Origin of the sequence: Brevibacterium sp. CT2-23B, assembly GCF_013168765.1 — a bacterium.
Classification (GTDB): domain Bacteria; phylum Actinomycetota; class Actinomycetes; order Actinomycetales; family Brevibacteriaceae; genus Brevibacterium; species Brevibacterium sediminis.
Genome location: NZ_JABBYK010000001.1, coordinates 114,370 through 229,712 on the forward strand (window position 1 = coordinate 114,370; position 115,343 = coordinate 229,712).

100 protein-coding genes (2 of these 100 only partly in view) are annotated in these 115,343 nt (G+C 65.0%); 58 read left to right on the top strand and 42 right to left on the bottom strand.

Going from position 1 to position 115,343, the window contains the following annotated elements:
* On the top strand, positions 1–1,055 hold the 3' portion of the coding sequence (locus HIM68_RS00505) for a heavy metal translocating P-type ATPase (RefSeq protein WP_172170179.1). 1,036 nt of this gene lie to the left of the window's left edge; the window shows 1,055 of its 2,091 coding nt (coding positions 1,037–2,091); its start codon lies beyond the left edge, outside the window; it ends in the stop codon at positions 1,053–1,055.
* A gap of 92 nt (positions 1,056–1,147) precedes the next feature.
* Here HIM68_RS00505 and HIM68_RS00510 read toward each other — a convergent pair whose 3' ends face one another.
* Positions 1,148–2,107, bottom strand: a complete 960-nt coding sequence (locus tag HIM68_RS00510) for a VOC family protein (protein WP_172168726.1) — start codon at positions 2,105–2,107, stop codon at positions 1,148–1,150.
* Between the two features lie 181 nt (positions 2,108–2,288).
* On the opposite strand from HIM68_RS00510, the gene HIM68_RS00515 reads away from it, so the two are divergent.
* Positions 2,289–2,804 carry a hypothetical protein gene (locus HIM68_RS00515; RefSeq protein WP_172168729.1) on the top strand — a complete coding sequence of 172 codons (516 nt, stop codon included), beginning with the start codon at positions 2,289–2,291 and terminating at the stop codon, positions 2,802–2,804.
* Positions 2,805–2,816: 12 nt separating this feature from the next.
* Here the strand turns inward: HIM68_RS00515 and rraA are convergent, their stop codons facing one another.
* The 5 genes from rraA to HIM68_RS00540 form a co-directional block, all read right to left on the bottom strand.
* A complete protein-coding gene (gene rraA / locus HIM68_RS00520) occupies positions 2,817–3,284 on the bottom strand; it encodes a ribonuclease E activity regulator RraA (protein ID WP_172168732.1) in 468 nt (155 codons plus the stop codon).
* Between the two features lie 38 nt (positions 3,285–3,322).
* Positions 3,323–4,345 carry a D-cysteine desulfhydrase gene (locus HIM68_RS00525; RefSeq protein ID WP_172168735.1) on the bottom strand — a complete coding sequence of 341 codons (1,023 nt, stop codon included), beginning with the start codon at positions 4,343–4,345 and terminating at the stop codon, positions 3,323–3,325.
* A gap of 83 nt (positions 4,346–4,428) precedes the next feature.
* Positions 4,429–4,869 carry a hypothetical protein gene (locus HIM68_RS00530; RefSeq protein WP_172168738.1) on the bottom strand — a complete coding sequence of 147 codons (441 nt, stop codon included), beginning with the start codon at positions 4,867–4,869 and terminating at the stop codon, positions 4,429–4,431.
* Positions 4,870–5,071: 202 nt separating this feature from the next.
* Entirely contained in the window at positions 5,072–6,391 is a 1,320-nt protein-coding gene (locus HIM68_RS00535; protein WP_172168741.1) for a dicarboxylate/amino acid:cation symporter, read from the bottom strand.
* 168 nt (positions 6,392–6,559) lie between these two features.
* A complete protein-coding gene (locus HIM68_RS00540) occupies positions 6,560–6,787 on the bottom strand; it encodes a hypothetical protein (RefSeq protein ID WP_172168744.1) in 228 nt (75 codons plus the stop codon).
* A gap of 174 nt (positions 6,788–6,961) precedes the next feature.
* On the opposite strand from HIM68_RS00540, the gene HIM68_RS00545 reads away from it, so the two are divergent.
* Complete coding sequence (locus HIM68_RS00545; RefSeq protein ID WP_367647399.1) at positions 6,962–8,818, top strand: acyl-CoA dehydrogenase; 1,857 nt, start codon at positions 6,962–6,964, stop codon at positions 8,816–8,818.
* Between the two features lie 76 nt (positions 8,819–8,894).
* Here the strand turns inward: HIM68_RS00545 and HIM68_RS00550 are convergent, their stop codons facing one another.
* The 3 genes from HIM68_RS00550 to HIM68_RS00560 form a co-directional block, all read right to left on the bottom strand.
* Entirely contained in the window at positions 8,895–9,629 is a 735-nt protein-coding gene (locus HIM68_RS00550) for a phosphatase PAP2 family protein (protein ID WP_253903672.1), read from the bottom strand.
* Positions 9,630–9,694: 65 nt separating this feature from the next.
* Positions 9,695–10,366, bottom strand: a complete 672-nt coding sequence (locus HIM68_RS00555) for a response regulator transcription factor (protein WP_172168747.1) — start codon at positions 10,364–10,366, stop codon at positions 9,695–9,697.
* A 36-nt stretch (positions 10,367–10,402) separates the two neighbouring features.
* Entirely contained in the window at positions 10,403–11,890 is a 1,488-nt protein-coding gene (locus HIM68_RS00560) for a sensor histidine kinase (protein ID WP_367647401.1), read from the bottom strand.
* A gap of 160 nt (positions 11,891–12,050) precedes the next feature.
* Here HIM68_RS00560 and HIM68_RS00565 point away from each other — a divergent pair, with 160 nt between their 5' ends.
* On the top strand, positions 12,051–12,893 hold the full coding sequence (locus HIM68_RS00565) for a DUF4352 domain-containing protein (RefSeq protein ID WP_253903673.1): 843 nt from the start codon (positions 12,051–12,053) through the stop codon (positions 12,891–12,893).
* A 1-nt stretch (position 12,894) separates the two neighbouring features.
* On the opposite strand, the gene HIM68_RS00570 is transcribed toward HIM68_RS00565, so the two are convergent.
* Complete coding sequence (locus HIM68_RS00570; protein ID WP_172168750.1) at positions 12,895–13,683, bottom strand: fructosamine kinase family protein; 789 nt, start codon at positions 13,681–13,683, stop codon at positions 12,895–12,897.
* Positions 13,684–13,783: 100 nt separating this feature from the next.
* On the opposite strand from HIM68_RS00570, the gene HIM68_RS00575 reads away from it, so the two are divergent.
* From HIM68_RS00575 to HIM68_RS00595, 5 genes are read left to right on the top strand one after another with little or no spacing between them, the layout of a single operon-like run.
* Complete coding sequence (locus HIM68_RS00575; RefSeq protein ID WP_172168753.1) at positions 13,784–14,809, top strand: zinc-binding alcohol dehydrogenase; 1,026 nt, start codon at positions 13,784–13,786, stop codon at positions 14,807–14,809.
* 30 nt (positions 14,810–14,839) lie between these two features.
* Complete coding sequence (locus tag HIM68_RS00580) at positions 14,840–15,223, top strand: 6-carboxytetrahydropterin synthase (protein WP_172168756.1); 384 nt, start codon at positions 14,840–14,842, stop codon at positions 15,221–15,223.
* Positions 15,220–16,344: a glycosyltransferase gene (locus HIM68_RS00585; RefSeq protein ID WP_172168759.1), complete on the top strand. Its 1,125-nt coding sequence runs from the start codon at positions 15,220–15,222 to the stop codon at positions 16,342–16,344. The genes HIM68_RS00580 and HIM68_RS00585 overlap by 4 nt, the downstream gene beginning before the upstream one ends.
* Positions 16,341–17,246 carry a hypothetical protein gene (locus tag HIM68_RS00590; RefSeq protein ID WP_172168762.1) on the top strand — a complete coding sequence of 302 codons (906 nt, stop codon included), beginning with the start codon at positions 16,341–16,343 and terminating at the stop codon, positions 17,244–17,246. The genes HIM68_RS00585 and HIM68_RS00590 overlap by 4 nt, the downstream gene beginning before the upstream one ends.
* Entirely contained in the window at positions 17,243–18,112 is an 870-nt protein-coding gene (locus tag HIM68_RS00595; protein ID WP_172168766.1) for a lysylphosphatidylglycerol synthase transmembrane domain-containing protein, read from the top strand. Before HIM68_RS00590 ends, HIM68_RS00595 begins: the two co-directional genes overlap by 4 nt.
* Here the strand turns inward: HIM68_RS00595 and ribA are convergent.
* Positions 18,027–19,415, bottom strand: a complete 1,389-nt coding sequence (ribA, locus tag HIM68_RS00600) for a GTP cyclohydrolase II RibA (RefSeq protein WP_172168769.1) — start codon at positions 19,413–19,415, stop codon at positions 18,027–18,029. The genes HIM68_RS00595 and ribA overlap by 86 nt on opposite strands.
* A gap of 28 nt (positions 19,416–19,443) precedes the next feature.
* Positions 19,444–20,172, bottom strand: a complete 729-nt coding sequence (locus HIM68_RS00605; protein WP_172168771.1) for a CDP-alcohol phosphatidyltransferase family protein — start codon at positions 20,170–20,172, stop codon at positions 19,444–19,446.
* Positions 20,173–20,446: 274 nt separating this feature from the next.
* Here HIM68_RS00605 and HIM68_RS00610 point away from each other — a divergent pair, with 274 nt between their 5' ends.
* The 3 genes from HIM68_RS00610 (at position 20,447) to HIM68_RS00620 (ending at position 23,312) form a co-directional block, all read left to right on the top strand.
* Complete coding sequence (locus HIM68_RS00610; RefSeq protein ID WP_172168774.1) at positions 20,447–20,590, top strand: GPGG-motif small membrane protein; 144 nt, start codon at positions 20,447–20,449, stop codon at positions 20,588–20,590.
* A gap of 103 nt (positions 20,591–20,693) precedes the next feature.
* A complete protein-coding gene (locus HIM68_RS00615) occupies positions 20,694–21,728 on the top strand; it encodes a formylglycine-generating enzyme family protein (protein ID WP_253903720.1) in 1,035 nt (344 codons plus the stop codon).
* Between the two features lie 78 nt (positions 21,729–21,806).
* Entirely contained in the window at positions 21,807–23,312 is a 1,506-nt protein-coding gene (locus HIM68_RS00620) for an acetyl-CoA hydrolase/transferase family protein (RefSeq protein WP_172168777.1), read from the top strand.
* 28 nt (positions 23,313–23,340) lie between these two features.
* On the opposite strand, the gene HIM68_RS00625 is transcribed toward HIM68_RS00620, so the two are convergent.
* Complete coding sequence (locus HIM68_RS00625) at positions 23,341–24,606, bottom strand: SLC13 family permease (RefSeq protein ID WP_172168780.1); 1,266 nt, start codon at positions 24,604–24,606, stop codon at positions 23,341–23,343.
* A gap of 311 nt (positions 24,607–24,917) precedes the next feature.
* Here HIM68_RS00625 and HIM68_RS00630 point away from each other — a divergent pair, with 311 nt between their 5' ends.
* The 5 genes from HIM68_RS00630 (at position 24,918) to HIM68_RS00650 (ending at position 30,119) form a co-directional block, all read left to right on the top strand.
* Positions 24,918–25,397, top strand: coding sequence for a nuclear transport factor 2 family protein (locus HIM68_RS00630; RefSeq protein ID WP_172168783.1), 480 nt, complete (start codon positions 24,918–24,920; stop codon positions 25,395–25,397).
* Complete coding sequence (locus HIM68_RS00635; protein WP_367647402.1) at positions 25,394–26,767, top strand: cytosine permease; 1,374 nt, start codon at positions 25,394–25,396, stop codon at positions 26,765–26,767. The genes HIM68_RS00630 and HIM68_RS00635 overlap by 4 nt, the downstream gene beginning before the upstream one ends.
* A gap of 145 nt (positions 26,768–26,912) precedes the next feature.
* The gene (locus HIM68_RS00640; protein ID WP_172168786.1) at positions 26,913–28,193 is read left to right on the top strand and encodes a sensor histidine kinase; all 1,281 of its coding nucleotides are present in this window, start codon (positions 26,913–26,915) and stop codon (positions 28,191–28,193) included.
* On the top strand, positions 28,190–28,840 hold the full coding sequence (locus HIM68_RS00645; RefSeq protein ID WP_172168789.1) for a response regulator transcription factor: 651 nt from the start codon (positions 28,190–28,192) through the stop codon (positions 28,838–28,840). The genes HIM68_RS00640 and HIM68_RS00645 overlap by 4 nt, the downstream gene beginning before the upstream one ends.
* 103 nt (positions 28,841–28,943) lie before the next feature.
* A complete protein-coding gene (locus HIM68_RS00650) occupies positions 28,944–30,119 on the top strand; it encodes an acyl-CoA desaturase (protein ID WP_253903674.1) in 1,176 nt (391 codons plus the stop codon).
* Positions 30,120–30,165: 46 nt separating this feature from the next.
* On the opposite strand, the gene HIM68_RS00655 is transcribed toward HIM68_RS00650, so the two are convergent.
* Both HIM68_RS00655 and HIM68_RS00660 read right to left on the bottom strand, forming a co-directional pair.
* Positions 30,166–30,993 (bottom strand): hydrolase, encoded by an 828-nt coding sequence (locus HIM68_RS00655; RefSeq protein ID WP_172168792.1) that lies wholly within the window; start codon positions 30,991–30,993, stop codon positions 30,166–30,168.
* A gap of 105 nt (positions 30,994–31,098) precedes the next feature.
* A complete protein-coding gene (locus tag HIM68_RS00660) occupies positions 31,099–32,283 on the bottom strand; it encodes an ABC transporter permease (protein ID WP_172168795.1) in 1,185 nt (394 codons plus the stop codon).
* A 124-nt stretch (positions 32,284–32,407) separates the two neighbouring features.
* Here HIM68_RS00660 and HIM68_RS00665 point away from each other — a divergent pair, with 124 nt between their 5' ends.
* Positions 32,408–32,977: a TetR/AcrR family transcriptional regulator gene (locus HIM68_RS00665; protein ID WP_172168798.1), complete on the top strand. Its 570-nt coding sequence runs from the start codon at positions 32,408–32,410 to the stop codon at positions 32,975–32,977.
* A 13-nt stretch (positions 32,978–32,990) separates the two neighbouring features.
* Here HIM68_RS00665 and HIM68_RS00670 read toward each other — a convergent pair whose 3' ends face one another.
* Positions 32,991–33,707: an MgtC/SapB family protein gene (locus HIM68_RS00670; RefSeq protein ID WP_139907441.1), complete on the bottom strand. Its 717-nt coding sequence runs from the start codon at positions 33,705–33,707 to the stop codon at positions 32,991–32,993.
* A 135-nt stretch (positions 33,708–33,842) separates the two neighbouring features.
* The gene (locus HIM68_RS00675) at positions 33,843–36,239 is read right to left on the bottom strand and encodes an ABC transporter permease (protein WP_172168801.1); all 2,397 of its coding nucleotides are present in this window, start codon (positions 36,237–36,239) and stop codon (positions 33,843–33,845) included.
* Positions 36,240–36,372: 133 nt separating this feature from the next.
* On the opposite strand from HIM68_RS00675, the gene HIM68_RS00680 reads away from it, so the two are divergent.
* Positions 36,373–37,029 carry a TetR/AcrR family transcriptional regulator gene (locus HIM68_RS00680; RefSeq protein WP_139907443.1) on the top strand — a complete coding sequence of 219 codons (657 nt, stop codon included), beginning with the start codon at positions 36,373–36,375 and terminating at the stop codon, positions 37,027–37,029.
* A gap of 109 nt (positions 37,030–37,138) precedes the next feature.
* Here HIM68_RS00680 and HIM68_RS00685 read toward each other — a convergent pair whose 3' ends face one another.
* The 3 genes from HIM68_RS00685 to HIM68_RS00695 all read right to left on the bottom strand — a co-directional run bounded on the left by HIM68_RS00685 (position 37,139) and on the right by HIM68_RS00695 (position 39,588).
* Positions 37,139–37,873 (bottom strand): DsbA family oxidoreductase, encoded by a 735-nt coding sequence (locus HIM68_RS00685; protein WP_172168804.1) that lies wholly within the window; start codon positions 37,871–37,873, stop codon positions 37,139–37,141.
* A 46-nt stretch (positions 37,874–37,919) separates the two neighbouring features.
* The gene (locus tag HIM68_RS00690; protein ID WP_139907445.1) at positions 37,920–38,996 is read right to left on the bottom strand and encodes an Rv2578c family radical SAM protein; all 1,077 of its coding nucleotides are present in this window, start codon (positions 38,994–38,996) and stop codon (positions 37,920–37,922) included.
* Between the two features lie 61 nt (positions 38,997–39,057).
* Positions 39,058–39,588 carry a flavin reductase family protein gene (locus tag HIM68_RS00695; protein WP_172168807.1) on the bottom strand — a complete coding sequence of 177 codons (531 nt, stop codon included), beginning with the start codon at positions 39,586–39,588 and terminating at the stop codon, positions 39,058–39,060.
* Between the two features lie 312 nt (positions 39,589–39,900).
* Here HIM68_RS00695 and HIM68_RS00700 point away from each other — a divergent pair, with 312 nt between their 5' ends.
* The 6 genes from HIM68_RS00700 to HIM68_RS00725 all read left to right on the top strand — a co-directional run bounded on the left by HIM68_RS00700 (position 39,901) and on the right by HIM68_RS00725 (position 48,342).
* Positions 39,901–41,232, top strand: a complete 1,332-nt coding sequence (locus tag HIM68_RS00700) for an MFS transporter (RefSeq protein ID WP_172168810.1) — start codon at positions 39,901–39,903, stop codon at positions 41,230–41,232.
* 58 nt (positions 41,233–41,290) lie between these two features.
* Positions 41,291–42,670 carry an LLM class flavin-dependent oxidoreductase gene (locus tag HIM68_RS00705; protein ID WP_139469566.1) on the top strand — a complete coding sequence of 460 codons (1,380 nt, stop codon included), beginning with the start codon at positions 41,291–41,293 and terminating at the stop codon, positions 42,668–42,670.
* Positions 42,671–42,759: 89 nt separating this feature from the next.
* Complete coding sequence (locus tag HIM68_RS00710) at positions 42,760–44,043, top strand: MFS transporter (RefSeq protein ID WP_172168813.1); 1,284 nt, start codon at positions 42,760–42,762, stop codon at positions 44,041–44,043.
* Positions 44,044–44,156: 113 nt separating this feature from the next.
* Positions 44,157–45,647, top strand: a complete 1,491-nt coding sequence (locus HIM68_RS00715; RefSeq protein ID WP_139469564.1) for an MFS transporter — start codon at positions 44,157–44,159, stop codon at positions 45,645–45,647.
* A 333-nt stretch (positions 45,648–45,980) separates the two neighbouring features.
* The gene (locus tag HIM68_RS00720; protein WP_172168819.1) at positions 45,981–47,498 is read left to right on the top strand and encodes an NCS1 family nucleobase:cation symporter-1; all 1,518 of its coding nucleotides are present in this window, start codon (positions 45,981–45,983) and stop codon (positions 47,496–47,498) included.
* A gap of 13 nt (positions 47,499–47,511) precedes the next feature.
* Positions 47,512–48,342, top strand: coding sequence for an aspartate/glutamate racemase family protein (locus HIM68_RS00725; protein WP_172168822.1), 831 nt, complete (start codon positions 47,512–47,514; stop codon positions 48,340–48,342).
* Here HIM68_RS00725 and HIM68_RS00730 read toward each other — a convergent pair.
* Both HIM68_RS00730 and HIM68_RS00735 read right to left on the bottom strand, forming a co-directional pair.
* Entirely contained in the window at positions 48,228–49,007 is a 780-nt protein-coding gene (locus HIM68_RS00730) for a GntR family transcriptional regulator (protein ID WP_172168825.1), read from the bottom strand. The genes HIM68_RS00725 and HIM68_RS00730 overlap by 115 nt on opposite strands.
* 13 nt (positions 49,008–49,020) lie before the next feature.
* On the bottom strand, positions 49,021–50,694 hold the full coding sequence (locus HIM68_RS00735) for a DUF885 domain-containing protein (RefSeq protein WP_172168829.1): 1,674 nt from the start codon (positions 50,692–50,694) through the stop codon (positions 49,021–49,023).
* Between the two features lie 118 nt (positions 50,695–50,812).
* Between HIM68_RS00735 and HIM68_RS00740 the strand changes: the two genes are divergently transcribed.
* The 3 genes from HIM68_RS00740 (at position 50,813) to HIM68_RS00750 (ending at position 53,673) form a co-directional block, all read left to right on the top strand.
* Entirely contained in the window at positions 50,813–52,009 is a 1,197-nt protein-coding gene (locus HIM68_RS00740) for an MFS transporter (protein WP_139907453.1), read from the top strand.
* Between the two features lie 110 nt (positions 52,010–52,119).
* Entirely contained in the window at positions 52,120–52,917 is a 798-nt protein-coding gene (locus HIM68_RS00745) for a carbon-nitrogen hydrolase family protein (protein ID WP_172168832.1), read from the top strand.
* A gap of 60 nt (positions 52,918–52,977) precedes the next feature.
* Positions 52,978–53,673 (top strand): TetR/AcrR family transcriptional regulator, encoded by a 696-nt coding sequence (locus HIM68_RS00750; protein ID WP_172168834.1) that lies wholly within the window; start codon positions 52,978–52,980, stop codon positions 53,671–53,673.
* Positions 53,674–53,719: 46 nt separating this feature from the next.
* Here HIM68_RS00750 and HIM68_RS00755 read toward each other — a convergent pair whose 3' ends face one another.
* Both HIM68_RS00755 and HIM68_RS00760 read right to left on the bottom strand, forming a co-directional pair.
* Positions 53,720–54,100, bottom strand: coding sequence for a hypothetical protein (locus tag HIM68_RS00755; RefSeq protein ID WP_253903675.1), 381 nt, complete (start codon positions 54,098–54,100; stop codon positions 53,720–53,722).
* A complete protein-coding gene (locus HIM68_RS00760) occupies positions 54,097–55,677 on the bottom strand; it encodes an acyl-CoA carboxylase subunit beta (protein ID WP_139470250.1) in 1,581 nt (526 codons plus the stop codon). Before HIM68_RS00760 ends, HIM68_RS00755 begins: the two co-directional genes overlap by 4 nt.
* A 67-nt stretch (positions 55,678–55,744) precedes the next feature.
* Here HIM68_RS00760 and HIM68_RS00765 point away from each other — a divergent pair, with 67 nt between their 5' ends.
* Both HIM68_RS00765 and HIM68_RS00770 read left to right on the top strand, forming a co-directional pair.
* A complete protein-coding gene (locus HIM68_RS00765) occupies positions 55,745–56,617 on the top strand; it encodes a biotin--[acetyl-CoA-carboxylase] ligase (RefSeq protein ID WP_172168836.1) in 873 nt (290 codons plus the stop codon).
* Positions 56,617–58,320 carry an adenylate/guanylate cyclase domain-containing protein gene (locus tag HIM68_RS00770; protein WP_172168838.1) on the top strand — a complete coding sequence of 568 codons (1,704 nt, stop codon included), beginning with the start codon at positions 56,617–56,619 and terminating at the stop codon, positions 58,318–58,320. Before HIM68_RS00765 ends, HIM68_RS00770 begins: the two co-directional genes overlap by 1 nt.
* A gap of 136 nt (positions 58,321–58,456) precedes the next feature.
* Here HIM68_RS00770 and HIM68_RS00775 read toward each other — a convergent pair whose 3' ends face one another.
* From HIM68_RS00775 to HIM68_RS00785, 3 genes are all read right to left on the bottom strand, one after another.
* Positions 58,457–61,207: a DNA topoisomerase (ATP-hydrolyzing) subunit A gene (locus tag HIM68_RS00775; protein WP_172168840.1), complete on the bottom strand. Its 2,751-nt coding sequence runs from the start codon at positions 61,205–61,207 to the stop codon at positions 58,457–58,459.
* Positions 61,208–61,354: 147 nt separating this feature from the next.
* Positions 61,355–61,909 (bottom strand): TetR/AcrR family transcriptional regulator, encoded by a 555-nt coding sequence (locus tag HIM68_RS00780; RefSeq protein ID WP_139470258.1) that lies wholly within the window; start codon positions 61,907–61,909, stop codon positions 61,355–61,357.
* 277 nt (positions 61,910–62,186) lie between these two features.
* Positions 62,187–64,859: a bifunctional GNAT family N-acetyltransferase/acetate--CoA ligase family protein gene (locus HIM68_RS00785; RefSeq protein ID WP_139907458.1), complete on the bottom strand. Its 2,673-nt coding sequence runs from the start codon at positions 64,857–64,859 to the stop codon at positions 62,187–62,189.
* Positions 64,860–64,939: 80 nt separating this feature from the next.
* Between HIM68_RS00785 and HIM68_RS00790 the strand changes: the two genes are divergently transcribed.
* From HIM68_RS00790 to manA, 9 genes are all read left to right on the top strand, one after another.
* Positions 64,940–65,527 carry a DUF5998 family protein gene (locus tag HIM68_RS00790; protein WP_139907459.1) on the top strand — a complete coding sequence of 196 codons (588 nt, stop codon included), beginning with the start codon at positions 64,940–64,942 and terminating at the stop codon, positions 65,525–65,527.
* Between the two features lie 80 nt (positions 65,528–65,607).
* Entirely contained in the window at positions 65,608–66,717 is a 1,110-nt protein-coding gene (locus HIM68_RS00795; RefSeq protein ID WP_229663886.1) for an alkaline phosphatase family protein, read from the top strand.
* Between the two features lie 53 nt (positions 66,718–66,770).
* Positions 66,771–68,042 (top strand): methyltransferase, encoded by a 1,272-nt coding sequence (locus tag HIM68_RS00800; protein ID WP_172168844.1) that lies wholly within the window; start codon positions 66,771–66,773, stop codon positions 68,040–68,042.
* 66 nt (positions 68,043–68,108) lie between these two features.
* Positions 68,109–69,311 carry a 5-(carboxyamino)imidazole ribonucleotide synthase gene (locus HIM68_RS00805; protein ID WP_139470267.1) on the top strand — a complete coding sequence of 401 codons (1,203 nt, stop codon included), beginning with the start codon at positions 68,109–68,111 and terminating at the stop codon, positions 69,309–69,311.
* A 78-nt stretch (positions 69,312–69,389) separates the two neighbouring features.
* Positions 69,390–69,917, top strand: coding sequence for a 5-(carboxyamino)imidazole ribonucleotide mutase (purE, locus tag HIM68_RS00810; protein WP_172168846.1), 528 nt, complete (start codon positions 69,390–69,392; stop codon positions 69,915–69,917).
* A gap of 38 nt (positions 69,918–69,955) precedes the next feature.
* On the top strand, positions 69,956–71,104 hold the full coding sequence (locus HIM68_RS00815) for an acyl-CoA dehydrogenase family protein (protein ID WP_139470308.1): 1,149 nt from the start codon (positions 69,956–69,958) through the stop codon (positions 71,102–71,104).
* A gap of 344 nt (positions 71,105–71,448) precedes the next feature.
* On the top strand, positions 71,449–72,969 hold the full coding sequence (locus HIM68_RS00820; protein WP_172168850.1) for an LCP family protein: 1,521 nt from the start codon (positions 71,449–71,451) through the stop codon (positions 72,967–72,969).
* A gap of 265 nt (positions 72,970–73,234) precedes the next feature.
* On the top strand, positions 73,235–76,042 hold the full coding sequence (locus HIM68_RS00825) for an NlpC/P60 family protein (protein ID WP_172168851.1): 2,808 nt from the start codon (positions 73,235–73,237) through the stop codon (positions 76,040–76,042).
* Between the two features lie 290 nt (positions 76,043–76,332).
* On the top strand, positions 76,333–77,652 hold the full coding sequence (manA, locus tag HIM68_RS00830; RefSeq protein WP_139907462.1) for a mannose-6-phosphate isomerase, class I: 1,320 nt from the start codon (positions 76,333–76,335) through the stop codon (positions 77,650–77,652).
* 409 nt (positions 77,653–78,061) lie between these two features.
* Here the strand turns inward: manA and HIM68_RS00835 are convergent, their stop codons facing one another.
* The 4 genes from HIM68_RS00835 to HIM68_RS00850 are packed head-to-tail and all read right to left on the bottom strand — an operon-like array spanning position 78,062 to position 81,359.
* Positions 78,062–78,724, bottom strand: coding sequence for a CoA transferase subunit B (locus HIM68_RS00835; RefSeq protein WP_172168852.1), 663 nt, complete (start codon positions 78,722–78,724; stop codon positions 78,062–78,064).
* A gap of 12 nt (positions 78,725–78,736) precedes the next feature.
* Entirely contained in the window at positions 78,737–79,507 is a 771-nt protein-coding gene (locus tag HIM68_RS00840) for a CoA transferase subunit A (RefSeq protein ID WP_039212669.1), read from the bottom strand.
* Positions 79,495–80,187 (bottom strand): hypothetical protein, encoded by a 693-nt coding sequence (locus HIM68_RS00845; protein ID WP_139907464.1) that lies wholly within the window; start codon positions 80,185–80,187, stop codon positions 79,495–79,497. The genes HIM68_RS00840 and HIM68_RS00845 overlap by 13 nt, the downstream gene beginning before the upstream one ends.
* Before the next feature lie 44 nt (positions 80,188–80,231).
* Entirely contained in the window at positions 80,232–81,359 is a 1,128-nt protein-coding gene (locus HIM68_RS00850) for a coenzyme F420-0:L-glutamate ligase (RefSeq protein ID WP_172168853.1), read from the bottom strand.
* 349 nt (positions 81,360–81,708) lie between these two features.
* Here HIM68_RS00850 and HIM68_RS19245 point away from each other — a divergent pair, with 349 nt between their 5' ends.
* From HIM68_RS19245 to HIM68_RS00865, 3 genes are read left to right on the top strand one after another with little or no spacing between them, the layout of a single operon-like run.
* Positions 81,709–82,149, top strand: a complete 441-nt coding sequence (locus tag HIM68_RS19245; protein WP_367647405.1) for a WhiB family transcriptional regulator — start codon at positions 81,709–81,711, stop codon at positions 82,147–82,149.
* On the top strand, positions 82,146–85,247 hold the full coding sequence (locus HIM68_RS00860) for a glycosyl transferase (RefSeq protein WP_172168854.1): 3,102 nt from the start codon (positions 82,146–82,148) through the stop codon (positions 85,245–85,247). The genes HIM68_RS19245 and HIM68_RS00860 overlap by 4 nt, the downstream gene beginning before the upstream one ends.
* Entirely contained in the window at positions 85,244–86,701 is a 1,458-nt protein-coding gene (locus HIM68_RS00865; RefSeq protein ID WP_172168856.1) for a DUF5719 family protein, read from the top strand. The genes HIM68_RS00860 and HIM68_RS00865 overlap by 4 nt, the downstream gene beginning before the upstream one ends.
* A 37-nt stretch (positions 86,702–86,738) precedes the next feature.
* On the opposite strand, the gene HIM68_RS00870 is transcribed toward HIM68_RS00865, so the two are convergent.
* Complete coding sequence (locus tag HIM68_RS00870) at positions 86,739–87,101, bottom strand: metallopeptidase family protein (protein ID WP_139907468.1); 363 nt, start codon at positions 87,099–87,101, stop codon at positions 86,739–86,741.
* Positions 87,102–87,189: 88 nt separating this feature from the next.
* Here HIM68_RS00870 and HIM68_RS00875 point away from each other — a divergent pair, with 88 nt between their 5' ends.
* The 3 genes from HIM68_RS00875 to ahcY all read left to right on the top strand — a co-directional run bounded on the left by HIM68_RS00875 (position 87,190) and on the right by ahcY (position 90,659).
* Positions 87,190–87,546: a DUF3499 domain-containing protein gene (locus tag HIM68_RS00875; RefSeq protein WP_216656773.1), complete on the top strand. Its 357-nt coding sequence runs from the start codon at positions 87,190–87,192 to the stop codon at positions 87,544–87,546.
* Positions 87,543–89,027, top strand: coding sequence for a phosphomannomutase/phosphoglucomutase (manB, locus tag HIM68_RS00880; protein WP_139907470.1), 1,485 nt, complete (start codon positions 87,543–87,545; stop codon positions 89,025–89,027). The genes HIM68_RS00875 and manB overlap by 4 nt, the downstream gene beginning before the upstream one ends.
* Before the next feature lie 171 nt (positions 89,028–89,198).
* A complete protein-coding gene (gene ahcY, locus HIM68_RS00885; RefSeq protein ID WP_172168858.1) occupies positions 89,199–90,659 on the top strand; it encodes an adenosylhomocysteinase in 1,461 nt (486 codons plus the stop codon).
* 120 nt (positions 90,660–90,779) lie between these two features.
* Here ahcY and HIM68_RS00890 read toward each other — a convergent pair whose 3' ends face one another.
* Positions 90,780–91,604 carry an RDD family protein gene (locus tag HIM68_RS00890; protein ID WP_367647407.1) on the bottom strand — a complete coding sequence of 275 codons (825 nt, stop codon included), beginning with the start codon at positions 91,602–91,604 and terminating at the stop codon, positions 90,780–90,782.
* Positions 91,605–91,717: 113 nt separating this feature from the next.
* On the opposite strand from HIM68_RS00890, the gene HIM68_RS00895 reads away from it, so the two are divergent.
* Positions 91,718–92,716: a stage II sporulation protein M gene (locus HIM68_RS00895; RefSeq protein ID WP_139907472.1), complete on the top strand. Its 999-nt coding sequence runs from the start codon at positions 91,718–91,720 to the stop codon at positions 92,714–92,716.
* A gap of 41 nt (positions 92,717–92,757) precedes the next feature.
* Here HIM68_RS00895 and HIM68_RS00900 read toward each other — a convergent pair whose 3' ends face one another.
* The 5 genes from HIM68_RS00900 to HIM68_RS00920 are packed head-to-tail and all read right to left on the bottom strand — an operon-like array spanning position 92,758 to position 98,157.
* The gene (locus HIM68_RS00900) at positions 92,758–94,044 is read right to left on the bottom strand and encodes a DUF58 domain-containing protein (protein ID WP_172168860.1); all 1,287 of its coding nucleotides are present in this window, start codon (positions 94,042–94,044) and stop codon (positions 92,758–92,760) included.
* Complete coding sequence (locus HIM68_RS00905) at positions 94,045–95,130, bottom strand: MoxR family ATPase (RefSeq protein ID WP_139907474.1); 1,086 nt, start codon at positions 95,128–95,130, stop codon at positions 94,045–94,047.
* Positions 95,127–96,386 carry a DUF4350 domain-containing protein gene (locus HIM68_RS00910; protein ID WP_172168862.1) on the bottom strand — a complete coding sequence of 420 codons (1,260 nt, stop codon included), beginning with the start codon at positions 96,384–96,386 and terminating at the stop codon, positions 95,127–95,129. Before HIM68_RS00910 ends, HIM68_RS00905 begins: the two co-directional genes overlap by 4 nt.
* A complete protein-coding gene (locus HIM68_RS00915) occupies positions 96,383–97,111 on the bottom strand; it encodes a DUF4129 domain-containing protein (protein ID WP_172168865.1) in 729 nt (242 codons plus the stop codon). The genes HIM68_RS00910 and HIM68_RS00915 overlap by 4 nt, the downstream gene beginning before the upstream one ends.
* The gene (locus HIM68_RS00920) at positions 97,108–98,157 is read right to left on the bottom strand and encodes a hypothetical protein (protein WP_139907477.1); all 1,050 of its coding nucleotides are present in this window, start codon (positions 98,155–98,157) and stop codon (positions 97,108–97,110) included. The genes HIM68_RS00915 and HIM68_RS00920 overlap by 4 nt, the downstream gene beginning before the upstream one ends.
* A gap of 330 nt (positions 98,158–98,487) precedes the next feature.
* Here HIM68_RS00920 and mtrA point away from each other — a divergent pair, with 330 nt between their 5' ends.
* The 7 genes from mtrA (at position 98,488) to secA (ending at position 108,526) form a co-directional block, all read left to right on the top strand.
* A complete protein-coding gene (gene mtrA, locus HIM68_RS00925; RefSeq protein WP_062861422.1) occupies positions 98,488–99,168 on the top strand; it encodes an MtrAB system response regulator MtrA in 681 nt (226 codons plus the stop codon).
* A complete protein-coding gene (gene mtrB, locus HIM68_RS00930; protein WP_172168868.1) occupies positions 99,165–101,108 on the top strand; it encodes an MtrAB system histidine kinase MtrB in 1,944 nt (647 codons plus the stop codon). The genes mtrA and mtrB overlap by 4 nt, the downstream gene beginning before the upstream one ends.
* Positions 101,105–102,835, top strand: a complete 1,731-nt coding sequence (locus HIM68_RS00935; RefSeq protein ID WP_253903677.1) for an LpqB family beta-propeller domain-containing protein — start codon at positions 101,105–101,107, stop codon at positions 102,833–102,835. Before mtrB ends, HIM68_RS00935 begins: the two co-directional genes overlap by 4 nt.
* Positions 102,836–103,001: 166 nt before the next feature.
* Positions 103,002–103,724, top strand: coding sequence for a ComF family protein (locus HIM68_RS00940; protein ID WP_172168871.1), 723 nt, complete (start codon positions 103,002–103,004; stop codon positions 103,722–103,724).
* 66 nt (positions 103,725–103,790) lie between these two features.
* On the top strand, positions 103,791–104,453 hold the full coding sequence (gene raiA / locus HIM68_RS00945) for a ribosome-associated translation inhibitor RaiA (RefSeq protein ID WP_139470306.1): 663 nt from the start codon (positions 103,791–103,793) through the stop codon (positions 104,451–104,453).
* Between the two features lie 86 nt (positions 104,454–104,539).
* On the top strand, positions 104,540–105,781 hold the full coding sequence (locus tag HIM68_RS00950) for a winged helix-turn-helix domain-containing protein (protein WP_139466771.1): 1,242 nt from the start codon (positions 104,540–104,542) through the stop codon (positions 105,779–105,781).
* Between the two features lie 54 nt (positions 105,782–105,835).
* The gene (gene secA, locus HIM68_RS00955) at positions 105,836–108,526 is read left to right on the top strand and encodes a preprotein translocase subunit SecA (RefSeq protein WP_139907480.1); all 2,691 of its coding nucleotides are present in this window, start codon (positions 105,836–105,838) and stop codon (positions 108,524–108,526) included.
* An 18-nt stretch (positions 108,527–108,544) separates the two neighbouring features.
* Here secA and HIM68_RS00960 read toward each other — a convergent pair whose 3' ends face one another.
* Together HIM68_RS00960 and HIM68_RS00965 are read right to left on the bottom strand one after the other, a co-directional pair.
* Positions 108,545–109,015 (bottom strand): Rv3235 family protein, encoded by a 471-nt coding sequence (locus HIM68_RS00960; RefSeq protein ID WP_172168873.1) that lies wholly within the window; start codon positions 109,013–109,015, stop codon positions 108,545–108,547.
* Complete coding sequence (locus tag HIM68_RS00965; RefSeq protein WP_172168876.1) at positions 109,012–109,914, bottom strand: LysM domain-containing protein; 903 nt, start codon at positions 109,912–109,914, stop codon at positions 109,012–109,014. The genes HIM68_RS00960 and HIM68_RS00965 overlap by 4 nt, the downstream gene beginning before the upstream one ends.
* 149 nt (positions 109,915–110,063) lie before the next feature.
* On the opposite strand from HIM68_RS00965, the gene HIM68_RS00970 reads away from it, so the two are divergent.
* On the top strand, positions 110,064–110,579 hold the full coding sequence (locus tag HIM68_RS00970; RefSeq protein WP_139907483.1) for a hypothetical protein: 516 nt from the start codon (positions 110,064–110,066) through the stop codon (positions 110,577–110,579).
* Positions 110,580–110,616: 37 nt separating this feature from the next.
* Here HIM68_RS00970 and HIM68_RS00975 read toward each other — a convergent pair whose 3' ends face one another.
* Positions 110,617–110,838, bottom strand: coding sequence for a helix-turn-helix domain-containing protein (locus HIM68_RS00975; RefSeq protein ID WP_025780784.1), 222 nt, complete (start codon positions 110,836–110,838; stop codon positions 110,617–110,619).
* 159 nt (positions 110,839–110,997) lie between these two features.
* Between HIM68_RS00975 and HIM68_RS00980 the strand changes: the two genes are divergently transcribed.
* The 3 genes from HIM68_RS00980 to HIM68_RS00990 are packed head-to-tail and all read left to right on the top strand — an operon-like array spanning position 110,998 to position 113,409.
* The gene (locus tag HIM68_RS00980; RefSeq protein ID WP_172168879.1) at positions 110,998–111,645 is read left to right on the top strand and encodes a flagella basal body P-ring formation protein FlgA; all 648 of its coding nucleotides are present in this window, start codon (positions 110,998–111,000) and stop codon (positions 111,643–111,645) included.
* Positions 111,645–112,922, top strand: a complete 1,278-nt coding sequence (locus tag HIM68_RS00985; RefSeq protein WP_172170209.1) for a DNA-binding response regulator — start codon at positions 111,645–111,647, stop codon at positions 112,920–112,922. The genes HIM68_RS00980 and HIM68_RS00985 overlap by 1 nt, the downstream gene beginning before the upstream one ends.
* Positions 112,923–112,932: 10 nt before the next feature.
* A complete protein-coding gene (locus HIM68_RS00990; protein ID WP_172168882.1) occupies positions 112,933–113,409 on the top strand; it encodes a hypothetical protein in 477 nt (158 codons plus the stop codon).
* A gap of 19 nt (positions 113,410–113,428) precedes the next feature.
* Here the strand turns inward: HIM68_RS00990 and HIM68_RS00995 are convergent, their stop codons facing one another.
* Complete coding sequence (locus HIM68_RS00995; protein ID WP_139466790.1) at positions 113,429–113,893, bottom strand: DUF2505 domain-containing protein; 465 nt, start codon at positions 113,891–113,893, stop codon at positions 113,429–113,431.
* A 141-nt stretch (positions 113,894–114,034) separates the two neighbouring features.
* On the opposite strand from HIM68_RS00995, the gene HIM68_RS01000 reads away from it, so the two are divergent.
* A protein-coding gene (locus HIM68_RS01000) for an NAD-glutamate dehydrogenase (protein WP_367647408.1) crosses the window boundary here: on the top strand, positions 114,035–115,343 show its 5' end (the start). The gene runs 3,572 nt beyond the window's last position; 1,309 of the gene's 4,881 nt are visible here — the first part of the coding sequence; it begins with the start codon at positions 114,035–114,037; its stop codon lies off the right edge, out of view.

Sequence of the window (115,343 nt, forward strand, 5' to 3'; positions counted from 1 at the left end):
GCGCGGCCCGTGCCGGTGTCCTCGTCAAGGACCGGCTCGCACTCGAGACGATGCGCACGGTCGATTCAGTGCTCTTCGACAAGACCGGCACCCTGACGAAAGGTGAGCCGACAGTCACCAGCATCGAGGCTGTACCGAGCGACGGGGCCGCGCGGACCGAGGATGAATTGCTCGGTCTGGCCGCCGCGGCCGAAGCCGACAGCGAACACCCGTTGGCCACCGCCATCGTCAAGGCAGCCGCTGATCGAGGGATCGACGTGCCGAGTGCATCCGACTTCTCCTCGTCACCTGCGGTCGGTGTCAGAGCCGTCATCGCAGGCGAGACGGTCGAGGTCGGTGGACCCAGGCTGCTCGAGGCGCACGATGCCCCCGAGGCGAAGGCCGCGGAAGCGTGGAGGGCCGAAGGCGCCATCATCCTCCATGTGCTCGTCGATGGAGCCGTTGTCGGTGCCCTGCGGCTGGCCGATGAGATCCGCCCGGAATCGCGTGATGCCGTCGATGCGCTTCATGCCATCGGTGCGCGGGTCGTGATGATCACCGGAGACGCCGAGGCGGTCGCGCAGTCCGTTGCCTCCGAGCTCGGCATCGACCGTGTCTACGCCGGTGTCCACCCCGCTGACAAGGCTGCGAAGGTCTCCGAGCTGCAGGGGGAAAGCCGTCGTGTGGCGATGGTTGGTGACGGGGTCAACGATGCGCCGGCTTTGGCGCAGGCCGATGTCGGCATCGCCATCGGTGCCGGAACCGACGTGGCCATCGGCTCTGCCGGAGTCATCCTCGCCTCCGACGATCCGCGTTCAGTGCTCTCGATCGTCGAGCTCTCTCGCGCGACTTACCGGAAGATGAAGCAGAACCTGTGGTGGGCGGCCGGATACAACCTGCTGTCGGTGCCGTTGGCGGCAGGAATCCTCGCTCCCATCGGGTTCGTTCTGCCGATGAGCGTGGGCGCGATCCTGATGTCGATCTCGACGATCGTCGTCGCCCTCAACGCTCAGCTGCTGCGTCGACTCGACCTTCATCCGCAGGCGGCTGTCGAGCGAGTGCATTTCAAGAGCTGATCTCGGCGGAGACGACTGAGGCGGGTGATGCCGTTGAGCATCACCCGCCTCAGCGTGTTCTGACCGGCGGAGCTCTTCGCACCGGCGGAGTGTCAGCGCGCCAGCGTCTCGTCGATGGAGCTGGTTCCGGTGGCCAGAGTGACCTGCGTGCCCCACGGGTCGACGACTCGCACCGAACGTCCGTCATCGGCGAAATCGAGGCTGTGCGCACGCAGACGCGCGACCAGTGCATCCAGATCCTCGCGCCCGGGAACGGTGATCGCCACATCCCCGAGGCCGAGGCTGGCCGCCCGGGGGCCGGCACCGCGGCTGTTCCAGGTGTTAATGGCCACGTGGTGGTGGTAGCCGCCGGCCGCTGCGAAGAGGACTCCGGGCATCGACGACAGTGAGGGTTCGAAGCCGAGGGCGTCGACGTAGAACTCGCGGGCCTGCGGGATATTGCCGACCTGCAGGTGGACGTGGCCGACGATGCCGGGTTCGGCGGCAGTGTTCGCGAGGACGTCCTGGTTGAGGTGGCGTTCGAGGAAGCGGTTCGGATCGAGGTAGAGCGTATCCATCTGGACCTCACCGTCGAGTGAGTGAGTCCATTCCGAGCGGGCTCGGTCGATGTAGAGCTCGATGCCGTTGCCTTCGGGGTCGGTGAAGTAGAAGGCCTGACTGACCAGGTGATCGCTGGAGCCGACGAAGGTGCTGTTGGTGTTCTGCGCGGCGTGGGCGACCGTGGCTGCCAGGGCTTCCTTGGTGTCGAACAGGAACGCGGTGTGGAACAAGCCGGCCTGCTTGGGGTCGACGCCGGGCAGGCCCGGGGTTGCGACGAGCTTGACCAGGGGAGTGGTGCCGCGGCCGAGCACGCGGTGGACCTCACTGTCGCGGGAGGTCTCCTCGAGGGGCTCCATGGCGAGGGCGTTCGAGTAGTAGTTCGACATCTTCTCGAGATCGCCGACGCGCAGCGTCACGGCGTCCATTCCGGTGGCAGCGCTGAGTCGCTTCTCATCGACGACGGGCGTCTGCAGATCGGTGGGCTTTGGCGCCTGAATGGGAGTGGTGGGCATGCTGTTCTCCTGAGCGGATCGGCTGTTGTTGCCAGTGTAGGTCAATATGATTGAAGATTCAACTAAATGGGAGATGGATCTATTCCCGATCTGCACCGAGGCGCCCCGGATCCCACCGGAGCGCCCACGGTGCGACCGAGGCGATGCGGTACCAACGCGTGTCCGCCGATAGGCTGGTGCCATGAGGTTCGAATCGAGGTCCGCCCCTGCTCTCGCCGTCGCTGGGCTCCTGACCGCCGCACTCATCTCTCTCAGCGGCTGCGGCTCCGATTCCGGCTCATCGTCGGAATCCGAAACGACGCCGACGGCGACTCTGGATGTCGTGGAGCAGGGCTTCGATTCCCTCGACGAGCTCTCGGATTATGTGGCGCAGTCCTTTGACGGCGTCGAGGTGAGTCTCGAATCCGAGACGAACCCCGACTTCAACCAGGAGACCGAACCCGAACGCCTTCATGTCCACTTCGCCTCGACCGAGGACAGAGTCAAAGACTTGGAAGCCACGGCGTTCATCGTCCAGGCGACGTCACGGGCGGGTTTCGACTATGACATCCTCGTGGTCACCGGAGTCGTGTCGGCAGGGGAGTGGGCGTACCTCTACGACCGGTCGACTGTCGAAGAGCTCACCGCTGATGGTCAGATCGCTGTTGCCGATATCTGGGACTCAGCCGAACAGAGCTTCGACACCATTCACCGCTGAGTCTCTGCCGCCCTACTTCTCGACTGCAACGCCGTCGGCGTCGGCGAAGACCATCGCTCCCGGGCGGATCGTCGCGCCGCCGATCTCCAGGGTCACGTCGATCTCACCGGCACCGTCCTTCGCGCTCTTGCGCGGGTTGCTGGCCAGAGCCTTGATGCCGAACTCCATCTCGGCCAGCGCCTCACGGTCACGGACGGCACCGTTGATGACGACGCCGTTCCAGCCGTTTCGAACTCCTGCCTCGGCGATCATGTCACCCATGAGGGCGGTGGCGATCGATCCGTCACCGTCGATGACGAGCACGGCGCCGTCGCCGGGCTGGTTGAGGGTCTGCTTGACCAGTCCGTTGTCCTGGTAGCAGCGGATGGTGCGGGCCGGTCCGGAGAATGACGTTTTGGCTCCGAAATCGCCGAAGTTCAGAGCGATCGAATAGAGCTCGTCGCCGCGTTCGTCCCACAGGTCTGCTGTCGAAACTGTCATCTGGGTGCCTTCCGTCGGTGGTGGGAGCTGAGTGGTGCTCAGGCAAACGCCCGGGTACGGGCGTAGAGTCCGGGGACTCCGCCGGAGTGGATGAAGGTGACCTCGTCCTCGGAAGAGAAACGGCCGGATCTGATGAGGTCGATGAGGCCGGCCGCTGCCTTGCCGGTATAGACCGGGTCGAGGACGATGCCCTCGGTGCGGGCGAAGAGACGCACGGCCTCGACCATCTCGGGAGTCGGCAGAGCGTATCCCGTCCCGACATAGTCGCCGAGTCCCACTGTGGCGTCGCGAGGGACCGGGGGCAGATCGAGGAAGTGCGCCGTGGAATCGACGAGGTCGACGATCTTCGGCTCCTGCTCCGCCTGTGTCCGGCTGACGTTGATGCCGATGACCGGAGCATCGCTTCCTGCTCTGTGGAGGCCGACGACGAGTCCGGCCTGCATTCCGGCCGAACCGCTGGGCGTGACGATCGTGGGCGAATCCAGCCCCGCCTCGGCGAATTGGTCGAGCATCTCAACGGCACAGTCGACGTACCCGAGCGCACCGATCGGATTCGACCCGCCCACCGGGATGACGTAAGGCTTCCTGCCCTCGCCGCGCAGCTTCTCAGCCAGTTCTTCAGCCTCGCCGAGGAGGTCGGCCCCGTGGCCGAGCATCGTGACCGAATCCGCGCCGAGGAGGTCGAAGAGCAGGAAATTGCCCGTGTACTGCGGCGGGTTCGACCCTGCCGGTCCGAGGGCGGTGCCGTCAGGTCCGAGGTCCTCTTCGACGATGAGGTGACAGTCGAGGCCCTCGACGCGTGCAGCTGACAAGGTCAGTCGACAGTGATTGGACTGCACCCCGCCGACGGTGATGAGCGTGTCTGCGCCCTGTTCCAGGGCATCGGCGATGAGAAACTCGAGCTTGCGCGTCTTGTTCCCGCCCTGAGTCAGCCCCAGTTGGTCATCGCGTTTGATCCAGATCCGCGGTCCGCCGAGTTCGGCGGACAGGCTCCGCAGATGTTGGAGAGGCGTCGGCCCCGCGGTGTAGCGACGGCGCGGGACTTCATTCAGGGCGACCATGGTTCCCGAGTCTACCGAGCTGCTCAGCCCTGCTGACAAGATGCCGACCAGAATCTGGTCAACGGGATGTCAATGGGTCGTTCTCAGCCGACGAACTCGACCTCACGAACGGCATCGCGGCCTTTGTCCGCGGCGGTCGCGTTTCTCACTGTCAGATTCATGACCTCATGTGTGTCCAGGTTCGTGTAGGACACCCAGGTGTATCCCTTGCCGGAATCGGCTGACGTGCGATGCCAACGTTTGGCGTGCCCGTCGTTGTGCTCGGCGAGGGCAGTGACGACGTTCTTCGTGGCGAGCTGATCCACGACCACGGCATCACCGATGCCGTAGGCGGTGATCAGTCTGTCCGCGTACTTGACAGTACCCTTCGGGTGTCCCGAACTCTGGGGTGCCGGAGCGGCACTGGATGCGGGCGCGGAATCGGCGGAGGCGGCTGGCGGACCGACTGCGAGACCCAGGGAAGCGAGGCCGGCTAATGCGGCGACGCCCCACTTTGCGGCGTGAGTGCTGATGAAGGCGGGCATGGTGACATCTCCTCTTGCAGATCAGGAACATTGCTGGAATTGAGTATCGTCAGCCCAGGTGAGAGCCGTTTGCCTGAATCTGAACAGAAGCTGAGACGCTGAGTCGCAAATGCGGAAGTTCTATTGCGTTCCTATGACATCTCCGAGACATTCGGCCAGAAGGAGCCTTGACCGAATCTGCGAGCTCGGGAGTGTGACAGATTCACTGAGCATACGGAACCGAATCGTGATCATCCTCGTCGGCCTTGTCCATCCAGTCCTTACCGTCGAGGATGCGGGCGACCATCATCGAACTCGCCTGATCGCCGACGGAGTTGACGGTGGTGGCCGGGGGATCGATGACGGTTCCGATGATCTGGATGATCGGCAGTGCCGCGGCCGGGAAGCTGTAGAGGGTGATGATCATGAGCTCGCCGATGAAGCCGCCGGAGGGGATTCCTGCCATGACCATTCCGGCCAGCAGCGCCACGGCGATGGCGATGAGGATGTTCTCCAGGGTGAAGAAATCGCGCTGGAACACGGCAAAGAGGAAGGCGATCTTGAGGATCGCGGACAGGCTCGATCCTTCCATGTGGATCGTGGCACCGATCGGCACGATCGTCTCCCGGATGTCGCGGGGGACGCCGATCTTCTCTCCGGCACGCAGGTTCGCCGGGATCGCCGCCACCGAGGACGACGTACCCAAGGAGATCGCCGTGGGCTCGAGGATATTGCCCCAGAACCGAGAGACGCCTCGGCGGCCGCCGGCGAGGAAGGAGTAGAACGTGAACGCGAGGATGAAGTAGGCGATCGCCACCGGGTAGTAGACGAGGAACGCGCGAACATAGTCCCCGACGAGCTGGGAGCCGAGGTCACCGATGAGAGCGGCGAAGTAGGCACCGAGGCCGATCGGGGCGTAGTACATCACGATCGAGGTGAACTTGAGGAACACCTCGGTGCCGGAGTTGAGGAACTGGGCGAACGGCTTGCCCGCGTCGCCGATCCTGCTGGTGGCGAAGCCGACGATGACGGCGAAGACGATGAGTGCGAGCATGTGCTCGGCGGAGAGGATCTTCGAGAAGTCGTCGACGACGACGGTCTGGACGAGCTGGTCGCCGATGGACCCGACGTCCTCGACGTTCTCCGGCTCCTGCATCTCCACCTGGACGCCGTCCGTGGCGTTGAAGATGCGCAGCGCGGCGACCATGACGATGGAAGCGATGATGCCGGTGACGGCGAAGACTCCGAGCATGCTGCCCATGATCTTGCCCAGTCGCGCGGCCGAGGACATTCCCGCGACCGCGGAGGCGATGGAGAAGAACACGAGCGGCACGACGAGAGTGAACATCATGTTGATGAACAGCGTGCCGAACGGTTTGATGACGGTGGCACGTTCCCCGAAGACGAGGCCGATGATCGCGCCGATGACCACTCCTGCCAGGATGAAGAGCGGGAAGCGGTAGTTGCGGAGGATCCGCAGGAAACTCGATGGATGCGGCTTCGAATCAGACGTCTGCGCCGGCGAGGCAGTGGGGGAGGGCATAGGCTCTGCCTTTCATTTCAGCATCGTTGTTCCGCCGACTTGTCGGCGTGGCATCAGGGCCCTGGCGATCCTACCTGGGGCACAGCAGAACCCGGCACGCGGATGGCCGTGTACCGGGCTGCTGATGTTCGCTCGAGCCGACGAATCAGCTCTCAGGCTGATCGATGATCAGTCGTCGTAGCTCGAGTGGGATTCGTCGACAGCGAGATGAGAGCCGTCGGGATTGCGGTAGAGCTTCACTCCCTCGTGTTCGGCCGTGGCTTGCAGCCGTTCTTCGGAACTGTCCTCTAGGTAGCCGACCTTCTGCCCCTGGCCGATGTTGGCGCTCTTGAACGCCTTCGAGAACTTTTCGATCGTCTCTGCCAACTTCGATGATCGATGCGTTTCTGCGGTCATGATCCTTCGCCCCATTCCCACGCAGATTGTAGAGAGAATTATAGCTCTCGCGGGGGCCTGAACCCAGGGATGAGGAGCGTCTGGCGGACCTCACAACTGATCAATAGCCAAACCTTTGCACTGTGAGAGGGCGAATCGCTTTACTTAACGAACGTTTAGCTCTAGTTTGGTCTCGTGACTGAACAGAGCAAAGGCAACGGCGTCTTGACGACTGCGACAGAATCCATCCTCTCCGCCAAGGACATCGAGTTCCAACTCTACGACTGGCTCAAGGTCGACGAACTCTGCGACCGACCTCGCTTCTCCGACCATTCGCGTGAAGTCTTCGACTCCGTGCTCGAAGCCAGCGAGGAGCTTGCCAAGGAGCGGTTCGCGACCCATGCACGGAAGTCCGACCTCAATGAACCGACTTTCGACGGCACTGCGGTGACGCTGATTCCTGAGATCAAGTCTGCGCTCGACCAGTTCGCCGGCATCGGCCTGCTGTCGGCGACGATGGATGAGAGCGTCGGCGGAATTCAGCTGCCGCAGACGGTCGCGAAGGCCTGCTTCGCCTGGTTCCAGGCGGCTAATATCGGCACCGCCAGCTACCCGATGCTGACCATGGCCAACGCCAATCTGCTGCTTGAGTACGGCACTGAAGAACTGATCGAGAAGTACGTAGTGCCTGAGCTCGACGGCCGCTTCTTCGGCACCATGTGTCTGTCCGAACCCGAGGTCGGATCCTCCCTGGGAGATGTCACCACGAAAGCCGTTCCGGATCCCCAGGGCGGCGACGATGCGTTCCGCGTCCACGGCACGAAGATGTGGATCTCCGGCGGCGACCACGAACTCTCGGAGAACATCGTCCACCTCGTCCTGGCCCGTGCCGAGGGTGACCAGCCAGGTGTCAAAGGTCTGGGTCTGTTCCTCGTTCCGAAGTACCTCGTCAACGACGATGGCAGCCTCGGTGAACGCAATGATGTCGTTCTGTCCGGGCTCAATCACAAGACGGGGTGGCGCGGAACGACGAACACTCTGCTCAACTTCGGTGAGGGCACGCACACTCCGGCCGGTTCCGCTGGTGCTGTGGGCTACCTCGTGGGGGAGCGGGGCAAGGGTCTGGCCTGTATGTTCCACATGATGAACGAGGCTCGCATCGGTGTCGGAGCAGGTGCGGTCGGACTGGGGTACCACGGGTACCTCGATGCCCTCCGCTATGCCCGCGATCGCCGTCAGGGTCGTCCCGACGGTGCGAAGGGATCCGGTGGTGAGCCGATCCCGATCGCGGAGCACTCCGATGTCCGGCGCATGCTGCTGTCGTCGAAGAGCTACGTCGAGGGCGGGCTCGGGCTCATCCTCTATGCCGCGCGTCTGCTCGACGAATCCGAAACTGCTGATTCCGAAGTCGAGCGGGATCGTGCGGCACTGCTGCTCGATGTGCTCACCCCGATCGTCAAGACCTGGCCGAGTGTGTGGTGCCTGAAAGCCAACGACCACGCCATTCAGGTGCTCGGCGGAGCGGGATACACTCGCGATCACGATGTCGAACAGCTCTACCGCGACAATCGGCTCAACCCGATCCACGAGGGCACGCACGGCATCCAGGCCAAGGATCTGCTCGGCCGTAAGGTCGTCATGAAGGGTGGGGTCGGTCTGCAGGTGTTGCTGGAGCAGATGCGGGAGACCCTCGCCGAGGCGGCCGACCGCTCCGACTGGTGCGCCGAGACCGCGGCGCTGAAGAAGGCCGTCGATCGGATCGAATCCGTGACCGCCGCAGTGTGGTCGAGCGGGGATCCAACGGTGGCTCTCGACAATGCGTGGACCTATTTGGAAGCAGTGGGCCACACGGTCATGGCCTGGCTGTGGCTGCAGCAGGGCATGGCCGCCGAGACGACCATCGGTGAACGTGGCGACTCTGCTTTCCTCAAAGGAAAGATCGCCGCGGCGCGGTATTTCTTTGCTCACGAACTGCCGCAGACCGGTCCTTGGTTCGATCTCGTGGAGAGCAGAGAGACGACGTTTGCCGACCTCGACGACTCGTGGCTGTGAGTTCGTTCAAGAACTGACAGTTGGATACCCGTCATCTGTCTTCACATGCGGATGGCGGGTATCTGTCTGTTGAGGCTCAGACGCTGCAGTCGGGTCTTCGTCTGTCGGCGATGATGAGCAGCCGAAGGAACACTCCGCCGATGAGCAGGCCGCCGATCAGGTCAGTGGCCCAATGCCAGCCGAGAGCGAAGGACACGACCACGGAATTCACGCTGACGGCGGCGACACCCAACCACAGCAGACGCGCGGTTCTCGTCGAGACATCCGCATAGGTGACGATGAGGTAGGCGACAGCACCGTAGATGAGCACCGCTTCGGAGGCATGCCCTGAGGGGTAGCTGATTCCGCGGCCGCCGATGTCGATGAGACCGCCTTCGAAGAACCGCGGATCATGCAGAGTCGTCGACGGGCGGGCAAAGAGCACCTTGAGTGAGCCGATGCCGAGATAGAAGGCAGCTTCGACAGCGACCGCGAAGACGACCGGTCGCCAGGACCGACGTTTGCGCGCAAGCACGATGGCGGTGATCGCCAAGACGGGAAGACAGACGGCCTGGCCTGCGATGGGGTCGAGGACGTGCTGAAAGAACCAGACGAGATCGGGTTCGAAGAGATAGAGCCACCGTCGATTGAGCTTGTAGTCCCAGACTCGCAGCGGGCCTGCCGCGGCGAATGTGACGACGATGAAAGCGGCGGCCAAGACCCAGAATGAGGTTGCCCAGGACAGCAACCCCTGTGCTCGTTGTGTCCACTGACTGCGATCTGAGGGGCTGCCGATTATCTTTTCGGATTCGACGTAGGACTCAGCAACCATCAGTGTCGATCTTAGACGGAGTGGGCAATCACTTCTGCGGTGCGGGATTAAGACACGGTAAATTTTTAGAGGAGTCCGCGGGCACGGACCACCGTCGTCGCCACACGCACACGATTGTCAGTGTCGAGCTTGATGTTGATCCGGTTGAGATGTGTCTTCACGGTCGCCAGACTCATGAAGGTCTGCTGGGCGATCTGCGAATTCGACAGGCCTTCGGCAACGAGCTGTGCCACTTCCAACTCCCGTTCGGTCAGTTCTGCCAGCAGCTGCTCCGCTTCCCGCTGCAGATTGCGGTCGGGATTCGAGGTGACTTTCGCGATCATCTGTCGCATTGCCTGCGGTGCCAGGATCGGTTCGCCGGAGTGTACCTTGCGGACCGCCTCGGCGAGCTCGAGCGGACCGATGTCTTTGAGGAGGTAACCGGCGGCGCCGACTTCGAGAGCACGCAGAAGATAGTCATCGGTGCTCATACTGGTCAGGGCGACCACCTTCGGCGGGCGCACCCCGTTGAGGAGACGTTCGGTCGCGTCGATGCCGCCCATCCCCGGCATCCGCATGTCCATGAGCACGACATCGGGGAAGTGCAGAGTGGCCTTCTCGATGGACTCTTCACCGCTGGCTGCCGAAGCGATGACTTCGATATCGTCGGCTGCCTGCAGAATTCCCCTGATCCCGGTGATGACCATGGCATCGTCATCGACGACCATGACGCGGATCGGAGAGTCGGCTGAGTTCATGCATGTCACATTACCCGAGGGCACGGACACCACACGTCACTGCTGCAGGGGAGGACCGGAGGTCGAGTCATCCGCCGCGGTCGACAGCGGTGGAAAGGTCACGTCCACGCAGAAATCTCCGTCGCGGACTCCGATCGAGGTCTCACCGCCGAACAGATCCACGCGTTCGCGGATGCCGATCAGTCCGGCTCCCGACCCGGTCGAAGCGAGGTGCGCTGGCGACTCCGGTGATGGTCCGTCGACCGGCGGACCCCATTGCGCTTGGATTTCGGCGGGAGGAGCCCACGGCGACTGAGTCGGCCTCGGCGGGGCCGACACCGGATTGCGTACGGAGATCCGGGCGCCGTCCGCGGCCGAAAAGGTCAGTTCGACAGTGACCGGTGTTGTGGGTGCATGCTTCATTGCGTTCGTCAGCGCCTCCTGGACGATGCGATAGATCGCCCGGTCGAGGCCGGCAGGACAGGCATCGACGTCTTGGAGCATGACGGAGGGCCGGACGACCAATCCGGTCGACTGGACGGAGGCGATGAGCGCCGGGATCGACCGCATCGACGCCTGATTCGGAGGTGCCGTCGACTCCTGCTGGGGATTCGGATCATGGAGCCTGCCGTCTCTGACCCCTCCGACCAGATGGCGCAGATCCTCCACGGACGCCCGTGCCTCCTGCCTGAGAGCAGAGGCAGTCGAGGCTACCTCCGGATCCGTGCCCGCACCGACCTCCAGCGCACCGCTGTGCAGTGAGATCACCGACAGACGATGAGACAGAGTGTCGTGGAGCTCTCGCGCCAGCATTTCCCGCTCGGACTGTCGGGCCAGCTCGGCAGACAAGGACTCGCTGCGCAGCGTCTCCCGTTCGGCGATGGACTCCACCGCCCGCATCCGCTTCGTCCGCCGCAGCAGCACACCGACACCGAGGCTGACGCCCAGACCGATGAGCGCTGCAGTCACAGTGACGATCGTCATCGCCAAGAGGGACTCGTCGGCAGGAACCATGGCCTCGGCATCAGTCACCTGCGTCGGGTCGGGCAGAAAGAAGAGACCGAAAGGATTGTGCTCCGGCGCTGCCAGGCGCATCCTCACTGTCGAGAACACGACCAGGGCAACGCCCACTGTCGAAGCGATGACGGCCTGGCGCTTGGGAGCGCGGATGACGAGGTGGAAGAGCGCGATGAGCAGCAGGAGAGCATCGCCCCAGCCGGCGGTCAGCAGGGCTCCGATGATGAAAGGCACCCACGGCCACCGTCGGCGCACGAACACTGTGATCCACGCGAGGAAGAGCAGGAGGACAGCGACGATTCCGATGTCATTGAGCTCACCGTCCGTGAACGCCCAGGCATTGGCCGTCACGGCCATCGCGGAGACGAAGATCCCGAGAACATAGAGAACGACGCTGACGAGGATGCCGAGGACGATGCGCACGCCGCGGGGGAGTCGGCGAGGCGGCCGCAGCCGCCGACCGACCGCCGGGCCGGACTCTTGGGGCTCACGACCGGGAACGGTCGGAGGGACGGGATGAGCTGACACAGAAGAATCGTAACCGCCGGCACTGACGCATGTAGTCCATCGATCGGCCAGGCACCGTCAACCGATCGGCTCTGTAAGACCAGCCCGAAGGCGGACGCGCTCGAACGAGCGACGAACGAAGCTCGAGACATCAGCTGTCAAGCATCCTCGAAGGAGCGTCATGTCCCAGCCGCAGAGCCCCCAGAACCCGCCGCAGCCCCCGTCCTCGCCGCAGACCCCTCACGGCCCGCAGTACCGCATCCCCCAGCACCAGCCCCATCCCCAGCAGGCTCCACAGTACGGGAACCAGCAACAATGGGCACCGGCCCATCCCGGTGCCGGAGGCGGTAACCCGGGTGGCCCCTACCCGCCGCAGCAGCCTGGCGGCTTCGGTCAGAAACCGCCGAAGCAGAAGAAGCCGCTGCTCAAGCGCTGGTGGTTCTGGCTCATCGTCATCATCGTCGTCATCGCCATGTTCAGCGCACTCGGCGGCGGAGGCGACGACACGTCGACGGACTCGTCAGGCACGAGTTCTGCCGACGGACAGCAGGCCGGCTCAACCGAGGCCGACGGAGCCTCTGCCGAGAAGAAGGCCGAAGAGAAGATGGCAGACAAGGCAGAAGCCTCACACGGAATCGGAGACACTGTGGCCGCCGATGACTGGGAGATCACGGTTGCGAAGGTCGAAGACGGCGTCTCACAGGTCGGTGACGAATTCCTCAATGCCCAGGCGCAGGGAGAGTTCGTCCAGATCCGCCTGGCAGTGAAGAACACCGGATCGGAACCGAACTACTTCTTCGAAGACGACATCAAACTCGGTGACGACGCCGGCAACACCTACTCAGCTGACTCCGAAGCCGGAATCTACGCAGCAGAAGACAATATCCTCTTCCTTGAAGAGATCAATCCCGGCAACACTGCCGAAGGCGTTCTCGTCTTCGATGTGCCCGAAGACGTCGATCCGAACACGCTGACCTTCTCCGGCGGACTGTTCTCCGACCCGGTTGAGATCTCCTTGAAGTGAATCAGCCCTTCAGCCGTGCCGCCCGGTCGATGATCGACCGGGCGGCACCGACCGTCTGCGCGAGGAAACCGCGGCCGAACAGACGGATATGGGCAAGCAGAGCGAAGAAGCTGTGCGCGGGCAGGTCCTCCTGCCAGTCGTCCGGCATCGGGTGGGCCTGCTCGTAGCCGGAGAAGATCTCCTCGAGAAACGGGGTGCCGAAGAGCGCGAGCAAAGCGAGGTCTTCCAGTCGGTGGCCGCCGTGTGCGGCCGGATCGATGAGCGTCACTCCGGTCGGCGTCCACATGAGGTTCCCCGCCCACAGGTCCCCATGGATGCGCGCCGGGGTTTCCTCGCCTTCACCGCAGACGCCGGCGAAGGCGCCAGACGCGATGGCATCGATCGCCGAGGCGACCGTTGCCCGATCCTCACCCCTGAGATCCCCGGCAACCGCAGCGGTCAGAGGTCGTAAGCGCTGCTCGACCCAATAGTCGGTGAAGTCGTCGACGGGCTCGGCAGGCACCTCGAAGGGACTGTCGAGGGGGCCGAAGAATGACTGCGGGCTCGGTGACCAACCGAAACCGGGAGCACCTGCATCGTGGAGCCGGGCGAGGTCACGACCGAAGGTCGCGGCCGCCTCGGCGTCGGGACCGGTCTCTCGAAGACGGCGCAGCCGGAGAAAATCCGGCCCGTGCTCGAACACTTCGACGACCGGGACCACACCTGGTTCGGCCAGCCATCTCAGGCCGGCGGCCTCGGCGGCGAAGAAGCCGTTCGGGGCGGACTTCCGCAGTTTGAGGAAATCAGTCATGGTCCCAGAGTAGTGGTCCGATCGCCGACTATCAGCCTGATCACGGTCACGGGCGTCGTCGGGGTCCGCATCACGCTTGAGGCGCCTGTACGATCGAGATATGGCTTGGCAGTACTGGACCGAAGCCGCCCGGCAAGGGGGCTGGCGTGAAGTGCCCACCCCGCATGTGAACCCCGACTCAGGGGACGAGCTGCGGATCGCCACGACCGCCTCGGCGGTGTCGAAAGGCACCGAATCACTTGTCCATACCGGCCGGATCCCCGCCCGCGTCGAAACCCTGATGCGGGCTCCTCACCAGCTCGGCGACTTTCCGTTCCCGGTGTCGTACGGCTACCTCGGTGTCGGGGTCGTCGACGAAGGGCCGCGGGACTGGATCGGCGCTCGCGTCTTCGGCCTGCTGCCGCACCACTCCCATCACATTGTGACCACGTCCGATGCCCACCTCGTCCCCGAGTCCATCAGCGACCATCGGGCGCTGTTGGCCGGCGCCGTCGAAACCGGTCTCAACATCCTCTGGCAGCAGCCGCCGCGCTTCGCCGACCGTGTCGCCGTCATCGGTGCGGGGATGATCGGCACAGCCACAGCACTGTTGGCCTCTCGAATGCCGCTCGACCGTCTCGAAATCGTCGAGACCGATCCGCACAGACGCACACTGCTCACCGACCTCGGCCTCACCGCGCTCGCCCCGGACGCCGCCTCCTCCGACTGCGACCTCGTCATCCACACTTCCGGGAGCCAAGCAGGACTGGCCCGCGGACTCGAAATCATCGGCGACGACGCCACCGTGATCGAAGCCTCCTGGTACGGCAGCGACAGCCCCAGTGTGCCGCTCGGCGCAGACTTCCACGCCCGCCGACTGAGCATCATCGCCTCCCAGGTCGGTGAGGTCGCGGTCGGCCACCGAGCCAGGCGCACCCGCGCCCAACGGATGAACACGGCCCTGGAGGCTCTCAGCGATGACCGCTTCGATTCCCTCATCACCGGAGTCTCCGACTGGGCGGAGCTGCCGACGATCATGGACGAACTCAGCGGTGATGACGGCAATGACCTCGCCCGGTCCACTCTCTGCCACGTCCTCGACTACACCACAGTCGCCACTGAACATCAGTCCCCGCTCGATGAATAATCGTGCCCACCGGATGAGAAGGAGAATCTGATGTACGGACTCACTGTCAACGACCATGTGATGATCGCCCACAGCTTGGCCGACGAATTCTTCGGACCCGCCCAAGGAATGCACGGGGCCACACTCGACGTTTCAGCTTCCTTCACCCGTCGGAGTTTGGACGAACATTCCGTCGTCCTCGACATCGGAGAGGCTATGAGTCTGCTCGATCAGGCACTGACCACACTGCGCTATGCGAACCTCGACGAACACCCGGATTTCGCCGGGAGGCTGAGCACAACCGAAGCCATCGCCGAGTACATCGGTCAGCGCCTCGCCGAATCCTTGGCTGACCGCCCCGAGATCGGCATCAGAATCGAGTTGCGTGAGAATCCACGAGCAGCGATCACATACACCGTTCCGGAGCGGACGTGAGCCTTCACCTCATTGAACCCGACCTCGGCCGCATCAGTGGGGGAGCGGCGTTCAACCGGGCACTCGCCGAGGCATCCGAATCTCAGATCGTGCTCCATTCGGTGCCCGGTTCCTGGGCTGAACCGGGACCAGCCGAGTCAGCAGCAGTGCACGAACTCCTGGCCGCAGTGCCCGGCCCCGTCCTCCTCGATGGGCTCATCGCCACCGCTCTGCCCGAGGTGATGGCCGATTCTGCGCACATGAACCGCAACGGGCAGGGTCGACTCCTCCCGCTCATCCACTGCCTGGCTGACAGTGATGACAGTGTCGGTCGCGACCGCGAACGGCAGGTCGTCAGTTCGGCACCCGCGGTCATCACCACGAGCCGATTCACCGCTGCGGGTCTGGAATCCCGATACGGGATCCGTGCCGAGGCAGCCGTGCCCGGAAACCCTGCCCGCCCACAGAGCACAGGCGGCCGTGGAAGCCATGTCGTGTGTATCGGTGCCATCGAGGAGAACAAAGGACAGCTGCTCATCACCGAAGCCGTGACAGAGATGATGGCCCAGGATCCAGCACGATCCGACGACCGAGTACACGATGAAGCGGCTGCAGAACTGCCATGGCGGGTCACCTTCGCCGGCCCGATTGTGGACACCGAATACGGCCGCCGGTTGCAATCGGCGTGCCGGAACCTGCCCGCGGGCAGAGCCGACATCGTCGGAGAACTCAGCCCCGCCGAGATCGATGCCTTGTACGGCCGCGCCTCCCTGCTGGTGCTGCCTTCGCACTCGGAGGCTTATGGGATGGTCGTCGCCGAGGCGGCCGCTGCCGGAATCCCCGCCTTCGTCACCGCCGGAACCGGAGCCGAAGAGCCCCTCGGGGCCGGACTCGGCCTCCCCCGCACCGTCGGCGCGTGGACGCAGGCGCTGCACCGCTGGCTGACCGACGACGAGTTCCGCAGCGAACTTGCCGACTCGGCCCACCGGAACCGACCCAACTCCGTTCGCTCTTGGGCTGACACCGTCGCCGTAGTCGTGCGCGTCACCGGCGACCGCTCAAATCGGGCCGCACCACCTGCCTCGGCTCCACTGCACGGAGCGCACGGAGTGGCGGATGAATCCCAGAGGAGCGGCGCGTGACTGCGGCCGAACCCGGCTGGCTGGAACTGCGCCGTCCCATCGATGACGCGGCACGGCAGGAGTCGCTGCATCTGCTCGATCACGCGGTCGCCCGTCTGAGCGCAGAGACCGAGCCGGACACGAAGTCGCTGCTCGCTATCGACATCGGAGCAGGCACCGGAAACTCGGCGCTATGGTTCGACACCGCTCTGCGCACTCGCCTGCCTGACTGGGAGATCAATTGGATCCTCCTCGACTCCGACCAAGCCTCCCTCGACCTTGCGGCAACGGCACTTCCGCACGCACAGACGATCTGCACCCCGATCGTTGCCCTCCCAACTGTCAGTGCTGAGCTGCTCTCCGCATCCGAATTCCACGGTTCTCAGATGCTGCTGACCTGCAGTGCCCTCCTCGACGTCCTCACAGAAACCGACCTCATCGCCGTTGTCCGCACTCTCAAAGACCACGACGGCCTCGGACTGTTCCTGCTCAGCATCGTCGGTGGGTGGGAGCTCGACCCGGTCCATCCGCACGACGCAGCCGTCGATGCAGCTTTCACCTCCCACCAGCATCGCGACGGCAGGCTCGGTCACCACGCGCCAGAACGCCTCATGAACCTCGCCCGCCGACACGGACTCACCGCAGTCAAGGGCCCCAGCCCCTGGCATCTCACGGCCCCAGCCGACCGGACCTTCCTCGCCAGATTCCTCTCCGAACGTCTCGACGCAGCCTGTGAGGAAGACCCTGCGCTCGCCGCAGCCGCACGGGACTGGTGGACACAACGGCAGGCCCAGCTGGACTCGGGACTGATCGTGAGAGTCGACCACCTCGATGTGCTCATCGATCCGACCGACCGTGCACGCGAACGGGAGAACCCAACGGTTCGTATGACCACCCCGGCAGTCGGGACAGAGATGACATGACCTGGGCGAAGAGGGCACTCATGCTCGTCATCACCGTCGCGCTGCTGGCTCTGACGGTGAGAGTCGTCGGCGCTCGAGCACTCGTCGACGGATGGCAGGTCCTCAACGTCTGGACAGTCCTGGCCGCACTCGCGTGCGGATTCGTCATGACCGGCGCTCAGGCGCTGCGTTGGACACTGCTGCTCGCCTACAGAGGCACTGCCATCACCTGGTCACGGGCGCTCGCCGACTGCTATTCCTCATCACTGCTGAATATGGTTCTGCCTGGAGGCCTCGGCGGAGACCTGGCCCGAGTCGCCGTCTACCGTCACACGGGGACGAAGAGATGGTGGTCGCCGCTGACCGCAGTCGGGGCCGAACGGCTGAGCACGACGACGCTCCTCTTCGCCGCTGCCGCTCTCAGCCTCATCGGCGTCTCCGGCCGACTGGCGATTCTCGCCGCGGCCGTGTCCGCCCTGGCGCTGGTCGCCACCGTCTGCGGAATGCGCGGAATGGATCGGCGGAGCAGCCTCATCGTCTGGCTGTCCTCGGCCCTGGGTATGACGGCCCTCTTCGTGCTCTATCTCATCGCGATGGCCGCTCTCGGTGGCCCGATCGTGCCGGTTCTCGCAGTCGTCGGACTCGCCGCGATGAGCTTTCCGATCGGTGTCGGCGGATGGGGAGTGCGCGAACTCAGCGTCAGCCTCATCGCCGCTGGAATCTCCGTATCGATGGAGACCGCTGTCACCGCATCGACCGGCTACGGTCTGCTCGCGGTGATCTCCACCCTGCCCGGACTTGTCACCGTGCGGATTGCGGGGAGGCGCCGACTGCCGGTCCCTGCGCAGCCGAACTCGGCTGCGAATGCGCAACGGCAGCCGGACTGAGCAGATATTCGGTGCACATATCGTCGCCGAGTTCGAAACGGCGGAACGGTGTGCGCAGAGCCTTCGCCATCACCTCGGTTCCGCGGAAGCGGATACCTGGCACACCGTCTCCGATGAAGACCGGAGCGGTGGTGAGGAACAGACGGTCGAGAACACCGGCGGCCAGAAATGATGAGACCGTGCGTCCGCCGCCTTCGACGAGGATGGACCCGGCCACCTGGCCGCGGACGACGGCGATGATGTCCTGCGGGGTCGCCGACGGGGAAAGACGGACCACACGGACGTGGTCACCGACATTCGGACTGGGAGCCGCCTCGGCGCCGATCAGCCATACGGTCGGTGTCGGTCCGGTGCTCAACACCGTCGACGTCACCGGAACACGGGCGTGCGGATCGAGGACGACGCGGACGGGGTCGGGGCCGGACACCGCGCGCACGGTCAGCCGCGGATCATCGGCGATGACGGTCTGGGCGCCGACGAGGACCGCTCCCACATGTGCTCGGATCCGGTGCAGATGGGTCCGATCTGTGGTTCCGGAGACGAAGCAGGCATCGCCGGTGCGGGTGGCGATGAACCCGTCCTGACTCTGCGCGAGTTGGGCGACGACTTCCTCGTTCGCGGCCAGGAGGCCGTACATGTCCTCACCGGTGCCGGTCAGATTCCCGGGCGACTGGTGCGCATCGGTGTCAGACGGCACGTCATGGTTCATCCGCTGTCGTTTGCTGGCGAGGTAGGTGCTGTTCTCGGGGCGGTCGGCCACGGGCAGGTGAACCCGTGACACGACGTCGACGCCCGACTCTTCGAGCGCACTCTGCTTGCTCGGATTCGAGGTCAGCAGTCGAATGCGCGGGCAGCCGAGCTCGTGGAGAATCGCCGCTGCGGCCCTATAGTCGCGGGCATCATCGGGCAGGCCGAGAGCTCGATTGGCGCTGACGGTGTCGAGCCCCTCGTCCTGGAGTGCGTACGCCTGCAGCTTCGCGGCCAGACCGATCCCGCGGCCTTCGTGTTCGGCCATGTAGATGAGCATTCCGTGGCCCTCGGCCGCGATCGCCGCCAAGGCGGCGTTCAGCTGATCCCCGCAGTCGCATCGGTGCGAGCCCAGAGCATCTCCGGTGAGACATTCGCTGTGCACACGCACCAAGGGACGGGCGCTGGCGGCGGGGTCACCCATCGTCATCACCGTGTGTGCGACTCCGTGAAGGGTGCATGATCGGATGGCGAAGGTTCCGTGCTCCGTGGGCAGGGAGCTGACCGGTCCCACAACGAGGGTCTCGGTCCCGGTGCGGCTGCGCATCGACGTCATTCCAGCAGTATAGGAGGGATGGTTGTAGTCACCGTGCATGACGCTCGAGCCAGATGATATCGCGGCCGAATGACCAAGTGAGAGCGGCCAGGGCCAGCCCGGCCGCGCCGAAGCCGATCCATTCGTGAGCTTGGGCCAGGGGAGATGCCGCCGTGATGAGGAGGATGCCCTGAGCCGCGGCCACCACCTTGCGCATCTGCGAAAACGGCAACCGCTGCTGCCACTGGGGACGGAACGCCGTGATGAGGCGGAAGACGTAGTAGTACAGTCCCGGCAGTGCCGTCCACCACCCCCACATCGGGACGAGGGCGAACGCGAGGATGAGGATGAACAGGGCATCGACCGTCTCGTCGAATCCGGCTCCCGCCTCGGTGACCTGGGTTCGGCGGGCCACGAATCCGTCGAGTCCGTCGAGGGCGAGTGCGAGCGAGCCGACGATCACGGTCGGCCAGCTCAGGCCGGGTGGGGATTCAAGGATCAGGCTGGTGCTCACGACGACCAGTCCGAGTCGGCCGGTCGTCACCGCGTCGGCAGGCGTCCATGGACGCCCTCGACGGAGGCGGGGTCCGGCGCCGACGGCCATCACTGCGACCATGACGACCGCGGTCACCACCTCGGGGTTGACGGCCATCGAGACGAGCGCCGAGGCGGCGAGCAGAGACAATGGCACGAGTCCGCTGCGCACGGGACCACTCATTGTCCCTGGTCCGATGCCGGCACCGTTTCCGACTTCGGCGTCGGTTCGTGATCGGGTCACAGCCAGCTCTTCTCCTCAAACGTCAGCACGCGCACCTGCAGGCGTGATCGGCGTGAAAGACTCTCAGCTTTCACCCTAGACGAAGTTGACGGACAGCGACCGTTTCCGGCGGCTATCGCCGAGAAAGCAGCGGGAATCACTGGAGTAGTCACCGGCTGGTCATGATTGCGAACAAACCGGCGTGTTGGCGAAGAACGCCGTATTTCGCCCGAAATTCTGTGCAAGGATGAACCAACCTCGACTGAGGCAACTCAATAGAAATAAGGAGCTCATCATGGCTTTCGTTCTCTGGATCATCGCAGCGATCCTCGTCATCTCCGGCATCTTCGCCATCTTCCGCAAGCAGCTGCTGTGGGGCATCGTCCTCATCGTCGTCGGCTGCCTCGTGGGGCCGGGTGGTGTCAGCCTCTTCGCCTGAGGCCACCGGACCCGGACTGTCATTGCCTGCCGCAAAGTCCTAAAGTGATCGGAGCGTCCGTACAGCAGCTTCGGACACCGATCGAAAGGGGCACGTGCACCGGATGATGAGCGGCGACGACAGTGACATCGGGGTACAGAACGCCCATTCGTGCTGTGCCCCTGCAGCTGTCCGGACAGCGGGAGGCCGCGACCAGTCCAAGAATGAACTGCCGGTCGCGGCCGATGGCTGCCGGGAGCCGTCCGAGGCCTTCAGCTTCGACTTCGTCACTGCCGGCGGCACTTTCGACATGGGCGATCCCTTCGGCGACGGGCATCCCAACGACGGTGAGGGGCCACGTCACCGCGTGAACCTCACCGAATTCGAGATCGCGACGACAAGCGTGACGAATGATGACTTCGCCCGGTTCGTCGCCGACACGGGGTTCGTCACCACCGCGGAGAGGCTGGGCACCTCGGCCGTCTTCGCCATGCTCTTGCAGTCCAATCCGGGAGCAGAGGCTCACATCCTCGGTCAGGCTCCAGGCGTGCCCTGGTGGGTCGAGGTCTCCGGGGCGAGCTGGGCCGCACCAGAAGGTCCAGGATCGACCATCGACAACCGAAGAGACCATCCTGTCGTCCACATCAGCTGGGACGACGCCCAGGCCTATTGTGCGTGGTCCGGGACACGGCTGCCGAGCGAAGCCGAATGGGAGCTCGCCGCTCGCGGGGGCCTGAAGGGCCGCCGCTATCCGTGGGGCAATCGCCTGCTGGTCGACGGGGAATGGAACTGCAATATCTGGCAGGGTCAGTTCCCGCGTACGAACACCCTCGACGACGGCTTCATCGGCACCGCACCGGCCCGACACTTCGCGCCCAATGGGCTGGGCCTGTTCAACACCGTCGGCAATGTCTGGGAATGGTGTGCCGATTGGTTCGCTCGCGACTACTACCAGCATTCCCCGCAATCCGATCCCCAGGGCCCGGACATCGGAGACAAGCGGATCATGCGCGGAGGATCGTTCCTGTGCCACGACTCCTACTGCAATCGCTACCGGGTGGCCGCCCGCTCCTCGAACACTCCGGACTCATCGGCGTCCAACATCGGATTCCGAGTCGTCCGAGACATCGGCACTGACGCGGTCCTGAGCAGGGAATGAGGCGGAGCCGACCCTGCACTCCTTGGGTGGTGGGGCCACCTCGTCGACCGAGAGTCCCTCACCGATAGACTGCGAGTCATGTCGAGAATCACCTGCCCCGAGCTGAGCACGAAGACTGTCACCGCTGAGGAAGCAGCCCGCCATATCGACAATGGCCAACGCGTGGCTATGAGCGGTTTCACCGGTTCCGGGTACCCGAAAGCAGTGCCGGGGGCGGTCGCCGCACGCGCTCAGGCCGCCCATGATCGGGGTGAGGACTTCCGGATCGAACTGTGGACGGGAGCATCGACGGCGCCGGAACTCGACGGGGTACTCGCCGAGGCGAACGCGGTGAGCAAACGGCTGCCGTTCCAATCCGATCCGGCGATGCGGGCCTCGATCAATTCGGGTGACACCGCGTATGTCGACACTCACCTCAGCCATTCGGCTCAGCAGGCGTGGTTCGGCTTCTACGGCAACCTCGACGTCGCCGTCGTCGAAGTCGCGGCGATCCTGCCCAACGGTCTGCTGGTCCCCGGCAGTTCCGTCGGGAACTCGAAGACATGGCTCGACCTGGCCGACAAGGTCATCCTCGAGGTCAATGACTGGCATCCGCGCGGGTACGAAGGCTTCCACGACGTCTACTACGGAACCCGGCGCCCGCCCGAGCGGCTGCCGATCCAACTGCTCGAGCCGATGCAGCGCATCGGGGACCCCTATCTGCGTGTCGACCCGGCGAAGGTCGTCGCCGTGGTGGAGACGAACGCTCCGGACCGGAACCTGCCGTTCAAACCTGCCGACGAGGACTCGAGGGAGATCGCCGGTCACCTCGTTGATTTCCTCCGTCATGAGATCGCCGCAGATCGGCTGCCGCCGGAGCTGCTGCCGCTGCAGTCGGGAGTCGGCAATGTCGCCAATGCGGTGATGGGCAATCTCGCCGACAGCGAGTTCGCGGGACTGACGGCCTATACGGAAGTCATCCAGGACGGAATGCTCGACCTCATCGACAGTGGAAAGCTCACCTCGGTGTCGGCGACGGCGTTCTCGCTCTCGGCCGAACGGGCAGCGGACTTCAACGACCGGATCGAGTCGTACAAGGGCAGGATCCTGCTGCGCACCCAGGAGATGTCGAACCATCCAGAAGCCATCCGCCGACTCGGCATCATCGCCATCAACGGAATGGTCGAGGCCGATATCTACGGCAACGTCAACTCCACGCATGTGACCGGTTCGTCGATCATCAACGGCATCGGCGGCTCCGGTGACTTCGCCCGCAACGCCTACCTCAACTTCTTCGTGTCGAACTCGCAGGCCAAAGCGGGAGCGATCTCTGCGATCGTGCCGTTCGCCAGCCATATCGACCACACCGAACACGACACTCAGATCTTGGTCACCGAACGGGGCCTGGCCGATCTGCGCGGACTGCCGCCGGTGGCCAGGGCACGGAAGATCATCGACAACTGCGCCCACCCGGACTACCGGGACCGTCTCACCGACTACCTCGAGCGTGCGATCGCGGCGAACCCGACCGGTCGGCATACCCCGCACATCCTCGCCGAGGCTCTGTCCTGGCACGAGAAGTTCCTCACGACCGGGCACATGTGAGCGGCAGCGGGGCCTCGGCCCCGCCGGTTCAGCCGCTTATCACGGTCGGCACCGCGGCGACCACCCAGGCGAGTCCTGGCCCGATGAGGCACATGAGGCCGGCGTAGCCGATCATCTGTCTGTAGTAGCGGTCGCGGATGCTCGGATGGACATTGGCCAGGAGCATCGCGCCGTTGGTCGAGAACGGACTGATGTCGACGATGGTCGCGGCGATCGCCAGCGCCGCGACGAACCCTCCGACATGCACGTCGCCCGACTTGAGGAACGGCACCGCCAGGGCGATGACGACACCGATGATCGCCAAGGACGACGCCAGCGCGGAGATCAGGCCGGACATGTAGAACAGCAGCAGCGCTGCCAGCAGGGGGACGCCGATCGCTGAGATGCCGGCTGAGACCCATTCGACGGTTCCGGCCTCCTGCAGCACGGCGATGTAGGTGAGCACTCCGCAGATGAGGACGACGATCGACCATGAGACCTTCGACAGCGCGGCCTTGCCGGCGGCCGGGTCGATGGCGGCGAGCACTACCGAGATCGTGATGGTCACCAGGCCCACATCCCAGCTGAAGATAATCACGGACAGCGCCATCGCGATGAGCCCGATCAGGGTCGGGATCTGAGAGCGCGTGAGACGGATGGTTGTTCCGCCGTCGGACTCGGACTCGGGGTGGGGGTGAGCCCCATCTGCCTCCGCGCGCAGTCCTGGCCGGCGACGGAGGACGAACCAGACAACGACCGCGAAGACGGTATTGAAGATGAACGGGGCGAGGAACAAGGTCAGCGGCGCAGGGGTGAGGCCGTTCTTCGTCAGATAGTCGTTGATGAAGATGCCGTAGACGCTGATGGGCGAGAACGCGCCGGCCAGGGCGCCGTGGACGACGAGCAGACCGACCATGAACTGATTGATCCTATGACGTCGCGCGAACGACAATGCCAGTGGGGCGATGATGGCCACGGCGAAGAGCGCCCCGAGCGAGATGAGGACAGCTGTCAGTGCGAAGAAGATCCAGGGCATGAGCCCGATGCGCCCGCCGACGAGCTTCACGCACCAGCGGACGATCACTTCGATCGCGCCGTTGTTCTGGGCGAAGCCGAAGAGGTAGGTCAGGCCGACGAGCGTAAGGAAGAGGTCGACGGGGAATCCTGCGAGGAACTCTTCGGGCGCCTGGTGCAGGACGAGGCCGCCGACGCCGGCGGCCGCGATGAAGCCGAGCAGGCCCATATTGATGTCCCGCCAGGTTCCGATGACGAACATCAGTCCGAGGACGATTACGCAGATCAGTTCTGCACTCATGGGTTCAACTTCTCCTTCGAACGTCAGCCGGGGAATGTCGGGCAGCACATGGGCATGCGACTCAAATTAATGCATGTCACCTGGTGCGATCAGGTCCATTCGGCATATGAACTCACAGCGACGTTCAGCGGAAGGACTCAGTCGCCGATTCGCCGCTTCGTATAACTGAGGGCAGAATTCGTCCATCGCGGATAGTGCGGACGATCACAGACTCGTTAGTGTGTCATTCAGCTTTATCGGGCCGCACGAGAGTCGTCTGGACTCAGCGCGGCATCCTCCGTCTCTCAGTCTGCGAAAGGTCGCCGTCGATCATGAACGAATCCACACCGGAGCCCAGCGAATCCGATGTGCTCACGGCCGCCTCGGCGATCGTCGATGCCTTCGCCGCCACGGACACTCAGTCGTATTTCTCCCGATTCGCCGAGGACGCCTCGTTCGTCTTCCACCCCGAAGCGCGACGCCTGAACACTCGTGCGGAATATGAAAGGGAGTGGGCTTCGTGGTTGGCCGACGGCTGGTCAGTGGCCGCCTGCGCCTCATCGGACCAGCTCGTCCAGACCTTCCCCGGCGGAGCCGTGTTCTCCCACACCGTTGATACGACCGTGAACACCGCAGACCGGCGGGAATCATACCGGGAACGCGAATCGATCGTCTTCCGCCGCCTCGGTGACGGTGAACTCATCGCCATCCACGAACACCTCTCCACGGTCCCGGACCCTGCCGACGGCTCGTCGGCGGCTGGTCCCAGTGCCGCCGAAAACAAGCCCAGCGCCGAGGAGGGCGCGCAGTGAACTGGTACCGCCGTTTGGAACAGCGATTGGAATCCGGCCACGATTCCGGAGTCATCCGCGGAACCCTGAGCGGGGGACGGATGTTCATGATCTGGCTGGCCGCGAACCTCGTCGTCACGACCCTGTTGACCGGAACCCTGTTCGTCCCCGGCGTCGACTCCACCACAGCGGTCATCGTCATCATCGTCGGCACGCTCATCGGCACCATCGTGCTCACGCTCATCGGCAACATCGGCACCCGCACGGGCCTGGCGACCATGGCCATCACCCGCGGTGCCTTCGGCGCCAAGGGCAGCTTCCTGCCGGTCGCCGCCAACGTCATCATCCTCATGGGATGGAGCTGGGTGCAGGCCATGTTGGCGGGAATCAGCGTCAACTACGTCGTCGCCCAGACGACGGGATTCTCCAACCCGATCCTCTTCTCCGTGCTCTGCCAGGCGCTCGTCGTCGGACTGGCGATCCTCGGCCACGAAGGGATCGAGAAGGCCGAACCCTGGTTCGCTCTTCTCATCCTGCTGGTCATGGCCTATGTCTTCGTCATCGCGTTCACGGGACACTCACCCGCCGAATATGCGGGAATCGAGAGCCTGCCGGAGCTCGAGTTCACTCCGGTCCTCGCACTCGATATCGTCATCTCCACAGCCATCTCCTGGACCGTGCTCTCCGGCGACCTCAACCGTTTGGCCGGGACTCAGAAGGCCGGAATCGTCGGATCGGGTCTGGGCTACCTGACCTCGACCGTGCTGGCGATGCTGCTGGGTCTCACCGCGTTCAGCTTCATCTTGCTCGACGGGGGAGACCCGGCCGAATTCGATCCGACGGCCTTGGCCGCGGAATTCGGGTGGGCGCTGGCCATCGTCATCTTCCTCTCGGTCATGGCCACGAACACGATGGTTGTCTACGGAATGGTCAACTCCGTCGTCGGCGCACAGAGCAGGACGAAGCTGAAGTTCCTGCCGACGGCCCTCATCCTCGGCGCGATCTCGATCATCGGATCGACCTGGCTGGCCCTGCTCGACCAGTACACCGACTTCCTCACGATGATCGGGGCGTTCTTCGTCCCCGTCTTCGCCATCCTCATCGTCGACTACTACATCATCAAACGCGGTGCCTACTCACCCGACATCCTCAAGGACTCCGGCGGCCTCTACTCCTACACCCGCGGAGTCAACTGGGTGGCCGTCGGGGTGTGGGTCCTCGGGGCGTTGGCGTCCTATGTGCTCACCTACGCCTATCCCAGCCCGATCGGAGCGACGATCCCGTCCTTCGCCATCTCCTTCGTGCTCTACCTCGTGCTGTCCTGGGGCAGCCGAGCGAAGTTCGCGGGAACTCGGCATGCGCACCTGGCCGACGGGATCCGCGGAAGCTGAACGGGGAGTTCTCGGTTCCGGACCGGGAACTGACCACTATGTGCCGTTCACAGGTGATGAAGCAGCACAGGCGCTATGATCGCAACGGTCGGCCGGAATCACAGAAGGGAACCGGGTGTCTGTGATGGTAGTCTTCGACAGGTTCATGCCCCCGAACCGTCGACTCAACCCCGAGGCGCTGGCCTGGGTCGCGGTGATCGTGCTTGCCATCGTCATGCTCGCGGTGGAATCGTCGATCGCCGTCTCGGTCAACGAGGCCCCCGTCGCATTGGCCTTCGTGGTCACCATCGTCCATGTCGGGTCCATGCCGCTGTCCATGCTGCGACCGCTCTTCGGCACGATCATGTCGATCGCCGCCTGCACTGTGCTGCCGCTGCTGGGGCCGCTCGTGTCGGGTGTGCCGTGGCCGTGGATGGTTCCGATGATGATCACTCAGATCGTCATCATCCTCATCATCGGCCTCCGCGCCCACTGGGGAGTGGCCCTGGCCGCACTGCTCGGCAGCATCGCAGGTTCGGCGGCCGCGGTGCTCATCACTCATCTGCTCGTCGCAGACACCCGTACTGACGGTGCCATCGTCAACATCCTCATCTACTCCTGCATCGCCGGAGGCGTCTACCTCGCCGCGGTCATCATCCAGCAATGGCAGCTCATCCGCTCCCAACTGGTCCAGGAGAAGGAGAACACCGCGGAGGAGCACTCCAAACGCGTGACCATCGAGGAGAAGGCCCGCATCGCCAGGGAACTCCACGACATCGTCGCCCACAGCATGTCGATCATCAACATCCAAGCCTCCAGCGCACCGTTCCGCCATGCCGGGATCGACTCAGAAGTGGCCAAAGAGTTCGAAGACATCTCCAGCTCCGCCCGCACAGCGCTGACCGAGATGCGCGGACTGCTCAGCGTCCTGCGCAACGATGAAGGCGGAGGCGAACTGGCGCCGCAGCCGAAGTTCTCCGAGATCGACCCGCTCATCGAGAAGGCCCGACAGGCCGGAGTGCAGGTCACCGTCGAACGCAGCGGCGAACCGATCGACCACCTCATGCGCGACAGCACCGGACTCGCCGGCTACCGCATCATCCAAGAAGCCCTGAGCAACGCGATCCGCCACGCCCGCAACTCTGCCATCGCCATTAGCATCCGCGGTGGCAACTCAGCCGTCTGGATCAGCGTAACCAATGACCACGGCGACGGTCCCGGCGAGGCCGCGAAACACGAGAAGCACAGCCGGCAGGGACTGATCGGCATGCGCGAACGGGCAGCCTCCGTCGGTGGGGAGATCCGCAGCGGAGCCACTGCCGACGGAGGCTTCGAAGTCGAAGCAGTGCTGCCGCTTTCGCCCCGCGAACGCTCGACCGACGACGGTGAACCGAGCGCCGACACACCGGTCACGGACACTTCGGCCACGGACAAGGAGACCCCATGATCAGGATCGTCATCGCCGATGACCAAGCGATGGTCCGCGCCGGCTTCGCCGCGCTGCTGAGCGCTCATGCAGATATCGAGGTCATCGGACAGGCCGAAGACGGTGCACACTGCGTCGAGCTCGTCGCCGACCTTGACCCCGATATCGTCCTCATGGACGTCCGAATGCCGCTGATGGACGGAATCGAAGCAACCCGCACGATCGTCGCCGCGAATGCCGAGCCCCGAATCATCATGCTCACCACCTTCGACATCGACGACTACGTCTTCGATGCCATCCGCGCCGGGGCCAGCGGTTTCCTCCTCAAGGATGCCCCGCCCAGTGAACTCGCCGAGGCGGTCCGCATCGTCGCCGGAGGCGAAGCGCTCCTGGCGCCGAGCGTGACGAAACGGGTCATCGAACACTTCGCCACCGGAGGACAGAAGCCCAACCGCACAGCGCTGCCCGAACTCACCGACCGAGAACGCGAGATCCTCATCCAAGTCGCCCGCGGAGCGTCCAACACGGAGATCGCGGCGAGTCTGCACATCGCAGTGCAGACCGTGAAGACCCACGTCTCCCGGATCCTATACAAACTCGATGCCCGAGATCGCGCCCAAGCAGTCATCGCCGCCTACGAATCAGGTCTCATCGTCCCCAACAGCTGAGTTCTGCACCTGTCCTCACCTCGGACCCCCTACCCGAGTAGGGGGTGAAGAACGGCTCCCAGGGGTGACGAAAAACGGCGCGGGCATCCATACGGTGGGAACCATGAACCCGTCTGACCTCATGACTTCCGAACCGTCTTCCCCAACTGCGACCGATCTGTCGACTCCGGCACCGGATCGGGCCACGCGGGCCGCAGTGCTCGAACGCAGGCGAGCGAAGAGGGGAACCGCCGAACAGGAATTCACCAGCGACTTCAGCGCGCTGATGGCGCAGGTCAAAGAAGCGGGCCTGCTGGCCAGACGGCCGGGCTGGAACACCCTGCGCTTCGTCCTCCTCGGACTCGGCTACGTCGCATCCTTCGCCATGCTCTTCCTCATCGGTGAGAGCTGGTGGCAGATGGCGACCGCAGTTGTCTTCGGTGCACTGTTCACCCAGACCGCCTATGTCGCCCATGACGCAGCACACCGGCAGATCTTCACCAGCGGAAAGGTGGGGGAGTGGGTGTCGACGATCATCGGCAACCTCTTCATCGGACTGAGCTACGGATGGTGGCTGAAGAAGCACAATGCGCTTCACCACGCCAATCCGAACAAGGCCGGAGTCGACGGAGACATCGCTCCCGGCGCCCTCGTCTTCACTCCTGAGGATGCACGTGAACGCACAGGTCTGGCCAAATGGTTCGCCGCACGTCAGGGCTGGTTCTTCCTGCCGCTGCTGACCCTGGCCGGCCTCCAGCTGCACGTCGAATCCGTCAAAGCCATCGTCCGGGGACAGTCGTCGATCAAACGCCGTTGGATCGAAGGCGTCTTCATCGGAATCCGCCTCATCGGGTTCCCCGCGCTCGCCATCTGGGCGGCAGGTCCTCTCATCGGCAGCGTCTTCTTCCTCGTCCAGCTCGCCGTCTTCGGCGTGCATATGGGCGGATCATTCGCCCCCAACCACAAAGGACAGCCGATCGTTCCCAAAGATGTGAAGATCGACTTCCTCCGCCGTCAGACGCTGATGTCACGCAATATCTCCGGCGGTCGCTTCATGGGATTCCTCATGGGCGGTCTGAACTATCAGATCGAACACCACCTGTTCCCCAGCATGCCGAGCGTCAACCTGCACCGGGTGCAGCCGATGGTCCGCGAATACTGCCGCCAGAAGGACATCACCTACACCGAGACGACTCTGCTCGAGTCCTACAAGATCATCATCGCCTACCTCAACCGGGTGGGCCTCGGCGAAGCAGACCCCTTCGACTGCCCCGTCACCGCGCAGTTCCGGTCGCGCTGACCGGCGGGCCTTATTCGGTTCGCACCGAGGGGCCGTCGGGGGAAACTCAGGTGAGGTGATCGTGGTCGCCGGAGACCCATTCGGCATAGCGTTCTGCTGAGGTCTGCACTGCAGAGTGTGCCCCGGAACCGATCGACTGACCGAAGTTGCCGTACATGCGGTCGAAGTCGAGATCGATCACCGAAGCGGCGATGCGCCTGACGACCGTGGCCGACAACGGCAGATAGTTCGGGAAGCTGCGCATGAACGTCACCCACCCCGATCGCGCCACCGGACCGATCGAATCGCCGCTGAGCATGACCCCGGCGCCGTCGGCGCCCGTCCAGACTGCCACCGCACTGCCGGGGAAATGACCTCCCGTCCTCCGGAGCCTCACCCCCGGCACCGGCTCCGCCTCGTGGAAATAGGGGCAGACGGCCCGGCCGGTCCGCTGCACCCATTCGAGGTCGGCCCGGCACACGAAGACGGGAGCTCCATCGAATGCGGCACTCCATTCCAACTGGGTGCCGAACATGTGCGGGTGGCTGGCGGCGATCGCCGCAACTCCGCCGAGGTCCCGGACCGCCGCGACCGCCTCGGCGTCGATATAGGCGGGAACATCGAAGAGCACATTGCCGGAATCGGTGCACACGAGATAGCAGGTCTGCCCGATCCCGAGCTTCGGTTCGACGCGGATGGCGAAGAGACCGGGTTCCCTCTCCGTGGTGGCGATGCGGTGGCCCTCGGATTCGAGGCCTGCCCGAGTCGTCCACTGTTGGCCGGAGGCAGGAACCCATTGCCGATCGTCCTCGCAGATCGGACACAGCTGTGGTGGAGGCGTCGTCGTCTCCACCCCGCAGGTGCGGCAGATCGTCACATCGGAAAATGCCACCATGTCATCCTCTCGGTTCCACAGAGGAAACCACAGACTCCCACCGAGCCTAGTCCTCACATGAAGTGAAGACCAGGATCGATGGGAGTCCAACGACGCGGCAGCTTGTCAGTGGGCGGCCGTGTGCGCCTTCCTGTGGGCGAGGACGTGGCCGACGAGGATGAGCGCGATGCCGACGACGAGCCAAGCGCTGAGCACCCACCACTGGAGAGCCGACGGCGCGTCAGGGAAGTAGGAGAGATCGCGCAGCAGCGTGCCCGCCGCTCCGGGCACGAAGAACTGACCGATATCGCCCCAGGAGCCGGCGAGGAACTCCTTCGGCTGATTGAGCGAGGCGATCGGATTGCCGATGAGCATGGTGAGCACTGCACCGAACGCGATGCCGGCAGGTCCGATGAGGGAGACGAAGCCGTTGATCAGGCCGACCGTGGTCGCGATCGACAAGCCGATCGCCAGGGCATTGATCGCGAAGTTCCCCTGCAGGATCCCGAACCAGGTCTGCATGATCAGGGCCAGCGCCAGTCCTCCGACGACTCCGTAGACGATGGTGCCGACCAGGCGCATCCGCCGTGAACGGATGCCCATGCTGGTGAGCACACCGCCGACGATGCCGCCAAGGGTCAACGGCAGACCCGCGATGGCCAGTCCCGCACCGGAGGGATCGTCGTCGGAGAGCGGCACGACGTCGGTGATCTTCACCTGCGGAACCTCCGTCGCCGAGGCGGCCGGATCGGCGCCGTCTCCGGCCGGGTTGCCCTGCGGCGGGGCCTGACCGGAGGCAGCGGCCTCGAGAGCCTTCTGCATCTGCTCCTGCATCTTCTTCGTGCCTTCCTGGAGGCCCGAGATCGCCTGTTGGTCGATGTTGTGCTGCATCTGGGTGCCGATTCCGCTGAGCTGCTGCGCGACAGCAGGGGAGGCGGCCTTGGCGATGAGGATCTCCGGTTCGTCCTCGAGGACGAAGGCGCCGTAGACCTCTCGCTGTTCGATGAGGTTCACCGCCTCGGCGCGTGAGTCGACGGTCCTGAGATCGAGCATGCCGTCCGGGGCGTTCTCAGCGATCTGGTCGATCTGCTCTTCGTCTCCGACCGCTGCGATCGGCAGGTCTTTGGGGTCCGAGGTCACGGTCGGCCAGCTGAAGGCGAGCATGACGAGGCTGACGACGGCGGCGGCGAGGACGGCGACGAGGATCGCGCGTCCGAACTGTGGGGGAGCGGCCTGCGCCGCCTTCTCCGGTGTCTCGCTCACCGCCGAGCGGTCGGCCTTGTCTTCTCTGCTGAGTATCTGGGTTGGCATGTCTGTCCAATCATCGAAAACGAATACTCGTTCATTATGAATCCATCCGCTAGGATATATCAAGAATGGTCATTCGTTTTTTGGGGGAGATGTGCCGAAGGTCACCGAGGAGCACAGGAGTGCGATGCGTGCCAGGATTCAGGATGCGGCGCTGGCCTGTTTCGCGCGCAGTGGGTTCGCCGGTGCGTCGATGGCCGACATCGTCAAGGAAGCGGGGCTGTCGGCCGGAGCGGTCTATGTCTACTATGCGTCGAAGGCCGACCTGATGATCGACGTCGCCCGCCGGGTGATGGAGCCGCGCATGGCGGTGCTCGAGGCGGCCAAGTCCGGAAGTGAGGTGACAGCTCCTGCCGAGGTGTTCGTCGAGCTCATCGATTCCCTGCTCATCGACAATCCGTTCGCCTCGGTCATGGTTCAGGTCTGGGGAGAGTCTTCCTACGACAAGGAGTTCGCGAGTTTCGCCGGTGGGGTCTTCGAGACGCTCATCGAAGAATTCACCGTTTATCTTGCTGCCTATCTGCAGGATCAGCGGGGAGCGGACGCTGAAGGCGCGCGGGCTCGTGCCGCGGCAATGGTGCCCGGGCTGCTGGCAATGATCCAGGGGGCCGTCGTCCAGTCGACCGTCTTCGGCGAATCCTCCCGGCTGCGGGTCCGGGCCGGAATCGAAGCAGTGATCTCCAGCGTCGATTTCTGAGTTCGTCGGCTGCTCATACGGAATCGCCGTCGTCATCGACCGAGTGGACGCGGTCTTCGCGCATGCTCACCGTTTCGACGCCGCTCAGTTCCATGAGCGGGGCGACGAGCAGGTGCAGAGGCCGCTTTCCGTCGAACCTCACATCGACCTGCACCATCCGCGTCTCGTCGGGGGACTCGAAGCGGCGCGAATCGACGATGGTATTCGCAAAACCCATTCGGCCGGCCAGAGCGAGGATCTCGCGGAGGACACCGGCCCCGTCGTGGTAGGTGATGCGCAGGAGTTTGCGATGGTCGCTGTTGGGGATCTTGCGGATGAGAGGCGCGATGACGAACAGCGTGAACAGGTGCAGAGCAGTGAGCATGGCGGCCAAGGGCAGCATTCCCGCACCGCAGGCCATTCCGACGGCCGCGGTGACCCAGATCGTTGCGGCGGTGGTGAGTCCGCGGACCATGTTGCGTCCTTTGAAGATGACTCCGGCGCCGAGGAAGCCGATTCCGGAGACGATCTGCGCGGAGATTCGTGAAGGGTCGAGGCGGACGTCGTTCTCGAGCACTCCGGCGAATCCATACGCGGAGATCAGAGTGAAAGCGCAGGTGCCGATGCCCACGAGCACGTGGGTGCGGTACCCGGCGGCCTTCTGCCTGAACTGCCGCTCGAAGCCGATGAGGGAGCACAGGACGAAGCTGGCCAGCAGCAGGCCGGCTTCCAACAGGCCGGTGCTGCTCATGATGTTCTCAATCGACGCGGAGTTGACCATAGTGCCTTCACCATAGCCCCACCCCCAACGAACAACCCCCAATTACTACCTGACGGCGGCCCAGCAACCTCGCGCGAGGTTGCTGGGCCGCCGTCAGGTAGCAGGTCAGACTGTGGAGGGGATTGACTCCTCGTGAGGTCTGCGGCTGCGGGCCTGACCGTCGCCGGCTGTCGGGGCTCGGCGATCCGACTCCTGCGCGTCGGTGCCGTCGTCGACGATGGAGCCTTGAACGGTCTGGTACGACTCCTGGCCGGGCGCGGAGTCCTGATCGGCCGCCTCGGCGTCGGACTTCGCATGATCCGGGGACATGCCCAACGCCAATGCCTGCTTCCGCTGTTCCTTGGCGATCTCTCGCTCGCGTTCGAGGTGGAGATTGCCGAAATCATGGGCCGTGCGCGGCGGTTTGATGCCATCGATGAGGAAGACGAGAGCCAGCGACACCAGTCCCCACAGGCCGAGGACCTGCAGATGTTCGGTCACGACATCGCCGTCGAAATACAGGATCGAGCGGATGGTCTCGACCGAGGCGGCCATCGGCAGAAAATCGTGCAATGTGGCGAAGAACTTCGGCACCATATACTGCGAGAGGGCTCCGTTCGACGACGGCACGCCGGCGAACATGAGCGTGCCGATGACCGGGATGATCGCGAACATGCCCAAGAGCCTTTCGAAGACCATGGCGAACATGGAGATGCAGGCGATGGCGATGATGCCGGCACCCCACAGCGCCGCGAAATGCCCGTCGACGGCTCCTGTGATCGGACCGGCGATGGTCGCGACGATCAGCGACATAAACGGTGCGTAGACGACGATGATCGGCAGCATCCGCTTCAGCGGCCTGGTCCACGGGTTGGCGTTAGCGGCAACGATGACGACCATGAAGCCGGCGAGGATCCATCCCATCGCCACGTACATCACAACCACGCCGTTCTTGTCCCGATCGGGCAAGGGCTTCAGGTCGTCGACCGTGAGATCGGAGTCCTGCGCCTGAGCCACCTGTTCGAAGACCTGTACGGCCACACGGTAGGAAGCGTTGTTGCCGGCCTGGTTGGCCAAGAGCTCGAAATCCGGATTCTTCTCGCTGGGTAGGACGAGCGCGGCGACCTCATCGCGGTTCTCCACGAGCCGACGGGCTTCGCCCTTGTCATCGAGCGCGGTGAACTCGAACTTTCCGTCCATCTGCTCATCGAGCTGCTTGATCGTGTCTTCGGCCTGTTCGACCGAGGACCCGACGACCGCGACCGGCATGTCCTTCGGCGTCGGCGAATGCATCGCTCCGAGCATGAACGTGATCATCATGGTCACCATCGCCAGCGGGAAGAGGGTGAGCGAGATGTAGCGCATGAGCTTCGTATCCGGCCTCCGGCCGCCGTGGATCGCTGCCACATTGACATCCAGCGGCACAGGGTGTTCATTGCGCTTGGCGTAGAAGTGGTCGTAGACCTTCGTCAGCAGCAGACCGGCCACCGCGCCGAGGGCGAGGACGAACAGGTGTCCGGTGACTCCGTTGCCGTCGAAGTAGAGCACGGAGCGCAGGGACTCGCCGATCGCCGGCATCGGCAGGAACTCGTGGGTGAAGCGGAAGAACTTCGGCATGCTGTACACCGGCATCGCCATATTCGACGACGGCATGCCGAGGACCATGAGGAAGAGGATCCCGAGAATCACACCCAGTGCCCCGACGAGGCGGGTGATGAAGAGCTGGACGGAGGAGATGGCGAAAACGCCCAGCCAGGCGATGCCGAGGACGGCCGCCGTGTCCTTGACATCGACGACATCGAGGATCGGGCAGGCCACGGTCCACACGAGGCCGGCGATGGCAGCCGACCACCCGGCGAGGATCGGCACGATGCGTTTGAACTTCAGCAGTTCAGGCGAATTCGACCGCAGAACGCTGAAGGGCATGTAGCCGGCCATGACGATGGAAGTCATGAGGAACATCGCCGCCATCCCGGACGGATCGTTGTCCGGCAACGGGACGATGTCGTCGGTGTTGACCGTGAACCCGTCTTCAGCGAGCGCGGGACGCACGAGCTGCTCGACGGTGGTCGACTGTTGGACCCCGGCTCCGCTGGCGGTGACGACCGTAGCGGTATCGCCCTTGACGATGATCGCCGCCGAGGCCTCCCTGTCATAGACGTCCTGGCGGGCGTCGTAGACATCATCGGTCGTCTCGATATCGAAGGCGTCGGGTTCGGCGCCGTTGATCGCAAATGCCACATCATCGGCCCTGTCCGATGACCCGGCCACCACGATGGGCATGTCGTTGGCTTCAGGGGAGTGCATCGTCCCCAGGTAGCTCGTGATCATCATGCCCACGAAGATGAGCGGCATGACGAAGATCGCAACGGTGCGGCCGATGAACTCGGCCTTCGCGCGTTTGGCCGCTGCTTGGTCCTCGGTGGTCACAGTCGAGCCGGCCTCGGAGTCGGAAGCCGGGTGCGATGTCGGGTGCTCGGACTCGAGGGCCTCTTTTCTCGTTCGCGGTTGGCTATCGGACATTGTCGTCCCCTTCAAGGATCGGAAATCGTGTGATCCCCGTCGACCACTGTGAACTTCGCCAGTTTAAGACACGTGACTTAAAAGTGAAAAATCGAGAACTTGTGAATTCGAGCGCGAATGGAAAGATGAGGGGATGACCATCCAGAGTGACCGGGCGCGGGATGCCCTGCTCGACGCCGCCGAAGAGCTGTTCGCGCGTAATGGGATCGATGCGGTATCGAACAGGCGCATCGTCGAACACGCGGGGGCTGCGAATCACTCGGCGATCGCTTACCATTTCGGCGGCCGTGAGGGGCTGCTGCGCGCACTCGTCGTGCGCCACCATGACGAAATGGCTCGGCGCAGGCGTGAGCTGACGGAGCAGCTGGGTGAGACACCGAACATCCACGAGCTCGTCACGACTCGTCTGCGCCCGCTCATCGAGCTGCTCGACAGCCTTCCGAAGCCGAGCTGGCGGGCGCAGTTCATGTCTCAGATCTCGGCTGTCCCCTCCGCCGTCGAGGTGGCCAAAGAGGTGATCGGGGACGCGGACCTGCCCGATGATCTGCGATTCATCAACGGAGCGGTCGACGGGATCCCCGAAGGGGTTCTGCGCGGTCGCGCCTATCTGCTGGGGAGCATGGTCGTCGGCGTCTGCGCCGACCAGGAGGCGAAGATGAATGAAGACGCCAATAAGGGCAACTGGGAGCAGGTCGGCCGCTTCCTCATCGATGCGGCGGCGGGAATGCTCGGTGCACCGGTGACCGACCCGGACGGCGCGGTGCGCTACCCGAGCGTTCCCCTGCTCTGATCAGCAGACAGCTTCGCCCGGACCTCTTGCTATTACTACCTGACGGCGGCCCAGCAACCTCGCGCGAGGTTGCTGGGCCGCCGTCAGGTAGCAATAACAGGTGTTTTGGTCAGTTGCAGCCGTCGGGGCCGCAGACCGCGCCGTCGGCGAAGACCTCGGCCGCGTCCTTGTCCGCTGACTGCGGAGTGCCGCCGAGCACCGTGAGCTTCTGCCCTTCGTCCCAGGCCGTCTCGAGTGCCTGAGAGAAGACCTCCGCCGGTTGGGCTCCGGAGATCCCGTACTTGCGGTCGATGACGAAGAACGGGACTCCATTGGCGCCGAGCGCGCGGGCCTCACTGATATCGGCCCGCACCTCGTCCGAGAACTCATCGGTTGCGAGGATCCGGCGGACCTCGTCGGGATCGAGGCCGATCTCACGTCCCACCTCGGCGAGGTAGTCGACGTCACCGATGTCGCGACCCTTCTCGAAGTGGCCCGAGAGCAGCATCTCCTTGGCCTCGGACATGAGTCCGTGGGTCTTGGCGAAGTGGAGGAAGCGGTGGGCGGTGAAGCTGTTGGCCACGACGATCGAGTCGAAGTCGTAGTTCAGGCCGACTCCGGCAGCCTGCTCTGTGGCATGGTCGAACATGTGCCGCACCTGAGCGGCGGGCATGCCCTTCATCTGACTGAGGTATTCGGTCTCGGTGCCGTCGAAGTGATCGGGCAGGCTCGGATCGAGCTGGAAACTGCGCCATTGGACGTCGACGTCGTCCCTGTGAGCGAAGCCGTCGAGGGCATCCTCGAAGCGACGTTTTCCGATATAGCACCAGGGGCAGGCGATGTCCGACCAGATCTCAATCTTCATATCTTTGCCAACCGTGTCCATCTCATGGTTATTCCGCAGGTCCGGCTCAGAACAGAGCCTGCTGCGATGGGGCGGTGAGCTGCTGCGTCGGAGCCGCTGGCACGCCCACCGTCTGCCGGTTTCGGCTCGACTCTGGGCGACCGCGCATCCGCGAGGTCGCAGGGTAGTCGTCATCGCTGCGTCCGCGCAGGTCATATCGGTCGATAAGGGGGTTGATGCGCTCACCGAGCCACCGCCGATACTCCTTCGATGCGTAGGATGAGCCGGCGTACATCCTGCGATAGCGGGGGAGCAGCTCGGGGCGGTTGTGTTCGAGCCATTCGAAGAACCATTCGCGGGCGCCGGGGCGCAGGTGCAGCGCCCCGTAGACGACTCGCGCGGCTCCGGCGTCCTTGATCGCCCGTAGAGCGGATTCGAGGTGGTCACGGGAGTCGGTGAGCTTCGGCATGATCGGCATCATGAAAACGGTGACATCGAACCCGAGTTCTGCGGCCGCGCGCACGGTGGCCAGCCTGGCCTTCGCCGTCGGCGTGCCGGGTTCGAGGCTCTGCTGCAGAGCGTCGTCGTGAACGGCGATCGACATGCTGATCTCAACAGGAGCGTCTTCGGCGACGCGGGCCAGCAGAGGCAGATCCCGTCGCAGCAGCGTGCCCTTGGTCAGAACCGACATCGGAGTCGACTGTTCGGCCAGTGCGCTGATGATGCCCGGCATGAGGGAGTAGCGGCCTTCGGCGCGCTGATAGGGGTCGGTGTTCGTGCCGAGTGCGACATGGTCTCGCTTCCATGTCGGACGCGCCACCTCGGCGGCGAGGACATCGGCGATATTGATCTTGACGACGACCTGGCGATCGAAGTCGGTCCCGGAATCGAGATCGAGGTAACGGTGAGTGTTCCTGGCGAAGCAGTACACGCAGGCGTGTGAGCAGCCGCGGTAGGGGTTGACGGTCCAGGAGAAGGGCATCGAGCTGGACTGGGGAACCCTGTTCAGCGCCGACTTCGCCAGCACCTCGTGGAAGGTGATTCCTGAGAATTCCGGCGTCTGCACCGACCGGACCAGTCCCTTCGTCCCGAAGAGGACAGGTGTGCTGGGGTCGGTGCTGGCGCTCGCTTCGTTCCACCGCATGACATCATTCGAACACGAGTTCGAATGTGAGTCAAGGGTGGGGCGTGACACTTAGGCGAGGTCAGGAAACGCGCAGTCCCTTGAACTCGCTGCGGTGGAAGACCAGGGCCTCGGGTCCGTCGTCATTGCGAGTGCCGAGGATCTCGAGCAGGGCCACGGTGTGGTCGCCGGCCGCGACCTCATCGTAGAGCCGGGTCCAGAGGAACGCTGAGCTGCCGGGGATCGTCAGTGCGCCTCCGGCAGTGACCTCAGGGCTGACGCCGGTGAATCGTCGACTGCGATCCTTCGCCGCCAACTGCCTGGCCAGGTGCTCCTGGTCAGTGCCCAGCAGTGAGATCCCCAGCTCGGGAGCTCGACGCAGGGTGGGCCAGGTGGTCGATGTGTTCTGGACGGCGACGCTGACCAAGGGTGGGTCGAGGGAGACGCCGACGGTGAGGGTGGAGGCGACGAGACCCAGGGGCGCCGCATCGATTTCGGCGCCGATGAACGCTACTCCCTGGGGGAAATGGGAGAAGGCCTCGCGGAGAGCCTCGGGTGTTGCGGGGGTCACCGGGGCCGGTGACTGTGCGGTGCGGTCTGCCAAGAGTGTCATTCCTTCACCTCTGCGTTCGTGTGGTCGTCGGTGTCTCAGATGCCAGCTGATGCGATGACGCTCGCTGTTCCGTTGAGCAATCCAAGAGTATGGGTTCGTCTGTCGGGGTCGTTGAGGTCGATCATTGCAAAGCGGAGGCGCCGGTGTCGTGGCCGAGGTCATATGAAGACGACTTATGACCGCATATGACGCTGAGAGTCGGGGCGTGACGGAAGCGTGCGGTCGGTGACGGGGTTCGGGCATAGATTGCTCAGCGAATCATGCGCTCGTCAGGCAGCGAGCCGCCCGAACCCCGCCGCAGAGGAGAGCCCTATGACGCAGACGCCGGCCACCGCACCGAGCACCCAGGACCCGCCGCAGCGGCTCCTGTCCGGAAAGAAGCGGGTGCTGGCCTCGGCCTTCGCCGGGACGACGATCGAGTGGTACGACTTCTACCTCTACGGCACCGCCGCGGCCCTGATCTTCAACGTCCAGTTCTTCCCCTCCGACAGTGAGCTCGGCAGCCGACTCGCGTCCTTCGCTACTCTCGCCGTCGGATTCTTCGCTCGGCCCTTGGGCGGAATCGTCGCCGGCCACCTCGGCGACCGTGTCGGTCGCAAGGCTCTGCTCGTCGTCTCCCTTCTGTCCATGGGGACGGCGTCGACGCTCATCGGCCTGGTCCCGAACTTCGACGCCATCGGCTGGTGGGCCGCTGTCTCCCTCGTCGTTCTGCGTATCGTCCAAGGCTTGTCGGCAGGTGCCGAATGGGGCGGATCGGCTCTGCTGTCCGTCGAACATGCACCCGCCCGCAAACGCGGTCTCTTCGGATCCTTCACCCAGATCGGATCTGCGGCGGGAATGCTGTTGGCCACCAGCTCCTTCTTCCTCGTCCAGAACCTGATGAGTGATGAAGCGTTCGAGGCCTTCGGCTGGCGCATCCCCTTCCTCGCCTCCGCGCTGCTCGTGGCACTGGGACTGTGGATCCGCCTCGGCGTCTCCGATGCGCCCGAGTTCCAGGAGCTCAAGGATTCCGGAAAGGTCGCCAAAGCACCGCTGCGGGAGGTGCTGACCGCTCATCCGCGGGTCCTGCTCGTCACCATCGGACTGCGCCTGGCACAGAACAGCGTCTTCTACCTCATCACCGTCTACATGCTCAGCTACCTGGCGGAGAATCGCGGCGATTCGACCTCGGGAGTCACAGCCGTCATGATCGCCTCGGCGGTCGGACTGGTGACCGGACCGGCTTGGGGGTGGGCCTCGGACCGGATCGGTCGCAAGCCCGTGACGATCTTCGGACTCATCGGCATCGCAGTATTCGGCTGGTTCTTCTTCGCCTTCCTCGACGCAGGTCCGCTGGGACTGCTGCCCCTGGTCGTCATCCTCGGCATGAATCTCGCCCACGATGCCGTCTATGGTCCCCAGGCGGCCTGGTTCGCCGAACAGTTCCCCATCGAAGTCCGCTACTCGGGTGTGAACATGGGCTACCAGCTGGGCACCGTCATCGGCGGCGGAATCATGCCGATGGTCGCGGCCCTGCTCTACGTCGCCGGCGGCCACTCGCCGTGGCTCATCTGCGGCTACCTCACCCTGCTGTGCGTCCTCTCGCTCATCGCCGCCATCGGCGCCAAAGATCCTGCCCGAGCGCTCGCGCGCACCGCGGCCTGAACGCACCCGCCGATACGTCGGCCCGCACCCATCGCACCACCATGATTAGGAGACTCTTATGACGAAACCGATTCTGCTCAACGCCTTCGACATGATGACCCCGGTCCACCAGTCACCCGGACTATGGCGCCACCCGGAATCGAGAGTCGACGAATTCACCCAACTGTCCTTCTGGACGGACCTGGCCAAGACCCTCGAGGACGGCGGATTCTCCTCCCTCTTCCTCGCCGACATCCTCGGCGTCTATGACGTGTACGGCGGCAACGCGGATGTCACGAACCGTGGGGGAGTGCAGTTCCCACTGCTCGACCCCCTCGTCGCCGTCCCCGCCATGGCCGCAGCCACGACGACGCTGGGATTCGGCGTGACCGCCTCGGTGACCTATGAGAAGCCCTACCTGCTCGCCCGCACCCTGACCACCCTCGATCACTTCACGAACGGACGTGTGGCCTGGAACATCGTCACCAGCTATGTCGACTCCGCTGCCCGCAACCTCGGGCTCAAGGGCCAGATCCCGCACGATGAGCGCTACGACCGGGCCGATGAGTTCATGGAGGTCATGTACAAGCTGTTCGAGGGCTCGATCACTCCGGACGCACTCAAAGCCGATGCCGACGCCAACGTCTTCGTCGACCCGAACGAGGTCCACGACATCGGCCACGACGGCAAGTTCTTCACCGTCCCCGGTCAGGCGCTCGCCGTCCCCGGACCGCAGGGCACCCCGCTGCTCTTCCAGGCCGGCGCATCCAAACGCGGCCAGGAATTCGCGCTCGACCACGCCGAGGCGATCTTCTTCTCCGGACCGACCCCGGAGATCCTGCGCAGCTGGGTCGACAAGGTCCGTGACGGACTCGAAGAGCGCGGACGCGCCCGTGACGCGGTGAAGATCTTCGCTCTGGCCACCGTCATCGTCGACGACACTGACGAAGCCGCCGAGGCTCGCCTGGCCGACTATCGCCGCTACGTCGACACCGAATCCGCGCTGTCCCTGTTCGGCGGATGGACCGGAGTCGACCTCTCGGGAGCTGACCCCGAAGACACCCTCGAATACGTCTCGACCGAAGCCAACCAATCCGCGCTCGCCTCCTTCACCACCATGGCCGGAGACAAACCCTGGACGATTCGGGACCTCGCGGAGTTCGTCGCCCTCGGCGGACGCGGACCGGTCATCACTGGATCGCCGGAGACCATCGTCGACGAGTTCGAACGGTGGATGACCGAAGCCGATATCGACGGATTCAACATCGCCGCGGCCGTGCGCCCGGCCGATGCCGAACGCTTCACGAAGTACGTCTCGCCCGAACTGCGCCGCCGCGGACTCCTGCCCGAACCGACCGCAGGTGCCACGGTGCGCGAGCAGCTCACCGGGGCCGGCCCCCGCCTGGCCGAGGACCACACGGGTGCCCGGTTCCGCCTCGGCGAGGGTGCCCGCGTCTGATCACACGGGGTCCGACGAATCGTGGAACGGCCGTGGGGCATAATGGTCTGCGGCCGTTTTCCGATCCGTGAACCGAACTGAGACCGCGAATGAGTGCATCGACTCCGCTGACCACCACTGATGATTCGGGCGATCGCGGATACCGGCGCAGAGCTCTCGCCGCCGCGGCTGTCGGCTACGGACTCGACGGCTTCGACCTCCTCATTCTCAGCTTCGCCCTATCGGGCATCATCGCCTCATTCGGGCTCAGCGACATCGCAGCCGGGTCCCTGTCGACGATCACTCTGCTCGGTGCCGTGGTCGGCGGAATCGTCTTCGGTGCCCTCGCTGACCGTCACGGCCGGGTACGGGTGCTCACCTGGACGGTCCTCATCTTCGCGGTGTTCACCGGACTGTCGGCGCTGGCACAGGGGTATTGGGATCTCGCGGCCTACCGGTTCATCGCCGGAATCGGAATCGGCGGTGAGTTCGGCATCGGCATGGCCCTGGCCGCCGAGGCGGTGCGTGCCGACCAGCGAGCGCGGGCCACATCATGGGTGGGAGTGGGTTTCCAGCTCGGCGTATTCGCCGCAGCCGTCGTCTCGGCTCCCGTCATCGCCCTGTGGGGTTGGCGGGCACTGTTCGTCATCGGACTCGTTCCCGCTGTCTTCGCTTTCGTCATCCGTCGCGGAGTCGAGGAGCCGGAGACCTTCGTCCGGGCCCGGGAACACGAGGAGACGGAGGCCGAAGTCGCCCGTGGGAACCTCGATACGGACGGAGTGCCGACCTCCTTCGGTGCGAAGATCGCCGCGCTGTTCAAGGATCGGGACACGGTGAAGATCACCCTGGCCCTGACGATTCTCACCAGCGTGCAGAACTTCGGCTACTTCGGCATCATCACCTGGCTGCCGAACTACCTGTCCGAGCAGATGGATCTGGGAGTCACCAAGGGTTCGCTGTGGACAGCGGTGACGGTCATGGGAATGCTCGCCGGGATCCTCATCTTCGGCCAGGTCGCCGACCGCCTCGGTCGACGTCCTGCCTTCTGGATCTTCCAGGCCGGAGCCATCGTCACCATCCTCGCCTACAGCCAGCTCACCGATCCGAGTGCTCTGCTGGCCGGCGGATTCTTCATGGGCGCCTTCGCCAACGGAATGCTGGGAGGCCATGGGGCGCTGCTTGCCGAGCTCTATCCCACGGCGATCAGGGCGACGGCGCAGAACGTCATCTTCAACATCGGCCGTGCCATCGGGGGGCTGGCACCGGTCGTCATCGCCCTTCTTGCGGGGCATCTCGGCTTCGGCTTCGCTCTGGCGCTGCTGCCGATCATCTACCTCATCCAATTCCTCGCTATGTTCCTCATTCCGGAGCGCCGCGGCCACCGCCTCGACTGAGCTGTGAGTCCGGTTGCAGCGTTTCCGGGTGCGCTGTGCCTGCACCGGCGTTCGTGACGAACTGTGACGGCAGGTGACAGCGCGCGGCCGCCGCGACACCATACTTGTCGACTGTGACTTCGACAGATCCCGCCGCGAACGCGGCACAGACACCCTCCGCGGCCGCTCAGAACAGGCAGGCCGGAACGCAGACTCCGCGCATCGTCTCCTCGGCGGCCGATATCCATTCGATCCTCGCTGAATTCGGCTCTCAGGGGACGAAGACGACGGCGGTGATCATCCTCGCGCTCGGCGGGATCTTCATGGACGCCTACGACTTCTCGTCCCTGGCCTTCGGCATCACCGCCATCCAGGAGCAGTTCGGCCTCAACGGCTTCATGACCGGACTCGTCAACGCCTCGATCATGGTCGGTGCCGTCATCGGCGCTCTCTTCGGCGGATACCTCGTCGACCGGTTCGGGCGGTACCGACTCTTCATGGCCGATATGGTCTTCTTCGTCGTCGCAGCCATCGGCTGCGCCGTGGCACCGAACGAATGGGTCCTCATCGCCTTCCGCTTCGTCATGGGCATCGGCGTCGGTCTCGACCTGCCGGTGGCGATGGCCTTCCTCGCCGAATTCTCCAAGCTCAAAGGCAAGGGGAACCGCTCGCAGCGGGTCAACGCCTGGTCGCCGGCCTGGTACTTCGCCACCGGTATGGGCTACGTCATCGTGCTCATCATCTTCATCACCCTGCCCTACGACCAACATGCCATTCTGTGGCGCATCGTCGTCGGCTTCGGTGCCGTGCCCGCCCTCATCGTCCTCCTCGTTCGTCGCCGCTACCTTGCCGAATCACCCGAATGGCTGGCCAACCAGGGCGATCTGCGCGGCGCCGTCGAAGTCATGCGCAGCCATCACAACCTCAATGTCGAACTCGCTCCCGAGGGGGAACGCGAGACCGCGAACGCCTCGGACAGTTCGGCCAAGGGCGGACGGTGGGCCGGGTTCGCCGAACTCTTCTCCCCGCGCTACCGGGTCCGTACGATCGTCGCTCTCTGCGTCTCCGTGTTCTCGACGTTCGGCTACAACGCCGTCGCCTACGGCACCCCGCTCATCATCACCACGCTCTTCCACCAGACTCCGCTGATCACGATCATCGCCTCACTGGTCATCAATCTGGGCTTCGGCACGCTCGGGGGACTCCTGGGCATGAGCATCGTCAACCGCTTCGGGACCCGGAGGATCACCCTGTTCGGATTCGTGATCCAAGCCCTGGCGCTGGGAACGCTGGCGATCGTGGGCATCCCGAACGGGGCTCTCGTCCTCGTCGCGGTAGCCATGCTCGCTGCGTTCGTCTTCGCTCAAGCCGGGGGACCGGGAGCGAACCTCATGAACTATGCGACCCTGTCGTATCCGACCCGTCTGCGCGGAATCGGCATCGGTTTCAACCAGTCGGTCCTGCGTGCCTTCTCGATCGTCTCACTCATCATGTTCCCGATCCTTGCGGCCTCGCTGGGCACCGGTGTGTTCTGGATCGTCGCCTGCGCACCGTTGGCGGGTGCGATCGCCGTCGGCATCGTCGCCTGGGATCCGACGGCCAAGGACGTCGAGCACGAAGACTGAGGCCCGCGACCGGCGGTGACTGCCCAGAGCAGTGCACTTCAGATGGGACGTGCCCGAGCGGCCATGACCAGCGGGAACGGTCACATTGAGAATGAATGGTATGCCATCGAGTGAAATGCTCGTTCGGCCGTTCCCCGGCCGCGTCCCCGAGTGACCCGGATGCGGTTGCGAGTCGCATATGTAAGGCTGCAGCGAAATCGCCCGGCCTGACTCATTGCCAGTGGGGTGTGAGCTGGGTTACTCTGAATCGGTCAGATGAACGGTGTCACAGAGCTGTGTTTACTTTTTTGGTATCCCAGTTTGGACGCTGACCGGATCCAAGGAGTGGACTGCATGAGGAAGACCGAATCGGCGGAGGCACCAGTGCCCACACGCCTGGGGCCCAGCCCCGAACAGTTGGCGGCTCATCGCATCAGTCCGCGCTTCTACAACGCCGATCTCGCCCCATCCCGCAAGGAGGGGCGCAGTTGGACGGCCTACAGCGTCTTCACCCTGTGGGCCAACGATGTGCACTCTCTGGGCAACTACGGCTTCGCACTTGGACTCTTCGCACTCGGCCTCGGGGCCTGGCAGATCCTCGTCGCCCTCCTCGTCGGTGCAGCCCTGCTGTTCTTCCTGCTCACCCTCTCCGGTTTCATGGGCTACAAGACAGGCGTGCCCTATCCCGTGATGAGCCGGATCTCCTTCGGCATCCACGGGGCCCAGCTGGCCGCCTCGGTGCGGGGCATCGTCGCCATCGCCTGGTTCGGCATCCAGACCTACCTGGCCTCGAGCGTCCTCAACGTCATGCTGCTGACGATGTTCCCCGGACTGCAGTCATGGGCCGATGCCGAATTCCTCGGACTCTCCGGGCTCGGCTGGTTCTCCTTCACCCTGCTGTGGGTCATCCAAGTCATCATCGTCAGCTACGGGATGGAGATGATCCGCCGCTACGAAGCCATCGCCGGACCGATCATCCTCGTGACCTTCCTCGCCCTGGCCGTCTGGATGCTCATCCGCGTCGACTTCTCCATCGCGTGGTCGACCGACGAGGCGCTCAGCGGCTGGGAGATGTGGGCGCACATCTTCGGCGGAGGCGCATTGTGGGTGTCCATCTACGGCACCTTCGTGCTCAACTTCTCCGACTTCACGAGGGCCGCGAAGAAGCGCGGCTCGATCGTCGTCGGCAACTTCTGGGGCATCCCGGTGAACATGCTCGTCTTCGGGCTCGTCGTCATCTCGCTGGCCGGCGCACAGTACAAGATCGACGGCACCGTCATCACCTCACCGGCCGATATCGTCCAGTCGATCGGCAGCCCGGTCCTGCTCGTGCTGGCGTCCCTGTCGCTGCTCCTGCTCACCGTCGCAGTCAACCTCATGGCGAACTTCGTCGCCCCGACCTATGCGCTGACGAACCTGTTCCCGCGCCACCTGAACTTCCGCAGCGCCGCCATCATCTCAGCCGTCATCGGCTTCGTCATCCTGCCCTGGAATCTGTATGACTCACCGGTGGTCATCGTCTACTTCCTCGGCGGACTCGGTGCCCTGCTCGGACCTCTGTTCGGTGTGATCATGGTCGACTACTGGGTGGTGCGCAGAACGAAGGTCAATGTGCCTCAGCTCTACACCGAAGCCGGCGACGGTGAGTACTTCTACCACCGCGGAGTCAACTGGCGAGCCATCGGAGCCTTCATCCCCGCCTCGGCGATCTCACTGGTCTTCGCACTCGTCCCCGCGTTCTCCGGCATCTCCGAGTTCTCCTGGTTCTCCGGGGCCGCGATCGCCGCGCTCATCTACTTCGTCATCGCCCGCCGCGACTTCACCTTCCGTGAGGTCGACGGTGAGGAGATCGCCGTCCCGACCCATCACTGATCGGAGCCGAATCGTGAGAATCCTCGTCGTCAACGTCAATACGACCGAGTCCATGACCGAGGGCATCGCCCGCGTGGCACGGCAGGCCGCCTCGGCGGGAACCGAGATCATCGGTCTGACCCCCGAATTCGGAGCCGAATCCTGCGAAGGCAACGTCGAAAGCCATCTCGCGGCGCTCGGCGTCATGGACGCCGTCCTGAAATATCCCGGCGAATTCGACGCCGTGATCCAGGCCGGGTACGGAGAGCACGGCCGCGAGGGCCTGCAGGAGCTGTTGGATGTGCCCGTCGTCGACATCACCGAGGCGGGGGCCGCCCTGGCGATGTTCCTCGGCCGCCGCTATTCCGTCGTCACCACGCTCGACCGGACCCTCCCGCTCATCGAGGACAGACTGCTGTTGGCCGGTCTCGACTCCCACTGCGTGTCCGTGCGGGCATCGGGAATGGCCGTGCTCGAGCTCGAGGAGAATCCGCAGGCTGCGATCGAAGCGATCACCGATCAGGCCGCCGAGGCGGTCGACCTTGACCGTGCCGAGGTCATCGTGCTCGGCTGCGGTGGGATGGCCGAGCTCGGGGCGACGATCACGGAGCGCTGTGCCGTGCCCGTCGTCGACGGGGTCGCTGCCGCCGTGCGCGTGGCCGAATCTCTCGTCGGTCTGGGGCTGAGCACGTCGAAGGTGCGCACCTATGCGCCTGCCCGTGAGAAGAAGCTCAGCGGCTGGCCGCTCGGTCAGTCGACGTCGGCCGGATCCGCTGCGGCAGGCTCTGCATCCTCTGCGGCAGGCACCGCGACGGACTCGGCCGCAGCAGGTTCGGCGGGATCGGCGGCGGCAGGATCGGCCTGAGCTTTTTCGGGCCCGGTCTCGGCCAACCGCTTCGAATGCTTGTCGTGCTGCTCCTGACTCGTTCCCAGATGACGACCGGCCAGCGACCCGGCCAACGTCTGATCCCGGCGGGCGATGGCGTCGAAGAGCTCGGCATGCTCGGTGGCGACGACGGCAAGGTCATCATGCTGACTCAGCTGCCACCGCATCCGTGAATCCAGCAGGGCACCGATCTCGCCGAGGAGCTCATTGCCCGAGAGCTCGGTGACGATGGCGTGGAATTCCGCGGCACAGCGATGAGCACCGGCGACGTCCCCGGCATCGGCGAGCTCTCGGCCCTTGAGCATCGTGGCCTCCAGTCGAGCCAGGCCCTCGCGGGTATGGCGCTGAGCGGCGAGTTCGAACGAGAGGACGTCGAAGACTGTGCGCACCTCGTTGAGGTCGGCGATATCGCTGGGGGAGAACTCCCTGACCGTCGACCAGGTGTTGGGCCGGTTCGTCACCAGCCCTTCCGAGGCGAGTTTCTTCAGCGCCTCGCGGATGGGCACCCGTGAGACGCCGAGCTCGGTGGCGAGGTTGCGTTCGACGAGCCGTGAACCCGGTCGGCGGTGGCCTTCGATGATTTCATTGCGCAGCGCCTCGGTGACCCGCATGGTCTCCGACTGGGGACTCTCGGCAGACTTCATCCGGTCCCTCACCTCACTGTGAGCGCTTCATGGCACGGCCCAGAGTATCGAGCCCGACCGAGCCGAGACCCAGCGCCCGGGTGTGGAAGTCCTTGAGATCGAAATCGGCACCCGCCGCAGCCTTCGCCTCGTCACGGTACTGCTCCCACAGTCGCTGACCAATCTTGTAGCTCGGTGCCTGCCCGGGCCAGCCGAGGTAGCGGTCGAGCTCGAAGGCCAGGAACGACCGGTCCATGGCCACATTGTCGGTGAGGAACTGCCACGCCTTCTCCCGGTTCCAGATCCCACCGCCGAGGCTCTCAGGTGCCTCGAGGCCGAGATGGAATCCGATGTCGAGGACGACACGGGCGGCACGCAGCCGCTGCGAATCGAGCATGCCGAGATAGTCGCCGGGATCGTCGAGGAACCCGAGATCGGCCATGAGCTTCTCCGCGTACAGAGCCCACCCCTCACCGTGGCCGGACACCCAGCACATGAGGCGGCGCCAGCGGTTGAGGGTGTCGGAGACGTAGGTGGCCTGACCGACTTGCAGATGGTGGCCGGGCACACCCTCGTGGTAGACGGTGGTCTTCTCCTGCCAGGTGGCGAAGTCCGTGACGCCTTCGGGCACCGACCACCACATGCGGCCGGGTCGGGAGAAATCGTCGGTCGGGCCGGTGTAGTAGATGCCGCCGGTGGCCGAAGGCGCGATCATGCACTCGATCGTGCGCACGGGTTCGGGAATGTCGAAATGGGACTTGCCGAGTTCGCGGATCGCCTCATCGGCCACACCCTGCATCCAGTCCCGCAGCGCCTCGGTGCCGTGCAGGGTCCGCTGCGGGTCGTTGTTGAGAGCGTCCATGACCTCGAACAGGTCGGCGCCGGGCATGATCTTCTCTGCCACTTCTCGCTGTTCGGCGTCGATGCGCTCGAGTTCTTCGAGGCCCCATGCATAGGTTTCATCGAAGTCCACTTCGGCGCCGAGGAAGTCGCGGGAATACAGCGCGTATGCTTCGCGACCGCACGCTTCGTCGTCACCGGCGGCGGGCAGCACCTGTTCGCCGAGGAATTCGGCCAGGTCCGAGGCGGACTTGCGGGCCGCCTCGGCGTGGGAGTCGAGATCCGAACGCAGAGCGTCGGGAACATCGGCACCGGCGACGAGACGATCGAAGTTGCTGCCGGGCTCGGCCAGGGCGCGGGCCTGTTCGATGACCTTCTCGACCTGGATACGGGCGGCGACGCGACCGTTGTCACGCGCCATTGCCAGGGACTCCTGGTATCCGGCCAGCGAGCCGGGCACGGCAGCCAGGGTGGTCGAAATCGTCTCCCAATCGGCCACGGTATCCGTGGGCATGAGGTCGAAGGCGTCGCGGACCTGCTGCAGCGGCGATTCGATGACATTGAGGCTGGCGTGCTTGATCCCGGCGGCGAAGTAGTCCCGGTCGACGCCGAGGCGATCACGCATCGCATCGATGGTCACGAGGTCGACATCGTCGAGGTCGGAAGAGTCCGCGACATCATCGAGGCGAGCCAGCGTCCGCACGGTGACGTCATTGAGCGCGGAGAGTCCGGCCGGCGAGAAGTCGTCGAAGCCCTGTGCACCGTCGAGACCGAGGTAGAGGGCGAGCGAGGGGGAGAGGGCGAGCATGTCATCGACGTAGTCTTCAGCGACCGCATCGACGGCGGAAGGGGTTCTCTTCACAGTCATGATGACCACCCTATCGCGAGCTGAGTCACATCCGTGGTGGACCGGACCACGCAATCGTCGCGAACCCGCTAATGTGTCACTGTTCCCCGCAGGCAGCAGAAAGTGAGACCGATCTCCAGTGGCACGAGCGAAGCTGTGGACGAAGGACTTCATCGTCGGAATCGGGCTCAACCTCTCGATGTCGATGGTCTTCTACCTGCTCATGACGTCGATGGCCGGGTACGCGGTGGCGCGGTTCTCCGCCGGTGAGGCCGCAGCCGGCTTCGCCTCCTCATCGTTCGTCGTCGGTGCCGTGGTCGCTCGCGTGCTCACCGGGAAGTATCTCGACTTCATCGGCAGGCGCAAACTGCTCATCATCACCATGGCGGTCTCCGTGCTCGCCTCACTGGCCTATATCTTCGCTGGCGACCTCACTCTGCTCCTGACGCTGCGCATCGTCCACGGAATCGCCTTCGGCGCCGGGAACACGGCGATCATGACGGCCATCCAGAGCATCATCCCGGCCTCCCGCCGGGGAGAGGGCACTGGATACTTCGGCACGGCGACGACCCTGTCGACGGCGCTCGGACCGTACCTCGGCGTCATTCTGCCCCGCGAGTTCGACTTCGTCATGCTCTTCGTCGCCTCGGCGTTCATGTCCGTCCTCGCCCTCATCTGCTGTTTCCTCATCCGGCTGCCCCTGCAGGAGATCAGCGACTATCAGCGGCGCACGAAATGGCATCTCAAACTCGGCACCCTCGTCGATCGGGACGGGCTGCGGATCGGCTCGGTCATGCTTCTGGCCGGCATCGCCTACGCGGCGGCGCTGGTGTTCCTCGCCGGCTATGCGGCCGAACACGGCGTCGCCTCCGCCGCGTCCCTGTTCTTCGTGGCCTTCGCCGTGGCCTCCCTGTTCGCCCGTCTGTTCGTGGGACGGCTGCAGGACACCTTCGGCGACAATGCGGTGATCTTCCCCGTCTTCATCGCCGATATCGCCGGCAATGTCCTGCTGGCGCTGTGGCCGACGATGACGGGGATCGTCCTCGCCGGAGTGCTCATCGGCCTCGGATTCGGCTCCCTCATGCCGTGCATGCAGGCAATCACCGTCAAATCCGTGCCGATGAGCCGCGTTCCCGTGGCCACGGCGTCGTTCTTCCTCCTCCTCGACGCAGGGTCCGGCATCGGCCCGGTCGTCCTCGGATTCCTCTACCCGTTCACCGGCGGAAACGGAATGTTCTTGGTCTGTGCCGGGCTCGTCGTGGTCGCCATCGGCGTGTACGTGTGGGTGCACGGACGTCGCCGAGGCGGTCGCCCCGGCCGCGAATACCTCACCTGATCCCGCTAATTGCTACCTGACGGGGGCCCAGCAACCTCGCGCCAGGTTGCTGGGCCCCCGTCAGGTAGTAATTGGGGAGATAGGGTGGAGGGAACGACTGGAGGATGAGAATGAAGTTCGCGCTCGCTCAGATCAACACCACCACCGAGGTGGCCGACAACCTTGAGAAGGTCCGTTCCTATTCCCGCCGGGCCGCCGCGGCAGGCGCACAGTTCGTCGTCTTCCCCGAAGCGACGATGTCGGCGTTCGGATCCGGCCTGCGCACCATCGCCGAGGAGCACTCCGAGACGTGGCGGGCCGCGCTGAGCGAGCTCGCCGCCGAGACCGGAATCACCGTCGTCGTCGGCGAATTCGCGGCCACGGACGACAAGGTCATCAACCTGCTCGCCGTCTATTCCCCTGACGGCCGGCGCAGCGACTATGCGAAGATCCACCTCTACGACGCCTTCGGATTCAAGGAGTCCGACACCGTCGAGGCGGGAGAGGCGCCGGTGCTCTTCACCATCGACGGCGAGGACATCGGCCTGGCCCTGTGCTACGACATCCGGTTCCCGAAGCTCTTCGCCGAACTCAGTCGGCGGGGCGCACGCCTGACCGTCGTCGCCGCCTCCTGGGGTGCGGGACCGCGCAAGGCCGAACAGTGGGAGATCCTCGCCCGCGCCCGTGCCCTGGACTCGAATATGTTCATCGCCGCCCTCGGCCAAGCCGATCCCGAAGTGACCGGCGTCCCGGTTCCGAAGAAGGGGCCGACCGGGGTCGGCCACAGTCTGGTCTCCGACCCCCTCGGGAAGGTGCTGAACTCACTCGACGGTGCCGAACGACTCGAGATCGTCGAGATCGACCTCAGCGCCGCCGATACCGCAGCGGAGACGGTTCCGGTGCTCACGAACGCGAAACTCGGGTACTGAGCTTGAGACGGGCGCTCAACGCATTTCCGGTGAAAATGCAGCGACTGCAATACTGTACCCATGAGTTCTGGTTCAGAGGTCCAAACGTCACCGCCGGTCGAGGGACTGCGCGAACGCAAGAAGCGTGAACGCGGGCAGGCTCTCCGCCGTGCCGCCATCGACCTGGCCCTGGAGAAGGGCTATCACAACGTCACCGTCGAAGACATCTGTGAGCGCTGCGGAGTCTCCCGACGAACCTTCTTCAACTATTACTCATCGAAGGACGAGGCGCTGCTCGGTCGCGCGGACACCGTCTTCGACGAAGAGGACCAACCGGCCATCGAGGAATTCGAAGCCGGGGGACCCCAGGGGCGTCTCGTCGCCGACCTCGAACATCTGCTCGCATTCATCGTCGCCACTCGGATGGAGAAGCGCGACGATATGCACCAGTACCATCTCATGCTGAAAAAGGACCCGTCGCTGATACCGCTGCAGATGTCGCGGATGGGCAACAACGAACGGCTCTTCCGGCAGATCATCCAACGCCGACTCGACGGGACCTCCTCGGCGCCGGTGGACGTCATGGGGGCTCACTCCGGTGAATATGCCGACGACGATATCGAAGTCTCCCCGCGAGCCGAAGCCGTCGCCGCCTTGGCGATGATGGCGCTCAAGGCGACGTTCACCCGGATGCGACGAGTCGACGGAGATCCGGGACCAGTGATCGACAGACTCTTCAACGAACTGCGTGCGCTCTTCCGCGAAGAAGCCGACTAGAGAAACAGCAGACGGGAGTCCGTCGAGGGCCGGGTCCGGCGGGGCCTCAGCGACCCAGGTGCTGGTCCCAGGTCTGGGGGAGGCGCTTGCGCACATTGCGGCGTGGAGCCCGGAAACCCGCCCGATCGCCCTTGCGGGTTTCGGACTCGGCCTCCGCGCTGGCCTGCTGGGCCGCATAGGCGATCGCCACCTGACGGATCGCCACGACCGCGGCCACAGCCGCCGCACTGGCCATCTCGTCGCTGATCGGTTCGCCGTCATCGGCGCGCACCTGTGAGCGTCCCTCCACGGAGGGCACCCGCAGCGCCCCGTCTGAGGCTGTGGCCGCGCCCTCCTCGGCGGCCGCGTCCTCGCCGGGGCCGGTCACCTCGGCGTCGACTTCGCCGGGCAGGTCCGCCTCGGCGTCGGTCTGCAGATCATCGCTCATAGGGGGATGTTACCGTGCTTGCGCGCGGGAGCGTCGACGTGCTTGTTCTTCAGCGCACGCAGGGAACGCACGATCCGGCTGCGGGTCTCGCTCGGCTTGATGACGGCGTCGATGTAGCCTTCCTCGGCGGCCAGGTACGGGTTGAGCAGCGCATCCTCGTAGTCCTGGATGAGTTCGGCACGCGCCGCTTCGACGTCCTCTCCGGCCTCTTCGACGGCCTTGAGCTTACGGCGATAGACGATGTTCGCCGCACCCTGGGCGCCCATGACCGCGATCTGCGCGCTCGGCCAGGCGAGATTGATATCGGCACCGAGCTGCTTCGACCCCATCACGCAGTACGCGCCGCCGTAGGCCTTGCGGGTGATCAGGGTGACGAGCGGAACGGTGGCCTCGCCGTAGGCGTAGATGAGCTTGGCGCCGCGGCGGATGATGCCGCCGTACTCCTGGTCGGTGCCCGGCAGGAACCCGGGCACATCGACGAAGGTGAGGATCGGCAGGTTGAAGGCATCGCAGAGGCGCACGAAGCGTGCGGCCTTCTCCGAGGCGTCGATGTCGAGGGTGCCGGCCAGCTGCATGGGCTGGTTGGCGATGACGCCGACGCTCACCCCTTCGACGCGGCCGAAGCCGGTGACGACGTTCGGAGCGAAGAGCTCGGAGACCTGCAGGAAGTCGCCGTCGTCGAGGATCGTGGTGACGACGTCGAGGATGTCGTAGGGCTGCGAAGGCGAATCCGGCATGAGCGTGTCCAGCGCCTCGTCCTCGGGAGTCACCGACAGATCGGACTCGAATTCGTCGGCATCGGCCGGGTCGAGGTTGTTCTGCGGCAGGAACGAGAGCAGGTCGCGCACATAGTTGAGCGCATCGTCCTCATCCGAGGCCAGGTAGTGCGCGTTTCCGGACACGGTGTTGTTCGTCCGTCCGCCGCCGAGCTCCTCATGGCCGACGGACTCTCCCGTGACGGTCTTGATGACGTCGGGGCCGGTGATGTACATGTGGCTGATCTGATCGACCATGATCGTGACGTCGGTCAGTGCGGGGGAGTACACGGCGCCGCCGGCCGAGGGGCCCATGATGAGCGAGATCTGGGGGATCACTCCGGACGAGGCGACATTGAGGCGGAAGATCTCGGCGAACAGCGCAATCGATCCGACGCCTTCCTGGATCCGGGCGCCTCCCGAGTCGTTGATGCCGATGATCGGGCAGCCGAGCTTGAGAGCGAGCTTCTGCACCTTGACGATCTTGCGGCCGTTGGCTTCGGCGAGGGATCCGCCGAGGACGGTGAAGTCGTGAGCGAAGACCGCGACGGTCTTGCCTTCGATCGTGCCCAGTCCGCAGACGACTCCGTCACCGTCGGGGCGGTTGTCCTGCATCCCGAACTGGTGATTGTGATGGCGGGCGAATTCGTCGATCTCTTGGAAGGAGTCGGCGTCGAGGAGAGCGTCGATGCGTTCACGGGCGGTCTGTTTGCCGCGCTTGTGCTGGTTGTCCACCGAGCGCTGATTGCCCGTGTGGGCTGCTTCTCGGCGCTGGGTGAATGCGTCGATGCGCTCGGCTGTGGTCCGTGGGGTATCCGTCATGTCTCCACAATAACGATGACGTGAGACTTCGTTGTGCACTCTCACCAAAAGAATCTAGAGTGGTCTGGTGAACAGCCAACACAATTCCCTCCTCGTCGACGTCGACTCAGTGCGCCGCACCGCTGCGGACCGAGGTCTCTCGCTCCCGCCGCTGATCTGGGACGATAGCTGCACGTCGACGAATGACGAACTTGCGCGAGTGGTCCGAGAAGGAGCCGACGCCGGTTCGCCCGTGGCCGAATTCACCATCCGCGGCACCGACTTCCAGAACGCCGGACACGGCCGACTGGGCCGGACCTGGACGGTGCCCGCCCGCCGGTCGCTGACGTGGTCGATTCTGCTCACACCCCCGGCCGGGTTCTCCCAATGGGGATGGATCCCGCTCATCGCCGGTGAGGCCGTGCACTCCGCCGTCACCGAGGCGGGAGTGCCCGCCGCGATCAAATGGCCCAACGACGTGCTCACCGCCGAGGGCAGGAAGCTGTGCGGGATCCTCGCACGCGTCGAACCCCTGGCCGGCGGACCGCGGATCGTGTTGGGGATGGGGCTGAACACCCGGTTGGAGCCTGCTGATCTGCCGCGCGAAGACGCGAGCTCAATAGCGATCGAAACCGGAGCCGACGGTTCAGAAATTGATCATGAAGCATTGCTAATCTCGATTCTCGGCACACTGATCCCCTGCTACAGAGAGCTGATCGACTATGGAGATGAGGATTTCCGCGACAGCCGCACAGCGCGGAGATTGCGTGATCATATGGTGACGCTCGGATCGAGGGTTCGGGTGGAGAGGCCCGACGGTTCCGACATCATCGGCACCGCCACGGGGCTGGACGCAGGAGCCGACCTCATCATCGACGATCAGGTGTGCTTAAGCGCCGGAGACGTCCACCATCTGCGTCCGGCCGCGGCCCCGACCGCTGCGGAGAGGAGCGAAGACTGATGGCGGTTTCGGACTTCACCGCCGGATTCGACATCGTCGAACCGGAACGGCTGGGCACACCCGAGGTCGGAGAAGCCGCAGGCACCTCCGCAGAGACTCGGCCGGCCGACGCCGGCACCCAGTCGCACAGCGACGCGCCCCGGTCCGCCGACGCATCGCAGCCGACCGCTCTGTCCCAGTCCGATGCCGTACCCCGGACGGAGTCGGATAGCCGGTCCGCCCCCGATTCTTCGCCGAGCCCGGAGCCGAAGGACGACGGTGAGACCTCGTCGACCGCCGAGGCGGACGATCGTTCCCCGGACACCCTCCCCGAGGAGGCGGCCGAGTCGAGTGCGGGCGATCCGTATGATGACGTCGACGGCGATGACGAGCCTGTCGGCGGCCTGACGGGGTCCGCTCCTCAGGCAGGAGAGGTCGGCGCGCAGCTCGCCGACGAGGTCACGGCTGATCCTGGCGCACCCCCCGCGGATGCTGCCGATGCGGATGCGGATGCGGATGCGGCCGACCCGGACATCGACGTCGATGAGGACTTCTTCAGCGGACTGCGTGAGGATCCGCGCACCACAGCGCTGCCGATCATCGACGAGGACGACGCCGACGGAGCTCTCGACGCGGACGGTCCCGACTTCGACGACACGATCTATGAGACCCGAACCGCGGCCGAACGACTCGAAGAGATCCTGCTCGACGGCAAGCGCGTCCTCGACCGACGGGAGGCCGCGAAACTCGGCGGGATCTCCACGGTCTCGGCCCGGAAGATGTGGCGGGCCCTCGGCATGTCCCAGGCGAAGCCGACGGATAAGGCCTACACCGTCAGCGATGCGCACGCCCTGCGGATCTGGGCCAAGCCCGTCGCCGACGGTCTCATCGACCAGACCACCGCGCTGTCCCTGGCCAGGGCGATCGGCCAGACGACGGACCGCCTCGTCGTCTGGCAGATGGAGACCCTTGTCGAATTCCTCACCGAGGAGAAGGGACTGACCGACCCGGAAGCACGCCGGGATGCCCTGGCCGTCGTCGAAGAGATGATCGACCCGCTGCAGAAGATGCTCACCTACTCCTGGCGGCGCAACCTCGCCGACGTCATGGGCCGTCTCAACGTCAATGTCTCCGACGGGCTGGCCATGGACAACAGGCAGGGCTGGTACGACTCCTCGATGCCGTTGGCCCGCGCCGTCGGATTCATCGATCTCGTCTCCTTCACCCGCCTGTCGCAGAAGATGGAGCCACGGCAGCTGGCGGACATGGTCCAGGAGTTCCAGGGCATGGCCTACAACATCGTCGCCACCGGCGGCGGACGGGTCATCAAGACCGTCGGCGATGAAGTGTTCTTCGCCGCGTCGACCCCTCTGGCCGGGGCCGAGATCGCCATGACGCTGATGGAGCGCGTGACCGCCGCCGAGGACCTGCCCCAGGCGCGCGTCGGCTTCGTCTGGGGACGGGTGCTCTCCCGCCTCGGCGATATCTTCGGCTCCAGCGTCAACCTCGCCGCCCGCCTGACGGCCGTGGCCGACCCAGGGACGATCTTCACCGACGAGGAGACCGCACGAGTGCTCTCGGCCTCGGACGACTACGTCTTCGAACCGCGCGATTCGATTTCGCTGCACGGACTCGGCGAGACCGCCATCGGTGAGATGAAGCGCGGCACCGCCGCCAAGATGCGCCTCGACCTCGACGACGATCCCGAGAACTCAGACCAGTGAGCGGCTGCAGCGGCCGCTGACAGCACAGGCGGCAGACAGCTGAGCCCAGCACCGAGGTGCTGGGCTCAGCTGCTGAAACGGCCGACGGGCCGAGTGGTTTGCCAGAGCAGGGCCCTCCGTCAGGGCCGGTCCGAGCTCAGAACAGGGCGGAGTCGTCGTCCTCGTCGTCATGGGAGACGATCACGGCGCCTTCGGTGTCGAACTTCGACCGCGCGATCTCGTCCTTGGCGTCATCGAGGTCGAGATCGAGCTCATCGAAACTCGTCGCCAATCCCTGCTGTCCCCGCTGTTCCTTGCCCGCGGATCGCTTTCCGCCGGACTTCGGCTTCTCTTCGCCGGTGCCGGATGCAGAATCAGCGTCAGCTTCGGCCGATGCCTCAGCCGATTCGTCGCCGTCGGCCGCCGGGGAACGGTCGGCGGATTCGGCACCGCCGAGGCGGGGCAGGGTGCCGATGACATCGATCTTCGATTCCAACGGCGATCCCGTCCCATCGCGACGGGACAGTTCGGCCGGAAGCGTGCGTGCACCGCCGGCGGTGGCAGCAGCCTGCGGAGAGTCGCCGACCCAGGCCAGTGACAGTTCGGTCTCGCCCTTGAGGAACTTGTGGGCGCGCACCCCGGAGGTGGCTCGCCCTTTGGTCGGGAACTCGGAGAATTCGCTGACCTTGATCGACGACGATGGGGCGCCGTAGAAGTTCTCACCGCTGGCGATCGTGACGAGCGCGAAGCTGCCGAGCTCGGCATCCGCGGCTCCGTCCTCGTCGGTCTTCGCCGCCTTCGGAGTCATTCCGAAGAAGATCACCTTCGCCTCGGCGGCCACCTTGATTCCGGCCACACCCGAGGCGTTCCAGCCCTGTGCACGCAGACCGGAGGCGTCGAAGGCGAGCAGCTGAGCATTCGAGGTCACGAATACGGAGAGGGAATCGTCGATGTCCTCGGGTTGGGCGACCCCGACGACGGAGTCCTTTCCCTTGAGGGTGATGGCTTCCCACTCGTTCTTGTTCGGCCGACCGGCCACCGACACGCGTTTGACGACGCCGTCGGCGGTGCCGAGGACGAATTCCCGGTCGAGGTCGATCAGACCGATGATCTTCTCGTTCTTCTCCAGCGCCGCATATTCGGCGATCTTCACACCGCCGGCGACATTGGGCCGTGCCGCGGCCGGCGGCAGGGCGGGCAGATCGACGACGTCGACCACGTGCAGTCGACCGGTGGTGGTGATGGCGCCGACCTTGCCCTGAGTGGTGGTGACGATCTCCGAGACCAGCGCATCATGGCTGGAGCGGCGACCCTCACGTGCCAGCGGCGCGGCATCCGAGGTGCGCGCAATGCGTCCGGAGGTCGACAGCAGCACCCGGCAGGGAGAATCGGCGATCTTGAGGTTCGTCGGAGCCTTTTTGCCCTTGGCCGTCAGCTCCTTCATCGAGCCTTCGATGAGGACGGTGCGTCGCGGAGAGCCGATGACCTCGGCCGTGGACTCCAATTCCGAGGCGACGAGTTCCCGCAGCTTCGCCTCATCGGCGAGCAGCGATTCGAGGTAGTCGATCGTCTTCTTCAGCTCGTCGCGTTCGGCCTCGAGTTCGAGACGCGAGAACTTCGTGAGCCGACGCAGCTGCAGATCGAGGATGTAGGTCGCCTGCAGCTCGGAGAGCTCGAAGACGTCCATGAGGCGGGTGCGGGCCGTGGCCGCATCGTCCGAGGAGCGGATGAGCTGGATGACCTCATCGATGTCGAGGATCGCAATGAGCAGACCTTCGACGAGGTGGAGCCGGTCCTTGGCCTTGCGCAGCTGGAAGACCGTGCGCCTGCGCACCACGTCGATGCGATGGGAGAGGTAGACCATGAGCAGCTCGCGCAGTCCCAGGGTCCGCGGCTGTCCCTCGACGAGGCAGACGTTGTTGATGCTGAACGATTCCTCGAGGGGAGTCTGGCGGTAGAGCTCGGCCAGCACCGCCTCGGGGTTGAAGCCGTTCTTCACGCCGATGACCAGACGCATGCCGTTCTTGCGATCCGAATAGTCATCGATCGAGGCGATTCCGGACAGCTTCTTCGCCCCGACCGCGTCCTTGACCTTCGACACGACCTTCTCCGGTCCCACGAGGTAGGGCAGTTCGGTGACGACGATTCCCTTGCGGCGGGCACTGATGTTCTCGATGGACACGGTGGCGCGGGTGCGGAAGGTGCCGCGACCGGTCTCATAGGCCTCGCGCACTCCGTCGAGGCCGATGATCCGTCCGCCGGTGGGCAGATCCGGGCCGGGGATGAAGCGCATGAGCTCCGAGAGGCCGGCATCGGGATTGCGGATGAGGTGGGCGCAGGCGGCGATGACCTCGCCGGGATTGTGCGGGGCCATGTTCGTGGCCATGCCGACGGCGATGCCCGAGGCGCCGTTGATGAGCAGATTCGGGAAAGCGCTGGGCAGGACCTCGGGCTGGGTGAGTGTATTGTCGTAGTTCGGCACGAAGTCGACGACGTCTTCGTCGAGCCCGGCGATCATGTGCATCGACGCGGTCGTGAGTCGAGCCTCGGTGTAGCGCGGGGCAGCGGGACCATCGTCGAGGGAGCCGAAGTTGCCGTGGCCGTCGACCAGGGGCACACGCATGATGAAGCCCTGGCTGAGGCGCACGAGGGCGTCGTAGATCGCGGTGTCGCCGTGCGGGTGGAGCTTGCCCATGACATCGCCGACGATGCGCGAGGACTTCACATGTCCGCGGTCAGGGCGCAGCCCCATATCGCCCATCTGGTAGACGATGCGCCGCTGGACGGGTTTGAGGCCGTCCCTGGCGTCGGGCAGTGCGCGGGAGTGGATGACCGAGACCGCATATTCGAGGAACGAACTCTCCATCTCTGAGGAGACGTCGACTTCGATGACTCTGCCTTCGGGCATGGAACTCCTTTGACGCACGAACTGTTCGATTCGAACACCCGCCCGCGCCGAGGCTAGACCTCAGCGGGGGAGGGCACCCGTCGATTCTAGCGTTCGATTTGCGAACTCCTGCTCAATCGGGCGTCCCCGGAGGGTTCGTGTCGGAGCTCAGGCATCGTCGCGGCCGCTGCGCAGCCACTGGAAGAACTCCTTGAGGTATGCCTCGACATGCGAGCGCTCAGCCGTGCCGGCGACGAGTTCGCTGACCATCATGCCCGCGACCGAGCTGTTGACCCGTTGCGCGTATTCGGCGTCGATGCCGGCGAAGCGCATGATGAATTCCCTGATCGCGCGGAGGTTCTTCTCCTTGGCGATCACTGCCTCAGGCGGCAGAGCCGGATCCAGGCTGAGCATCATCATCGTGTAGAACCGGTTGCGGTCCGTGGTCAGCCAGTTCATGCAGAAGTCGATGGCGACCTCGATCGGGTCAGCGCCCGGAGCACGTACCAGCTCCGGCAGGCGTTCGAGCTGCTGGGAGTTGAGCTCTCCGATGCGTTCCATGATTCCGGTGATCAGGGCATCGCGGGTGCGGTAGACATTCGAAGTCGACCCCACCGGCAGTTCGGCCAGTGCATCGACTGCCCGATGGGTGAGTCCGCGGACTCCTTGTTCGGCGACTACGGCGATCGCGGAGTCGGTGACGACGTCTCTGCGCGAAATCATGACTGTGAGGCCTCGCTCTCATGGGACACCTGCTGAACGCGGGCGCCTGGGACGGTGGATGACCAGTGACTGGCCACAGACAATGGCCGCCGGAGCGGCCATTCATTAAAACACGAATTCATAACATTTCGTGGTGAACGGATACAGACACTACCCGTCAAGTCTGCGAATTGGTATAGGACGCGCCAATATGCCGCTGTGACAGTGAAATTCGAAGACGGCCTGCGGCGGGTGTGGATTCTCCTTTCAGCTGGGCGGGCGTCTGCTCCGATCCGTCTCAGCTCAGCAGTCGACGGGTGCTGTCGATCCGAGTCGGGTCGGGCAGGAGGTCGACGTGGGCGCTGAGCACATGCGACTCGGTCTCTGTGGCGACCATCGGGTGGATGACGAGCTCGAGGATCTGCGGATGGTTCTCCACCAGCACAGCGAGCCTCTCCAGCACATTGCGCAGCGGTTCGATGTTCATCGGCGGCAGACCGCGATAGCCGAACAGCCGCGGGGAGGCCTTGATCGACCGGATCATGTCCCCGGCCTCCTTGTCGGTGATCGGGGCGACCCGATGAGCGACATCGCCGAGCAGCTCCGTGGTGTCCCCGGCCAAAGAGAACGCCAGCAGCGGACCGAGCAGCGGATCCTCACCGGCGCGGAGGACGCAGGGGACACCATGCGGGGCCATAGCTTGGACGTCGACGAGCGGCTCATCCTCACCGGCCAGCTGCCGGATGGTCTCCTGGATCGCGGTGAAATCCTCGGCGAGCTCCTCTGGGGTGTCGATGTTCAGGCGCACACCGCCGAGCTCCATCCGGTGCCGCAGCACCGTGGTCACGGCCTTGAGGGCGACCGGATACCCGATCTTCTCAGCCGCGGCGATTCCTTCGTCCACCGAGGAGGCCGTGACGTAGGGAAGCACCTCGATTCCGTAGGCGCTGAGCAGGTCGCGGGCGTCGTCGCGTTCGAGCCTGACGGGGGAGCCCGGCTGTGCCCCCTCCAGGGCTGCGTCGATGATCGTCCGCACCTTCTTGTCATCGATGTCGTCGAGCTCGGTGTAGCGCCCGTGGTCGGCGGCCCTCCACCGGGCATAGTCCGTGGCCCTGGCCAGAGCCCACACAGCATCTTCGGGACCGATATAGCTGGGGACGGTGTGGGAGACCCGGCTGCCGGCCTCATCGGTGAGGTACGTGGTCAGTTCGTCTTGGACACCGTGGATGCCGAGGAAGCAGGCGACCGTGGTCTTCCCCGAGCGTGCGGCCGACTCGGACAGCAGGCCGGCGATCTCCGTCTCCTCCGCACCGGCCGACGGGGTGAAGGTGACGATGACCGAGTCGACGTCGTCGCGGGCATACATCGCATCGAGTTCGGTCCGGAAGGTCTCCGCATCGACCTCGGGGTGCAGGGACACGGGCTCGGTGTCGACGCGCAGACCTTCGGAACGGGCGCGCTGCATGATCAGGGTGCTCATCGCCGCGGAGTTGCCGATGACCCCGACCCGGCGGCCCGCCGGCAGCTTCTGGGTCGAGAACACCTGGGTGAGGTCGAAGAGCTGGTGGATCGTATCCGCGCGGATCACTCCCGCCTGCTCGAGCACCTGGTCGAGGGTGTTCGGCGCCAGGGAAGAGGTACGCACGATATGCCCGGGCGGCAGCTCCCGGCCCGTGAGGTCGGACTTGATGACGACGACGGGTTTGACGCGCGAGACTCGACGGGCGATGCGCGAGAACTTGCGCGGGTTGCCGATGGATTCGAGGTAGAGACCGACGGTCTGCGTGGCCGGATCCTCCTCCCAGTACTGGAGGAGGTCATTGCCGGAGAGATCGGCGCGGTTGCCTGCGGAGACGAAGGTGGAGATGCCCAGTCCGCGGGTCTTCGCCGCCGCGAGCAGGGCGGTGCCCAGCGCCCCGGACTGACTGAAGAGCCCGAGCGTTCCGGAAGCCGGGAGGAACGGGGCCAGAGAGGCGTTGAGCGAGATGTCGGCGGCCTCGTTGACCAATCCGAAGGAGTTCGGCCCGACCACGCGCATTCCGTAGGCGCGGGAGGTTGCGACCATGCGGCGCTGGAGTTCGGCCCCCTCGGGACCGGTCTCGGCGAATCCGGAGGAGATGACGAGCACGGCTTTGACCCCGTGCACGGCACAGTCCTTGACCACCTCGGTGACGGACTCGGCGGGCACGGCGATGACCGCGAGGTCGGCCTTGCCCGGCAGATCGGCGAGGCTCGGATAGGCCTGGACGCCGGCGATCTGATCGGCTTCGGGGTGGACGACCCACAGGTCGCCGGTGAACTTCGCGGCCGTGATGTTGCGGATGAGCAGATGTCCGGTGGAGTTGCGTTTGCGGCTGGCGCCGATCACCGCCACCGAGGCGGGGTGGAGGACCGTGCGCACGCTCAGGGCCTCGGCCCTGTGCTCCCTGGAGGCCTGCACTTCGATGGACCGTGCCGTGGGATCGATGTCGAACTTCACGGCCACGACACCGTCATCGAAACCGCGGGAGACCTCGTAGCCGGCGGCCTGGAAGACCTGCAGCATCGACCGGTTCTGGGGAAGCACCTCGGCGGTGAATCGCTGGATCCCCGATTCGCGCGCGGCCGCGGCCAGATGCTCCAGCAGGATCGAACCGACCCCGCGACCCTGGTGGGCGTCGGCGATGTTGAACGCCACCTCGGCGTCGGTGTCGGTGATCCGATCGAAGCGGCCGACGCCGATGATGTCGTCGCCGATGAGCATGATCAGCGCCACTCGGTCGTGGTGGTCGACGTTGACGAAGCGGTCGAGGTCGCGTTTGGGAAGCCGGGGCAGCGGAGCGAAGAAGCGCAGATAGACGGACTCCGGCGATTGGGCCTCGTGCATGCGGGCCAGAGCAGCGGAATCGTCAGGGGTGATCGGGCGAAGGTGGGCGGTGCCGCCGTCGCGGAGGACGACATCGGCTTCCCACCCGGCAGGATAGTCTTCCATGGTCCCAGCATATGCGTCGGGCGTCCTGATATGGCCGACCTCGCTGGGACAAGTCAGAGGAGTGGGGCACAATAGTGGGCATGGCATTACCCGAAGTTCTCGTTCACGATCTGCAGTCGGCCGGCTACTATCCCCAGCTCACTCAGGGCATCCTCGCCGACTCGCTCTACGACGAACCGGTCTTGGCCCACTTCGTCCACATCGACACACATGTCGACATCGAATCCATCCACCGGCATGTCACAGCCTTCGTCCTCACCGAGACCCGCCTCCTACTGGCTCACGTCGATGACGATCCGAACGCGGAACCCGGCGCCAAACCCCGCGCCGTCACGAGCAGCGAGGACATCGAACTCGATCGCCTGGGCACCGTGATGGTCGGCCGCACCTTCGCCGATCCGGCCGCCTACAAGCCCGGTGACAAGCCCGTCGAGGTTTCGCTGACCATGTCCTGGGGTGCGTCGAAGCGCATCGAGGCCTTCCCCGAGACCTGCGGAGATCCCAACTGCATGGGCGATCACGGATACGGCGGATCGATCTTCGCCGAGGATGTCATGCTCCGGGTCTCGGCCGAGGCCGAAGGGCAGGCCGCCGTCGACCGAATGGCCGACTTCGCCGGGAAGCTGCGCGCCGCAGTCTTCCAAGCCCGGCTGCGGTCGCGCCGCTGATGAGCGAGGACTCGACGAGTCAAAGGCAGCAGGACCCATCCGGTGCTGAGCGCCTGGGGCCCCCGGACTATGCGGGTCCCATGCTCTCCGATGTCGTTCCCGCCGCGGCGCTGAGCCTCGGTGCGGCCGACGCCCTCGATGCGCCGATGTCCGATCGTGCACGAACGCTCGGACTCGACCGGGAGTCCCGGGCGACGATCGTTGTGCTCATCGACGGTCTCGGGGAGCAGCAGCTGCGCCGCTACAGCGGGTACACTCCCTTCTTCCGGTCGCAGGCCGGAACACGCCGTACCCTGTCCGCCGGATTCCCGTCGACGACGGCGAACTCTCTGTCGTCGTTGGCCACGGGCCGCCTGCCCGGCGCCCACGGCGTGGTCGGCTACCGCGTCCTCGACCCGGAGAAGGACGCGGTGTTCAACCAGCTGACGTGGAACCTCGACGTCGACCCCGTCGCCTGGGTCCCCGATGCGACGCTCTTCGAACGCCTCACCGATGCCGGAATCGATGTGGTCAGCCTCGGAGAGAAGAAGTTCGCCGGACGCGGCCTCAACCGGGCCTCGCTGCGCGGAGGCAGATTCCGGGACTCGAAGAGCCTGGAGGAGCGCTGTGCCCAGGCTCTCGCCGAGGCGAGGGCTCCGGGTCGCCGCCTCGTGTACCTCTATTGGGGCAATCTCGACAAGACCGGTCATGTGCACGGTGCGGACTCCGCCGCTTGGACAGAAGAACTCGAACGCGTCGATCTCGCCCTGTCCCGACTCGCCTCCGACCTGCCGCACGACGCGACCATGCTCATCACCGCCGACCACGGCATGGTCGACGTCGACCACGAACGTCGTTTCGACCTCGCTGAACTCCCTGAGCTCAAGGCCGGCCTGCGCCACGTCGGCGGAGAGCCGCGCGCACTGCATCTCTACGCTGCTGAGGGCGCGGAGGCGGACGTGCTCTCGGTCTGGCAGGAGACGCTCGACGACCGCGGGCTCATCCTGCCGAAGGCCTCGGCGATCGACCGCGGCTATTTCGGTCCAGTCGCCCCGCACGTCTATCCGCGGATCGGGGATTTCCTCGTCATCTGCACCGATGGCTTCGCCGTGGTCGATTCGGAAGTGGAATCCGCCTCGGCGCTGGCCCTCATCGGTCACCATGGTTCCACCACGGAGCAGGAGCTGGAGATCCCGCTGCTCGTCGTGTGAGCGGTGCCGACTGCAGCCGAGATGACTCACCACCGACCTTCTGGGAGCACCCGTTGACGACGATCCGCTGGACCGAGGACGGCATCGGCCGCACAGCCCACTGGCATTCTGAGAACGGGGCGCCGCCTCCCGCGACTGTGCAGATCATCGGAGACGAGACAACCGCCGACGAAGCCTGCCGATTGACACGCGCCGGAGTGGGACTGCTGTGGCGCGGAGACTTCCACAACGGCCGTCAACTCGTCCAGGCGATGAGCCGTCGGCTCAGAGGCGACCGCGGCGGAAACCGTGAAGGCACAGGGGGTCGACGTTCCGGCGGCTGTCGCGGCGGCCGGGGTCGGTCCCGCGACAGACGGGGCAGAGACCGATTCGTGGGACCCGGGGACAGCGATGGCCCTGCTCTCGATCCCGCGCTGTCATTCTTCGCGGAACGTGACGCCATCGAGCAGCGGGCCCGGCTGCTCGGCAGAGTCGTCGTCGAGCTCGGCCCGGACTTCGACCTCGCCCTGCGCCGTGCCCCCGACGTCGCCGCCGCCTGCCGCGCCGCCTACGGCCCGGCCGACGGACCGGTCTGCGTGTCGCTCACCGAACTCGGCGGAGTGCTCAGCGCTTATGAATGGCAGCTGCGAGGAGTCGAGATCCCGGCTCTGGGCGATTCCGTCCATCCGCGCTACGGCGTCTTCTCGCCTGTGCGGGGAGAGTACCTCGATCTCGTCGCGCAGACGCCCCTGCCGTGGGGAAGGAACGTCGGTCCGGTTTCGACCGACACGGATTCCGCGCAGACGACCGGCACCGCATTCGACCTCGGAACGGGGACCGGAGTCCTCGCCGCGATCCTGCTGCGGCGCGGCGCTGCGACAGTGGTGGCCACCGACATCAACCCGCGCGCCGTCGCCTGCGCCAGTGAGAACCTCGACCGTCTCTGTCCTGGTGCCGATGTGAGCGTGATCGAGACTGACCTGTTTCCGCCCGGTCGTGCCGACCTCATCGTGTGCAATCCGCCGTGGCTGCCGGCCCAGCCGACCTCGGCACTCGAGATCGGCATCTACGATCCGGACTCCGCTGTCCTCCACCGCTTCGTCGAGAGGCTGACCGACCACCTCACACCGGCTGGGGAGGGATGGCTGATCATCTCCGACCTCGCCGAACGATTGGGCCTCAGGCCCTCAGGTGAGCTCCGCGAACGCATCGAGGCGGCAGGACTGCGCGTGCTCGAACGCATCGACACGGTGCCCCGCCATCCCCGCGCCGCTGATACCGCCGACGCGCTCCACGCTGCCCGCAGCGCCGAAGTGACCTCACTGTGGCGACTGGGACTGAGATGAGCTGCCGACCGCTCGGCCGATCCACAATTTGACCGCAGTCGATCCGCGACCGGCGCGGAAGATAGGATGGAACACGTGACTTTTCCTCGAATCGGTGTCATTGGCGGCGGACAACTGGCACGCATGCTCGCCCCCGCCGCAGAAGCCCTCGGCGTCCGCTTCTCCGTTCTTGCGGAGACCGCCGACGCCCCCGCCACACAGGTCATCAACGAGGTGACCGTCGGTGACTATACGGACTATCCGACGCTCAAGGCCTTCGCCGAGACCGTCGACGTCATCACCTTCGACCACGAACACGTCCCACCGGAGCATCTGCAGGCCCTCGTCGAGGCCGGACACGCAGTGCGCCCCGGGCCCGATGCCCTCATCTTCGCCCAGGACAAGATCCGGATGCGCACGAAGATGGACGAGCTCGGTCTGCCCAACCCCGCATGGGCGGAGATCACCTCGGCCGCCGATGTCGAAGCGTTCGCCGCTCGTGTCGGATACCCCTTCATCCTCAAGACGCCCCGCGGAGGCTATGACGGCAAGGGTGTGCGCGTCATCGACAGCCTCGACGAGGCCGTCGAGTGGCTGAACGAGGTTCCCCAGCTGCTCGCCGAGGAGAAGGTCGACTTCACCCGGGAGCTCGCCGTCATGGTCGGGAGGTCCCCGATGGGGCAGACCGCAGTGTGGCCGGTCGTCGAGACCTGGCAGCAGAACGGTGTGTGCAAGGAGGCCATCGCCCCGGCTCCCGATCTGCGTGATGAGAAGGCGCGGGCCATCACCGAAGCGATCCTCACTGTCGCCGGCACCCTCGAGGTCACCGGCGTCATGGCGATGGAGATGTTCGAGACTGCCGAGGGGTTCCTCATCAACGAATTCGCAATGCGCCCGCACAATACCGGGCACTGGACCCAGGACGGAGCGGTGACGAGCCAATTCGAACAGCACCTCCGCGCGGTTCTCGACCTTCCCCTCGGCAGCCCCGCGGCACGGGAGGACGTGTCCGTGATGGTCAACATCCTCGGCGCTGATCATGAGGACCTCTATCAGCCGTACCTGCACGTCATGGCTCACGACCCGGCGGTCAAGGTTCACCTCTACGGCAAGGGGGTGCGCCCGGGTCGGAAGGTCGGCCACGTGAACGCCTACGGCGAGGATCGGCAGCTCGTGCTCGCTCGAGCGCGGCATGCCGCCGATTTCATCGCCGGCGTCGACGTCGATCCGCATCCTCAGATGCCCGCTCCGGAGAATCTCCGGGCCGAGAGCGAACCCGGCGCACGCTGAGTCCCGGCGCCGACTGCACCCCGGACCCACCCGGCACCGATACGCGGATATCAGCCGCCTGCAACGAAGGAAGCACAGATGACCACAGCGAATGAAGACTCCACTGACGCGGCGGCTCCGGTCGGCATCGTCATGGGCTCGGACTCGGACTGGCCGACGATGAAAGCAGCCGCCGACGCCCTCGACGAACTCGGCATCGAATCGAGCGCCGAGGTGGTCTCCGCCCACCGCATGCCCGAGGACATGGTCGACTGGGCGAAGTCCGCGGCTGCGCGAGGCGTCCGGGTGATCATCGCCGGAGCCGGGGGAGCGGCCCATCTGCCCGGAATGATCGCGTCGATGACCTCGCTTCCGGTCATCGGAGTCCCCGTGCCCCTGAAGTACCTCGACGGAATGGACTCGCTGCTGTCCATCGTGCAGATGCCCGGAGGAGTTCCCGTGGCCACCGTTTCGATCGGCGGCGCCAAGAACGCCGGCCTGCTGGCGGCGCGCATCCTCGGGGCCGGTCAGGGCGCCGAAGCTGAGGCTGTGCGCACGCGTCTCGACGACTATCGGAGCCAGCTGCGGCAGGTCGCTCTCGACAAAGGCCGGGCGCTGCAGGAATAATAGGGCTTGCTGAACGTTTGATAAGTCTGAGGAGAATGATGTTCGACCTGTACCAGCCCAGCGAAGAGCACGAAGAGATCCGCGCCGCGGTCCGCAATGTCGTCGAGAAGAAGATCGCGCCGTTCGCGGCCGAGGTCGATGCGGACTCCCGCTACCCGCAGGAGGCGCACGACGCCCTCGTCGAGACGGATTTCTTCGCCGCGCACATCCCCGAAGAGTACGGGGGCATGGGCGCTGATGCGCTGGCCGTGGCGATCATCATCGAAGAGGTCGCACGCGGCTGCGTCTCGTCCTCGCTCATTCCGGCTGTGAACAAGCTCGGCAGCATGCCCGTCCAGCTCGGAGGCAGCGAAGAGATCAAGAAGAAGTACTTCCCGTCCGTGGCCGCCGGAGAAGCAGGATTCTCCTATGGACTGTCCGAGCGCGAAGCCGGATCCGACACCGCATCGATGAAGACCCGCGCCGAACGCGACGGCGACGACTGGATCCTCAATGGTGTCAAGACCTGGATCACCAACGCCGGAGAATCCGAGTACTACACGGTCATGGCCGTGACCGACCCCGACGGAGCCCGCGGACGCAACATCTCCGCCTTCGTCGTCGAGAAGTCCGATGAGGGCTTCACCTTCGGTGAGAAGGAGCGCAAGCTCGGCATCAAGGGCTCGCCCACCCGCGAGCTCCTCTTCGACAATGTCCGCCTGCCCGGCGACCGCATCGTCGGTGAGCCCGGGGAAGGCCTGAAGATCGCCCTGCGCACCCTCGACCACACTCGAGTCACGATCGCCGCGCAGGCCGTCGGCGTCGCCCAGGGCGCGCTCGACTACGCCCTGGCCTACGTCAAGGATCGGCAGCAGTTCGGCAAGTCGATCGCCGATAATCAGGCGATCCAGTTTATGCTCGCCGATATGGGCATGAAGCTCGAGGCGGCACGCCAGCTGACCTACACCGCTGCCGCCAAGAGCGAACGCGGCGATGAGGACCTCACGTACTTCGGCGCCGCGGCGAAGGCCTTCGCCTCCGATGCTGCGATGGAGATCACCACTGACGCCGTGCAGCTGCTCGGCGGTGCCGGCTACGTCGTGGACCACCCGGTCGAGCGGATGATGCGCGATGCGAAGATCACGCAGATCTACGAAGGCACCAATCAGATCCAGCGGATGGTGATGGGACGCAAACTCCTCGCCTGAACCGGGTTCGGACGCTCTGCGGCAGGCCGCACCTGGTCAAGGCTGCACGGTGCCGTCCGGTCTGTATCGAACGGGCGCCGCGGATTCCCCAGACGGGAGTCTGCGGCGCCCGTTCTTCTGTCTGTGAAGAATCGCACACGCGACGAATCCGACATGCGCGGCGCGGATGTGCCGGAATCGATGGTTCTCACGCGACACAATAGGTGAACACAGTGGACTCTGAAGTGTCTTTGGCACAGTTGTCTGCTGTGGACACCCGATGGGGCGATACGGCCTGTGTGGCCACCCGCGGATGTCGATGCCGGAAGCAGTCCGTGAGCAGAGCCTGAAGCGAAGGGAAGTCAGTGGCTGAGACGAGATATGTGGACCCGATCCGCCACCCGTCGTATGCTTCGCAGCCGACGCGTGATGTGCGGGCGTGGCTTCTGCTGCTCGTCACGGCTCTCGTGCCCGGGGGAGTGCAGCTGCTCTTCGGCCACCGCCGCTGGGCGAAGATCTCTCTGTCGATCACCGCCATCAGCTGGATCCTTGCTCTGATCGCCGGTGTGATCGTCCTCATCAGCCGGACGTTCCTCTTCACCATCGGCACGAACCCCTTCATCCTCACCTTTCTGACCATCTGGGTGCCCGTCATCGCGATCAACTGGGCGGTGTGCCTGTTCGACACCCTGCGGCGCATCCGGATCGTCACGATCTCCCGAAGGGCCCGCAAACGCTTCGTGGCGGCCTTCTGTGCCCTCCTGCTCATCGTCGTGGGCCCCTTGGCTTGGGGGACGACGATTCTCAACTCGCAGCGCGGACTGATGAGCGACCTGTTCGCCTCGGGCAAGGCACTCAAACCCGTCGACGGTCGATACAACATCCTGCTGCTGGGTTCGGACGCCGGAAAAGGGCGGACAGGAATCCGACCGGACTCGCTGTCGCTGGTCTCGATCGATGCGAAGACCGGCAAAACCGTCATCATCGGCCTGCCTCGCAATATGGAGAACGTGCCGTTCCCGGACGACTCGCCGTTGCACAAGCACTACCCGCAGGGATACAACTGCGGGGACGAATGTCTGCTCAATGCCGTCTTCCAGCAGGGCGAACAGCACAAGGATGAGTTCGAGGACCCGAAGACTGCCGGCGAGCAGGCGACGATGGACGCCGTTTCGGGCGCCACCGGACTCGAGGTCCAGTACTACGCGATGATCAATCTCAAGGGATTCGAAAACCTCATCGACTCCCTCGGCGGAATCACCCTCGTCTCCGGCAAGCGAGTGCCGATCTCGTCGAAGGTCGATCCGACCACGGGCGAGCATGGGCCGGTCAAGGGATGGATCGAACCGGGCAAACAGAAGCTCGACGGCTTCCATGCGCTGTGGTTCGCCCGCTCCCGAGAGTTCTCCAGCGACTACGAGCGGATGGTCCGCCAGCGCTGCGTGCAGACGGCGATGGTCAAACAGCTCGACCCGGCCACCGTGCTCACCCGCTACCAGTCGATTGCGAAAGCCACTCCGGGGGCCGTGTCGACTGATATCCCCTCGTCTCAGGTGGACTCGTTCGTCGACCTCGCGCTCAAGGTGAAGTCGCAGAAGATCGAATCCGTCGACCTCACCCCGCCGCGTATCACTCCGTCACAGCCCGACTTCAATGTGGCACATCAGCTGGTAGCCGATAAGATCGAGGAGTCGTCGAAGTCCTCCGAAGAGGACAAAGGCGCGTTCTCGGTTCCCGGAAGCGACCTGTCAGCCGCTGCCGGAGTCGATGCGGGACTCGATCCGAACTCCGGTTCAGGGCCGCAGCTGCTGGCACAGGGTGCCGGCGACACCTCAGCTGACAACGGCGAAGAAGCCGACGCAAAGGCGATCTGCTACGTGCCGTGAGGCGCTGCTGTGAGGTCGGTCGTGATGAGACCAATGACCGAATCGGTCGTTCCCATGACGATTCCGGGAAAATCTTTTGCTCGGTGTGTCCCTTGTCAATACTGGGAACCACACTCGTGTAATTAGAATATTCTGCTCTGTGGCTAGTCTGACACGCCGAAAATGTGTAACAATTTTGAGATGTTGGGGTTGCCCACCGTTCTGCCAACGGTGAAGGGGACCTCGAGGCCTGAACTTCCCTGTCTTCCTCGAAAAGGCTGTAACGATGAAATATCTATTGCCCACTGTTGCGGGCTGCGCTTCTATTGCGCTGGTCGGCACCTTAGCGGTCACGGCACCGTCGGCTTCCGCAGCCACGACGACGCCTGATGTGTCCAAAGAGGCGCTGAACGTCAGCAAAGAGGGACTCAACGTCCCCGGTGCCCGCGATTCCAGTGATTCCACCGCCACTGCCGCCAACCAGAGCGCCACGAGCAATCTGCCGAATATCTTCAAGTCGCAGACTGCACTGGCCTCGGCCAAGGTGCCCGATATCGTCAACGCTTCGGCGTCGGCATCTGCGGCTTCGGTCAACAACGTCTCCGCCGGACTGACCTCCGGGGGCGACGACGCCGCGCCGTCCGAGGGATCGGCGCCGTCCGAGACCGAGCAGGCTCCTGCCGAGGGCGCAGAGACCGAGACCCCGAAGTCCGAGGACGAGGACGCGAAAGATTCGTCCGACGAGTCGAAGGCCGAGGGCGAAGACGACATCTCCGGTTCGGTCCGTCAGAAGACCGAAGACGGAGTGAACATCGCGCTCATCTCCGATGTCCTCGACGTTCCCGCGAACAACCCGAGCCTTGTCGGCTTCACCTTCTCCGAGTCGAAGTCCAATATCCGCATCCAGGTCCGCACCAAGCAGGGTTCGGAATGGGGCAATTGGGACACCCTGGACGAAGAGCAGCAGGAAGAAGCCCAGAACAAGGGTTCGGAGCCGATGACGGTGTCGAACGCTTCCGCTGTGCAGATGCGCATCCTCGGTGACTCCGCGCCGAGCGAGGCCGAACTCGTCCTCGTCGATCCGAAGCGGGACGCCGGCGACGCTCAGGCCGTCGCCGAGAACGATCCCGTCGAGCTCGACGATCAGGTCAGCGGCGACTCTGCCGGTGCTGAAACCGCGCCGGAGCAGTCGACCGAGGACTCGACCGACGCCGAGGCGGCATCCGCAGAGAACGTCGATGCGGCCGCCGGCGCGACGGTGACCAACCAGAACTACGTACCCGGATCGTCGACGGTGGACACCGTGGCGAAGAAGGTGTCGAAGCCGAAGATCGGCTCGCGCAGCTCGTGGGGTGCCAAGGCCTACCGCGGCAGCCCCGATTACGCCAGCGGCATCAAGCAGGCCGTCGTTCACCACACCTCCGGTTCGAACAGCTACTCGGCTGCCGATGTTCCCGGAATCATCCGCGGTATCCAGGCCTACCACCAGCAGGGCCGCGGCTGGAACGACATCGGATACAACGTCGTCGCAGACAAGTACGGCCGCCTCTGGCACGCTCGCGGCGGTGACGTCTCGAAGGCCGTCATCGGCGCTCACGTCGCCGGACACAACACCGGAACCTTCGGCATCTCCGTGCTGGGTACCTACAACAGCGCGGCCCCGCCGAAGAAGACACGCGATGCCGTCGCCTCGGCGATCGCCTGGAAGTTCTCGATCAACGGAATCTCCAAAGCGACGAAGTCGAACCTGGTCGGCCACCGCGATCTGGGGCAGACCGACTGCCCGGGTGACGCCTTCTACGCCAAGCTGGGTGAGATGCGTTCGACGGTCAATTCGATCCTGAAGACCGGCGAACAGCCCAGCGACAGCAAGGACGACGACAAGTCCAAGGACGACGACAAGTCCAAGGACGACGACAAGAAGACCGAGAAGCCGAAGGCGAAGACCTCGATCGAGAAGTACGCCGAGAAGAACAAGCTCGGCAAGGCTCTCGGCAAGGAATACGACGTCAAGGGCGTTTCTGGCGCCAAGGCTCAGAAGTTCGAGAAGGGCACTGTCTACTGGTCCAAGAAGACCGGTGCCTACCACCTGTCCGGAGCGATCGCTTCGGCGTACAAGGGCAATGCAGTCACCGACTTGGGGCTGCCCACCTCTGCGGAGAAGGGCGGCCTCAAGGGCGGGGGCGTCGCACAGCGCTTCGAAAAGGGCTCGTTCTACTGGTCGAAGAACACCGGCGCCCACTACACCTCCGGCACCATCATGAAGTACTGGGGTGACAAGGGGACCGTCAAGGGTCACCTCGGTTACCCCAAGTCGGACGTGGTCTACAAGAAGGGCCGCGGTGAGCAGCTCTTCGAAGGCGCACGTCTGGTCTGGGCCGAAGGCTACGGAACCACCGAGTTCTCTCCCAAGGGTTCGATCGCCGGCGGAGTCAGCGACGACAATGCTCCGGGCGGCGCGACGCCGCCGGGAGACGATTCCACCGATGACAAGTCGCCTGCAGACTCCGGGGAAGGTTCTGCAGACGACAAGGACTCGAAGGACGATAAGTCCAAGGATGATTCCAAGAAGGACGACAAGTCCAAGGACGACAAGAAGAAGGACGACAAGTCCAAGGACGACAAGAAGAAGGACGACAAGTCCAAGGACGACAAGAAGAAGGACGACAAGTCCAAGGACGACAAGAAGAAGGACGACGACAAGAAGAAGGACAAGCCGTCCAAGGCCGAGAAGATCGCGGCCCAGCGTGCGTCCATCATCAAGGATGCGAAGGCCAACCTCGGCGTCAAGTACGTCTGGGGCGGGACCTCGCCGAAGTCCGGTTGGGACTGCTCGGGTTACACCCAGTACGTCTATGGCAAGAACGGCATCAAGCTGCCGCGCACAACCAGTCAGCAGCGTTACGCCGGCAAGGAGATCTCGCTCAAGGACGCCAAGGCCGGCGACCTGATCTGGATCCCCGGTCATATCGGAATCATCTCCGAGACCAAGGGCCAGATGTACGATGCCGGCTCGACGCGGACGAACACCACGAAGCGCAGCTACAGCTGGATGCTGAACCGTGGAGCCAAGGTCATCCGCGTAGTCGGCTGACACCAGGCATCGAGGACAGGGCGTACAGCGCCTGCCGGCCAGTGCCCCGAGGACGAACCCATTGTGGATCTCCCTCGGGGCACTGTCTGGTTTCCCGGACGATTCCGGTTGCGGCAGTGACCGGTCGATATGTATCTGCGCAGGTGACAAGCGGTGAATAGATTGTGACTTCGGCTGAACAGTCAGTGAAGTGCCGACCCCGGCCACGACAGCGGGGCTAGGCTGGACTGAGCACAACCGGAAATCACCGGATGTGAATCCAAATCGATCCTGTCAAAAGGGGGCCCGCAGTGCATCGTCTGCACAATACGGTCAAGAAGTTCGAATGGGGCAGCACCGACGCGATTCCCGCGATCCTCGGCACAGTCCCGGACGGCACCCCCTGCGCGGAACTCTGGCTCGGAGCCCACCCGGTCAGCCCCTCTCGACTCGACGTCGGGCACACGCCGTCCCAGGCTCCGCTGGAACGGCAGAACCGCCTCGGCGGGCAGCAGCCGACGGGCGGCGTGGCGACGGAGGCCGAGCCTCGGCTCGGACCCAACCTCATCGAGTACCTGGCGGGGGACCCTGAAGGTCTGCTCGGCCACGACTCCCTCGAGTCCTTCGGAGCGCGACTGCCGTTCCTGCTCAAGGTGCTCTCGGCGAGCAAGGCCCTGTCGATCCAGGTGCACCCGAATCGCGAACAGGCCCGGGCCGGATTCGCCGCCGAGGAAGCGGCCGGACCGGCGCTGGACGCTCCCGACCGGAACTTCAAGGACGCCTCGGCGAAACCGGAGCTCATCTACGCGCTCACCGACTTCCACGCGCTCACGGGGTTCCGCCCGCGCAAGGCCGTGCGAGCCACGTTCGAACGGATGCTCTCCCAGCCGCTGACTCCGCCGTCCTTGGACGTGCTCGGAGCGATCATCGCAGCGCTGAAGTCTTTCAGCGAATCCAAGGCGCTGTCACGCGCCGTTGAAATCATCCTCAGCGATCCGCGGACGCCCGGGCTCGTCGACGAGGTCGCCGCCCATGGGATCGACGAACTGCCGGTCGGACACATCAGCCGGTCAGGCAGCGCGGTCGACCCGGCGCAGACATTCTGCGAGCTGGTCACCGACTATCCCCATGACCCCGGCGCGCTGGTCGGACTCATGCTCAACCGAGTTCACCTGCAGCCGGGAGAAGCGCTGACCATGGACGCCGGAGTGCTGCATGCCTACCTCTTCGGCACAGGCATAGAGATCATGGCCTCGAGCGACAACGTCGTGCGCGGCGGGCTGACCTCGAAGCACGTCGACATCGAACAGCTGTCGAAGATCACGGACTTCCACGCCGGTGCACCCCGGATGGTCGAACCCGATCACTCGGGAATGCTGCTGGGACCCACCGATGACTTCGCTCTGCAGGCACTGCGGTGCCCGCGCACGACGACGGTGGAACGGCGCGGTGCGGCGATCGTGCTGTGCACCGCGGGAACTGTCACACTCAGCTCGCTCGGCTCGACGCTCACCCTCGAACGTGGGCAGAGCGCCTTCATCGCGGCCAACGAACCGACGGTGACGGCCGATGGCCACGGCGATGTGTTCGTAGCGACCACCGGACTGAATTCCGGAGCTGCCGGCCGCTGAGCGCGCGCTGTCCGCCACCACCGGCGGCTGAGCTCGTCTGCTCAACTCGCCCCAGCGAATGCTTACTCACCCCTGCGAACCGGTGTGCAGGGCCTCCCGCAGAATTGTTGGGTCGATCCGCGGTGATTGCTTCAACGTAACCACCGTGGATCGGCCCAACAATCTGCGTTTCCTACGGTGTCGAGCAACGTCCGACGGTCCTGACGGACGAATCCGGTGTTCGGCGGCGGTCGACGCCAGCGCGTGGGTGGTCAAGACTGCGGTGCGCTGGCAGCAGAACACAGAACAGTGGTCACGTTCGGATGCTTCTGAGCGATCAGAGAGAGCATCCGAACGTGACCACTGTTCGATCACCAAGTGTCCTCGTTCGGACACTGCACGCGTGAGGCCCGGGCCGGTCACCTGGAACTCAGGCGGCGACCTCGATGGTGGGGACGTCCTCGGGGACGATCACCTCGGCGCCTGTCTTCTCCTTGACTTCGTCGACGGTCACGCCCGGGGCGAGTTCGACGAGGGTGAACGCGTCACCGCTGACGTCGAGGACGGCGATATCGGTGATGATGCGCTCGACGACGCCCTTTCCTGTCAGCGGCAGCTCGCACGACTTCAACAGCTTGTGCGTACCGTCCTTGGCGACATGGTCCATGATGACGATGACGCGCTGGGCACCGTGCACGAGGTCCATTGCGCCACCCATGCCCTTGACCATCTTGCCCGGGATCATCCAGTTCGCGATGTCGCCGTTCGTGGCCACCTGCATGGCGCCGAGGATCGCGGCGTTGATCTTGCCGCCGCGGATCATCCCGAAGCTCGCCGCTGAGTCGAAGTACGCGGCGCCCGGGTTCATCGTGACGATCTCCTTGCCCGCGTTGATGAGGTCGGGGTCGATCTCATCCTCGGTCGGGTACGGGCCGACGCCGAGCAGGCCGTTCTCCGACTGGAGCACGAGGTGGACACCCTCGGGCAGAAAATTGGGCACCAGGGTCGGCATGCCGATGCCGAGGTTGACGTAGCTGCCGTCTTCGAGTTCCTGGGCGGCACGGGCCGCCATCTGATTGCGTGTCAATGACATTTCTGTGTCTCCTCAGGCTTCTCGTACGGTGCGCTTCTCGATGGGCTTGTCCGCCACCTGTTCGGGCGTCAGCGGCACCACGCGGTGGACGAAGACGCCTGGCACGTGGACCATGTCCGGATCGATCTCGCCGGGTTCGACGAGCTTTTCGACCTCGGCGATGGTGATGCGAGCCGACTGTGCGGCCGGGGGATTGAAGTTCCGCGCCGAGGAGTGGAAGACGAGGTTGCCGTGCCGGTCACCGATCGCGGCACGCACAAGTGCGTAGTCGGGAGCCAGGGACTTCTCGAGGACGTATTCCTTCTCTTCTCCGAAGGTGTCGAAGACCTTCGTCTCCTTGGCCGGAGATTCCTTGACGACGTTGCCGTCAGAGTCGTACTTCCAGGGCATGCCGCCCTCGGCGACCTGCGTCCCGGCGCCGGTGATGGTGTAGAAACCGGGGATGCCGGCTCCTCCTGCACGCAGCTTCTCCGCCAGGGTGCCCTGCGGGGTGAGTTCGACCTCGAGTTCACCGGAGAGGTACTGACGGGCGAATTCCTTGTTCTCGCCGACATACGAGGCGATGATGCGGCGGAGTCGTCCGTCGGCGAGCAGGATGCCCAGTCCGCGGCCGTCGACGCCGGCGTTGTTGGAGATCACCTCGAGGTCTTTGGCTCCCTGGTCCTGGAGGGCCCGAATAAGGAATTCGGGCACGCCCACGACACCGAAGCCGCCCACGGCGATCGATGATCCATCTGCAATGTCGGCCACCGCTGCTGCGGGGGTATCAACTACTTTGTCCATGTGCCCAGTGTGCCATGGACCACTCCCAGCCCGGCGGCCAGGTCCGTGATGCGAGCATCGTCGACTCTGCTGGTGAGCAGGACCTCACCACCGCCGAGGAGGTGCTGCAGAAAGCGCGGCCACTCGCTCGGCAGCGGGGTCGAGTTCGAGGCGAGCAGTCCCTGCGGGCGGGCAGCGTCGGTCGATTCGGAACTCGTCCAGTCGATGATCTGACCGTCCACTTCGAGGATTCCCGAAGCGTCGAGGCGACGCGCTGTGACATCGGGGTAGGCGCGGATGGCGGAATTGACGTCGATGAAGTCGGTATCGACCGGGGTGCTCAGCGCCAGGGCCGGGGGATTGAAGACGAAGACCTCGTCGGCGTCGGCCACCTGGTCATCATCCTCGTGGCCGAAGGGGACGAAGGCCATGAAGTCCTCGTCCGGTGCCTCGTGCGCGATGACGACGCGGCCCCCTGCCAGCAGGACACTGAGGACAGCGACGAGTTCGCGCCAGTGCAGCCCCTCCGGCAGAGGAGCGAAGAGAGTGAAGTCCGGTCCGAGGTCGTAGTCGCCGAAGAGGCCGACTCCCTTATTCACCCAGTTCGAGACGACCGGGCCGGTGAGGTCGAGTCGATCGAAATCGGGCCCGCGCCAGATGAGGACGGGCCCGCCGGTGCGCGCGATGACTGAGAGATCCATATCCGCTTCCATGATTGTGTTCCGAATGCAGTCTGTCGGGAGGGTCAGTGAACGATGAGGCCGATGTCGATCGTCACCCCGCGGGGGAAGGCCCCGAGCTCACCATCGACCCAGTGATAGCGCGTGGAGGCGCTGAGATCCTCGGCGAAGAGGGCTGTATGGAGGCGTTCGACGAGAGATCCGAGCCCGACCATCGCCTCGAGCAGGGGCGGGCCGCCCGATTGGGCGGTCGCCGGTGAGTCAGAGGGGCTGAGCGAGATCCGCGATCCCGACCCCTCGATCCGCATCCGCCAGGCTGCATGGCCGGGAGTCCGCGACTGCCCGGCGCGGACGACGCGGATCGCTCGAGACACCCTTTCGAGGATGTCGTCGCTGTTGTCGCCGGCAGGGGCGCTGCCGGGCAGGTCGGTGACTCCCAGGCCGCGCTGAATGGCTTCGACATGGCCGTGTCGGAACCAGTCCTCGCCGAGGTCGCGGGAGAGTGCACGGGCGCCTTCGCGGCCGTTGTCGAGGTATCCGCCGGCTCCGCGGACCAACGCCATGGGCAGTCCGCGGGAGGAGCCCTTGACCAAGTCGGCGGCCGCTGCGATCTCATCGGCGATCGCGCGTACCGTCACGGTCTGGACGCGCCCGTCGTCGTCGAGGCGACCGCGCTGGTCGTCGAGACCGGAGAAGCCGGACAGGCCGATGGCGATATCGCCGACCCCGACCCGCCACGGCCGTGAACTCGTATCCGAGATGACCAGACCGATACGCACCTCGAAGGCCTGCTCGACCCGTCGGCGCAGGCCGTCGGCGGACCGGTCGCTGTCGAGTGGATGGAGGATGACGGCACCGCCGGAGTTCGACTGGTCGAGACCCGCTGCTGCCTGAACGGTGCCCGCCGGGGTGCGCACGATCTGCACGGTGGTGCCGGAGCGATAGGAGCGTTCAGCGACCAAGTGGGTGCCCGTCTCCGCGACGAGTTCTTCGAACTCGGCACGATCTGAGACCGTACGCAGGCGTCCCTCGGCCTTGGAGACGACTTTCGAGGCGACGACGAGGATATCGCCGTCCTTGAGGTCGATGCGGTTGCGCCGGAGGGCGTTGATGAGGATCGCGGAGAGGTCGGAGCCCGACGCGATCTCTTCCTCGACGGGAGGCGCGTAGACGGTGAGCAGACGGTCATTCATGCCAGGCCACCGGTGATTCCACTCTCATCTCTCCATAATCCCATTGTGGGTGCCCACTTTCTAAATTCTCCAGGTTTGCTCAGGCGAATCCCACAGGTTGTGCCCTATGACCGGGCCGTGACCTATATATGGGGTTCTGGGCGCGTGTGCATGTGAACGCATGTTCGAATAGCGTCTCACGGGGTGTCTCGATACTCCATAAGGGCTTGACGGGGCGGTAATGACACGCGTGTAATTTATACCTAAGGGGAACGCGCCGAGCAGGGATCCTTCAGGATTCGACCGTACATCGGACTGATCGCCTCAGTCACGGTACTGGACCTGCTCGAGCGTGAGAAAGGGGAAAACCGTGCAAAGTGCACCGAGAGAATGGCGGGAGAGAGAAGACTTCACCGCCGCACCGGGAGTCACCTCCCGCCGTGCCGAAGACTGGTTCATCGAACCGGGAGCACGTACACCCGAGACGCTGCCGGATCCGCTGGCCGTCGATCCGAGTGATCTGACGCCGCTGCCGCCGGACAATTCCGCCGTCTCTCCGCTGTCCCTGCTGCTGGGAGCCGCAGACGACGGTGAACTGTCCTGGCAGGACCAGGCCCTCTGCGCTCAGACCGACCCCGAGGCGTTCTTCCCGGAGAAGGGCGGATCGACTCGTGAAGCCAAGCGGGTCTGCGCCTCCTGCGACGTCCGTTCCGAATGCCTCGAATATGCTCTCGCCAACGATGAGCGCTTCGGCATCTGGGGCGGAATGTCCGAACGCGAACGCCGCCGGCTCAAGAAAAAGGTCGTGTGAGTCAAGCCGTCACCATCGTCGTCGTCTCCGGCGACGATGCCAGCAAGGTCGAGCTCGAAACAGCTCTTCGTCCGCACTACCCCGAGATCCCCGTGGTGGATCTCGGTGGGCGGACGGTCCGCGAAGCCGGTGAGATGCCGGAGATCGCGGAGTCGGATTTCCTGTGGTTCCTCACCCCTGACTCCCGTCCCGAACCAGACTGCCTCGATGAGCTGCTCGACGCCATCGGGGAGACGGAATCCATCGCCGCCGTCGGACCGAAGCTCATCTGCTCCGGCCGCATCGTCTCCGCCGGAGTGAGCACCACCTCGGCGGGGGAGCGTTTCAACCCCGTCGGCTCCGGGGAGATCGACCAGGGCCAGCGCGACAGTCAGATCGAAACTCTGGGTCTCGACCTGCCGGGCCTGCTCATGGCCACCACCGAACTCGAGCGCATCGGGGCACCCTCCCGTGTGCTCGGTCCCGCCTATTCCGGTCTCGAATACTCCCGTCGTCTTCGCGACCTCGGCGCCCGCGTGCTGCTGGCCCCGCGAGCGCGGATGGAGATCTCCGCTGCGTCCGCTGCCCGGCTCGGCTCCTCGCCCCACCCGCCGAGGTCGAAGTCCCAGATCCGGACGGAGCAGCGCTACCGTCTCAGCCTCGCCGGTCAGGGGCTGGTCTCGCTGTTCTGTCTCCTTGCTCTCGGCCACCTCGGCCGAGTCATCGGCGGGCTGCTGTCGAATAACTTCCGTCCTGCCGGGTGGCACCTCGGTGCGCTCATCGGCCTTCCCGCAGATGTGTCGACCACCGCCCCGCTGAGACGTGCCAACGCCCGTCGCAACCGTGTGGCCAGACGATCGAACACCGGACATGTCGCCGCGCTCTACGCCGATGACGAAGAACTCGCCGTTCAACGCCGGACGATGAGCGGTGAGAGCGATGACTCTCGTCCGGCGGAGGTTCCCACCGGCGGCCCCGACGCCGATGCCGAACTCAACCCGGTCGGCGACACCGAAGAGGCCATCGACTCCTTCTCCCGACTGGAGATCTCCGGCGGTTCCAGTCTGCTGCGTGCACCCCTGACCTATGTGATCCTCGCCGCCGTGGTGATGAGCGGGGTCATCAGCTTCCGACTCTTCGGTCCCGGCCACCTCAACGGCGGCGCCCTGGGTTCGACCGACATCGGCTTCGGCGAGATCGTCGACCGTCTCCTCGGACGTCACCTCGACGTCTCGACCGGTGCGGCGGTGCCGGCCGACCCCTACCACCTTGTCCTCGGTGTGCTCTCCCTCCTCTTCTTCGGCCATGTCGATGTCATGGTCCGCTCCCTGCTGTTGGCCGCGCCGATCCTGGCCGCCATCACCGCCTACGCGGGAGCGGGGAGCGTACTGGCACGGCGATGGGTGCGCGGCTTCGCCGCCCTGCTGTGGATCGCGTCTCCGCTGTTCACGGCCGCACTGTCGGACGGTCGCCTCGGCGTGATCCTCGTCTGGATCTGTGCCCCGCTGGCGGTGCTGACTCTGCGCCGCAGCCTGAGGGACGGATCGATCGCCGCGGCAGCGGGCAGCGGCCTGCTGCTGTTCGTCATCACCGCGGGCATTCCACTGCTCCTATTGGTCACGGTCCTCGGCACCGCGGTGCTTCTCGTGGCAGGACGTGGCCTGCGCCATCTGTGGCTGCTCGCCCCGACCGTGTTCCTGGGCTGGCCGTGGCTGTGGGCCGTCGTCCGCGAGCCGGGAACTCTTCTCACGATGCCCGGACAGACCACGGCCACCGAGTCCGTGCCGACTTATCTGCTTGCCGTCGGGTTCCCTGCTCCGCTCGACATGTCCTGGCTGACGAAGCTGATCTCCGATCTCGGCTTCGGCGGGGTCTCTGCCGGCGCCCTCGAACTCTGGGCGCCGGTCCTGATGCTGCCGATGCTCATCCTGGCCTTCTTCACCCTCATCGAAGCCCGGCTCGAACTCTCTCGCCTGACCTGGGCGGTCGGACTCTACGTCGGCGGTCTCATCCTCGCCGCGATCCAGGTGCATCTGCCCGCGGAGACGGGACCGTTCCACCTCATCGCCTCATACCCCGCAGCGGGACTGACCCTGGTCAGCCTGGGGTCGATCCTGCTGCTGTCCCTCGGCGCCGACCGCACCGTCGGTCGCCGCCCCGGACGCAGCCGAGACACCGGTTCGTCCTCTGCGAAGAGTGCGGCCAAGGGAGTCTCCGCGGCGTCCGGCCGGCTGCCGATGCGCGGCCTTGTCGGGCTCGTGACAGTAGCGGCCATCGGGCTCATCGCCATCGGCGCCGGACGGGCCACATCCTCGCCCGAAGCGGTCACCGCGACCTCCGACAGCAACGTCCCCGCACTGGCCGCTGACCGCGCAGCGGGGGAGACCCAAGCGCGCACTCTCCGCCTGGACAATGTCGACGGAGAGGTTCTGGCCACCCTCATCGCCTCCGCCGACGGCACGGTGCTGGGCACATCGACGGTGACCTCGGCAGAAACCGTAGGAGGGTGGCCGTGGCAGCGCCGCCCGCTGCCGATCACCTCCGACCAGGTGCTCGTGGCTCAGGCCGCGTCCGCGCTCTCGGCCGATGACGCCGGTGACCTCGGCAGCATCCTCGGCGAACTCGGAGTCGATTTCGTCCTCGTCGGCCCCGATGCCGGCAGCCTGACCAACTCGGTATCCGTCTCCGAGGGGCTCCTTCCGGTCGGGCCCACCTCGTCCGGGCAGCTGTGGCGCGTCGACAAACCCTACAGCGGCCGTTTCCTCATCCGCGATGCCGAAGGGAAGGTGTCAACGGCGGCGATGAAAGGCACCACCGCGACGGTTCCGGCCGGTCAGGAGGGTCGCGCCTTGACCATCGCCGATGCAGCGCACGGCATCACCGCGAGCATCGACGGTGAGCCGCTGCCGCAGCCGAAGCCCGGCGAAGAGGCATGGGCAAGCGAATTCGACCTCCCCGCAGCCGGAGGAACGGTCGAGATCTCGCTGAACTCACCCCTCTACCCGATCGGCGTCATCGTCGGATGGGTGCTCGGACTGCTCAGCCTCATCGTCGCCATCCCCTTCGGCCGGGCGGGGAATGTGACGCGGAAGACCGGTCGTGAGGAGCAGCAGGCATGAAGCACCAGCGCAGCATCGTCACCTTCACGGCCATCGCCGTGCCCGGGGTGCTCGTGGCCATGACCTCGTTCCTCACCCCGCTGACGCCCGGCACGCTGGACCGCAGTCCGGAACAGGTGCGCATGCCCACCGCGGACACCCGCGTCGTCTGTCCCGGCCCCCTGCTCACTGCCGGAGAAGCCGAAGGCACCGATGCCGAATTCGTCGACGACTCGAAGGTCTCGACCCGTGTCGTCTCCGCCTCCGCACCGATCGGAGCCGCAGACGGATCGACCTCCTCGGCCCGTCTCCAGGTCGCCGATCTCGGCGGTTCGATCGACTTCGACAATCCCTCCGGCCAGGGCTTCGTCTCCGGAGACGACAGCATCGACTCGACGAAGCTAGTCACCGGTTTCGCCCGCCCCGGGGCTCCAGCCCTGACAACCGGCCTCGAAACCGTCGAAGGCAGCTCCGGTGACCTCACGGGCCTCGCCACCCTCACCTGCGCCCAGGCATCGAGCAGCTTCCGGATCGTCGCCGGATCCGGAGCCACCGGCTCGAACTCGCAGCTGCTGCTGAGCAATCCTGGAGACGTTCCCGTCCAGGCGAAGGTTGCGCTCATGACCCCGGGCGGCGAATCCGCCGAACCGACCGAACTCAGCATCAAGGCCGGTCAGCAGCGTGCCGTCCCGCTGGGCGGGCTGGCTGGAGGGGCAGAGGCCCTTGCCGTCGACGTCACCGTCGACGGCGGAGTCCTGGCCGGTTCCGTCCAGGAGACCGTCCTCGACGGACTCAAACCGCAGGGCATCGACCTCGCGGCCGGTGGTGCAGGGGCCGATCGCCAGCAGGTGCTCACCGGGGTCAGCGGCAAGGATGTGCGAGTCCGGGTCGCGAACCCGAGCAGTGACCTCGCCGAGGTATCCCTGAAGGCGTACGGGCCGGCTGGAGAGATCGACATTCCCCGTTCCTCGATGACCGTTGTCGGCCGCGGTGTCGCCGAGGCCGATCTCGGGGATCTCGACGCCACGAGCCTCGTCGTCGAATCCTCTCAGCGCGTCCAGGCCGGAGCCTTCATCGGCAAAGACGGTGAGAAGGGTGCCGCCGACTTCGGCAGCATCCCGTCGACCGACTCCCTCGCCGAGACCCAGATTCTGGCGCTTCCTCGCACCGGTGAGTCCTCCCTGAACCTCTCGCCCGGTCAGGGACATGTGCAGGTGCAGGGAATGCTCGACGACGGAACGCTTACCGATCCTCAATCGATCGACCTCAACCCGACGGGAACCACCGTGCTCAATCCGAGCGACGTCTCCGAGGAGTCGGTGCGCGCACTCGTCCTCAAAGGATCCCAAGCCTCGGGCTCACAGGCCGATGGGGTGCATGCGACCCTCGTCGTGACCACCGAGGACGGAATCTCCACGGTCGTCCCGGCGCCCGCTCCAGCAGGTGTGGCCTACCGGGATATCCGGCTCGGCTGAGGTCTCACGAACCAGGACCCTGCGGTGACTGCGGATCTCAGGTGCGACGGAGGATATCGACCTGGTCCGCCACCACCTCGGCGATGAGCGCATCCCGGACGTCACTGCCGGCATGATCTTCGATCACCCGCCGATAGAGGACGATATGGGTGGGACGGTCCCCGGCCGCCGGGAACACACGGCCGAAGCTCGGTTCTGTCGAACTCGCCGGTGGGACGGAATCGACCGCCAGCACCACCTCGGAGAGGAGGACGGGCTCGTGCCTGCGCATGCGGGCGAACTCGGCGGCCGCGACCTTCGCAAAACTCTCCGCCCGACTCAGCCGCGCGGGCACCTCGGCCCGGTGCAGCGGAGACCGCAGACCCCGCCCATGTCGGTCGCGATGTCGCCTTGGTCTCATAGCACTTCATTCTACGTGCGGTGCCGCCGTGCCTGAGCGAATCGGCGGGATGCGGCGTGTAGAGTGTGGGACTGTGTCAGCCGTGAGAATGTGTTCAAAAGTCAGCTGTTCGCGCCCCGCCGCCGCCACCATGACGTACGTGCACGCCGATGCGACCGTGGTCATCGGACCTCTGGGCAGGCGCGCCGAACCGGGCGCTCATGACCTGTGCGCCGAACATGCGGCGAAGCTGACCCCGCCCGTGGATTGGCAGCTCATCCGGATCGACTCCGGGCAGGCCCCGCCCGAACGCAGCCATGACGACCTGCTGGCGATCGCCGACGCCGTCCGCGAGGCCGCCGATCGCGCCGATCAGACCCCGGCCCGGAACGCACCGGGACCGGCCGACGATCCGGCCGCTTCGGGACGTCGACACGGTCACCTGCGCATCATCGGCGACTCATGAGCCACCGCGAGCCGGACTCGACCCGAATCGAACCCGCCCAGCAGATCCCGACCGACTCCGAACTCGGACGAGCCCGGACGGCTGCCCTCGACGCCGCCGTCGGAGCCTACGACATCCGCGGTCGCATTCCCGACCAGCTCGACGACGACATCCTGTTCGCCCTCGGCTGGGCGACGGCCCGAGCCATGGCAGAGATCCACACCGCCACCGAGGTGGTCATCGGCCACGATATGCGACCGAGCTCTCCCGGATTCGCCCACTCCTTCGCCGCGGGAGTCGAGGCTGCCGGCTCGACGGCCGTCCTGCTGGGGCTGTGCTCGACCGATCAGCTCTACTTCGCCTCGGGCATCTTCGAACTGCCCGGCGCCATGATCACGGCCAGCCACAATCCCGCCGACTACAACGGGATCAAGATCTGCGGACCTCGCGCCGCCGGAGTCAGCCTGGCCTCCGGGCTCTCGCGAGTCAGAGAACTCGCGATCACCGCACCGCAGACCGACGGTCGGACCATCGCCGAAGATGAGACTGCCGCATCCCGGATGCGGGAGCAGTACGCGGCACGGATCCGCGAGCTCACCCACGTCGATGAGGTCACGGGACTGTCGATCGTGCTCGACGCCGGAAACGGCATGGCCGGGCGCCTCCTCGGGGAGGTCTTCGGCACGGATGCGGGAGCCGCCTCGGTGCCCTTCGACGTCATCGGCCTCTTCACCGAACTCGATGGGACGTTCCCCAACCACGAGGCGAACCCGCTCAAACCCGAGAACCTCGTCGACGCGGCACGCGCTGTCGTCGACAACGGCGCCGATCTCGGGCTCGTCTTCGACGGGGACGCCGACCGCTGCTTCTTCATCGACGAGACAGGCGCGACGATGTCGGCCTCGGCCGTCGGCGCACTCGTCGCCGAACGCGAGATCGCACGGGCCCGGGCACTCGGCGACGACCGACCCACCGTCATCCACAACCTCATCACCTCCCGCAGCGTAGCCGAGACGATCACCGCCGCCGGCGGACACGCACTGCGGTCGAAGGTCGGCCATTCGGGAATCAAGACGCTCATGCGCGAAACCGGAGCCGTCTTCGCCTGCGAACACTCCGCGCACTTCTATTTCGACGAGTTCTTCGGGGCGGACTCGGGAATGCTCGCCGCCTGTCACCTCATCGCCGCCCTCGCCGAATCACGCGCCCCCGCCTCCCGTCTGGTTGCCGACTATGACCGGTTCGTGCAGTCGGGGGAGATCAACTTCACCGTCGCCGACCCCGACGCTGTGCTCGCCGACTTCGCCGCACATGCCGGAGACTTCCCAGAGAACACCGTCGACGACCTCGACGGAATCGGCCTGCAGGGTGCGGACTGGTGGGTGAACCTGCGCAAGTCCAATACCGAACCCCTCGTCCGACTCAACGTCGAAGCCGCCGATTCGGCGCAGGTGGACGCGCTCACCCGCCGAGTCACGGACTTCGTCAACGCTCACGCCTGAAGCCGGATCGACGGCAACCGGTCCTCTGCTTCCGTTTCTCGGAATTAGGGCAGTCAGGATATGACCGCTTGCTGACGGTCTTCGCTGTCCGCAGAACGAGCATGACGCGACAAGCCGCCTGCCCGGCAATAGACTCGAAGCCGATCAGACAGCCCGCCGTATGGAGGTACCGTGCTCGATTCCACTGACTTCAAGGTCGCCGATCTCAGTTTGGCCGAGGCCGGCCGACACCAGATCCGCCTCGCCGAAAGGGAGATGCCGGGCCTCATGGCGCTGCGGGAGGAATACGCCTCGACGGCTCCGCTGGCCGGGGCCCGCATCGCCGGCAGCTTGCACATGACCGTGCAGACCGCTGTCCTCATCGAAACCCTCGTCGCCCTCGGTGCAGACGTCCGGTGGGCCAGCTGCAATATCTTCTCCACGCAGGACGAGGCCGCAGCGGCCGTCGTCGTCGGCTCCGGCACCCCCGAAGCCCCGGCCGGCGTCCCCGTCTTCGCATGGAAGGGCGAGACCCTCGAAGAGTACTGGTGGGCCGCTGACAAGATCTTCGACTTCGCGGACGGACCGAACCTCATCCTCGACGACGGCGGCGACGCCACCATGTACGTGCTCAAGGGCACCGAATTCGAAGCCGCCGGGGGAGTGCCCACCGCCGGCGCCGAGGACTCGGAGGAGTTCAAGGTCCTGCTCAAGCAGATCGCCGCCTCCATCGAATCGGCCCCCGGACGCTTCGCTCGTCTGGCCGCCGGAATCAAGGGAGTGAGCGAGGAGACGACGACCGGAGTCAACCGCCTCTACCGCCTCGCCGAACAGGGGACTCTGCCGTTCCCTGCCATCAACGTCAACGACTCGGTGACGAAGTCGAAGTTCGACAATCGCTACGGCATCCGCCATTCGCTGCCCGACGGGCTCAACCGCGCCACCGATGTCCTCATCGGCGGAAAGATCGCCGTCGTCATCGGCTACGGCGACGTCGGCAAGGGTGCCGCCGAAGCGCTGCGCGGACAGGGTGCGCGCGTCATAGTGACCGAGATCGATCCGATCTGTGCGCTGCAGGCCACGATGGACGGCTACCAGGTCGACCTCCTCGCCGAGGTGGCTCCCCAGGCCGACATCATCATCACCACGACCGGAAACACCCGGGTCCTCGACGTCGACGTGCTGCAGACGCTCAAACCCGGCGCGATCGTCGGCAACGTCGGTCACTTCGACGAGGAGATCGATCTGGCAGGGCTGTCCCGCCTGCCCGGAGTGGAGAAGATCGAGATCAAACCGCAGGTCCACGAGTGGAGCGTGCCCGTGCCCGCCGAGGCGGGACTCGGTCGCGACCGCACGGACTTCCTCGTCCTCTCCGAAGGGCGCCTGCTCAACCTGGGCAACGCCACCGGTCATCCGTCGTTCGTGATGAGTGCGTCATTCAGCAATCAGGTGCTCGCCCAGATCGAGCTGTGGCACGCCCACGATGGCTACGGCAACTCGGTGCATCGGCTGGCGAAGGAACTCGACGAGAAGGTGGCACGCCTCCATCTGCCGGCGCTCGGGGCGAAGCTGTCCGAACTGAGCAAGGAACAGGCCGTGTACATCGGCGTCGACGTGGCAGGACCGTTCAAACCCGAGCACTACCGGTACTGATCGAGCACTGCCGGTTCGGTCCGGCGGCGGAGCGGGCGAACCCGGTCGCAGTCTGGGACCGCTCCGTCGACCGAGAGCAGTCGAGCCGCGGTGTCAGCGGCGGACAGTCAGACTGCGTCGTCAGCGGCGGGTGAGGCTGAGGCCGTGGGGGAGCGTGTCGACTCCGGACCGGAAAGCGTTCGCACGGTCGTTCCGACGGCGCTGTTTCTCGACTTCGGCGATGCGCTGCCGATGGATGACTGCGGATAGGAACTGTTCGGGAAACGTTCCCTCCGGCGGGGCCGGAGCCACATAGGGATTGAGCTCGGTGGCGAGCTCGATCGCTCGCTGCCACCTCGACTCCGCACCGAGCTGGGGCGCCATGGCGAGGAACGCGACGATGCGCCGATGCAGACCATCGGGGATCGCTGTCACGTCTGTGCGGTTCAGCCATTCGTGCAGATGAGGGGCCACATGGGTGTGCATGGGCGGCAGAGGTCGGCTGCGTTCGCTGACGGCGATGGTCCCGGCCAGATAGTCGCCGAGGCGCTTGGCCTGCGGTGAGAGCAGACCGGACAGAGCCGCGATGCCGCCGCCGCTGGAGACGATCTCGAACGGCCACAGCAGAGCGCGGATGAAGGAATGGCGCAGCCGCACCGCACCGCCGTCGTCGCGAACAACGCGCAGCCCGAGGATGAGCTTGCCCAGCGAACGACCGTGACTGAGCACCTCGACGAGCATCGGCAGCAGCACGAACACGAAGATCGTCATCACGGTCATGAGTGAGCCGAGAAGCAGTCCGTTGAGATCGAGCACCTTGAGCATGAGCCAGAACATGGCGATGAGCAGACCGATATTCACCAGCGAATAGACGATGTAGTCGATGAGACAGCTCAATGCCCGCGCCGCGAGAGCGGCCGGTTGGACATTGAGTTCGACGGCTTCACCGGTGATCAGAGTACTCACCCGACCATCGTGTCATACTGCCGCGATCCGAGGCGGTCGTTTCGCCGAGAGCATGCCGTGTGCCTCTCGCCGAGTCGGAGGTGCCGAGGCGTCGTCTCCGATAGGGTGGAGGGATGGATCCGAACCTGCTGGCCCAGCTGCACGGCGATGACTGGCTGGAGCTTTCGGCATTGGCGAAGAAGAACACGCTGACACCCGAACAGACGACCCGTTTCCTCGAGCTCTACCGGACCGCGTCGAAGGATCTGTCGCGGATCACGACGGTGGCCCCCGACTCTCTCGAGGCCGCTCGGCTCTCGGCGATCGTCCACCGCTCCCGCAATCATCTCTCGTCCGTGCCCAGCGGAGGACTGTCCGGGCTCGGACGGTTCTTCGTCATCAGTCTGCCGTTGTCGCTGTACCGGCTGCGATGGGACTTCGTCATCGTGGCCGCCGGATTCCTCGCCGTCGCCGTCCTGTCGGGCATCTGGGCGGGATCGCATCCGGAAGTGCTCGAGACCTTCGGGGATCGAGAGTTCCGACGGCAGTTCGCCGAACATGATTTCGTCGACTACTACAAAGAGAACCCGAACGGCTTCTTCGCCGTCGGCGTGTGGACGAACAACGCGTGGATCGCCGTTCAGTTCGTCCTCCTCGGCATCACGGGCGGCTATGTCATCGTCGGACTGTTATCGAATGCCGTCAACGTCGGCTTCTCCGGAGCGATGATGTTCGAGTTCGACCGGGCCTCCGACTTCTTCCTCTACATCCTGCCCCACGGGATCCCGGAGATCAGCTGCATCATCCTCGCCGCTGCCGCGGGTCTGCGTCTCTTCTTCGCCTGGGTGGTGCCGGGTCCCAGGCTGCGCCGCGACAAGCTCGCCTCCGAAGCTCGGTCGCTGCTCGTCGTCGCCGGCGGTCTCGTGCTGCTGCTGTTCGGTTCGGGACTCGTCGAGGGCTTCGTGACCCCGAACCCGATTCCGCCGGCGGTCAAGATCGCCATCGGAGTGGCGTATACCGCGGCTGTCGTCGTCTACGCGTGGTACTTCGGCAAGCGTGCCGCCGCAGCCGGACTCAGCGCCGATCTCGACGAGCATCAGGCCGGATACTCGGTCATCTCCACCGACCGCTGATCAGATTGTCGCTGACAGTTCGCCGCTGATCGGGGTCGCGGTCACAGTCCGCCGGTGACCTTGAGCCGGATGTAGAGATCGGCCAACGCTCCGGGAAGCTTCTCCGGCAGAGCCTGGACGGAGGAGATGCCGAGTCCGCGCAGCCGAGACTGCAGCGACGCCGTCGCGAGCATCTCGGCCTCGGCGGCCGCCGCCGTATATACGTCGTCGGCGTCGCCGCGCCGGGCAGCCAGGTCCGCAAGTGCGGGATCTTCGACTCCGGCGACGACGACCCGGTGGTGTGCCGTGAGAGTCGGCAACACTGGCAGGACGTCCTCGGCGATGGTCGCCTCATCGAGCTGAGTGACCAAGACGACGAGCGCCTGCTGCCGGGAGGTCTGCAGAACCGCAGCGGCGATCGACTCCCAGTTCGCTTCGTAGAGCTCCGGGTACACAGGCGTCAGCGCCACCGACAGGTCATGGACCGGATCATGAGCCCGATGGCTCGACGCGACTGCCCGCACCCGGGCATCGGCGACGATGACATCGACCCGATCGCCGGCACCCGTGGCCAGAGCCGTCAACAGCAGCGACGCCTCGAGCGCGGCGTCGAAGACCGTTCCCTCACCACAGCGACGGGCGGCGAACCGGGAGGAATCGACGACGATGACGACGCGACGATCCTTCTCCGGCCGCCAGGTCTTGACCACGAGATTCTGCGCGCGGGCGCTGGCCCGCCAGTCGATCGACCGGACATCGTCACCGTCGACATAGTCGCGCAGCGAATCGAATTCCGTGCCCATTCCGCGGATCATCACCGCCGACCGTCCCTCGAGTTCCCGCAGCTTCTGCGTCTTCGACGGCAGCTCCCGCCGGGACACGAAAGGTGGCAGAACACGCACAGAGGCGGGAACATCGATGCTCTTCTGCCGCTGGATCAGCCCGAGCCTGCTGCGACTGCGCACGGTCACCAGATCGCCGGGCAGCGCGCCTCGTCGAGTCGGCTCCAGCTCGGTGATCACCTCTGCCTGCTCGCCCGGTTCCAGCACGTGATGAGAACGGGTCTCGATCGCCCCCGCACTCGGTGCCCAGGCGTCGCGGACGTGGAGGCGCAGCCGGCGGCTGGTCCCATTGATGAGAGTCAGCGTGCTGTGGGTGCTGTCGCCGAGGCGGGCCATCGGTCCCGGTGTGCGCTGGACTTCCAAACCGTGGATCCGGGGAACGAAGAAGAAGTCGAGGACCGCTGCCAGGACGATCACACCGGCCACGATCAAGGCCGTCGGCCATGTCGGCACCAGCATGACGGGCACGAGGCCGAGAAGAGTGAGCAGGAACAGTCGGGTGGTCATTCAGCGGGGCACTTCGGTCGTGGCGATGATCGAGTCGAGGACCTGACCGACGTCCAGACCGTCCATCTGCGCCTCGGGGCGCAGGATGACCCGGTGCGACAGCGACATATGGGCCAGAGCCTTGACGTCATCGGGGGTGACATAGTGCCGACCGCTCAGCCACGCATGAGCGCGGGCGGCTCCGAGCATCCTCGTCGCTCCGCGAGGTGAGACGCCCAAGGCCAGGGACGGGGTCTGGCGGGTGGCTCGGGCGAGGTCGACGATATAGGTGATGATCTGCGGGGCGATGTAGATCTTGGCGATGGCTTCGCGGGCCCGGCCGATGAGTTCGGCATCGGCGACCGGACGCAGACCTGCCGCGGCCAGGGATCCGGCGTCGAAGCCTCGGGCGTGACGGTCGAGAATCTCGAATTCGTGATCCCGTTCGGGCAGGTTGAGGACGAGCTTGAAGAGGAACCGGTCGAGCTGAGCCTCCGGGAGCGGATAGGTGCCTTCGTATTCGACGGGGTTCTGTGTGGCTGCGACGAGGAACGGTTCGGGCAGCTTCCGTGAGCGTCCCCCGACGGACACCTGATGCTCCTCCATCGCCTCGAGCAGGGCCGACTGGGTCTTCGGCGGGGTGCGGTTGATCTCATCGGCGATGAGGATGTTCGTGAACACCGGGCCGGGACGGAACGAGAAGTCCGAGGCGGACGCGTCGTAGACCAGCGAACCGGTGACATCGCTGGGCATGAGGTCGGGAGTGAACTGCACACGCGAGCTGTCCAGGCTGACCGCGGCGGCGAAGCTGCGCACGAGCAGAGTCTTCGCCACTCCGGGAACCCCTTCGAGAAGCACGTGACCCTGGCACAGCAGTGCGATGAGCATTCCCGTCACTGCCTGGTCCTGGCCGACGACTGCCTTGGCGATCTCGGTGCGCACACCGGTGAACGCCTCCCTGAGCGGGTCCGGCTCAGCCTGCGGAGCCTGCGCGCTGTCCGCAGCAGGGGTCTGCGGCGCGACCGGCTCCTGGGGCCGAGGTGCGGCCGGAGGCTGAGAGGCGACCGGTTCCTGAGAATTCGTAGGGCCCTGGGGCGGCTGAGTCATGGGATCTCACTTTCGATCTGGGTGAGCTGATGGACGAGTTCGGTGAGTTCGGCGTCGGTGTGAGCCGACGCGGAGACGAAGACATAGTGGAGACGGCCCGGATCGGCCCCGGTGACGGTCGCGATGTGAGCGATGATGTCGGGTGTGCGGGCATCGGGGCTGAGACCGAGTCGTTTGGCGATGCGCAGCAGGGCTCCGGCCCGCAGCGTGTGCAGCGCCCCGTCGCGATCGTGGCTGCGCGAGCTCAGGGCGGCCCGACCGTGCACGGTCTCCACGGCAGGCACGATGACCGGCAGACGTTCGAGAGCCAGCGGCCCGAACCGGCGCCCGATGACGAGCAGCAGGACGAGGAGGCAGGGGACCAGCCACAGGACTCCTGCGAGGAACCAGCCGGGCACGAAATCGATCGTCGACGGAGGCGACTGCCCCTGTCCCGAACCGTCGAAGGTCGGATAGTAGACGACGAGGTTCTGCGTCTGGGACAGCTGCGAGAGCACGAGAGAGGCATTGCCCTCTTCGTCGATGTTCTCATTGGTCACCCAGTCGGGGCTGCCGAGGACGGTCAGCGGAACGGAACCGCCCGAATCGGTGAGGAACTGTCCGCGCGCAGACCCTGGAGCCACCTCGGTGCCGTCGATCTCGGCGACCCCGGGGCCGGTGAACGGGTAGCAGGCGGTGATCCCCTCGGTGCCCTTCTCCGTCTCCGCGTATTCGACCTCGCCGGTGGACACGGCACCGGCACTGCGGGCGATCGGTGAGTCGCAGGACGGTGCGGACGTGGCCTCCGGATCGGCCAACGGGCCGAGGTTGTCGTTGACCGTGATCCGGTCGGTGAACTCCGACACCGTCGGACCGGGATCGACGAGGACGAGCCGGTTGCCGTGGGTGCGCAGAGCGTACTCGAGGCCGGCGATGTCCCCGGGGGACAGAGCCGCGGTGTTCGCGGGAATGAGCAGGGTGGTGTCGGGTCGGGCGGCGGCCGAGCGGGCCTGCTCCTGATCCTCGGTGGTGGTGACATCGACGTCATGGTCGCGCAGGGTCTCGACGAGGGCCTTCGTGCCGGTGCGCTCTGTCGAGTCATAGTGCAGGGGTTCTGCGGACTCCTCGTCGCCGGTCAGCAGCACGAGCACGATCACGGTGACGAGGATGACGAAGGCCGCGACGATCCATACCGCAGCCGACCGCAGCCGAGCGCGCAGCGGAACCCGCGAGGTCGACCGGGTGCCGCGGGCGGCGACATCCAACTGTGCGCTCATACAGCTGCCTCCCGGCGGACCGGCAGTGCGCTCAGCGTCCGGTCGAGTGCGCACAGATCCGCATAGACCTCGCCGAGGCTGCGGTCGGCACGTGTCTTCGCCGCGGTCGCCTCCCCGTAGCGGAGGTCGTTGAAGACTTCGGCCACCCCGTGGACGGCGGATCCGTGCTCGGGCAGGGCCGCCTCGGCGGAACGGGCGATTTCACTCGCTGTGGCCGAGGACTCGAGCGAGACGATCTGCTTGACGGACAGGATCGCGAAGATCGCTCGGGATTCGTCGATGACCGCGGTCTCGTAGTCCCCGGCCTGCGCGGCCCGGGCCGCGCTCTCGCGCCACGGGCCCGGTTCGGGCTGGGAGACCACGGGATCGAACGCGGACAGCGGGACGCCGACGCGGCGGAATCCGGCCCGACGCACGCGCCAGACGATGAGGGCGATGATCGCGGCGAGACCGAGGACGACGACGATGAGCAGCCACGGGGAGTTCGCGCCCAGGGCGGCATGGACGAGCGAATCCCACAGGGAGGACAGCCACCGGCCGATCCGTTCCAAGGGGGTGAGGTCGTTGGCGGCGTATTCCGGTTTCGAGAGTTCGTGCTCTACCCATTCGCGGCCGGTGTCCCGGTCGATATTCGCCGAGGCGGCGCGAAGCTGTGCCGCGCCCGGCTGGGAGGACGCGGCGGTGTGGAGGTGGCGGGCCGCCTCGGTGATAGGGGAGAGGATCATCGGTCCTCCTCGGCGCGGATGAGGACGAGGTCGAGCCCCTCCGAGCGCATCTGCTGATCGAAGAAGCAGACCGTGACCAGGCAGGCGAAATAGGCGAAGAGGACGGCGGAGGAGATGAGCGTGAGTGCGAGCAGCAGACCCACGGAGACGATGGCGATGGCCGCCTGCGCCGTCGTCGACTCGGTTGTCGTCGTCATGCCGACGCCCAGGAGAACCGAGATGATGAAGACGATCGGGGTGATGATGAGTTGGACGAGCTGATTGGACAGGAAATAACCGAGCGCCAGCTGGCCGAGCATTCGCCAGAAGCCGCGCCCGGTCAGTTTCCAAGACCGGCGGATTCCGGCACGGACGCTCAGGTCCTCGACCGCGATCGCCGAACCCAGGAACGCCAGGCGCAGGTTGACCCAGATGAGCGCGACGAACCACAGCAGGGCGGCCAATGCGGCCCAGACGAAGGCGAGGATCGCCGAATCGGCGCCGAGGAACAGCAGCGTCGGGGCGGTGAGGGCCAGCAGCAGGCCGAGGTTGATTCCACTCATCAGCAGTGTGGCCAGGATGAGGCGCAGGCGGCGACCGGACAGGGACTTCCACGCCATCGACAGAGTGGTCCTGCGGGCGCCGAAGGAGGCGCGGGTTCCGGTGGCGATGATGCCGGAGAGCAGATGGGCCAAACCGAGGCTGAGCAGGCTGAGTGCCACCGAACCCAGCTGGGCCAGGGCGATGAAACCGGAGGCGGCATCCTCATTGCCGCTGAGGTCGTTGAAGAACGGCAGGAACTGCACTGCGATGAGGGCACCGATCGCGGCGAGCAGCAGGCTCCAGAGGGAGAAGACGATGAGAGAGGAGCCGATGGACAGAGTCGGGACGAAACGCAGCAGGCGGAATCCCGAATCCAGCGCCTCGATGAAAGTCAGCGGACGTTTGGGCAGGAGCCCGCGTGGGGGAGGCGGCTGCCATCCGCGCGAGGGCGGGGACGGCGAACGCCGCTGCCAGCGGCCGGTGTGCCAGTCGACCTCCGAGGTCCATGCATTCGTCTGTCCCATCACGCCAATCCTGCCATGATTCGCCGGCAAGTGCCGAGAGGCCTCCCTGTCGGATTCGGTGCGCGTCGGCCGTGTCGATCCCGGCCGTCGGGGGACGGCCCGGGGACGGTTCGGGGTTGGTCTGAGGGGCGATCGGGAGGGAGGTCGGGCGGCCGTTCCGACGGTCGGCTTCGGGGAGTGAATGGCCCGCTGCAGGGGGCCGTGCGGCGCGGCAGCTGAACCGTCGGTCTCCGCTGTCGGCGGATCCGGTGCATGAGGCAGTCGACAACGCCCGATAGGCTAGGAGTGTCGGGAACCGAAGAACACGCGAACATAAGGGACAATGGGAGCATGAACGCTCGAATCCTCGTAGTTGATGATGACACGGCTTTGGCCGAAATGATCGGAATTGTGCTCAAAAGCGAAGGCTTCGAGCCCTTCTTCTGCGCCACCGGAGACCAGGCCTTCGAAGAATTCCAGAAGGTCAATCCGGACCTCGTGCTCCTCGACCTCATGCTGCCCGGCAAGGACGGACTCGAAGTCTGCCGGGAGATCCGTGAGATCTCCTCGGTGCCGATCATCATGCTCACGGCGAAGTCCGACACCGTCGATGTCGTCCTCGGCCTCGAATCCGGTGCCGACGACTATGTGCCGAAGCCATTCAAGCCCAAGGAGCTCATCGCCCGTGTCCGCGCTCGGCTGCGGATCTCCGAACCGCAGGCTCCCGAGCTGCTGACCGTCGGCGACGTCGTCGTCGACGTCGCCGGCCACACGGTGACCAAGGGCGGATCACCGGTGTCGCTGACCCCTCTCGAATTCGACCTCCTCGTCGCCCTGGCTCGCAAACCGTGGCAGGTGTTCTCCCGCGAGACCCTGCTCGAAGAGGTGTGGGGCTATCGTCATGCCGCCGACACCCGACTGGTCAACGTCCATGTGCAGCGTCTGCGGTCGAAGATCGAACGCGATCCGGAGAAGCCGGACATCATCGTCACCGTCCGCGGCGTCGGCTATAAGGCCGGCCGAGCCGCGTGACTTCCGAGTCAGCCGCGGACGGACCCGTTCGCACCGCGGCCTCGGCACTGAAGACGTTCTGGAACTTCATACTCCGATCGTTCAGCCACTCCCTGCAGGTCCGCATCGTCGTGCTCACGATCGTGCTCACTTCGGTGGCGATCTTCGGCGTCGGAACCTATATGTCCCAGCAGATCGCCCGCGGTCTCTTCGACACCCGCCTGGATTCCCTGTCCTCTCAGACTCGGTCGATCCTGGCCGAGCTGCGCTCCCTGGCACCCGTCGACGGGCAGGCGGTCACCCAGGACACGCTGAGTTCGCAGCTGTCCTCGATCTACAACCGTTCGGCCGGGTCGGTGTACTCGCTGACCCTGCAGCCGAAGGACCCGAACTCCTCCTTCTCGACGATCACCGCCGGTGGGTCGAATGAGGACGGTGAGGCCACGCAGGTGCCCGTCTCCGATGAACTCCGCGAGGCCATCCGCAAGGCCCCGACCGACGACAAGCTCTACCAGTCGGTGAGCTTGCCCGACGGGACCGGACCGGGTCTGCTCATCACCCAGGAGCTGCAGATCCCGGGCGCCGGCCAGTTCCAGCTCTACTACCTCGGCGACCTCAGCGAACAGCAGGACACGCTCAACTTCGTGCAGCGTTCGATGTTCGTCGCCGCCCTCGTCCTCGTCGTCCTCGTCGGTGCCGTCGCCTGGATCGTCACCCGACTCGTCGTCACACCGGTGCGCACCGGGGCCGAGGTGGCCCGGCTCATCGCCGATGGTGACCTCGACGAACGCATGCCCGTCCACGGCAACGATGAGATCGCCGTCCTCGGTGAGAGCTTCAACGATATGGCCGACACCCTCCAGCACCAGATCGAGCAGATGGAACGGCTGTCGGTGCTGCAGAGGCAGTTCGTCTCCGACGTCTCCCACGAACTGCGGACACCCCTGACGACGATCCGTGCCGCAGCGGACCTCATCTACGATTCCCGTGACGACCTCGACCCCGTCACCGCGCGCAGCGCGGAACTGCTCAACTCGCAGGCAGAACGGTTCGACAACCTGCTCTCCGACCTGCTGGAGATCTCCCGCTACGATGCCGGTGCCGCGGCGCTGGTGCCCAAGCCCGTCGATATCGGCGCGATCGTGACCTCGGTGATCGAGACCGTGTCGATGGTGGCCGAACAGATGGACACCGCCATCGTCGTCCACGCTCCTTCCTCACCGGTCATGGCCGAGGTCGACCGGGTGCGGATCACCCGGATCGTGCGCAACCTCGTCGTCAACGCCATCGAACACGGTGAGAACAACCCCGTCGACGTCTATGTCGCCTCCAACGCCGAGGCGGTGGCTGTGAGCGTGCGCGACCACGGAGTGGGCATGAACGAAGAGCAGGTCGAGCACGTCTTCGACCGGTTCTGGCGTGCCGATCCGGCACGCAAGCGCACCCTCGGCGGGTCGGGTCTGGGCTTGGCGATCTCACTCGAGGACGCGCACCTGCACAACGGCTGGCTGCAGGTCTGGGGCAAACTCGGCGAAGGATCGTGCTTCCGGCTGACGATTCCCCGGCGCCCCGATCAGGAGATCACCTCCTCACCTCTGCCTCTGCCGCCTCGCGATGCGCAGATCCGCGGTTCCGCGCTCGTGGCGGGACCGCTGTCCTCGGACGGCTCAGTCCGCATCCAGACCGGATCGATCCCGATCGTCGTCGAAACCGAGCCGGAGATGCTCGAAGATGACCACGAATCCGTCGCCGAGGCGGCCCCGCAGTCATCATCGACGGAGACGACCACGACTTCCTTTGAGGCGGTCTCGGACGATGGGGCCGCCGCCGACGAGTCGGACAGCGCGGCTGCCGACGGCTCTGAGACAGGCACCGCCGAGACTGGGCCGCGGTCCACGGACGTCGGCGGTCCGGACCTGGACGGTGACGGCATGGACGACGGAGAAGGAGGACGGTCATGATGCGCACGAAGCCCAGAGGGCTGCGAGTGAAGACCGTGTTGGTCTCCGTGTTCACCGCCTTGACCCTCGTCGGCTGCTCGTCGATCCCGACGTCATCGCCTGTCGGCCATATCGAAGACGACTCGGGCGATGCAGGTGCGAACAACGCGCGGATCCCCGACGGTCCCGAACCCGGGGACAGCCCATCGGACATCGTGCGCGGGTTCCTCCGTGCAGGAGCGGGCGCCGGCAACAACTTCTCCGTGGCGCGGTCATTCCTCACCGAGGGTGAGGCGCAGAAATGGAGCCCACAGGAATCGGTGTCGGTGCTGCCCAACGGCACAGATCTCGACTCCTTGAACGTCGGAACCACCTCCGACCAGAAGACGATGAGCATCTCGCCCCCGGTCGTCGGTCTCGTCGACTCCTCCGGAGTGTACAACTCCACCGAACCGGGCACTCGGTCCACGATGGAATTCTCGCTGCGGCAGGAGAACGGGGAGTGGAGGATCTCCTCGGCGCCGGACGGGCTTCTCATCAGCCAGACCGACTTCCAGACGATCTTCCTCAACTATTCGCTGCAGTTCTTCACCTCCGACTATTCGTATCTCGTCCCTGACTCCCGCTGGTTCCTCCGGTCTTCCTCGACCCCGACGGTGCTGATGAACGAGCTGCTCAGCGGACCCGCTCCCTACCTCTCGGGAGCGGTGATCACGTCGATTCCCGATGGTGCCAAGCTCAGCGATTCGGATTCGAACGTGGTGACGATCGAGAACGGCGTCGCCAATGTGGCCCTGGGACCGCAGAACCCGGCCCCGTCCGACCGCGAAAAGGGACTTATCCGTCAGCAGATCGCCACCACCCTGCAGGTCATTCCCTCGATCTCGGCAATCGATCTGAGCATCGGCGGGCAGACGGTTCCGGCCAGTCTGCAGCCGAAGACCGATACGTCGGTCCAGGTGGACGGGCCACCCGTGGTTCTCGCCGACGACCACCTCTCTCGGGTTTCGGGCACCACCGTGGCCAAGGTCGAGAACAGTCCGAATCTGAAGAAGGCGAAGGCGAGCGATCCCGCGGTGTCATTGGACGACTCTCTCTACGTCTATCTGGCCGACGACGGCAAGCAGCTCATGCGGTTGAAGTCCGACGCCGTCGACGCTACTCCGATCCTCAAGGGCAAGAAGCTCGTGCGCCCCAGCATCGATCGCTTCAACACGACATGGACGGGTGAGGCTGAGAACAAGGGCGAGCTCAAGGCCGTCGGTCGTGACGGCAAATCCTCCACCGTCGCCGCCGACTTCCTCAACGGTCGACAGCTCATCGATATCGAGGTCTCCCGAGACGGCACTCGTATCGCGCTGCTCAGTCGCCACAAAGGGGAACCGGATCGCGTCGATGTGGTCGGCATCCCCAGGGACAAGGCGGGCAGTCCAGCCGGTCATGTCTCTGAAACGCCGATCGAAGTGGGTGCGAATTTCCACGAGATCAAGGATGTCTCATGGGCAGGGGCGACGTCTCTCGTGGCTCTGGCCGCAGAGGAAGGCGAATCAGCGCAGCCGTTCCGCATCGGAGTCACCGGCCCTGCTGAACAGCTCGGTGAGGTCTCGGACGGAAGCCGCATCGCCGGTGGAGTGGACGGACGCTCGATCCTGGTCACCGGTGCCGATGGCGCGCTGTACAGCTACAACTCGAACGCCTGGCAGAAACTCGTCGACGTCGAAGCGAAGGATCCCTCCTATCCCGGTTGACCCGCACAGCATTGCCTGTCCCAGCTGACCCACGGAGCCTTGCCTCTCCCGGCTGGGCCGTGGAGCTTTTCCCCTCCCGGCTGGGTCGTCGGGCGGCGGTGCGCGGCTGTTCTGGAAGGCGACTCATCGCCGGCACCCCGAGCTGGGCATGCAGTAGATTGCTCCCATGGGGCTGCTCGGGGAGTTCGGCGAACTGCTCCTGCCTCGCCGGTGCGCCGGCTGTGGGCGGGAGAACGTGTCCCTGTGCACCCGCTGCCTGCAGCTGCTCGGTGGGATCCCACGGGCGATGGAACCGCGCTACGGCACGATTCCGATCGTCGGGGTCTGCGAATACAACTCGCGGATCTCGAAGATGGTCGTCGGCTTCAAGGACGACGGACGCCGGGACATCCTCGACCCCTTGGCCCTGGCTCTGACCCGTTCGATCGTCGCCGCCCTCGATCTCATCGGCTACTCGGGTGGGGCGATCCGCCTCTTTCCGGCGCCCAGTTCGGATCGGGCCAAACGTCGTCGAGGCGGATCGCATACGGCCGCCCTGGCGAATCGGGCGAAGGAGCTGTCGCCGGAGCTGCCCCTGGAAGTCCACGATGTGCTCGCGGCGAAACGATCGCGTGACCAGGTCGGACTCGGGGCGATCGAGCGGGCTCAGAATGCTCAGCGGACCCAATATCTCGACCGGAGGAGAATCGCTGAGATCGCGGAAGTCCGTCCCGTGTCGGGCACCGAATCCGCGCCGACGGACCTGCTCATCGATGACTTCTCCACCACCGGCGCAACCTTGGCAGAAAGCGCACGTCTGCTAGCATCGGTGCAGATCAGGCCCGCTGTAGGAGCTGTTCTCGGTCTCGGTCGCGGGGGCACTCGATTTGTCTCTCCCTTTACTGTATAACGGTGTTTACCCATCCAAGGGCATGGGATCGGATGAATCCGACGAGCGAGTCGCTAAGGACACATCATGGACATTGTTGTCAACGGCCGTCAACTGACCATCTCCGACAGCTTTCGAGCCCACATCGAGGACAAGATCGCCAAGGTCGAGCAGCTTGCCCCTCGCGCTCAGCGTGTCGAAGTGCATGTCACTCACGAGAAGAACTCCCGCCAGCCCGAGACGAGTGAGCGGGTCGAGCTCACGGTTGTGGCGAAGGGACCGGCAATTCGGGCAGAGGCCATGGCAAGCGACAAATATGCGGCACTCGATCTGGCATGGGCGAAGCTCGTCGAACGACTGAGGCGAGCGAGAGACCGGCACAAGGTGCCCCGGTCGGGACATCACCGCAAGGAATCCACCGCCGAGGTGCTGGCGAAGATGCCGGTGGCCGAACCGATGGTTCCCGATGCGAACGCCGACGACGCGAAGTCTGCAGCGGACCACAGCGTCGACCAGACGAACGGCCGCATCAAGGCCGAAGGCGATTCGCCGGTGGTTCTGCGAGAGAAGACCTTCACCGCCTCACCCATCGGCATCGAAGAGGCGTTGAACAGAATGGAACTCGTCGGACACGACTTCTACCTGTTCATCGACGAAGAGTCGAGCAAGCCGTCCGTCGTCTATCGCCGTAAGGGCTGGAGCTACGGAGTCATCGCCCTCGACCACGACCTCGAAGAAGCCATCGACTGACCAATTACTACCTGACGGCGGCCCAGCAACCTCGCGCGAGGTTGCTGGGCCGCCGTCAGGTAGTAACTGGGGTATAGCGTTGGGGTATGCAGAGGATGACACGTGCCGCGGCCCGCAGGACGGCGATCGCGGCAACGGGACTGGACCGACCGCGACCGGTGAAGGTCACCGCCCGACACCTCAAGAAGGTCTTCGCCACCCTGGGACTGACCCAGATCGACTCAGTCGCCCGAGTCGTCCGATCCCACTATCTGCCCTTCTACTCTCGCCTGGGTCCCTACCCGCGGGAGACCCTCGACCGCCTCTTCTACTCTTCTCCGCGCATGGGCGTCGAGTACTGGGCACACGCCGCGGCCTTCGTGCCGCCGCAGACATGGAAGCACTTCGCCCGCGCCCACAGCGAATGGTGGCGCAACGACTTCGGACAGCGCCACCCGGAGACCGGGGAGGAGTTCCGAAACCTCCAGACTCGCGTCCTCACCGCCCTGTCCACCCGGCCGATGACGGCACGTGAAGTCGCCGAGGTGGTCGACCACGATCTGCCGGAGATCCACCGCGGACATTGGGGCTGGAATCCCAGCCAGGTGAAAGTCGCTCTCGAAGCGCTGTTCGCCGGTGGAGTCATCAGCGCCTCGGGACGCAACGACCACTTCGAACGCATCTATGCCCTGGCCCGTGACGTCTCACCCCAGCTGCCGCAGCTGCCATTGAATTACGGGCCGCCGGAGGATCCTCGGCTGGGGCTGGACCCGAATGCGGAGCTTCCACGCGGAATATCCGGGGTCGAAAACAATGTCTACGAACTCACCCGTATCGCGGCACGTGCCCTGGGGATCTCCCGGTCCGAGGACATCGCCGACTACTTTCGGCAGCGGCGGGCACCGACCGACGCCGCCATCACCGAACTCGTCGCCTCAGGAGAGCTGCGCGAAGTCGACGTCGAAGGTGTCCCCGCCTTGAAATGGCATGAGGCTCGGACCCCGCGCACCGTGAATGCCCGAGCGTTGCTGGCGCCGTTCGACCCCTTGGTCTTCTACCGACCGCGCATCGAATGGCTCTTCGACTTCCACTACCGCATCGAGATCTACACCCCGGCGGCCAAGCGTGTGCACGGCTACTACGTCACTCCGTTCCTCCTCGGTGATCGCCTCGTCGGGCGAGTCGACCTGCACAGGGATCGGGCGGCGGGCATCCTGCGTGCTCACCAGGTGACATGGGAGCCGGGGGAGGAGCACATCACCGAGCTGACGGACGAGCTCATGACGATGGCTGCGTGGCTGGGCCTGACCGCCGTGGACCTCGAAGGTACTCACCTGCCATTAAGCTAGGGGCTATACAGTCGTTCGAGTCGTTGTCCGGCAGACATGCCGATTAGGAGAAAAGTGGCTAATTTCCTCGAGAAGCTTCTGCGCACAGGTGAAGGCAGAACTCTGAAGAAGCTCCGCCGATACACGGATGCCATCAATCAGCTGTCCGATGAGTTCAGCGAGATGACGGACACCGAACTGCGGGAGGAAACCGGCCGGTTCAAGGAGCGCTACAAGGACGGCGAGAGCCTCGACTCCCTGCTTCCTGAAGCCTTCGCCACCGTTCGTGAGGCATCGAGCCGGACCCTGGGTCTGCGGCACTTCGACGTCCAGCTCATGGGCGGCGCCGCTCTGCACCTGGGCAACATCGCCGAGATGAAGACCGGTGAGGGCAAGACTCTCGTCGCCACGGCCCCGGCCTACCTCAACGCGCTCACCGGCGATCCGGTCCACATCATCACGGTCAACGACTACCTGGCTACCTACCAGTCCGAACTGATGGGCCGCGTATTCCGCTTTCTCGGCATGGAGACCGGCTGCATCCAGGCGAATATGCCCTCGGACCTGCGCCGCAAGCAGTACGCCGCAGACATCACATACGGCACGAACAACGAGTTCGGCTTCGACTACCTGCGCGACAACATGGCCTGGTCCGCGGACGAGCTCGTCCAGCGCGGTCATGCCTTCGCCATCGTCGACGAGGTCGACTCGATCCTCATCGACGAGGCGCGCACCCCGCTCATCATCTCGGGTCCTGCCGAAGGCGATGCGAACCGCTGGTACGGCGAATTCGCCAAGGTCGTCAAGCGTCTGAAGACCGATCGCGACTACGAAGTCGATGAGAAGAAGCGCACCGTCGGCGTCCTCGAACCCGGAATCGAACGCGTCGAGGACTACCTGGGCATCGGCAACCTGTACGATGCGGAGAATACCCCGCTCATCAGCTTCCTCAACAACGCCATCCGCGCCAAGGAGCTGTTCAAGAAGGACAAGGACTACGTCGTCCTCGACGGCGAAGTCCTCATCGTCGACGAGCACACGGGGCGTGTGCTCAAGGGCCGCCGCTACAACGAGGGCCTGCACCAGGCCATCGAGGCGAAGGAAGGGGTGAAGGTTCAGGCAGAGAACCAGACCCTGGCGACGATCACTCTGCAGAACTTCTTCCGCCTCTACGAAAAGCTCTCGGGAATGACCGGTACGGCCGAGACCGAAGCCGCGGAATTCATGTCGACCTACAAGCTCGGTGTCGTCCCGATTCCGACGAACAAGCCGATGCAACGTGTCGACCAGTCCGACTTCGTCTATAAGAACGAGGTCGCGAAGTTCGACGCCGTCGTCGACGATATCGTCGAACGCCACGAGACCGGACAGCCCGTCCTCGTCGGCACGACGAGCGTCGAGAAGAGCGAATACCTGTCGAAGCACCTGGCCAAACGCGGCGTCAAGCATGAAGTCCTCAACGCGAAGAACCACGCCCGTGAGGCGTCGATCGTGGCGATGGCCGGACGCAAGAACGCCGTCACTGTGGCCACGAACATGGCCGGACGCGGTACCGACATCATGCTCGGAGGAAACGCCGAGTTCCTCGCGGTCGCGGAAATGGAACGTCGAGGCCTCGACCCCGCCGAGAACGAGGACCAGTACGAGTCCGAATGGCCGGAGGTGCTCAAGGCCGCCGAAGACAAGGTCAAGGAAGAGGCCGAAGAGGTCGTCGAGCTCGGAGGACTCTATGTGCTCGGCACCGAACGCCACGAATCCCGTCGCATCGACAATCAGCTGCGCGGACGCTCCGGCCGCCAGGGAGACCCCGGCGAATCCCGGTTCTACCTGTCTTTGACCGATGATCTCATGCGGCTCTTCGGTTCGGGGGCTGCCGAACGGATCATGGCCACAGCGAACGTGCCCGATGATGTGCCGCTGGAATCGAAGATGGTCTCCCGCGCCATCCTCTCGGCCCAGTCGCAGATCGAGCAGCGCAATGCCGAGCAGCGCAAGAACGTGCTCAAATACGATGATGTGCTCAACCGTCAGCGCACTGTGATCTACGATGAGCGCCGCCGTGTGCTCGACGGCGCCGACCTCGAAGATCAGGTCGCGAACTTCCGTGAAGAGGTCATCGACGCCTATGTCGCCCAGGCGACGACGGGACCGGTCGAGGAATGGCAGGTCGACGAGCTCTTCGAGGCTCTCGGAAAGATCTACTCACCGTCGATCACCCCCGACGACCTCGCCGAGGAACTCGGTGGCCTCGGCAACCTGACGAAGAACCGCCTCAATCAGGAGATCCAGTCCGACATCGCACTGTTCTACTCCCAGCGCGAAGAGGAACTCGGAGAGGATGCCACCCGCGAACTCGAACGCCGCGTGGTGCTCTCTGTCATCGACAAGCGCTGGCGTGAGCACCTCTACGAGATGGACTACCTCAAGAACGGCATCGGACTGCGGGCGATGGCCCAGCGCGATCCGCTGGTGGAATACCAGCGTGAGGGCTTCGAGATGTTCACTACCATGCAGGACGGGATCAAGGAGGACGTCGTTCGCCTGACCAATACTCTGCAGGTTCAGGTGACCTCATCGGCCGGTTCCGATGGTGACGAACCCGAGGTCGAGGTCGACGCTGAGGAACTGCGTCACAAGACTCCCAAGATGCAGCTGTCGGCGCCGTCCGAGGGTGGTTCCGCCTCGGTTTCCGAATCCGAAGACGAAGACGAGCCGGCTCCGGTCAATCGCGCCGAACGTCGCGCGAAGAAGAAGGCCAAGAGCTGACTCCGAGCCGACAGCGGCTCACATCGTCTGCAGCGCAGTCAGCGTCCACCGGGTAGTGAGCAGTTCCAAGCGGACTGCCACCGCCCGGACGCGATTTGCGGCGGCGACGATGACTGTGACCTCGGCGATCTCAGGGCTGATCTGGCAGACGTGCGCGGTTCCCGGCCTCACCGTCCGTGTTCCGGGCACGGTCGCCCTGTGGGGTGCCACCTCGGCGCGCAGCTGACAGCGGTGGTCGATCTTCGCCAGCAGCTCCGGTTGGACCCATCGGGCGATCGTCTCGCTGCGTCTGACGCCGGAGAGGACTTCGAGGCAGGCTATCGCCAACGAGGTGGCCGTGGCCGCGATCCGCGCCCGGTCGTCCGCGATTTCCAGGCCCCGGACCTGCCCGCTGACCCGGCGATTCTGCGATTCCGTGGACGACGCTGCGACCTCTCGCCGAGGCGGTGCCGACGCCTGCGGCCGAGTGAGGGTGAGTGGGGCGGTCATTTCTGAATCTCCAATCTCTGACCTGCGATGATGAGGCTCGGATCGGGTCCGATGGTGTCCTCATTGGCGGCATAGACGTGCGCGACGAGCTGGGGGATCTCTTCTGGGGTCTCGGCCAGATCGGCAGCTATCGACCACAGGCTCTCCCCTTGAGCCACAACATGTGTGGCGGTTCCAGGATCCGCGGGCTCGGCGGCAGAGTCACTGTCGCCTGGCTCATTCGGCTCCCTGCTGTGGTCGGATTCGCCTGACTGGTCGGATTCGCCGGGCCCCTCCATCGGCCCGTCCGACGGCCGGTCGGCCGGTGGTGCTGAAGGCGCTCTGTCTGCGGGCGGTTCTGTGGGCCAGCCGGGATCGGGCGGGCGGACTCGGGCGGGTGGCTCGGATTCCTTTCGCGGCTTGGAACCGTCTGGCGGCTGCTCATCCTGAGACCGTCCCGCATCGTCGGATGGGTCCGCAGACCTCTGATCATCGTCGATCGTCGGCCAGCCGGGGTCGGCAGGGGCGGACGGAGTATGCGCAGACGGCGCAGCGACGGAAGGAGCCTGTGCGGACGATGCGGGGTCAGGGCCGGGACCAGCGAGCGGTGCTGCTTGAGCGGAGTGGACCACGAGGCCGGCAGAGACGATGGCAAGAACACTCGACGCGAGTATCCGGGGCATTGCCGTGACGACCAATCCGGCAAGCGCCGACCGGAAACGGCCGGTGGGAAGGACCTGCAGCAGCAGGGCCAGCAGAGAGATGAGTCCGATCCGTGCGAACAAGAGCGATCCGGTGCCGATGATGACGATGACGACGACGTCGCTGGTCGTCCACGGCTGAGGAAGCCGCTCCCACGCAGCGGCGAACGAACCGAGCAGGACCAGCCACGAACTCGCACATGCGATCAAGAGATACATCTAGACATCCTCCATTGGATATTGAACATAATGATGCCGTTAGATGTTATTTGGTGTCAATGGGTCAGCTCTAACTACATGACTGTAGTTCGGTGCGTCTTCATTTCAAGTCTTGAAAGTGGACTACAGCTGGGGCAGGCTTGGCGATTATGGACGATCGGATCGATGCACTCCTGGCGGATATCGAAGCCGCCGACGCGGCGGCGCAGGCGCACGTCAGGAGAGGCGAATTCGGTGACGAGGTGGCCGGTCAGGCGGCCGAGAGGACTTTGCTCGAACGGATGCGCGGGGCGCTGGGATCGACGGTGCAGGTGACGATGCCGGATCGGGATATCACGGGGACGGCGTGCTTCCTCGGTCGGAACATCATCGTCCTCGCCGGAGTCGAAGTCTCCGTCATTGCAATCAGGGCTGTCCGCGGATTCAGGCTGACCACGAGAGTGCATCGATTCGACGCTGGCGGGCTGGAGAGATTGGGCCTGGGATCGGCGCTGCGCCGCTGGTCAGCCGCCTATGAAGAGGTGTCGATCGATGTCGCGGACCGTGCGGGCAGCATTCGGGGGCGATGCGCCCTCGTTGCTTCCGACTATGTCGAAATCGCTGGCAGGATCATTCCCTTCGCGGCGATCAACGCCGTCCACGCCCGGACGAATCCCTTCGGATGACTCGTCCATGATGGAGATCAGAGCCGAAGCGAGTGGGTCAGTCCTCGATAGAACCGGTCTTGATCTGGTACTCGGTGCGCTCGTACATGCGCTGGATATACGCTTCGATCTCGGACTTCTCGACACGCCACTGGCCGCGCCCTCCGACTTTGATGGCGCGGAGATCGCCAGAGCGGACCAGGGCCCGAGCTTGTGCGATCGAGACATTGAGCAGCTCGGCCACATCGGTCAGCGGCAGGAAGCGACTTTCGACGGCCATGAGGTGTCTTCTCCCATTCCAAATGTCCATCTGCCACCAGATGTCCATCTGCTTGTTAGTCCATTCGGCCAAAAACCTTGCTTTGGCATCATTTGATGCCCAATATTATCACTGAGAAGCAGTTTCTGTCAGCGAAACTTCTGCGAATCTGGAGATGCAATGGAGCTCTCGAAAAGAATCCGACGACCCCGCTGGACCGATGCGCGCCTCCTCGTCGGTGCGATGCTCGTCGTCCTCGCGGTCGTCGGAACCTACCTGCTCGTCACCTCGGCGAACTCGACCACCCGGGTCTGGGCGAGCGCACGCGCACTCGTCCCCGGTGAGATCCTCGAACCGGCCGACCTCACAGTGGCCGAGGTCAATCTCGCCAGTCTCGGCAAGAAGTATCTCTCTGCCGATTCCGAGCTGCCGACGAACACGAGCGTGCGCAGCGTCGTGGCGGCAGGCGAACTGCTGGCTGCCTCGGCGGTGGCGCCAGTGTCAGAACTCGAGGGGCGAGTCGTAGCCATCGACATCGCCGGCTCAGTCCCGAGCGTCGTCGACTCGGGCAGCCTCGTCGACGTCTGGGCCCAGCCGGAGCAGAACGGGCTCGACGATGACGGCACACCGCCGGAGCAGATCGTCGATTCGGCCCCGGTCGCTCATATCAATCGAGATGTAGGCAGCTTCGGGGCAGGTGACGGCGCCCGCATCGAAGTGTTCGTCGGCTCGGTGGACCTGCCCGGCGTGCTTGCCGCACTCGACGGACGCAGTGTGCTCTCCGTGGTCGGTGCCCCGTTCGTTCCTGCCGATGAAAGCGAGCAGTGATGACGCAGGTCCTGCTGGCGGTCGACTTCGAATACGACCTCATCCTCTTCGAGCTGCTCAGCGAGATCGACGACGTCACGATCGTCGCCCGCCCCGCCGACGAGGTGGAGCTGCTGGCACACTGCCGCACCGGCGGAGCCGATGTCGTCATCATCGGCTGCTACTTTCCCGGCCTCGACGCGGAGGTGGTTGCCGCGATCACAGCCTCCGGTGCGAAGGTGCTCGGATTCGGCGACGACGCGCACGCCCTCGAAGCAGTCGGCATCAGCGCCGTCGTCGCAACGGACGCCGACGCGACGACGATGGCCGCGGCGATCGACGACCTCCGTGCCTCCACTGTGGTCCCGCCGCGTCCGATATCGCCGCCGGGGCCGGTCGGAGGAGCGGGAATGGTCATCACGGTCTGGGGGACCGGTTCGTCGCCCGGACGCACTCTCACTGCCGTCAACCTCGCTGATCAGGCCTCTCGTCAGGGCAAGCGCAGCGTCGTCGTCGACGCTGACACGGTCTCCGGCATGGTCGCGTCCACCCTCGGGCTGACAGAGGAATCTTCGCATCTGGCCAGCCTCTGCCGGTCGCAGTCGGACCCGGTCGGGCGCTTCGGTGCGCATGCGGTGCCGCATGCATCGATCCGTGAGAGCTTCCATGCGGTGACCGGGCTGACTCGGCCCGAGAGGTGGCCGGAGATCCGTGCCTCCGTCCTCGAGTCTGTGCTCAAACGCCTGGCCAAGGTCTACGATGTCGTCATCGTCGACGTCAGCGACCGCATCGATCCCGATGACGACCTCGCCGACCCCTTCTACGATCGACACTGCGCCACCCGTGCCGCGCTCGAGGCCGCCGATATCGTGCTCGTCCTCGCAGCAGGGGAACCGATCGGCCTGCAGCGACTGGTCAAACTCCTGGGCACACCACGGGCCGAGGCGGTGCGCGAGAAGATGCGGCTGGTGATCACGAAGGTGCGCTCGAGTGCGGTCGGCCATCCCGCTGAGACGCGGATCAGTGAAGTCCTCGATCGATTCGCCCGGATCACTCCGGACTTCATTCTCAGAGATGACCGGCCCACGGCCGATGCGGCGATGCTCGCCGGCCACACTCTGCAGGAGCAGAATCCCCGGTCCGTCCTCGTCGGGGACATCGCGGCGATGATCGACGAGCTTCTGCCGGGCCGCCGCCGTTCTCGCAGATCCGTCGGCGGCCGTGACCGTCGCGGCGCCGGCCGCCGCGGACGCCCGCAGAAAGTCAGGGTGAGCCAGGGGAGCGGACCACAGGACTAGGATGAGGGGCATGGCCATTCGCTGCTACATTCCCACCACCCTGACCGCGCTGCGTTCGACGCTGACCGACGTCCGCGCCGTCGCCCCCGACGCTCAGGGGCGCCGTCTGCGCGGTGAGGAGTTCGAATCCGCTGAATTCGACGCCATGTGCATCGCCGCGGCACTGGCCGCGAACGCAGTGTTCGCTCCTGCTGAAGCCGAGATCGGCACCGAGGCGGCTCCCGAGCGGCGTGTCATCGTGGCCTATGACGCCCCAGAGTCCAGCCCGGCCGCGCCGCTGACCGAAGGCTTCGAGCTCATCACCCTTGCCGATGTCGACATGGTCCGGGTTGCGAGCTTCCACCTCGACGAGGACGCCGTCTGGGATGAGGCGGTGCAGCTGGCCGAGGACACGGACTCCAGTGCAGCCGAGGACCACCTCGGCGCTTCCGATCTGCTGTGGTACGACTCTTCCGAACTGGAACAGCTGCTCGGCGACCAGGCCTGAACCGACGCCGGCCCCGGGATCAGGCGGATTCGAAGCGGCGCAGCCGGTCGCTCAGGCGCTTCTCCAGGATCGGGACCACAGCCTGTTCGATCATTGCGCCGAACATCGGGATCGACGAGCTGATCTCGGCATGAGCGGCCAGCTTCGTCACTGACTCGGCCTCGCGCAGTTCGAGGACCGCATCGATCTCGACGGGGACGCCTGCGGCGCGTGCGGACATGCGGATCTCGGCATCATCACCGAGGACATCCCCGGGAATCATGTACACCTCGACCAGCACGGTGTTGTCGGGAAGCCGAGAGGCCAGAGCCGATGGAAGCTCGGCCTTGGGCATCGGGGTCCGCACGGTCATCTCCGTGTCGGGGTCGATGTATTCGGCACTGGCCTCGGAACCGAGCTTCTCCCACACGCCGGGGTCGGCGAGTTTGGCCAAGAATGTCGACAGATCAACCGAATATTCATGATTGAGAGTCAGAGATCGCATAGCTCCAGTTTGCCAGCGAATGAACGGTACTTCACCGTAGGCCGCTCGGCGTGCCTTTCTCGATATTTGGGCATAGTGTGGGGAATGACGATTCGGCGTCGAATCGCGTGACGAATGCTCGTTGATCATAGAGGTGAAACAGTGACTCAGGTCTCAATTTCGAACGTTGCAGAAGAGTGGAGAAAGCAGAGGGGGCAATCGGCTCCCGACAACTTCCTCGATGCGTACTATCCGCGGTTCGAAACAGGGGCGACCGATCCCGAGGCCTACGCGGCCGCGGCGGCCCGTCACTTCGCGCTCGGCACCGAATACGACGGTGAGCGTCCGGCGATCGCGATCTACAATCCGAGCGTCGACTCGCCGGAATTCAGCGACAACCACACGGTCATCGCCATCGTGCTCGCCGATATGCCCCATCTCGTGTCCTCGATCGTCAGCGACCTCGCTGCCAACGGCAGGGCGATCCGCCGCGTGCACCACCCGATCATCACAGTCACCGGCAACGGCCCGGACGAGAAGATCCTCTCCCCGGCAGAGGCCCCCACGCTCAGTGCGGACACGGCGAGCATTCCGACGGTCTCCGAAGATCCTGCCGACAGCGAAGACGGCGCCCCACAGCAGCAGTCCTGGATCCGCCTCGAGATCGACCGCATCTCCGAAAGCGACTTCGATGCACTCGAAGAACGGCTGCGCGGGGTCCTCGACTACGTGGCCGCGGCAGCGCGCGATGCCCAGGCGATGGCCGCGAAGGCCAAAGACATCGCCGCCGAGCTGAGCGCACACGCGCCGCGCCCGGAGTTGGCCTCAGAAGCCGAATCCGCCGCCGCCCTGCTCACCTGGCTCGACGGACACTTCACCTTCCTCGGCTACCGCGAATACGACTACACCCACGACGCCGAACACAGCAGCCTCGAACCGATCGAGGACACCTCGATGGGCATCTCCGCACTGCGCCCCCTCGTGAAGTCACCGCTCAGCCGGGCGGTCGCCGACAAAGCGCTCGAACCGCATGTGCTGGTGCTGACGAAGGCGAACTCCCGCTCCCGCGTCATCCGATCCTCATTCATGGACTACATCGGCGTGAAGACCTTCGATGCCGACGGTGAGATCGTCGGCGAGCGGCGCTTCGTCGGAGTGTTCAAACCCGAGTTCTACAACGACAGCGTCCTCAACATCCCGGTCATCGACAGGAAGGTCGCGAAGATCCTCTCGGCCAGCGGATTCCCCACCGGATCCCACTCGGCCAATGAACTTCTCGGCGTCCTTGAGAACTATCCCCGCGAGGACCTGCTCCACGAGGGCACCGAGGAGATCTATGACGTCGTCATGGAGATCGTCGACATGCAGGAGCGTCGTGAGTCCCGCGTGTTCGTCCGCACCGACCCCTACCAGCGCTTCGTCTCCGTCATCCTCTACCTCCCGCGCGACCTCTACAACACCGACGCTCGAG

What these genes read in the sequence shown, in the direction of transcription:
- HIM68_RS00510 (WP_172168726.1), bottom strand. Translation starts at nt 2,107, where the DNA reads ATGCCCACCACTCCCATTCAGGCGCCAAAGCCCACCGATCTGCAGACG.
- HIM68_RS00515 (WP_172168729.1), top strand. Translation starts at nt 2,289, where the DNA reads ATGAGGTTCGAATCGAGGTCCGCCCCTGCTCTCGCCGTCGCTGGGCTC.
- rraA (WP_172168732.1), bottom strand. Translation starts at nt 3,284, where the DNA reads ATGACAGTTTCGACAGCAGACCTGTGGGACGAACGCGGCGACGAGCTC.
- HIM68_RS00525 (WP_172168735.1), bottom strand. Translation starts at nt 4,345, where the DNA reads ATGGTCGCCCTGAATGAAGTCCCGCGCCGTCGCTACACCGCGGGGCCG.
- HIM68_RS00530 (WP_172168738.1), bottom strand. Translation starts at nt 4,869, where the DNA reads ATGCCCGCCTTCATCAGCACTCACGCCGCAAAGTGGGGCGTCGCCGCA.
- HIM68_RS00535 (WP_172168741.1), bottom strand. Translation starts at nt 6,391, where the DNA reads ATGCCCTCCCCCACTGCCTCGCCGGCGCAGACGTCTGATTCGAAGCCG.
- HIM68_RS00540 (WP_172168744.1), bottom strand. Translation starts at nt 6,787, where the DNA reads ATGACCGCAGAAACGCATCGATCATCGAAGTTGGCAGAGACGATCGAA.
- HIM68_RS00550 (WP_253903672.1), bottom strand. Translation starts at nt 9,629, where the DNA reads ATGGTTGCTGAGTCCTACGTCGAATCCGAAAAGATAATCGGCAGCCCC.
- HIM68_RS00555 (WP_172168747.1), bottom strand. Translation starts at nt 10,366, where the DNA reads ATGAACTCAGCCGACTCTCCGATCCGCGTCATGGTCGTCGATGACGAT.
- HIM68_RS00565 (WP_253903673.1), top strand. Translation starts at nt 12,051, where the DNA reads ATGTCCCAGCCGCAGAGCCCCCAGAACCCGCCGCAGCCCCCGTCCTCG.
- HIM68_RS00570 (WP_172168750.1), bottom strand. Translation starts at nt 13,683, where the DNA reads ATGACTGATTTCCTCAAACTGCGGAAGTCCGCCCCGAACGGCTTCTTC.
- HIM68_RS00575 (WP_172168753.1), top strand. Translation starts at nt 13,784, where the DNA reads ATGGCTTGGCAGTACTGGACCGAAGCCGCCCGGCAAGGGGGCTGGCGT.
- HIM68_RS00580 (WP_172168756.1), top strand. Translation starts at nt 14,840, where the DNA reads ATGTACGGACTCACTGTCAACGACCATGTGATGATCGCCCACAGCTTG.
- HIM68_RS00595 (WP_172168766.1), top strand. Translation starts at nt 17,243, where the DNA reads ATGACCTGGGCGAAGAGGGCACTCATGCTCGTCATCACCGTCGCGCTG.
- ribA (WP_172168769.1), bottom strand. Translation starts at nt 19,415, where the DNA reads ATGACGTCGATGCGCAGCCGCACCGGGACCGAGACCCTCGTTGTGGGA.
- HIM68_RS00610 (WP_172168774.1), top strand. Translation starts at nt 20,447, where the DNA reads ATGGCTTTCGTTCTCTGGATCATCGCAGCGATCCTCGTCATCTCCGGC.
- HIM68_RS00615 (WP_253903720.1), top strand. Translation starts at nt 20,694, where the DNA reads ATGATGAGCGGCGACGACAGTGACATCGGGGTACAGAACGCCCATTCG.
- HIM68_RS00620 (WP_172168777.1), top strand. Translation starts at nt 21,807, where the DNA reads ATGTCGAGAATCACCTGCCCCGAGCTGAGCACGAAGACTGTCACCGCT.
- HIM68_RS00625 (WP_172168780.1), bottom strand. Translation starts at nt 24,606, where the DNA reads ATGAGTGCAGAACTGATCTGCGTAATCGTCCTCGGACTGATGTTCGTC.
- HIM68_RS00630 (WP_172168783.1), top strand. Translation starts at nt 24,918, where the DNA reads ATGAACGAATCCACACCGGAGCCCAGCGAATCCGATGTGCTCACGGCC.
- HIM68_RS00640 (WP_172168786.1), top strand. Translation starts at nt 26,913, where the DNA reads ATGCCCCCGAACCGTCGACTCAACCCCGAGGCGCTGGCCTGGGTCGCG.
- HIM68_RS00645 (WP_172168789.1), top strand. Translation starts at nt 28,190, where the DNA reads ATGATCAGGATCGTCATCGCCGATGACCAAGCGATGGTCCGCGCCGGC.
- HIM68_RS00650 (WP_253903674.1), top strand. Translation starts at nt 28,944, where the DNA reads ATGAACCCGTCTGACCTCATGACTTCCGAACCGTCTTCCCCAACTGCG.
- HIM68_RS00655 (WP_172168792.1), bottom strand. Translation starts at nt 30,993, where the DNA reads ATGGTGGCATTTTCCGATGTGACGATCTGCCGCACCTGCGGGGTGGAG.
- HIM68_RS00660 (WP_172168795.1), bottom strand. Translation starts at nt 32,283, where the DNA reads ATGCCAACCCAGATACTCAGCAGAGAAGACAAGGCCGACCGCTCGGCG.
- HIM68_RS00665 (WP_172168798.1), top strand. Translation starts at nt 32,408, where the DNA reads ATGCGTGCCAGGATTCAGGATGCGGCGCTGGCCTGTTTCGCGCGCAGT.
- HIM68_RS00670 (WP_139907441.1), bottom strand. Translation starts at nt 33,707, where the DNA reads ATGAGCAGCACCGGCCTGTTGGAAGCCGGCCTGCTGCTGGCCAGCTTC.
- HIM68_RS00675 (WP_172168801.1), bottom strand. Translation starts at nt 36,239, where the DNA reads ATGTCCGATAGCCAACCGCGAACGAGAAAAGAGGCCCTCGAGTCCGAG.
- HIM68_RS00680 (WP_139907443.1), top strand. Translation starts at nt 36,373, where the DNA reads ATGACCATCCAGAGTGACCGGGCGCGGGATGCCCTGCTCGACGCCGCC.
- HIM68_RS00685 (WP_172168804.1), bottom strand. Translation starts at nt 37,873, where the DNA reads ATGAAGATTGAGATCTGGTCGGACATCGCCTGCCCCTGGTGCTATATC.
- HIM68_RS00690 (WP_139907445.1), bottom strand. Translation starts at nt 38,996, where the DNA reads ATGCGGTGGAACGAAGCGAGCGCCAGCACCGACCCCAGCACACCTGTC.
- HIM68_RS00695 (WP_172168807.1), bottom strand. Translation starts at nt 39,588, where the DNA reads ATGACACTCTTGGCAGACCGCACCGCACAGTCACCGGCCCCGGTGACC.
- HIM68_RS00700 (WP_172168810.1), top strand. Translation starts at nt 39,901, where the DNA reads ATGACGCAGACGCCGGCCACCGCACCGAGCACCCAGGACCCGCCGCAG.
- HIM68_RS00705 (WP_139469566.1), top strand. Translation starts at nt 41,291, where the DNA reads ATGACGAAACCGATTCTGCTCAACGCCTTCGACATGATGACCCCGGTC.
- HIM68_RS00710 (WP_172168813.1), top strand. Translation starts at nt 42,760, where the DNA reads ATGAGTGCATCGACTCCGCTGACCACCACTGATGATTCGGGCGATCGC.
- HIM68_RS00720 (WP_172168819.1), top strand. Translation starts at nt 45,981, where the DNA reads ATGAGGAAGACCGAATCGGCGGAGGCACCAGTGCCCACACGCCTGGGG.
- HIM68_RS00730 (WP_172168825.1), bottom strand. Translation starts at nt 49,007, where the DNA reads ATGAAGTCTGCCGAGAGTCCCCAGTCGGAGACCATGCGGGTCACCGAG.
- HIM68_RS00735 (WP_172168829.1), bottom strand. Translation starts at nt 50,694, where the DNA reads ATGACTGTGAAGAGAACCCCTTCCGCCGTCGATGCGGTCGCTGAAGAC.
- HIM68_RS00745 (WP_172168832.1), top strand. Translation starts at nt 52,120, where the DNA reads ATGAAGTTCGCGCTCGCTCAGATCAACACCACCACCGAGGTGGCCGAC.
- HIM68_RS00750 (WP_172168834.1), top strand. Translation starts at nt 52,978, where the DNA reads ATGAGTTCTGGTTCAGAGGTCCAAACGTCACCGCCGGTCGAGGGACTG.
- HIM68_RS00755 (WP_253903675.1), bottom strand. Translation starts at nt 54,100, where the DNA reads ATGAGCGATGATCTGCAGACCGACGCCGAGGCGGACCTGCCCGGCGAA.
- HIM68_RS00760 (WP_139470250.1), bottom strand. Translation starts at nt 55,677, where the DNA reads ATGACGGATACCCCACGGACCACAGCCGAGCGCATCGACGCATTCACC.
- HIM68_RS00770 (WP_172168838.1), top strand. Translation starts at nt 56,617, where the DNA reads ATGGCGGTTTCGGACTTCACCGCCGGATTCGACATCGTCGAACCGGAA.
- HIM68_RS00775 (WP_172168840.1), bottom strand. Translation starts at nt 61,207, where the DNA reads ATGCCCGAAGGCAGAGTCATCGAAGTCGACGTCTCCTCAGAGATGGAG.
- HIM68_RS00780 (WP_139470258.1), bottom strand. Translation starts at nt 61,909, where the DNA reads ATGATTTCGCGCAGAGACGTCGTCACCGACTCCGCGATCGCCGTAGTC.
- HIM68_RS00785 (WP_139907458.1), bottom strand. Translation starts at nt 64,859, where the DNA reads ATGGAAGACTATCCTGCCGGGTGGGAAGCCGATGTCGTCCTCCGCGAC.
- HIM68_RS00790 (WP_139907459.1), top strand. Translation starts at nt 64,940, where the DNA reads ATGGCATTACCCGAAGTTCTCGTTCACGATCTGCAGTCGGCCGGCTAC.
- HIM68_RS00795 (WP_229663886.1), top strand. Translation starts at nt 65,608, where the DNA reads ATGCTCTCCGATGTCGTTCCCGCCGCGGCGCTGAGCCTCGGTGCGGCC.
- HIM68_RS00805 (WP_139470267.1), top strand. Translation starts at nt 68,109, where the DNA reads ATGGAACACGTGACTTTTCCTCGAATCGGTGTCATTGGCGGCGGACAA.
- purE (WP_172168846.1), top strand. Translation starts at nt 69,390, where the DNA reads ATGACCACAGCGAATGAAGACTCCACTGACGCGGCGGCTCCGGTCGGC.
- HIM68_RS00815 (WP_139470308.1), top strand. Translation starts at nt 69,956, where the DNA reads ATGTTCGACCTGTACCAGCCCAGCGAAGAGCACGAAGAGATCCGCGCC.
- HIM68_RS00825 (WP_172168851.1), top strand. Translation starts at nt 73,235, where the DNA reads ATGAAATATCTATTGCCCACTGTTGCGGGCTGCGCTTCTATTGCGCTG.
- HIM68_RS00835 (WP_172168852.1), bottom strand. Translation starts at nt 78,724, where the DNA reads ATGTCATTGACACGCAATCAGATGGCGGCCCGTGCCGCCCAGGAACTC.
- HIM68_RS00840 (WP_039212669.1), bottom strand. Translation starts at nt 79,507, where the DNA reads ATGGACAAAGTAGTTGATACCCCCGCAGCAGCGGTGGCCGACATTGCA.
- HIM68_RS00845 (WP_139907464.1), bottom strand. Translation starts at nt 80,187, where the DNA reads ATGGATCTCTCAGTCATCGCGCGCACCGGCGGGCCCGTCCTCATCTGG.
- HIM68_RS00850 (WP_172168853.1), bottom strand. Translation starts at nt 81,359, where the DNA reads ATGAATGACCGTCTGCTCACCGTCTACGCGCCTCCCGTCGAGGAAGAG.
- HIM68_RS00865 (WP_172168856.1), top strand. Translation starts at nt 85,244, where the DNA reads ATGAAGCACCAGCGCAGCATCGTCACCTTCACGGCCATCGCCGTGCCC.
- HIM68_RS00870 (WP_139907468.1), bottom strand. Translation starts at nt 87,101, where the DNA reads ATGAGACCAAGGCGACATCGCGACCGACATGGGCGGGGTCTGCGGTCT.
- HIM68_RS00875 (WP_216656773.1), top strand. Translation starts at nt 87,190, where the DNA reads ATGTGTTCAAAAGTCAGCTGTTCGCGCCCCGCCGCCGCCACCATGACG.
- manB (WP_139907470.1), top strand. Translation starts at nt 87,543, where the DNA reads ATGAGCCACCGCGAGCCGGACTCGACCCGAATCGAACCCGCCCAGCAG.
- HIM68_RS00895 (WP_139907472.1), top strand. Translation starts at nt 91,718, where the DNA reads ATGGATCCGAACCTGCTGGCCCAGCTGCACGGCGATGACTGGCTGGAG.
- HIM68_RS00900 (WP_172168860.1), bottom strand. Translation starts at nt 94,044, where the DNA reads ATGACCACCCGACTGTTCCTGCTCACTCTTCTCGGCCTCGTGCCCGTC.
- HIM68_RS00905 (WP_139907474.1), bottom strand. Translation starts at nt 95,130, where the DNA reads ATGACTCAGCCGCCCCAGGGCCCTACGAATTCTCAGGAACCGGTCGCC.
- HIM68_RS00910 (WP_172168862.1), bottom strand. Translation starts at nt 96,386, where the DNA reads ATGAGCGCACAGTTGGATGTCGCCGCCCGCGGCACCCGGTCGACCTCG.
- HIM68_RS00915 (WP_172168865.1), bottom strand. Translation starts at nt 97,111, where the DNA reads ATGATCCTCTCCCCTATCACCGAGGCGGCCCGCCACCTCCACACCGCC.
- HIM68_RS00920 (WP_139907477.1), bottom strand. Translation starts at nt 98,157, where the DNA reads ATGGGACAGACGAATGCATGGACCTCGGAGGTCGACTGGCACACCGGC.
- mtrA (WP_062861422.1), top strand. Translation starts at nt 98,488, where the DNA reads ATGAACGCTCGAATCCTCGTAGTTGATGATGACACGGCTTTGGCCGAA.
- HIM68_RS00935 (WP_253903677.1), top strand. Translation starts at nt 101,105, where the DNA reads ATGATGCGCACGAAGCCCAGAGGGCTGCGAGTGAAGACCGTGTTGGTC.
- HIM68_RS00940 (WP_172168871.1), top strand. Translation starts at nt 103,002, where the DNA reads ATGGGGCTGCTCGGGGAGTTCGGCGAACTGCTCCTGCCTCGCCGGTGC.
- raiA (WP_139470306.1), top strand. Translation starts at nt 103,791, where the DNA reads ATGGACATTGTTGTCAACGGCCGTCAACTGACCATCTCCGACAGCTTT.
- HIM68_RS00950 (WP_139466771.1), top strand. Translation starts at nt 104,540, where the DNA reads ATGCAGAGGATGACACGTGCCGCGGCCCGCAGGACGGCGATCGCGGCA.
- HIM68_RS00960 (WP_172168873.1), bottom strand. Translation starts at nt 109,015, where the DNA reads ATGACCGCCCCACTCACCCTCACTCGGCCGCAGGCGTCGGCACCGCCT.
- HIM68_RS00965 (WP_172168876.1), bottom strand. Translation starts at nt 109,914, where the DNA reads ATGTATCTCTTGATCGCATGTGCGAGTTCGTGGCTGGTCCTGCTCGGT.
- HIM68_RS00970 (WP_139907483.1), top strand. Translation starts at nt 110,064, where the DNA reads ATGGACGATCGGATCGATGCACTCCTGGCGGATATCGAAGCCGCCGAC.
- HIM68_RS00975 (WP_025780784.1), bottom strand. Translation starts at nt 110,838, where the DNA reads ATGGCCGTCGAAAGTCGCTTCCTGCCGCTGACCGATGTGGCCGAGCTG.
- HIM68_RS00980 (WP_172168879.1), top strand. Translation starts at nt 110,998, where the DNA reads ATGGAGCTCTCGAAAAGAATCCGACGACCCCGCTGGACCGATGCGCGC.
- HIM68_RS00985 (WP_172170209.1), top strand. Translation starts at nt 111,645, where the DNA reads ATGACGCAGGTCCTGCTGGCGGTCGACTTCGAATACGACCTCATCCTC.
- HIM68_RS00990 (WP_172168882.1), top strand. Translation starts at nt 112,933, where the DNA reads ATGGCCATTCGCTGCTACATTCCCACCACCCTGACCGCGCTGCGTTCG.
- HIM68_RS00995 (WP_139466790.1), bottom strand. Translation starts at nt 113,893, where the DNA reads ATGCGATCTCTGACTCTCAATCATGAATATTCGGTTGATCTGTCGACA.